The organism is Caballeronia sordidicola, assembly GCF_000729995.1.
GTDB lineage: Bacteria > Pseudomonadota > Gammaproteobacteria > Burkholderiales > Burkholderiaceae > Caballeronia > Caballeronia sordidicola_A.
Map to the genome: position 1 here is coordinate 1 of NZ_JNFG01000013.1, position 114,810 is coordinate 114,810.

At 60.4% G+C, this 114,810-nt stretch carries 100 protein-coding genes, 2 tRNA genes and 2 pseudogenes (1 of these 104 only partly in view); 43 read left to right on the forward strand and 61 right to left on the reverse strand.

The window, feature by feature from the left end:
* From cpaB to FH08_RS50425, 4 genes are all read right to left on the reverse strand, one after another.
* Positions 1-552 (reverse strand): Flp pilus assembly protein CpaB (cpaB, locus tag FH08_RS0114055; RefSeq protein ID WP_031358933.1); only part of this gene is annotated, 552 nt, incomplete at its 3' end.
* 33 nt (positions 553-585) lie between these two features.
* Positions 586-1,005 (reverse strand): TadE/TadG family type IV pilus assembly protein, encoded by a 420-nt coding sequence (locus FH08_RS0114060; protein WP_051888283.1) that lies wholly within the window; start codon positions 1,003-1,005, stop codon positions 586-588.
* 122 nt (positions 1,006-1,127) lie between these two features.
* Positions 1,128-1,703, reverse strand: coding sequence for an A24 family peptidase (locus FH08_RS0114065; RefSeq protein ID WP_031358935.1), 576 nt, complete (start codon positions 1,701-1,703; stop codon positions 1,128-1,130).
* Positions 1,704-1,947: 244 nt separating this feature from the next.
* A complete protein-coding gene (locus FH08_RS50425) occupies positions 1,948-2,109 on the reverse strand; it encodes a Flp family type IVb pilin (protein WP_075583337.1) in 162 nt (53 codons plus the stop codon).
* 879 nt (positions 2,110-2,988) lie between these two features.
* Here FH08_RS50425 and FH08_RS0114075 point away from each other — a divergent pair.
* From FH08_RS0114075 to FH08_RS0114085, 3 genes are all read left to right on the forward strand, one after another.
* On the forward strand, positions 2,989-4,989 hold the full coding sequence (locus tag FH08_RS0114075; RefSeq protein WP_031358936.1) for a collagen-like triple helix repeat-containing protein: 2,001 nt from the start codon (positions 2,989-2,991) through the stop codon (positions 4,987-4,989).
* A gap of 517 nt (positions 4,990-5,506) precedes the next feature.
* Positions 5,507-7,210, forward strand: a complete 1,704-nt coding sequence (locus FH08_RS0114080) for a ShlB/FhaC/HecB family hemolysin secretion/activation protein (RefSeq protein WP_031358937.1) — start codon at positions 5,507-5,509, stop codon at positions 7,208-7,210.
* Between the two features lie 160 nt (positions 7,211-7,370).
* Positions 7,371-7,844, forward strand: coding sequence for a DUF2147 domain-containing protein (locus FH08_RS0114085; protein ID WP_031358938.1), 474 nt, complete (start codon positions 7,371-7,373; stop codon positions 7,842-7,844).
* A 114-nt stretch (positions 7,845-7,958) separates the two neighbouring features.
* Here FH08_RS0114085 and FH08_RS0114090 read toward each other — a convergent pair whose 3' ends face one another.
* The 6 genes from FH08_RS0114090 to typA all read right to left on the reverse strand — a co-directional run bounded on the left by FH08_RS0114090 (position 7,959) and on the right by typA (position 17,917).
* Complete coding sequence (locus tag FH08_RS0114090; RefSeq protein ID WP_075583338.1) at positions 7,959-8,435, reverse strand: transposase; 477 nt, start codon at positions 8,433-8,435, stop codon at positions 7,959-7,961.
* Between the two features lie 194 nt (positions 8,436-8,629).
* A complete protein-coding gene (gene zapE / locus FH08_RS0114095) occupies positions 8,630-9,727 on the reverse strand; it encodes a cell division protein ZapE (RefSeq protein ID WP_031358940.1) in 1,098 nt (365 codons plus the stop codon).
* Positions 9,728-9,880: 153 nt separating this feature from the next.
* Complete coding sequence (lpdA, locus tag FH08_RS0114100; protein WP_031358941.1) at positions 9,881-11,311, reverse strand: dihydrolipoyl dehydrogenase; 1,431 nt, start codon at positions 11,309-11,311, stop codon at positions 9,881-9,883.
* Between the two features lie 102 nt (positions 11,312-11,413).
* On the reverse strand, positions 11,414-12,715 hold the full coding sequence (odhB, locus tag FH08_RS0114105; RefSeq protein WP_031358942.1) for a 2-oxoglutarate dehydrogenase complex dihydrolipoyllysine-residue succinyltransferase: 1,302 nt from the start codon (positions 12,713-12,715) through the stop codon (positions 11,414-11,416).
* A 215-nt stretch (positions 12,716-12,930) separates the two neighbouring features.
* Positions 12,931-15,789, reverse strand: coding sequence for a 2-oxoglutarate dehydrogenase E1 component (locus tag FH08_RS0114110; RefSeq protein ID WP_031358943.1), 2,859 nt, complete (start codon positions 15,787-15,789; stop codon positions 12,931-12,933).
* A 301-nt stretch (positions 15,790-16,090) separates the two neighbouring features.
* Complete coding sequence (gene typA, locus FH08_RS0114115) at positions 16,091-17,917, reverse strand: translational GTPase TypA (RefSeq protein WP_031358944.1); 1,827 nt, start codon at positions 17,915-17,917, stop codon at positions 16,091-16,093.
* Between the two features lie 415 nt (positions 17,918-18,332).
* Here typA and FH08_RS0114120 point away from each other — a divergent pair, with 415 nt between their 5' ends.
* From FH08_RS0114120 to FH08_RS0114135, 4 genes are all read left to right on the forward strand, one after another.
* Positions 18,333-18,854 carry a MarR family winged helix-turn-helix transcriptional regulator gene (locus FH08_RS0114120; RefSeq protein WP_031358945.1) on the forward strand — a complete coding sequence of 174 codons (522 nt, stop codon included), beginning with the start codon at positions 18,333-18,335 and terminating at the stop codon, positions 18,852-18,854.
* A 132-nt stretch (positions 18,855-18,986) separates the two neighbouring features.
* The gene (locus tag FH08_RS0114125; RefSeq protein ID WP_031358946.1) at positions 18,987-20,522 is read left to right on the forward strand and encodes an efflux transporter outer membrane subunit; all 1,536 of its coding nucleotides are present in this window, start codon (positions 18,987-18,989) and stop codon (positions 20,520-20,522) included.
* 42 nt (positions 20,523-20,564) lie between these two features.
* Positions 20,565-21,827, forward strand: a complete 1,263-nt coding sequence (locus FH08_RS0114130) for an efflux RND transporter periplasmic adaptor subunit (protein WP_031358947.1) — start codon at positions 20,565-20,567, stop codon at positions 21,825-21,827.
* A 24-nt stretch (positions 21,828-21,851) separates the two neighbouring features.
* Positions 21,852-23,411: a DHA2 family efflux MFS transporter permease subunit gene (locus FH08_RS0114135; protein ID WP_031358948.1), complete on the forward strand. Its 1,560-nt coding sequence runs from the start codon at positions 21,852-21,854 to the stop codon at positions 23,409-23,411.
* 73 nt (positions 23,412-23,484) lie between these two features.
* On the opposite strand, the gene truB is transcribed toward FH08_RS0114135, so the two are convergent.
* From truB to FH08_RS0114185, 9 genes and pseudogenes are all read right to left on the reverse strand, one after another.
* Positions 23,485-24,414, reverse strand: coding sequence for a tRNA pseudouridine(55) synthase TruB (gene truB / locus FH08_RS0114140; RefSeq protein WP_031358949.1), 930 nt, complete (start codon positions 24,412-24,414; stop codon positions 23,485-23,487).
* Between the two features lie 81 nt (positions 24,415-24,495).
* Positions 24,496-24,873: pseudogene (gene rbfA, locus FH08_RS0114145) on the reverse strand (30S ribosome-binding factor RbfA); the annotation flags it as partial.
* Positions 24,874-24,998: 125 nt separating this feature from the next.
* Positions 24,999-28,001, reverse strand: a complete 3,003-nt coding sequence (infB, locus tag FH08_RS0114150) for a translation initiation factor IF-2 (protein ID WP_031358951.1) — start codon at positions 27,999-28,001, stop codon at positions 24,999-25,001.
* Positions 28,002-28,094: 93 nt separating this feature from the next.
* Complete coding sequence (gene nusA / locus FH08_RS0114155; protein ID WP_031358952.1) at positions 28,095-29,570, reverse strand: transcription termination factor NusA; 1,476 nt, start codon at positions 29,568-29,570, stop codon at positions 28,095-28,097.
* Positions 29,567-30,028 carry a ribosome maturation factor RimP gene (gene rimP / locus FH08_RS0114160; protein WP_031358953.1) on the reverse strand — a complete coding sequence of 154 codons (462 nt, stop codon included), beginning with the start codon at positions 30,026-30,028 and terminating at the stop codon, positions 29,567-29,569. The genes nusA and rimP overlap by 4 nt, the downstream gene beginning before the upstream one ends.
* Positions 30,029-30,474: 446 nt before the next feature.
* Positions 30,475-32,460, reverse strand: a complete 1,986-nt coding sequence (gene rluB / locus FH08_RS0114165) for a 23S rRNA pseudouridine(2605) synthase RluB (protein ID WP_031358954.1) — start codon at positions 32,458-32,460, stop codon at positions 30,475-30,477.
* A 100-nt stretch (positions 32,461-32,560) separates the two neighbouring features.
* The gene (gene scpB, locus FH08_RS50430; RefSeq protein WP_075583339.1) at positions 32,561-33,760 is read right to left on the reverse strand and encodes an SMC-Scp complex subunit ScpB; all 1,200 of its coding nucleotides are present in this window, start codon (positions 33,758-33,760) and stop codon (positions 32,561-32,563) included.
* Between the two features lie 470 nt (positions 33,761-34,230).
* Positions 34,231-35,505: a pyridoxal phosphate-dependent aminotransferase gene (locus tag FH08_RS0114180; protein WP_081889479.1), complete on the reverse strand. Its 1,275-nt coding sequence runs from the start codon at positions 35,503-35,505 to the stop codon at positions 34,231-34,233.
* 203 nt (positions 35,506-35,708) lie between these two features.
* Positions 35,709-36,623 carry a LysR family transcriptional regulator gene (locus FH08_RS0114185; RefSeq protein WP_031358958.1) on the reverse strand — a complete coding sequence of 305 codons (915 nt, stop codon included), beginning with the start codon at positions 36,621-36,623 and terminating at the stop codon, positions 35,709-35,711.
* A 416-nt stretch (positions 36,624-37,039) separates the two neighbouring features.
* Here FH08_RS0114185 and FH08_RS0114190 point away from each other — a divergent pair.
* Positions 37,040-37,435: pseudogene (locus FH08_RS0114190) on the forward strand (transposase); the annotation flags it as partial.
* A 451-nt stretch (positions 37,436-37,886) separates the two neighbouring features.
* The gene (locus FH08_RS0114195; RefSeq protein ID WP_031358960.1) at positions 37,887-38,147 is read left to right on the forward strand and encodes a hypothetical protein; all 261 of its coding nucleotides are present in this window, start codon (positions 37,887-37,889) and stop codon (positions 38,145-38,147) included.
* A gap of 364 nt (positions 38,148-38,511) precedes the next feature.
* On the opposite strand, the gene FH08_RS0114200 is transcribed toward FH08_RS0114195, so the two are convergent.
* Positions 38,512-38,826: a hypothetical protein gene (locus FH08_RS0114200; protein WP_031358961.1), complete on the reverse strand. Its 315-nt coding sequence runs from the start codon at positions 38,824-38,826 to the stop codon at positions 38,512-38,514.
* Between the two features lie 252 nt (positions 38,827-39,078).
* Here FH08_RS0114200 and FH08_RS0114205 point away from each other — a divergent pair, with 252 nt between their 5' ends.
* From FH08_RS0114205 to FH08_RS0114220, 4 genes are all read left to right on the forward strand, one after another.
* A complete protein-coding gene (locus tag FH08_RS0114205) occupies positions 39,079-39,858 on the forward strand; it encodes a YdcF family protein (RefSeq protein ID WP_081889474.1) in 780 nt (259 codons plus the stop codon).
* A gap of 279 nt (positions 39,859-40,137) precedes the next feature.
* A complete protein-coding gene (locus tag FH08_RS0114210) occupies positions 40,138-40,377 on the forward strand; it encodes a hypothetical protein (RefSeq protein WP_031358963.1) in 240 nt (79 codons plus the stop codon).
* Between the two features lie 12 nt (positions 40,378-40,389).
* On the forward strand, positions 40,390-40,608 hold the full coding sequence (locus tag FH08_RS0114215; protein WP_031358964.1) for a hypothetical protein: 219 nt from the start codon (positions 40,390-40,392) through the stop codon (positions 40,606-40,608).
* Positions 40,605-40,868 carry a hypothetical protein gene (locus FH08_RS0114220; RefSeq protein ID WP_031358965.1) on the forward strand — a complete coding sequence of 88 codons (264 nt, stop codon included), beginning with the start codon at positions 40,605-40,607 and terminating at the stop codon, positions 40,866-40,868. Before FH08_RS0114215 ends, FH08_RS0114220 begins: the two co-directional genes overlap by 4 nt.
* Positions 40,869-40,968: 100 nt before the next feature.
* Here FH08_RS0114220 and FH08_RS0114225 read toward each other — a convergent pair whose 3' ends face one another.
* Entirely contained in the window at positions 40,969-41,256 is a 288-nt protein-coding gene (locus FH08_RS0114225; protein ID WP_031358966.1) for a putative quinol monooxygenase, read from the reverse strand.
* Positions 41,257-41,935: 679 nt separating this feature from the next.
* Positions 41,936-43,147, reverse strand: a complete 1,212-nt coding sequence (gene bamC / locus FH08_RS0114230; RefSeq protein ID WP_031358967.1) for an outer membrane protein assembly factor BamC — start codon at positions 43,145-43,147, stop codon at positions 41,936-41,938.
* Between the two features lie 518 nt (positions 43,148-43,665).
* On the opposite strand from bamC, the gene FH08_RS0114235 reads away from it, so the two are divergent.
* Entirely contained in the window at positions 43,666-44,160 is a 495-nt protein-coding gene (locus FH08_RS0114235) for a DUF2844 domain-containing protein (RefSeq protein WP_031358968.1), read from the forward strand.
* 10 nt (positions 44,161-44,170) lie between these two features.
* A complete protein-coding gene (locus FH08_RS0114240) occupies positions 44,171-45,475 on the forward strand; it encodes a DUF3443 domain-containing protein (RefSeq protein ID WP_031358969.1) in 1,305 nt (434 codons plus the stop codon).
* Between the two features lie 241 nt (positions 45,476-45,716).
* Here FH08_RS0114240 and FH08_RS0114245 read toward each other — a convergent pair whose 3' ends face one another.
* The 8 genes from FH08_RS0114245 to FH08_RS0114280 form a co-directional block, all read right to left on the reverse strand.
* Positions 45,717-46,781: an OmpA family protein gene (locus FH08_RS0114245; RefSeq protein ID WP_031358970.1), complete on the reverse strand. Its 1,065-nt coding sequence runs from the start codon at positions 46,779-46,781 to the stop codon at positions 45,717-45,719.
* Between the two features lie 96 nt (positions 46,782-46,877).
* Positions 46,878-49,466, reverse strand: a complete 2,589-nt coding sequence (locus FH08_RS0114250) for a YadA family autotransporter adhesin (RefSeq protein WP_081889476.1) — start codon at positions 49,464-49,466, stop codon at positions 46,878-46,880.
* A 590-nt stretch (positions 49,467-50,056) separates the two neighbouring features.
* Complete coding sequence (gene pcaC / locus FH08_RS0114255) at positions 50,057-50,443, reverse strand: 4-carboxymuconolactone decarboxylase (protein ID WP_031358972.1); 387 nt, start codon at positions 50,441-50,443, stop codon at positions 50,057-50,059.
* Position 50,444: 1 nt separating this feature from the next.
* Positions 50,445-51,233, reverse strand: a complete 789-nt coding sequence (gene pcaD / locus FH08_RS0114260; RefSeq protein WP_031358973.1) for a 3-oxoadipate enol-lactonase — start codon at positions 51,231-51,233, stop codon at positions 50,445-50,447.
* Positions 51,233-52,618 carry a 3-carboxy-cis,cis-muconate cycloisomerase gene (locus FH08_RS0114265; RefSeq protein ID WP_031358974.1) on the reverse strand — a complete coding sequence of 462 codons (1,386 nt, stop codon included), beginning with the start codon at positions 52,616-52,618 and terminating at the stop codon, positions 51,233-51,235. Before FH08_RS0114265 ends, pcaD begins: the two co-directional genes overlap by 1 nt.
* The gene (gene pcaF / locus FH08_RS0114270; protein WP_031358975.1) at positions 52,618-53,820 is read right to left on the reverse strand and encodes a 3-oxoadipyl-CoA thiolase; all 1,203 of its coding nucleotides are present in this window, start codon (positions 53,818-53,820) and stop codon (positions 52,618-52,620) included. The genes FH08_RS0114265 and pcaF overlap by 1 nt, the downstream gene beginning before the upstream one ends.
* Before the next feature lie 13 nt (positions 53,821-53,833).
* Positions 53,834-54,502 carry a 3-oxoacid CoA-transferase subunit B gene (locus tag FH08_RS0114275; RefSeq protein WP_031358976.1) on the reverse strand — a complete coding sequence of 223 codons (669 nt, stop codon included), beginning with the start codon at positions 54,500-54,502 and terminating at the stop codon, positions 53,834-53,836.
* A gap of 88 nt (positions 54,503-54,590) precedes the next feature.
* Entirely contained in the window at positions 54,591-55,292 is a 702-nt protein-coding gene (locus FH08_RS0114280; protein WP_031358977.1) for a 3-oxoacid CoA-transferase subunit A, read from the reverse strand.
* 247 nt (positions 55,293-55,539) lie between these two features.
* Here FH08_RS0114280 and FH08_RS0114290 point away from each other — a divergent pair, with 247 nt between their 5' ends.
* The 5 genes from FH08_RS0114290 to FH08_RS0114310 all read left to right on the forward strand — a co-directional run bounded on the left by FH08_RS0114290 (position 55,540) and on the right by FH08_RS0114310 (position 59,147).
* Positions 55,540-56,355 carry an IclR family transcriptional regulator gene (locus tag FH08_RS0114290; protein WP_031358979.1) on the forward strand — a complete coding sequence of 272 codons (816 nt, stop codon included), beginning with the start codon at positions 55,540-55,542 and terminating at the stop codon, positions 56,353-56,355.
* A gap of 24 nt (positions 56,356-56,379) precedes the next feature.
* Entirely contained in the window at positions 56,380-57,369 is a 990-nt protein-coding gene (locus FH08_RS0114295; protein WP_200878742.1) for a LysR family transcriptional regulator, read from the forward strand.
* 62 nt (positions 57,370-57,431) lie between these two features.
* Complete coding sequence (locus tag FH08_RS0114300; RefSeq protein ID WP_035566226.1) at positions 57,432-58,400, forward strand: LysR family transcriptional regulator; 969 nt, start codon at positions 57,432-57,434, stop codon at positions 58,398-58,400.
* A gap of 122 nt (positions 58,401-58,522) precedes the next feature.
* Positions 58,523-58,900 carry a hypothetical protein gene (locus FH08_RS0114305; protein WP_035566229.1) on the forward strand — a complete coding sequence of 126 codons (378 nt, stop codon included), beginning with the start codon at positions 58,523-58,525 and terminating at the stop codon, positions 58,898-58,900.
* Positions 58,901-59,070: 170 nt separating this feature from the next.
* Positions 59,071-59,147, forward strand: a tRNA-Pro gene (locus tag FH08_RS0114310).
* Positions 59,148-59,756: 609 nt separating this feature from the next.
* Here FH08_RS0114310 and FH08_RS0114315 read toward each other — a convergent pair.
* Together FH08_RS0114315 and FH08_RS48420 are read right to left on the reverse strand one after the other, a co-directional pair.
* A complete protein-coding gene (locus FH08_RS0114315) occupies positions 59,757-59,984 on the reverse strand; it encodes a hypothetical protein (RefSeq protein WP_051888274.1) in 228 nt (75 codons plus the stop codon).
* Between the two features lie 261 nt (positions 59,985-60,245).
* Entirely contained in the window at positions 60,246-60,485 is a 240-nt protein-coding gene (locus FH08_RS48420) for a hypothetical protein (protein ID WP_051888275.1), read from the reverse strand.
* A gap of 123 nt (positions 60,486-60,608) precedes the next feature.
* Between FH08_RS48420 and FH08_RS0114330 the strand changes: the two genes are divergently transcribed.
* The gene (locus tag FH08_RS0114330; RefSeq protein WP_031358984.1) at positions 60,609-60,983 is read left to right on the forward strand and encodes a DUF2784 domain-containing protein; all 375 of its coding nucleotides are present in this window, start codon (positions 60,609-60,611) and stop codon (positions 60,981-60,983) included.
* 79 nt (positions 60,984-61,062) lie between these two features.
* Here the strand turns inward: FH08_RS0114330 and FH08_RS0114335 are convergent, their stop codons facing one another.
* Both FH08_RS0114335 and FH08_RS0114340 read right to left on the reverse strand, forming a co-directional pair.
* The gene (locus FH08_RS0114335; RefSeq protein ID WP_031358985.1) at positions 61,063-61,800 is read right to left on the reverse strand and encodes a BON domain-containing protein; all 738 of its coding nucleotides are present in this window, start codon (positions 61,798-61,800) and stop codon (positions 61,063-61,065) included.
* Between the two features lie 82 nt (positions 61,801-61,882).
* The gene (locus tag FH08_RS0114340) at positions 61,883-62,371 is read right to left on the reverse strand and encodes an aminoacyl-tRNA deacylase (protein ID WP_031358986.1); all 489 of its coding nucleotides are present in this window, start codon (positions 62,369-62,371) and stop codon (positions 61,883-61,885) included.
* 222 nt (positions 62,372-62,593) lie between these two features.
* Between FH08_RS0114340 and fusA the strand changes: the two genes are divergently transcribed.
* Positions 62,594-64,645 carry an elongation factor G gene (fusA, locus tag FH08_RS0114345; protein ID WP_031358987.1) on the forward strand — a complete coding sequence of 684 codons (2,052 nt, stop codon included), beginning with the start codon at positions 62,594-62,596 and terminating at the stop codon, positions 64,643-64,645.
* Between the two features lie 308 nt (positions 64,646-64,953).
* Entirely contained in the window at positions 64,954-67,704 is a 2,751-nt protein-coding gene (locus tag FH08_RS0114350; protein ID WP_031358988.1) for a UPF0182 family protein, read from the forward strand.
* A gap of 108 nt (positions 67,705-67,812) precedes the next feature.
* On the opposite strand, the gene FH08_RS0114355 is transcribed toward FH08_RS0114350, so the two are convergent.
* Together FH08_RS0114355 and FH08_RS0114360 are read right to left on the reverse strand one after the other, a co-directional pair.
* Positions 67,813-68,589: an aspartate/glutamate racemase family protein gene (locus FH08_RS0114355; RefSeq protein WP_031358989.1), complete on the reverse strand. Its 777-nt coding sequence runs from the start codon at positions 68,587-68,589 to the stop codon at positions 67,813-67,815.
* Positions 68,586-69,830, reverse strand: a complete 1,245-nt coding sequence (locus tag FH08_RS0114360; protein WP_031358990.1) for a D-amino acid dehydrogenase — start codon at positions 69,828-69,830, stop codon at positions 68,586-68,588. The genes FH08_RS0114355 and FH08_RS0114360 overlap by 4 nt, the downstream gene beginning before the upstream one ends.
* A gap of 285 nt (positions 69,831-70,115) precedes the next feature.
* Between FH08_RS0114360 and FH08_RS0114365 the strand changes: the two genes are divergently transcribed.
* The 6 genes from FH08_RS0114365 (at position 70,116) to FH08_RS0114395 (ending at position 75,878) form a co-directional block, all read left to right on the forward strand.
* Positions 70,116-71,315, forward strand: coding sequence for a branched-chain amino acid ABC transporter substrate-binding protein (locus tag FH08_RS0114365; protein WP_031358991.1), 1,200 nt, complete (start codon positions 70,116-70,118; stop codon positions 71,313-71,315).
* Positions 71,316-71,342: 27 nt separating this feature from the next.
* Positions 71,343-72,242, forward strand: a complete 900-nt coding sequence (locus FH08_RS0114370) for a branched-chain amino acid ABC transporter permease (RefSeq protein ID WP_031358992.1) — start codon at positions 71,343-71,345, stop codon at positions 72,240-72,242.
* A 3-nt stretch (positions 72,243-72,245) separates the two neighbouring features.
* Positions 72,246-74,054, forward strand: coding sequence for an ABC transporter permease subunit (locus tag FH08_RS0114375; RefSeq protein ID WP_031358993.1), 1,809 nt, complete (start codon positions 72,246-72,248; stop codon positions 74,052-74,054).
* Positions 74,042-74,773 (forward strand): ABC transporter ATP-binding protein, encoded by a 732-nt coding sequence (locus tag FH08_RS0114380; RefSeq protein WP_031358994.1) that lies wholly within the window; start codon positions 74,042-74,044, stop codon positions 74,771-74,773. The genes FH08_RS0114375 and FH08_RS0114380 overlap by 13 nt, the downstream gene beginning before the upstream one ends.
* Before the next feature lie 41 nt (positions 74,774-74,814).
* The gene (locus FH08_RS48425) at positions 74,815-75,153 is read left to right on the forward strand and encodes a hypothetical protein (RefSeq protein ID WP_235210365.1); all 339 of its coding nucleotides are present in this window, start codon (positions 74,815-74,817) and stop codon (positions 75,151-75,153) included.
* Between the two features lie 326 nt (positions 75,154-75,479).
* Positions 75,480-75,878: a hypothetical protein gene (locus FH08_RS0114395; RefSeq protein WP_152602830.1), complete on the forward strand. Its 399-nt coding sequence runs from the start codon at positions 75,480-75,482 to the stop codon at positions 75,876-75,878.
* 124 nt (positions 75,879-76,002) lie between these two features.
* Here the strand turns inward: FH08_RS0114395 and FH08_RS0114400 are convergent, their stop codons facing one another.
* Both FH08_RS0114400 and FH08_RS0114405 read right to left on the reverse strand, forming a co-directional pair.
* Positions 76,003-76,329, reverse strand: a complete 327-nt coding sequence (locus FH08_RS0114400) for an NIPSNAP family protein (protein WP_031358997.1) — start codon at positions 76,327-76,329, stop codon at positions 76,003-76,005.
* A 304-nt stretch (positions 76,330-76,633) separates the two neighbouring features.
* Complete coding sequence (locus FH08_RS0114405) at positions 76,634-77,104, reverse strand: VOC family protein (protein WP_031358998.1); 471 nt, start codon at positions 77,102-77,104, stop codon at positions 76,634-76,636.
* 672 nt (positions 77,105-77,776) lie between these two features.
* Here FH08_RS0114405 and FH08_RS0114415 point away from each other — a divergent pair.
* On the forward strand, positions 77,777-78,022 hold the full coding sequence (locus FH08_RS0114415) for a hypothetical protein (RefSeq protein ID WP_031358999.1): 246 nt from the start codon (positions 77,777-77,779) through the stop codon (positions 78,020-78,022).
* A gap of 142 nt (positions 78,023-78,164) precedes the next feature.
* Here FH08_RS0114415 and FH08_RS0114420 read toward each other — a convergent pair whose 3' ends face one another.
* The 14 genes from FH08_RS0114420 to FH08_RS0114490 form a co-directional block, all read right to left on the reverse strand.
* Positions 78,165-78,551 (reverse strand): MerR family transcriptional regulator, encoded by a 387-nt coding sequence (locus FH08_RS0114420; RefSeq protein ID WP_031359000.1) that lies wholly within the window; start codon positions 78,549-78,551, stop codon positions 78,165-78,167.
* An 87-nt stretch (positions 78,552-78,638) separates the two neighbouring features.
* Positions 78,639-79,049 (reverse strand): integration host factor subunit alpha, encoded by a 411-nt coding sequence (locus FH08_RS0114425; RefSeq protein ID WP_031359001.1) that lies wholly within the window; start codon positions 79,047-79,049, stop codon positions 78,639-78,641.
* 47 nt (positions 79,050-79,096) lie between these two features.
* Positions 79,097-81,532: a phenylalanine--tRNA ligase subunit beta gene (gene pheT / locus FH08_RS0114430; protein WP_031359002.1), complete on the reverse strand. Its 2,436-nt coding sequence runs from the start codon at positions 81,530-81,532 to the stop codon at positions 79,097-79,099.
* Between the two features lie 106 nt (positions 81,533-81,638).
* Positions 81,639-82,652, reverse strand: coding sequence for a phenylalanine--tRNA ligase subunit alpha (gene pheS, locus FH08_RS0114435; protein WP_031359003.1), 1,014 nt, complete (start codon positions 82,650-82,652; stop codon positions 81,639-81,641).
* Positions 82,653-82,863: 211 nt separating this feature from the next.
* A complete protein-coding gene (gene rplT / locus FH08_RS0114440; RefSeq protein ID WP_007585475.1) occupies positions 82,864-83,223 on the reverse strand; it encodes a 50S ribosomal protein L20 in 360 nt (119 codons plus the stop codon).
* Positions 83,224-83,252: 29 nt separating this feature from the next.
* On the reverse strand, positions 83,253-83,450 hold the full coding sequence (gene rpmI, locus FH08_RS0114445) for a 50S ribosomal protein L35 (RefSeq protein WP_031359004.1): 198 nt from the start codon (positions 83,448-83,450) through the stop codon (positions 83,253-83,255).
* A gap of 234 nt (positions 83,451-83,684) precedes the next feature.
* The gene (gene infC, locus FH08_RS0114450; RefSeq protein ID WP_075583340.1) at positions 83,685-84,209 is read right to left on the reverse strand and encodes a translation initiation factor IF-3; all 525 of its coding nucleotides are present in this window, start codon (positions 84,207-84,209) and stop codon (positions 83,685-83,687) included.
* Between the two features lie 49 nt (positions 84,210-84,258).
* Complete coding sequence (gene thrS / locus FH08_RS0114455; RefSeq protein ID WP_031359006.1) at positions 84,259-86,166, reverse strand: threonine--tRNA ligase; 1,908 nt, start codon at positions 86,164-86,166, stop codon at positions 84,259-84,261.
* 279 nt (positions 86,167-86,445) lie between these two features.
* A tRNA-Val gene (locus tag FH08_RS0114465) sits at positions 86,446-86,522 on the reverse strand.
* Positions 86,523-86,697: 175 nt separating this feature from the next.
* Entirely contained in the window at positions 86,698-88,932 is a 2,235-nt protein-coding gene (locus FH08_RS0114470) for a RelA/SpoT family protein (protein ID WP_031359007.1), read from the reverse strand.
* Positions 88,933-88,965: 33 nt separating this feature from the next.
* The gene (locus FH08_RS0114475) at positions 88,966-89,319 is read right to left on the reverse strand and encodes a RidA family protein (protein WP_031359008.1); all 354 of its coding nucleotides are present in this window, start codon (positions 89,317-89,319) and stop codon (positions 88,966-88,968) included.
* Between the two features lie 48 nt (positions 89,320-89,367).
* Positions 89,368-90,285: an alpha/beta fold hydrolase gene (locus FH08_RS0114480; RefSeq protein ID WP_031359009.1), complete on the reverse strand. Its 918-nt coding sequence runs from the start codon at positions 90,283-90,285 to the stop codon at positions 89,368-89,370.
* Between the two features lie 281 nt (positions 90,286-90,566).
* Positions 90,567-91,208, reverse strand: a complete 642-nt coding sequence (locus tag FH08_RS0114485) for a CoA transferase subunit B (protein WP_031359010.1) — start codon at positions 91,206-91,208, stop codon at positions 90,567-90,569.
* Positions 91,209-91,210: 2 nt separating this feature from the next.
* On the reverse strand, positions 91,211-91,915 hold the full coding sequence (locus FH08_RS0114490) for a CoA transferase subunit A (RefSeq protein ID WP_031359011.1): 705 nt from the start codon (positions 91,913-91,915) through the stop codon (positions 91,211-91,213).
* A gap of 208 nt (positions 91,916-92,123) precedes the next feature.
* Here FH08_RS0114490 and FH08_RS0114495 point away from each other — a divergent pair, with 208 nt between their 5' ends.
* The gene (locus tag FH08_RS0114495) at positions 92,124-92,669 is read left to right on the forward strand and encodes a LuxR C-terminal-related transcriptional regulator (RefSeq protein ID WP_031359012.1); all 546 of its coding nucleotides are present in this window, start codon (positions 92,124-92,126) and stop codon (positions 92,667-92,669) included.
* On the opposite strand, the gene FH08_RS0114500 is transcribed toward FH08_RS0114495, so the two are convergent.
* A complete protein-coding gene (locus FH08_RS0114500; RefSeq protein WP_081889480.1) occupies positions 92,666-93,058 on the reverse strand; it encodes an acyl-CoA thioesterase in 393 nt (130 codons plus the stop codon). The genes FH08_RS0114495 and FH08_RS0114500 overlap by 4 nt on opposite strands.
* Before the next feature lie 59 nt (positions 93,059-93,117).
* Complete coding sequence (locus FH08_RS0114505; RefSeq protein WP_031359014.1) at positions 93,118-93,891, reverse strand: SDR family oxidoreductase; 774 nt, start codon at positions 93,889-93,891, stop codon at positions 93,118-93,120.
* Between the two features lie 215 nt (positions 93,892-94,106).
* Between FH08_RS0114505 and FH08_RS0114510 the strand changes: the two genes are divergently transcribed.
* Entirely contained in the window at positions 94,107-95,780 is a 1,674-nt protein-coding gene (locus tag FH08_RS0114510) for an electron transfer flavoprotein-ubiquinone oxidoreductase (protein WP_031359015.1), read from the forward strand.
* Positions 95,781-95,856: 76 nt separating this feature from the next.
* Here FH08_RS0114510 and aroC read toward each other — a convergent pair whose 3' ends face one another.
* The 3 genes from aroC to FH08_RS0114525 form a co-directional block, all read right to left on the reverse strand.
* Positions 95,857-96,960, reverse strand: a complete 1,104-nt coding sequence (gene aroC / locus FH08_RS0114515) for a chorismate synthase (RefSeq protein WP_031359016.1) — start codon at positions 96,958-96,960, stop codon at positions 95,857-95,859.
* A 149-nt stretch (positions 96,961-97,109) separates the two neighbouring features.
* The gene (locus FH08_RS0114520; protein WP_031359017.1) at positions 97,110-99,044 is read right to left on the reverse strand and encodes an MFS transporter; all 1,935 of its coding nucleotides are present in this window, start codon (positions 99,042-99,044) and stop codon (positions 97,110-97,112) included.
* A gap of 147 nt (positions 99,045-99,191) precedes the next feature.
* Positions 99,192-99,644, reverse strand: coding sequence for a CBS domain-containing protein (locus FH08_RS0114525; protein WP_031359018.1), 453 nt, complete (start codon positions 99,642-99,644; stop codon positions 99,192-99,194).
* A 266-nt stretch (positions 99,645-99,910) separates the two neighbouring features.
* Between FH08_RS0114525 and FH08_RS0114530 the strand changes: the two genes are divergently transcribed.
* The 3 genes from FH08_RS0114530 (at position 99,911) to FH08_RS0114540 (ending at position 102,588) form a co-directional block, all read left to right on the forward strand.
* Entirely contained in the window at positions 99,911-101,236 is a 1,326-nt protein-coding gene (locus FH08_RS0114530; RefSeq protein ID WP_031359019.1) for an O-acetylhomoserine aminocarboxypropyltransferase, read from the forward strand.
* The gene (locus FH08_RS0114535; RefSeq protein ID WP_031359020.1) at positions 101,233-102,054 is read left to right on the forward strand and encodes an alpha/beta fold hydrolase; all 822 of its coding nucleotides are present in this window, start codon (positions 101,233-101,235) and stop codon (positions 102,052-102,054) included. The genes FH08_RS0114530 and FH08_RS0114535 overlap by 4 nt, the downstream gene beginning before the upstream one ends.
* Positions 102,055-102,267: 213 nt before the next feature.
* A complete protein-coding gene (locus tag FH08_RS0114540; protein WP_031359021.1) occupies positions 102,268-102,588 on the forward strand; it encodes an Mpo1-like protein in 321 nt (106 codons plus the stop codon).
* A 35-nt stretch (positions 102,589-102,623) separates the two neighbouring features.
* On the opposite strand, the gene FH08_RS0114545 is transcribed toward FH08_RS0114540, so the two are convergent.
* Positions 102,624-103,931, reverse strand: a complete 1,308-nt coding sequence (locus FH08_RS0114545; RefSeq protein WP_031359022.1) for a YihY family inner membrane protein — start codon at positions 103,929-103,931, stop codon at positions 102,624-102,626.
* 134 nt (positions 103,932-104,065) lie between these two features.
* Here FH08_RS0114545 and wrbA point away from each other — a divergent pair, with 134 nt between their 5' ends.
* The 4 genes from wrbA to FH08_RS0114565 all read left to right on the forward strand — a co-directional run bounded on the left by wrbA (position 104,066) and on the right by FH08_RS0114565 (position 107,538).
* Positions 104,066-104,668, forward strand: coding sequence for an NAD(P)H:quinone oxidoreductase (gene wrbA / locus FH08_RS0114550; protein WP_031359023.1), 603 nt, complete (start codon positions 104,066-104,068; stop codon positions 104,666-104,668).
* A gap of 3 nt (positions 104,669-104,671) precedes the next feature.
* Positions 104,672-105,124, forward strand: coding sequence for a DUF2069 domain-containing protein (locus FH08_RS0114555; RefSeq protein WP_419178004.1), 453 nt, complete (start codon positions 104,672-104,674; stop codon positions 105,122-105,124).
* A 110-nt stretch (positions 105,125-105,234) separates the two neighbouring features.
* Positions 105,235-106,701 (forward strand): FAD-binding oxidoreductase, encoded by a 1,467-nt coding sequence (locus FH08_RS0114560; protein WP_031359025.1) that lies wholly within the window; start codon positions 105,235-105,237, stop codon positions 106,699-106,701.
* A gap of 33 nt (positions 106,702-106,734) precedes the next feature.
* Positions 106,735-107,538, forward strand: a complete 804-nt coding sequence (locus tag FH08_RS0114565; RefSeq protein ID WP_031359026.1) for a metallophosphoesterase — start codon at positions 106,735-106,737, stop codon at positions 107,536-107,538.
* Between the two features lie 242 nt (positions 107,539-107,780).
* Here FH08_RS0114565 and FH08_RS52555 read toward each other — a convergent pair whose 3' ends face one another.
* Positions 107,781-107,951 (reverse strand): hypothetical protein, encoded by a 171-nt coding sequence (locus tag FH08_RS52555; protein ID WP_160172471.1) that lies wholly within the window; start codon positions 107,949-107,951, stop codon positions 107,781-107,783.
* Between the two features lie 171 nt (positions 107,952-108,122).
* Positions 108,123-109,061, reverse strand: a complete 939-nt coding sequence (locus FH08_RS0114575; RefSeq protein WP_031359027.1) for a LysR family transcriptional regulator — start codon at positions 109,059-109,061, stop codon at positions 108,123-108,125.
* A gap of 192 nt (positions 109,062-109,253) precedes the next feature.
* On the opposite strand from FH08_RS0114575, the gene FH08_RS0114580 reads away from it, so the two are divergent.
* The 4 genes from FH08_RS0114580 to FH08_RS0114595 are packed head-to-tail and all read left to right on the forward strand — an operon-like array spanning position 109,254 to position 114,015.
* Positions 109,254-110,768: an efflux transporter outer membrane subunit gene (locus FH08_RS0114580; protein ID WP_235210366.1), complete on the forward strand. Its 1,515-nt coding sequence runs from the start codon at positions 109,254-109,256 to the stop codon at positions 110,766-110,768.
* Positions 110,769-110,770: 2 nt separating this feature from the next.
* Positions 110,771-112,918, forward strand: coding sequence for an FUSC family protein (locus FH08_RS0114585; protein ID WP_031359029.1), 2,148 nt, complete (start codon positions 110,771-110,773; stop codon positions 112,916-112,918).
* Positions 112,908-113,108: a DUF1656 domain-containing protein gene (locus FH08_RS0114590; RefSeq protein WP_031359030.1), complete on the forward strand. Its 201-nt coding sequence runs from the start codon at positions 112,908-112,910 to the stop codon at positions 113,106-113,108. The genes FH08_RS0114585 and FH08_RS0114590 overlap by 11 nt, the downstream gene beginning before the upstream one ends.
* A 28-nt stretch (positions 113,109-113,136) precedes the next feature.
* Positions 113,137-114,015: an HlyD family secretion protein gene (locus FH08_RS0114595; protein WP_031359031.1), complete on the forward strand. Its 879-nt coding sequence runs from the start codon at positions 113,137-113,139 to the stop codon at positions 114,013-114,015.
* Here the strand turns inward: FH08_RS0114595 and astE are convergent.
* Positions 114,010-114,810, reverse strand: the 3' portion of a protein-coding gene (gene astE, locus FH08_RS0114600; protein ID WP_031359032.1) for a succinylglutamate desuccinylase. 234 nt of this gene lie beyond the right edge of the window; 801 of the gene's 1,035 nt are visible here — the last part of the coding sequence; its start codon lies off the right edge, out of view; the stop codon is at positions 114,010-114,012. The two genes, FH08_RS0114595 and astE, sit on opposite strands and share 6 nt — an antisense overlap.

Below are 114,810 nucleotides of genomic sequence, written 5' to 3' on the forward strand. Positions count from 1 at the left end.
CGACGTGCCGGGAAGGGCCGCATCGCCGAAACTGAGCACACGGACCCTCGATAACAACAGCCGCGCTTGCGTCGCGTCCACTTCCGCATTCGTGCCCGGGCCGGCGGACATATCGCGCTTGAGCATGAAAAACACATCGACGAAATTGCCGGGCCGCACCCGGTTACCCACCGCATTACCCTCATCGACCCGCATCGCGATGGCCCGTTCGCCGGGTGCGATGGCATCGGCGAGTCCGGTGGTGAGGCTGGCCTCGGAGAGCGGTGTATTGGCGGCAATCGCGACGAGCGGCACGCGCCCGACGAGCCCGGCGGCATCGGCAAACTCGCCGGCTCCACGCGATGGAACCATCCGCAAGCTCAGGGCCTTAGCATCAATCGGTTTGCCCGCTGGCAAGTCACGTGTGGCGACGACCACCGGCAAACTCGCCTGACCCTGCACGACTTGCGGTGCCGGCATTGGAGCACGACGCGAGAGCGACCACGCGAAAATGCCAAGCAGCACGGCAAGTACGATCAGTGAAACAGCAAGGATGCGGGTAACGTTAGCCATGCTCGTCCTGGTTATTTCAAGCGGGAATAATGCCTAAAACAGGTTCTCCGGGTTCAGTTGCACCATTGCACTTGCAGTGAGACTCGCTGGCACCGGCAGCCCGATCAAAGGCAGCGGAGGCACCAGCGGCCGGCTCGCGTAGTTGTAGTTGAGCGCGACGTTCACGCATTGCATCGTTGCGTCGAAGCTGCAGCCTGCATACGTGGCGGTGCACGGAGCGCTGCCCGCGAGCCAGTTCACGAGACCCGTCGCCGTCGCGCAAGCCGCGCTCGCGCGCAGCGCGAGTGCGCCGGCTGCGCTCGATGCACCTGGCTGGTAGCGCAGCGCCGCCCGTGCGCCCTCCGATGCAGCCAACGTAAGCGATTGCTGCGCGACGAAGATCATGCTGTAGGTGACGATCGCGTAAAACACGAGGAAGAACACCGGAAACACCATGGCAAATTCCACCGCCATGGTGCCGCGCTGCGCCCGGCGCCGGGCGTTGGGCGGCTTGATATGCGTGACGGAACCGGCGACGGAATGCGGGTGGTCACGCCGGCAAGCGGGCGAGACGGGGCGCGCAGATTTAAAAGGAGTCATCGGGCGGCCTCCAGGACGTGCAGCGTCAGCTTTCCTATTGCGGACACCGCGAGCAACGCAGCGTACGGTGTTCCCCGGCGGCCTCCGACAATAAAGGTGTACCGGGATGATCGTCTGGTTCCGGTTCCGAATCGGGCGACGTCGTGACGACCGTTCAGATGATCATTTAAATTTGGTGAGGATTCCAATGTATATGGGGCGCTTGCACGCCTCTCTTTAATCACCGCTGACACAAGCAAATACAGCACATGCATGCCGGCGGCCAGACTGGCCACGATCCACAGCGTGGGTAATGCGTGAAAGCCGCACCATGCACCGAGCGTGGCGAACACCTTGACGTCGGCTGCCCCCATCAGGCCAATCAGATAGAACGGCAAGAGCGCAAGCAGCCCGGCCGTGAGACCAAGCGCGGCATCGGGCAGGTCGATATGAAATGGTGAATGGCCGCTGGCCGCAAGCACGCAAGCCACCGCCAGCCCCGCAATAACGAGCCAGTTGGGTATGCGGCGCAACCGGCAATCGAATAAAACGACCGCGAGTGCCCAGCCAATGAATAACGCTGCGTTAGTCATGAGATGGATTCGCTTCGACCAGGCAAACTAATCCCGTCTACCGCTCTTTCAAGCAGTCGATTGCAAAAGCCCGGCGTCACAACTGCGCGCAGCAGATCTCCTACGTGTGATTCGCATTAATGCAAACATTAATGCAAACAACGCGCAGGGAACCTGCTATACCGGCGAATAAGCCGGCATAGTCAACTAATTGCTAGCGAGAAGAATGTGTTGCCAGATGCCCGTCGCCGCGAAGCCCGTTGCGCTAGAGCGCAGCCACGATACCGGCAAACACGCTGGTCAACTTGGTCACGAGGCCGCCTACGGATATCAGGAGACCCGCCGTGATAAGGCCTGCAATAAGTGCGTATTCAACAGCGGTGACGCCGCGTTCGTCTTTGACAAAGCCTTTGATAAAATCAGACATGATGCTTTTCCTCGGATATTTTTAATGGCCATGTGGCAAATGATCCGGCATTTTTTTGGGGTCGCCGCCAACGGGTTCTCTCTTCCCCGCGGGCGTGGCGCCGCATGCCTGGATGCGCGTCATGGCGCGCGTTTTTCACTTGCCGTTTCTCTCAGGTTCTAGATGTGTAGTCGATGAAACCTCCAATCGGTCAGGATGATAAATGATGCATCCCTGAAACGATTTATAGCGGAACGTTATCTTGAAATCAACAGGTAACGCGCAATAACCTCATCAGTTGTTACCCTTAATCGATCAGCCGCGTGCCACAACAACACTTTGTACTCAAACACTTACCGCTATTCGTCATTTTTTGTCGAAATTAACCAAACGGTCCGACGGCTAACTGCCTGGTTAACGGAATCCATCGCATTAACTTTATTCATTTTCTATCTAGCGTGTACTCTCTAGTTCCATGAGCATTAACCGGGTTGCTTAGTGACATCCTAAATTGGCAATCGTTCGCACTACCTCTGAATGAATGCATCGCAGTGCCGCGAAAGACAGATGTTTGATGTGTGCGACTAGTCAAACGTTAAACGTCAAGTGCACAGTCGGGCGCACAGCCGGACAGGTAACGCGCCTGACACGTTACGCACGTTACGGCTTGAGGCGTAACGGTCTCAACCGCACGTTACGTTACGTGATGCCTCAACGCGGCGCCGCTCCGTTTCTCCCGTAACGTCAGACCACCGGCAAAGCCATGCCAGGCTTTATACCGTCCGGTCAACCCGCCGTTCAGGCCACGTTGCTCATCTTCCTTCATTCAAATGGCATGCGTCCTGCAATAAGACGATGGCAGTTCCAAAAGCAAAAAACCAAATACCATTCGAGGGCGTTATGAAGACCAATCAAATCCAAAGCGACGCATTGCGCGTCACCTTTCTCACTGCGGCGATCGCGACCATGCTGACCCTTGGCGCCTGCGGCGGCTCGGGCTCAACCAGCAAGCAATTAGGCAGTTCGGCATCCGGAGCGATACCGACCGTCGGCGATACCGGCGGTGCTACAGGTAGCGGATCAGGCGGCGCCGGTGACGGCAGCGGCGGCGCAAGCGTCACGGCCGGCGGCGGAGCAGGCGCAGGCGCAAGCGGCGGCACCGATGGCGGCGGCTCCGGCACGGGTACAGGTAGCGGCGCAGGCATTGTCGGCGGAGGCACAGGCTCTGGCGGAGGGACAGGTTCCGGCGGAGGGACGGTGGCTGGCGGCGGCACGGGTGGAGGAACGGGCGGCACCGGTGGCGGAAGTGGCGGCGGCACCGGTGGCGGCACCAGTGGCGGTACCGGCGGCGGAAGTGGCGGCGGAAGTGGCGGCGGCACGTCGGTCACGACCCCGGTTGCGGCCGTGGCCGGCGGAGCGGGCAATGTTGTATCGGCAGTGGGCAATGCAGTGACGGGCGTAGGCACGATAGTCGGCAACGCAAACATCCCCGGCGTTGGCTCCGGCACGACGCAGGCGGCGGGCGGCGTGGTCTCGCATCTCGGCGGCGCAGTCGATGCGCTGGGTAACGCCGTCTCGCAAGGGCTAGGCCAGATTGGTTCGAGCGCCAACCCCGTGGGCACCACGCTCGCCAGCACCGGCAACGTGGTTCAACAAGCGGGCGGTACCGTTAGCAGTGCCGGCGATCTCGTCACCAGCGTCGGCAGTGGCGCGCTTTCACCGCTTGCTCCGGTAACAACGCCGGTGGGCAGCGTGGTAGGCACCCTGGGCAACGCGGTCACGCAAGCCGGCGGTGCGCTCGGCACGACGCTTTCTACAGGCGCAGTCAGCCAGATCACGCAGCAGGTCAGCACGGCGATCACGCCGATCACGGCGTTGGCCGGCTCGCTCACGCAGACCGTCGGCTCCGCAACCGGTCTCGGTGCACCCGCCGACAACTTGGTCACCATGCTCGGCGGCGTATTGAAGTCGACGGGCGGAACGGTCGCATCGACGGGCGACAATCCCCTCACGACCGGTCTTGGCGGTGTTGTTTCGGCCACGGGTAGCACGCTTGCCTCAGCCGGCGGTCTTGTGAACGGTACACCGGGCACCAGTCCCCTCTCCCCGGTCACAGGCATTCTCTCAGGACTGACCGGTGGCTCGGGTGGGGCAAGTGGATCGAGTGCTCCTCTCGCTCCCGTCACGGGCCTTGTAGGCGGCTTGACGGGTGGCTTGACAGGCATCGGCGGCACGGGCGGCTCAGGCGGTGCGCTGGCTCCGGTCACGGGTCTTGTCGGAGGTGTGGCGAGCACGGTTGGCGGCCTTGGCGCAGCGCCCGGTGCAGCCGGTTCGCTGGCGCCTGTCGCAGGCCTGGTCAGCGGCTTGACGGGTGCTGTGGGCGGCGCAGGTGCGACATCAGGTTCAGGCCCGACCGCTCCTCTCGCAAGCCTGCTCGGTGGCTTGACGAACGCCGTGGGCGCTGTCGCTACCGGCGTGACGACACCCATCGCCGGCGTAGTCGGCGCCACCACGGGTGCGCTGACCGGCGCGACATCGGGTAGCTCGGCAGGTTCCGCTGGCGGCAACCCGCTGGCATCGGTGACGGGCCTCGTAGGCGGCTTGACAGGTAGCTTGGCGGGCGCGGCGTCAGGTACCGGTGCGGGCACGGGTGCAGCTAACCCGGTTGGCGGACTGCTCGCGTCGGTCACCGGAGCGGGCGTAGGCGTAGGTGCAGGCGTAGGTGCAGGGACCACGACGACGAAATCGCCGTCGAGCGGTGCAACGACCACCACCGGCGTGGGCGTTGGGTTGGGCCTCTCGAGCACCACGGGCGGCAGCGCGAGCAGCAGCTCGGCGGGCAACCCGCTGGGCGGCGTGACCTCGCTGCTGGGCGGCCTGCTCGGTACCCATAACAAGTGAAATAGACGCCACCGCAACGCTCGGGCCTCGGGACTTCTCGCCTGGAGCGATGTCCTGAGGCTCACCTGGTCCGTGAGCCGGACCACCCCAGGTTCGGGTTCACGGTTTGAAGCATCCTGTCGTCACGTCCTGGCGACGAGGAGGTCGGGTACCTAACCCCCTTAATGATCCTCTCAGTGTCCGGTAAGACCTCGTCTTCCCCGGCGCCGTTCCCGGCGCCGGCTTCTCATCCGGGCTCTCATCCGGACGGATATCGTTTTGATACGGACAAAGCCAAGGCAAGCGAAAAAAGAGAGGACAACCGATAAAACTAGCCATGACGCGCACGGATGATCGAGAATAGATTGAGAGAGTAACGAGTAAAGCCAAAGGTTATGGCTGCAAGGAGCCGTAATACTGAGGCATGCAGCACAAGCAGCACCCAGCATCAAACGATGACGAACGCAGCAGGACCTCGGGTCATGTCGATCCAGACTCCTCCGCAGTTCGCACGAAAAAAGCCAACGAGGGCCGTACCGTGAATATCAAAGAATGGAAATGGACGCTGCTGCTCGCGGCGGTGGCGGCGCATGCCGCCCAGGCACAGACCAGCGGACAGGTTGCGCGGCCCGCTCTGGCGGGTAATCCGCTCGACGCGTTGCCGCAAGTGAACGCGCCGCAAAAACCACCGGCCGTTACCGTCGATGTCCAGCCGCCAACCCCGCACATCCACGAATTGCTTGCGCGTCATCTGACGCCGCAAAAGATCGAGGTGGAAGGCGTAAAAGCCATTCCCTTCGATGAAGTCGCGCAACGCTTCACCGCGCTCGTAGGCAAGGACGTCACCATCGGCGAACTGATGGAGACGGCGAACGGCGTGACCGCGCTTTACAAGGAACGGGGTTACGCGCTCTCCTTCGCCTTCGTGCCCGCGCAGACCTTTGAAAACGGCGTCGTACGCATCACGGTAGTGGAGGGTTACGTCGCCAATATCAAGATCAAGGGCGATCCCGGCACTGCTGAAAAACGCATTCGCGCGATCGCTGACCGGATCCGCGCCGACCGGCCGTTGCGGCAGGAAACCTTCGAGCGTTACGTCAATGTGCTTGGACTCACGCCCGGTGTGAAAATCGCGGCGACCGTCGCGCCGCCGCAGACCACCGACGGCGCGACCACGCTCGAAATGGACGTCGAACGCAAGCCGTTCACTATTGCAACCGGCATCAACACGAATCAACCGGGCGTGCAGGGCATTATCACCGCGACGGAGAATGGCCTGCTTGGCCAGGGCGAGACGCTGGGTGTCTCCGCGCTGTTGCCTAAGGGCCGCAACGATCAAACCTATTTCGACGTCAACGGCTCATTGCCCATCGGCACCGACGGCTTCACCGTCAAGGCCGATGCATCGCACTACTATGGACATCCTGTCGATAACCCCGGCCTGCCCTTCTACGTCGAGCGCACCGTTGTCAATGACAAAGCAGGCTTGTCCGCGTCGTATCCATTCTTGTTGAGCAACTCGCGCAGCCTGATCGGCACGGTGGGCGCATACGCATCGCACGACGAGGACCGCTACAAGAACACCATCACGGGTGCGCAACTGGGCCAACGCTCGCAAGTGCGTGTGACGACGTTGCAACTCGACTACACCGGCGTGGACACAGGAACGGTCAGGCGCGCGAGCCTGAACGTGGCGAAAGCGTTCGATGTGCTTGGGGCGTCGAAGTCGGCGGACACCAACATTCCCGGAGTGGTCACGACCAACCCTGCGTCCCTCACGTTCGTGCGCACGGGCGCCACGGTTTCGCAGAGCAATGAATGGCCGTTCAAGATCGGCACGTCGATTGCAGCGACCGGGCAGTACAGCGCGGACTCCCTGCCCACTTCCGAGCAGATCGCGTTTGGCGGGCAGCGCTTCGCGCTCGGTTACGAGCCGGGAGAAGCATCGGGCGATTCGGGCTGGGCCGCGTCGGCGGAAATCAACCGGCCGTTTGCAATCGGCCTGGCGTTCATGAAAACCTTTACGCCCTATGTTTCCGTCGATACCGCCCACACCTATCTTCACGCCGCCGGTTCGAAACCGAGCCGTCTGGCGTCAGTAGGCGTGGGCTTTCGGATCTCCGATGCGAAGTACTACAGCCTGGATCTATCGCTGGCGAAACCGGTTGGCGACGCCCCGGTGGAAGGGAACGGATCGCGGAGTCCGCGCGTCAACGCGGCCTTTTCCTACCAATTCAATTGACATGGGAAAACCCTGATGAACACCCTGCCCGACTAGAGGGTTTGTACAAAACGCTCCCCATGCTTTGTCGTATTCTGTGCGGCACGCTGCGCCCTGCGGGGCCGGCAATAATGACAGCATGGTCAACATATCAAGAGACGTTTTACCTCAAGGAGGAAGCATGAGAGGACTTTCCCAGCGCGCGCACCGGCATGTCGGACGCATCCTGCTTGCCGGTGCACTACTCGCCTCGGCCGCAACAAGCATGGCGCAGGCCGCATCGCCCACGGGACTCTGGCAAACCATCGACGACAAGACCGGTCAGCCCAAGGCGCTTGTGCAAATTGTCCAGGACGGCGACGGCACGCTCACCGGCAAGATCCTCACCGGACTCGGCAGCAACGACGATCCGAACCGCCGCTGCACGGCCTGCACGGATTCACGCAAGGACCAGTTGATGAAAGGCATGACCATCATCGACGGCATGAAACCCGATGGCGACACATGGGACGGCGGCCAGATCCTCGACCCCGAGAACGGCAAGGTGTACAAATGCAAGATGCACCTGGACGAAGGCGGACAGAAACTCGTGGTGCGCGGATATATTGGCATATCGCTGCTCGGACGCTCGCAAACCTGGATTCGGCAACAGTAAGAACGCTGAGTCTGACTGAATGCGTGACGCAAAAGAAAACCCGGCTGGAGACTCAAGGTCTCCAGCCGGGTTTTTTGTACACGAGCGAGCGTCTCTCGAATTTCCTCCCGCTGGTCAAGCCGCGTGACGCACACCGCCGCGCACGTATTCAACCGGGCCGGCCGGGGTAACCGCAGCCGGCGGCACGAGCACTGGCCGCGCGTCGCCGTGCACTTCGGTAGTCCAAGTGGGATCGGTCGCAACCGCATGACCGCCGAATCCCTCAGGCAACTCCGTGGGCACCCGCATGCGCGAGGTCATCAACGAGTACAAACCTTCGCTCGCCAAACCGAACAGCTGCTGCATCACACGCGCGAGCACGCCGGAGTCATGCCATGCCTTGAAGCGCCGGTGACACGTCTGATACGACGGATATTTGCGCGGCAACGTTGACCATGAAGCCCCGCTGTACATCACCCAGAGTACGCCGTTGAGCACGGCGCGGGTGTTGGCAAGCGGACGTCCGCGCAGCTCGGAACGGGGACGCAACTCAGGCAGCAGCGGCGCCACCATTTGCCATTCTTCGTCGGACATATCACGGTAAGGCTTCATGGTTTTCTCCAATCACAAGTAAGTGATTAGAAGATACCGATCCGCCGGAAACCCCGGAATAAGACATGTCTTAATCTTGAAATACGGCTCGGAGCCTTACAGCAGTAAGCTCACGTCGAAATTATGAGTCTCGCATTGTCAACTCGACCGTTCGGCCAACGTTGCTCCGGGTCAGCGAACCTGGCTCACCAAACTCAGGTCAGCGATGTATCCACCAGCCGACGCTCCGACTCCAGATATTCCTTCGACTGCATTTCTGTAATCCGCGACACCGTGCGGGCAAACTCGTTGGCCATCGGCCCTTCCACGTACAGTTCTTCCGCAGGCACCGCGGCCGACATCAACAGCTTCACCTTGTGGTCATAGAACACATCGATCAGCCACGTAAACCGCCGCGCCTCCGATGCATTGCGTGGCGACATCTTCGGTACCTCGGAGAGAATCACCGCATGGAAGCGGCTCGCCAGTTCGAGGTAATCGTTCTGCGAACGCGGGCCGCCGCAGAGCGTGGCGAAGTCGAACCAGACCACGCCGTCGGCTTTGCGCAGCGCCTTGAGTTCGCGCTTCTCGATGCGCAGGAGCGGGCTTTCGTCCGGCACCGCGGCAAGCTTCGCGAAGTCGTCACGCAGCGCCTTGTCGGCGGCGGCGCCTAGCGGCGTGTGATATGCAGTCACTTGCGACAAGGTCCGCTTACGATAATCCGTGCCGGCATCGACATTGATCACGTCCAGCTTCGACTTGATCAGCTCAATAGCAGGCAGCAGCCGGTCGCGATGCAAACCATCGGGATACAACAAATCGGGATCGTAGTTCGACGTCATCACGAACTGCACGCCGGCGCCAAACAAGCGATCAAGCAGCCGATAAAGAATCATGGCGTCGGCAATATCCGAGATATGAAACTCGTCGAAACAGATCAACCGGTAGCGCTTCGCCACGCGTCGCGCGAGTTCATCTAGCGGATCGGCCGTGCCCTTCAACTCTTCCAGCTCGCGATGCACCTCGCGCATGAACTCGTGGAAGTGCAGGCGTGTCTTTCGCTGCACCGGCACGACCGCGAAGAAGCTGTCCATCAGGAAGCTCTTGCCGCGCCCCACGCCGCCCCACATGTAGACGCCACGCGGCAACTCCGGGTGCACGATCAGCTTCTTGAACGCATTCGAGCGGCGCGCCTTGTACGCGACCCACTCGTCGTAGCAACGCTGCAAGCGTTCGACCGCCGCCAGTTGGGCTGCGTCCGAATGGTAACCCCTCGTCTGCAGTTCGTTTTCGTAGTATTCGTTGACGTTCATGGTGCGAGGGACCGGGTGCCCTGAAATGGGCCATATAAGCCAAATGAGCCAAATGAGCCAAGGGAACAAAGGCCGTGGATAAAACAAAGGCGAGCGGGAAAACTCCCGCCCGCCTTCGTCCTGCTGCTCAAACTGTGCCGCGTGTTGCTACGTTCACATATTGAGCGCGCGTTTGTCGACGGCGAGCGCTGCTTCGCGCATCACTTCCGACAACGACGGGTGCGGATGGCAGATCCGGCCGATATCTTCCGATGCCGCCTTGAACTCCATCGCCACCACGGCTTCAGCAATCAGGTCCGACGCGTTCGCCGCAATGATGTGGCAACCGAGCAGCTCGTCGGTCTTCGCATCGGCGATCATCTTAACGAAACCATCTGCCTTGCCAATACCCAGCGCGCGGCCATTGGCCATCATCGGGAACTGGCCGGTCTTGATCTCGCGGCCTTCGGCCTTGAGCTGCTGTTCCGTCTTGCCGACCCACGCAATTTCCGGTTCGGTGTAGATCACCCACGGAATGCAGTTGTAGTCGATATGCGGTTTCTGACCGTCGATAATCTCAGCCACCAGCACGCCTTCATCCTCGGCCTTATGCGCGAGCATCGGGCCACGCACCACGTCGCCGATTGCATACACGTTCGGCACGCTGGTCGCGCAGTGGTCATTGACAGGAACAAAACCGCGTTCATCCGCCTTCAGGCCGATGGCTTCCAGACCGAGGTTATCGGTGTTCGGCACGCGGCCGATCGACACGATCAGGCGGTCAGCATCGAGCGTCTGCGCGTTGCCGTCCTTGTCCGTGTACGCCACCGAGACGCTCGAATCCGTCGTCTTCACTTCGCCGATCTTCACGCCGAGATGAATGTCCAGACCTTGCTTCTTGAATTGCTTCGCGGCTTCTTTCGCGAGCGAGTCATCGCATGCGCCGAGGAACGCGGGCAACGCTTCAAGCACGGTCACGTCCGCGCCCAAACGACGCCACACCGAACCCAGTTCCAGCCCGATCACGCCCGCGCCGATCACGGCGAGCTTCTTCGGCACGGCGTCGAACGACAGCGCACCTTCGTTATCCGCGACAATCTTGTTGTCGACCGGAATGCCCGGCAGATGGCGCGCCTTCGATCCCGTCGCGATGATCACGTTCTTCGCGGTCACGGTTTCGGTTTCTGCTTCGCCGCTCACTTCGATCTGCACGCCGGCGTCCGTCTTGCCGGTGAACTTGCCGTGACCCTTCAGCCACGTGATCTTGTTCTTGCGGAACAGGAACTCGATCCCCTTCGTCATCTTCTCGACAATGCCTTCCTTGCGGGCAAGCATCTTTGCGAGGTCGAGCTTCACGTCACCCACATTGATGCCGTGATCGCCGAGGTGATGCAAAACGTTTTCGAATTCTTCCGACGATGCCAGCAATGCCTTCGACGGAATGCAGCCCACGTTCAGGCACGTGCCGCCGAGCTTCAGGTTACCGGCCGGGTTCTTCCAGCTTTCAATACACGCAACCGACTTGCCAAGTTGCGCTGCGCGAATCGCCGCGATGTAACCGCCAGGGCCTGCACCAATCACGACGACATCAAATTCTTTGGACATGACTATCCTTCTCTTGTTGGATACACGACGCGCCGGGCCTACCGAACGCGCCATGAGTCCCAAATAAGGTTTTACTGCCAGATTTAAAGGGCCAACAACGGCTTAGATGTCCAGCAGCAAGCGAGACGGATCTTCCAGCGCATCCTTCATCGCGACCAGCGACAACACCGCTTCGCGGCCGTCGATGATCCGATGGTCGTAAGACAGCGCCAGGTAGTTCATCGGACGAATCACGATCTGGCCGTTCTCGACCACTGCGCGTTCCTTCGTTGCGTGCACGCCCAGGATGGCCGACTGCGGCGGGTTGATAATCGGTGTGGACAACATGGAACCGAACACGCCGCCGTTAGAGATCGAGAACGTGCCGCCGGTCATTTCTTCGATCGACAGCTTGCCGTCGCGCGCTTTCACGCCGTACTCAGCAATCTTCTTCTCGATGTCAGCCAGGCTCAATTGATCCGCATTGCGAACGATCGGCACCACGAGACCACGCGGCGAACCGACCGCAATACCGATATCGAAGTAGCCGTGATAAACGATGTCGTTACCGTCGATCGACGCATTGACCAACGGGTACTTCTTCAGCGCATGGACGGCAGCCTTCACGAAGAACGACATGAAGCCGAGCTTCACACCATGTTCCTTCTCGAACTTGTCCTTGTACTTGTTACGCAGGTCCATCACCGGCGCCATGTTCACTTCGTTGAACGTGGTCAGGATGGCGTTGGTTTGCTGCGACTCGAGCAGACGTTCGGCGATACGTGCGCGCAGACGCGACATCGGCACGCGTTGTTCCGGACGATCCTTCAGCCATTGGTCGGCACCCGGCGCCTTCACGTCCGGCAGGGACGGGCGTGCGGCCTTGGCAGGCGCGGCAGCCTTTGCAGCAGGCGCCGCCACAGCAGCGGAAACAGCCGGCGCACCTTGAGGCGCAGCCAGTGCATCGCCCTTCGTGATACGGCCATCGCGGCCCGAACCCGAAACCTGGTCGCTCGAGACGTTCTTCTCAGCCAGGATCTTCGCAGCCGAAGGCGAAGCCGAGGTGTTCGAAGCCGAAGCGCTGGCCGTTGCCGTTGCAGCTTCCTGTTGCGGTTGCGCGGCCGGTGCCGGCTGCACTTCAGCAGCGCCTGCAGCGGCGGCAACGGGCGCTGCGCCCGCTTTCGCTTCCGTATCGATCGTCGCGATCAATTCTTCGGCCGTGACTATATCGCCGTCATGCTTGATCACTTGCGCCAGCACGCCTGCAGCCGGTGCCGGCACTTCCAGCACGACTTTATCCGTTTCCACTTCAACGAGAATTTCGTCGATGGCAACTGCTTCGCCCGGCTTTTTCTTCCACGTCAGCAAAGTGCCTTCGGACACGGACTCTGAAAGCTGGGGAACCTTGACTTCTACGATAGACATTATGTTTTTTCCTGAATGTATCTGGGTACAACGTCAATTCTTGAGGAGTTCGACGCCGTCAATTCTTGGGTGACCGAAACGTGCAAATGCCGCGCGCGCCTAACTAACGTCGAGCGCTGCGTCTGCATTTCACGTTCAAAATCGAAACTCGAATCACAGGACAGCGCATGAAAAACCGGGGAGCCGCCAACAGCGGCACTCCCCGGTCAAACCGCTTACTTCGAGATCGTCTGCGCGCCCTTCAACCGGCCAAACGCGCCTTCGATCAGCGCCTTCAGCTGCTCGTAGTGCTTCGCGTAGTAGCCGACTGCCGGGGATGCCGATGCCGGACGGCCGCTGTAAGCCAGCTTCTGTCCTTCACGCATGCCTTCACGCAGGTGGTGCTCGACGTAGAACCAGGCGCCCTGGTTCTGCGGCTCGTCCTGTGCCCAGACCACTTCGTTCGCGTTTTCGTATTTCTTGATTTCCGCGTCGAATTGCTTGTGAGCGAACGGATACAACTGTTCGATACGGATGATCGCGATGTCGTTCGCCTTCGCTTCGCGACGATGCGCCACGAGGTCGTAATACACGCGACCTGAACACACGATCACGCGCTTGACCTTCTTCGGCTCGATCGTGCCATCCACTTCGCCGATGATCGGCTGGAACGAGCCCTTCGCCAGTTCCGACAGATCCGACACCGCTTCCTTGTGACGCAGCAGCGACTTCGGCGTAGCGACGATCAGCGGCTTCCTGAACAAGCGGATCATCTGACGGCGCAACAGATGGAAAATCTGCGCCGGCGTGGTCGGCTGGACCACTTGCATGTTGTGATCCGCGCACAGTTGCAGGAACCGTTCGATACGCGCCGACGAGTGCTCCGGACCTTGCCCTTCATACCCGTGCGGCAGCAGCATGGTGAGACCGGAAACGCGGCCCCACTTCACTTCGCCCGACGAGATGAACTGGTCGATCACCACTTGCGCGCCGTTCACGAAGTCGCCGAATTGCGCTTCCCACGCGACGAGCGTGTTCGGTTCCGCGGTCGAATAACCGTACTCGAAACCGAGCACTGCTTCTTCCGACAACACCGAGTCGATCACCGTAAACTTCGCCTGACCTTCAGCGATGTTCTGCAGCGGAATGTACGTACCGTCGTTCCAGCGCTCGCGGTTCTGGTCGTGCAGCACAGCGTGACGGTGCGTGAACGTGCCACGGCCTGAATCCTGGCCCGTGAGACGCACGGCGTAACCCGATGCCACCAGCGACGCGTAAGCCAGATGCTCGCCCATGCCCCAGTCGAGCTTCGCTTCACCACGGCCCATCGCGCGGCGATCATTGATCACGCGCTCGACCAGCGGATGCACCTTGAAGTTATCGGGAACAGTGGTGATGCGTTCAGCGAGACGCTTCAGTTCTGCCAGCGGCACGGCTGTGTCGGCGGCGTCGGTCCACTTGCGGTTCAGGAACGGCACCCAGTCCACCGCGTACTTGCTCTTGTAGTTCGAGAGCACCGGGTCGACCGTGTGATGACCGTCGTCCATTGCCTGGCGGTACGCCTTCACGTAACCATCGCCGTCTTCTGCCGTGATTACGCCTTGCTGCACGAGCTTTTCAGCGTACAGCGCGCGCGTACCCGGATGTTTCGCGATGGTCTTGTACATCAGCGGCTGCGTGACAGCCGGCGTGTCCTGCTCGTTGTGACCCAACTTGCGGAAACAGATGATGTCGACAACCACGTCCTTGTGGAACTGCATGCGGAAATCGATAGCCAGCTGCGTGCACAGCACGACCGCTTCCGGATCGTCGCCGTTCACGTGCAGCACCGGCGCTTCGATCATCTTCGCCACGTCCGAGCAATACAGCGTCGAGCGCGCATCGCGCGGGTCGGACGTCGTAAAACCGATCTGGTTGTTGATGACGATATGCAGCGTGCCGTGCGTGCCGTAACCGCGCGTTTGCGCGAGGTTCAGCGTTTCCATCACCACGCCCTGACCGGCAAACGCCGCGTCGCCGTGAATCTGGACCGGCAGCACTTGCAGGCCGTCGATGTCGCCGCGACGATCCATCCGTGCCTTCGCCGACCCTTCGACCACCGGGTTCACGATTTCAAGGTGCGACGGGTTGAACGCGAGCGACAAGTGCACCGGACCGCCGTCGGTCGATACGTCCGACGAGAAACCCTTGTGATACTTCACGTCACCGGCCGGCAGGTCATCGACGTGCTTGCCTTCGAATTCGGCGAACAGGTCAGCCGGCATCTTGCCCAGCGTGTTCACGAGAACGTTCAGACGTCCGCGGTGAGCCATGCCGATGATGATTTCCTGCACGCCTGCCGCGCCCGCGTGGCGCACGACTTCGTCCATCGACGCGATGAAGCTTTCGCCGCCTTCCAGCGAGAAGCGCTTCTGGCCGACATATTTCGTATGCAAGAAACGCTCGAGCCCTTCGGACGCCGTCAGGCGCTGAAGAATGTGCTTTTTCTTGTCAGGGGAGAAATTTGGGGTGGAGCGGATTGATTCGAGCTTCTCTTTCCACCAGCGCTTCTGTTCCGGATCGCTGATGTACATGAATTCGGCGCCGATCGTGCCGCAGTACGTATCACGCAATGCCTTGACGATCTCGCGCAGCGATGCCTGTTCGAAGCCGAAATACAGGTTCTGTGCATGGAACGTCTGGTCCATGTCGGCTTCGGTGAAGTCGTAGAACGCGGGTTCGAGCTCAGGAATGGCCGGGCGCTCGCGGCGCTTCAGCGGATCGAGGTTGGCCCATTGGGAGCCGAGGAAACGGTAAGCGCCAATCAGCGACTGGACGTAGACCTGCTTGCGCGCGGTCGCCAGATCACCCGTGCTCTCGCGCGGCACGAAGCCGTTCGATTTCGCGCGTTGCGCGAATGATTCGACGATCGGGCCGTGGGCCACGTCGTTGTGATTCGTCCCATCCGATGCAGGCACGTTCTGCAACGCATCGAAATAGGTACGCCAGGTCTCGGGCACTGACGCGGGATTATCGAGATATGCCTCGTACTGTTCTTCGACATACGGGGCATTACCGCCGAACAAATAAGAGTTCAGCTGGGGATTCTTCATCATTTTTACGCTCACCTTTCTTCGAGTTTCTCGAGAAATAGCGGGTTACTCAACCTTCCGCAACACGGCCTGACCGTTTAGCGGATTGCGCGAATCAAGTCTGCTTGGAAGGACCTAAAACTGGCAATACTTTCTCTAGCATAGCACAGATCAATGCGTCGACGGGCCGATGGTCGCACCCGAAGTGCTTATGCAGCGGGCTTTCGAGGACCTTTCGCGAATAAGGGACGCATCTGGCGCAGCGTTTTACACCAACGAAAAAGCCGCCCGAAGGCGGCTTTTTCAACATGCTGACTCGCGTGAATCAGTCCACTGCGCCCTTACGGCTGGCGCTGCGACGCTCGTGTTCCTTCAGGTAACGCTTACGCAGACGGATGGATTGCGGCGTAACTTCGACCAGTTCGTCATCGTCGATAAATTCAACCGCATATTCCAGCGACATCTGGATCGGCGGCACGAGGCGCACCGCTTCGTCCGTTCCCGACGAACGCACGTTGGTCAGTTGCTTGCCCTTGATCGGATTCACGACCAGGTCGTTGTCACGGCTGTGAATGCCGATGATCATGCCTTCGTACAGCGCGTCCCCCGGCGACACGAACATGCGGCCGCGATCCTGCAGCTTCCACAATGCATACGCGACAGCCGCGCCGTCGTCCTGCGAAATCAGCACGCCGTTACGACGTTCACCCACACCGCCTTCCTTCACCGGCTGATACGAGTCAAACGTGTGGCTCATCAGGCCCGTGCCGCGCGTGAGCGTCAGGAATTCCGACTGGAAGCCGATCAGGCCACGTGCCGAAATACGATACTCAAGACGCGTACGGCCACGGCCGTCCGACGCCATGTCGAGCATTTCGCCCTTGCGGCGGCCCAGCTCTTCCATCACGCCGCCCTGGTTTGCATCTTCCATGTCGACGGTCAGGTTTTCGTACGGCTCGTGCTTCACGCCATCGACTTCCGTCATCACCACGCGCGGACGCGACACGGCGAGTTCGTAGCCTTCACGACGCATGTTTTCCACAAGAATGGTCAGGTGCAGTTCACCACGGCCCATCACTTCAAACGTGGTTTCGTCGCCGGTTTCATTCACGCGCAACGCCACGTTGTGGTTCAGTTCCTTGAACAGGCGGTCGCGGATCTGACGGCTCGTGACGAACTTGCCTTCGCGTCCAGCCAGCGGCGACGAGTTCACCAGGAAGTTCATGGTCAGCGTGGGTTCGTCCACGGTGATCATGGGCAGCGCTTCCGGAGTGTCAATAGCGCAAATGGTCACGCCAATACCAATTTCTTCAATACCGTTGATCAGCACGATGTCGCCGGCTTCCGCCTCTTCCACCTGCACGCGCTCCAGACCCTTGAACGACAGAACCTGGTTGATCTTGCGATTCAGGATCGCGCCGTCAGGACCCGTACGCACAGCGACGGCCATGCCCGGCTTGATACGGCCACGCGTGATCCGGCCAATGCCGATACGGCCGACGTACGACGAAAAGTCGAGCGACGTGATCTGCAACTGCAACGGTGCTTCCGGATCAGCCGGGCGAACCGGAACGTGTTCCAGCACGGCGTCGAACAGGGGACGCATGTCGCCTTCACGCACGTCCGGGTTCAGACCTGCATAACCGTTCAGGCCCGACGCGTACACGATCGGGAAATCGAGTTGTTCTTCAGAAGCGCCCAGCTTGTCGAACAGGTCGAACGTCTGGTTGATCACCCAGTCGATACGCGCGCCCGGCCGGTCAACCTTGTTGATCACCACAATAGGCTTCAGTCCCAGCGCCAGCGCCTTCTTCGTCACAAAGCGTGTTTGCGGCATCGGGCCTTCAACGGCGTCCACCAGCAGCAGCACGGAGTCAACCATCGACAGCACGCGCTCCACTTCGCCGCCGAAGTCGGCGTGTCCGGGGGTGTCCACGATGTTGATGTGCGTGCCTTCGTACTCGACCGCGCAGTTCTTCGAAAGGATCGTAATGCCACGTTCCTTTTCGATGTCGTTCGAATCCATCACGCGCTCGACAACAGCCTGGTTCTCTCGGAACGTGGCCGTCTGGCGGAGCAATTGGTCGACGAGCGTAGTTTTGCCGTGGTCGACGTGGGCGATGATGGCGATATTGCGGAGGGCGCGAGTCATAGGAGGCTGAGGAGCTTGTACTTACAGTTGAGCGCCGTGGGTGGGTGCAAGCAGCAGGCCGCGGGGTCAAATCAAAGAGCCCACTTAAAAAGTCGACTCAGAAAAAAACCTCCACGCCCCCCGCACTCGGCGCGATGGGAACCCGAGAGTGTAACACGCGGACGTGTCCTCTTCCTTCCCATCGTGCAATAGGACATAACCCGGAAGGGCTTTCCTATTTCAAGACAGTCGAAAACCGGTGTCAACGGCCTCCTTCGGGCCTCAGCAAGCCTCGCGTCAATCTCAAAATAACAACACCGTCATTAGCGAAGAACAAATTAAGGAGATTCTTAACATGTTTGCCGAAGTACTTGTCGCGTCAACTATGTGATTCTATAATGTTGCATAGTCAATTATTGCAAGCGCACGAGAATCCATGAGCGACACCCCCCAGCCGATCCCCGAGATTGCGAGCTACGAACTCAGCGAAAGCGTGGGTTACCTGCTTAGCCGTGTCCGCTCGACTTTGTGGAACAACGTCACGCAACTCACGATGGCCGATCTCGGCATCACCAGCACGCAAGCCAGCATCATGTTCATGCTGGCAAGCGGCCGGAGTCTCGCCGCAGCAGATCTTGCCCGCGAATATGGGATCGACGCGAGCGCCGTGACGCGCCTGATCGACCGCCTGGAAAAGCGCGGACTCATTACGCGCTTGCGCAGCGAGGAAGACCGGCGGGTTGTCCGCCTGGCGCTGACTGAGGAAGGCCGCACGCTTGCCGCGCAGATTCCGGCTATTTTCACGAAGGTGCTCGACAAGCTGCTCAGCGGATTTACGCCGGAGGAAGTAGGCTTCCTGAAAAGTATGCTGCGACGAATGCTGTTGAATTCGGGCGACCCCGCGTCTGCAGCAATGCTCGGTATGCAGGAAAAATCCGCTACTAAATCCTCCTTTTGATGACACATCGCGCAACGCTAAATGATGCCCGTGCAATGACAGCACTTCCCGTTGCGCGAACGGCATCGTAATAAAAATGAAAGAAATTAGTTGCAGCGTCCATCTTTACACTTCCTATCAAAGAGCCGAGCGATGAAACTTTTTTATTCATCCGCGCCCGTGGCTGCGCGCAGCGCCCTGACTGCCGCCGTGGCAGCGTTCGCGCTGGCAGGTTGCGCGAACTACGCCGGCATCAAAAGCGACAAGCAAATCGCCCAGCCGCAAAGCGACGCGCTGCAAGCTACGCAAAGCCTGCCGTCGCAAGACGGCCAGTGGCCGTCGCTCGACTGGGCCAAGCAGTTCGGCGATCCGCAACTTCCGCAATTGATCGACGAAGCGCTGGCCGGAAGCCCGACGATTGCGCAGGCGCAGGCGCGCATTGCGAAGGCGTCGTCGTATATCGAGTCGTCGCGTTCCGCGCTTTACCCGAAGGTGAACGGCTCGTATTCATGGTCGCGCGAACTGTACTCCAGCAATGCGCTCTACCCGCCTCCGTATGGCGGCTCGTGGTATAGCGAAAACAATGCGCTCGTGAGCGCGTCGTGGGATCTCGACCTGTGGGGCAAGAATCGCTCACGCCTGGATCAGGCGGTCTCGCAGCAGAAGGCCGCCGAGGCCGACATGCAGCAGGCGCGTGTGACGCTGGCCGCGTCTGTGGCGCAGACCTATAACCAGCTCGCCCTGCTCTACGCACTGCGCGACGTGGCCCAGCGCGAGATAGCGAACCGGACGGACATCGGACGGATCACGAACGGCCGCGTGCTGGCGGGGCTCGACACGAACGTGGAAAGCCGCACTGCCGAAGGCAATATCGCGACGAGCCAGACGAACCTGTCCGAACTCGACGGCCAGATCACGACCACGCGTTATCAGTTGGGCGCGTTGCTCGGCCAGGGTCCGGATCGCGGCTTGAAGATCGCCACGCCGGTGCTCAATACGAAGATCGAAGTCAGGCTGCCTGACAACGTGCCCGCGGACCTGATTTCGCGCCGTCCGGATATTGTCGCGGCCCGCTGGCAAGTGGAAGCGGCGACATCGAATGTCAAGGAAGCGAAGGCTGAGTTTTTCCCCGATATCAATTTGTCGGCGGCGGCAGGTTTCGATGCGTTCGGATGGAGCCGCTTTCTGAACTTCAGCAGCCGTCAGTTCGACGCGGGGCCGGCCATACACTTGCCGATCTTCGATGCCGGCGCATTACGCTCGCAGTTGAAGGGCCGTTACGCGGACTTTGACCTGGACGTAGCCAACTACAACCAAACCCTGATCAACGCGCTCAACGACGTCGCCACGCAGATCGCATCGATCCGTTCGGTCGATCAGCAAGCGAGCGATGCCGCGCGCGCCCTCGATGCCTCAACGCATGCGTACCAGCTCGCCGTGATTCGCTACAAAGCGGGTTTATCGCAGCAACTGCAGGTGCTCACCGCCGATCAGAACCGGTTGGCGAACGAGCAGACCGTGACGAATCTGCGCATGAAGCGCCGTGACCTGCAGCTGGGTCTCATCAAGGCGCTGGGCGGAGGATTCGACGCCGCGGAGTCCAACCTCGCCATCGACGGCACGTTGAAGGACGCGTCGAAGAGCGCACCGGCGCAGACCGCGTCGGCTGCGTCCAAGACAGCCAACTGAATCGACTAGCAGCAACCCAAGACAGAGCATACGGAGCCATTCATGAGCGACCCTCAACAAAACGCCGCAGCCGCGCCGGCGCCCAAGACCAGCAACACCAAGCGCCGGGTGCTGATGAGCCTGATCGTGCTGGTCGTGATCATCGCGGCTATCGCTTACGGGCTGTACTACTTCCTGATCGCGCGTTTCCACGAAAGCACGGATGACGCCTACGTGAACGGCAACATTGTGCAGATCACGCCACAAGTGGTCGGCACGGTGATCTCGGTGAACGCCGACGACACGCAAACCGTGAAGATGGGCGACCCGCTCGTCGTGCTCGATCCCGCCGACTCCAAGGTCGCGTTGGATTCTGCCGAAGCGAATCTCGCGCAGACGGTGCGCCAGGTCCGCACGCTGTTCGTCAACGACAACCAGTACGCGGCGCAAGTCGCGCTGCGTCAGTCGGATCTCTCGCGTGCACAGGACGACTTGCGTCGCCGCATGATGATTGCGCAGACGGGCGCGGTCTCGGGCGAAGAAATTTCGCACGCCAAGGACGCTGTGCGCGGCGCGCAAGCGTCGCTCAACGCGGCCCAGCAGGAATTGCAGTCGAACCGTTCGCTGACGTCGAACACGACTATCGCCAGCCATCCGAACGTGCTCGCCGCCGCCGCGAAGGTCCGTGATTCGTACATCAACTACGCCCGCAACACCATGCCGGCGCCGGTGACGGGTTATGTCGCGAAGCGTTCGGTGCAGGTCGGCCAGCGCGTCTCGCCGGGTAATCCGCTGATGGCGATCGTCCCGCTGAACGGCGTCTGGATCGATGCCAACTTCAAGGAAGTGCAGCTCACGCATATGCGCATTGGCCAGCCGGTTGAACTCACCGCGGACGTGTACGGCTCCGGTGTAGTGTTTCACGGCAAGGTAATCGGCTTTTCGGCGGGCACGGGTTCGGCGTTCTCGCTGCTGCCGGCGCAAAACGCAACCGGCAACTGGATCAAGGTCGTGCAACGTCTGCCGGTGCGGATCGCGCTCGATCCGCAGGAACTCGAGAAACATCCGCTGCGCATCGGTTTGTCGATGAACGTGGACGTGACGATCAAGGACGAGAACGGCGGCCAACTCGGTGCCGCGCCGAACACCGTGTACCAGACGGACGTGTTCGCCAAGTACGGTGATCAGGCCGATGCCGAAATCGCCCGCATTATCGAAGCGAACGAAGGCGCGTCGGGTCCGGGTACGGGTGCGGGCAACGCACAGAAGACGTCGAAGGACAGCGTGCAGCCGGCGACGAAGCAAGATCTCGCCAAGCTGATGTAAGCGCTAGAACACCGGAACCGTCATATGTCTCAACCAAACGCCGCTCATGCGCCGCTAGAGGGCGCGAAACTCGTGATCGGTACGATCGCGGTTTCGCTCGCGGTGTTCATGAACGTGCTCGATACGTCGATTGCCAACGTGTCCATTCCGTCGATCTCCGGTGACCTCGGGGTATCGTCGGATCAGGGCACGTGGGTGATCACGTCGTTCGCGGTCGCCAATGCAATCTCGGTGCCGCTGACCGGCTGGCTCACGCAGCGTTTCGGACAGGTGCGCCTGTTCATGACGTCCATCGTGCTGTTCGTGATCGCTTCGTGGCTGTGTGGACTCGCGCCGACCCTGCCCTTCCTGCTCGCCGCGCGCGTGTTGCAGGGCGCGGTCGCCGGGCCGATGATCCCGCTGTCGCAGACCCTGCTGCTCGCGAGTTATCCAAGAGCGAAGGCGCCCATGGCGCTGTCCATGTGGTCGATGACCACGCTGATCGCACCGGTCGCCGGGCCAATCCTCGGCGGCTGGATTTCGGACAACATCTCCTGGCCGTGGATTTTCTACGTCAACATACCGGTGGGTTTCGTCGCGGCCATTGCCACGTTCGTGATCTTCCGTGACCGGGATTCGGTGATCCGGAAGGCGCCTATCGATACTGTAGGTCTCGGGCTGCTCGTGATATGGGTCGGCTCGCTGCAGATCATGCTCGACAAGGGCAAGGATCTCGACTGGTTCAGTTCCACCACCATTGTGGTGTTGACGCTGATCGCCGTGATCGCGCTGGCGTTTTTTATCGTGTGGGAATTGACGGCGGAACATCCGGTCGTCGACTTGTCACTCTTCAAGCTGCGCAATTTCACGGGCGGGACGGTCGCGCTCGCAATCGGTTATGGGCTGTACTTCGGCAATCTCGTGCTGTTGCCGCTTTGGTTGCAGACTGACATTGGCTACACCGCGACCAACGCAGGCCTCGTACTTGCGCCAGTCGGACTGTTCGCGGTCTTGCTCTCGCCGGTGGTCGGCAAGTTCCTGCCGCGCATCGATCCACGCAAGATCGCGACCGTTGCGTTCCTCGTCTTCGCGCTCGTGTTCTGGATGCGCTCACGCTATACCACCGGCGTCGATACTTTCTCGCTGATGCTGCCCACGGTGATCCAGGGTATCGGCATGGCCGGATTCTTCATTCCGCTCGTGTCCATCACGCTGTCGGGATTGCCGGGAAGCCGGATTCCAGCGGCATCGGGGTTGTCGAACTTCGTGCGGATCATGTGCGGGGGTATCGGGACGTCGATCTTTTCGACGGCCTGGGACCATCGGTCGAATATTCATCACGCGCAACTCATGGAGCAGGCCAATGCGTATAACCCGAACTTCACTGCTTCCATGCAGCAGTTCGGTGCGGCAGGCTTCAACCAGTCGCAGGGTTATGGGCTCTTCAACAGCATGGCCACGCAGCAGGCCGCGCAGTTGGGCGTGAATGATTTGTTTTATATCTCGGCGGGGATATTCGTCGCGCTGATCGCGCTGATCTGGATCACGAAACCGGAGAGATCCGGCGGTGGAGATTCAGCGGCCGCGGCTTCGGCGGCACATTGAAGCTCGGTTGATAGTTGATAAGCAAACGCCACGAAATTTCGTGGCGTTTTTTTGTTCCTTCGATGGCCCTTATTCAAGCCGCCGATACCACCAGCCGGTCCGGCGCCAACACACCTTCGCCCGCTCGCGCGACGCCGAGCAAACGCTGGTCTTCAAGTGCATAGACACGCACGCGGTCAGCCACAGCCGGCGCATCCGCAATGTCGGACAACTTCAGCCGCTGGCCTTGTGCGAAACGACGCGTGGCATCGGCGTCGAGATGAACGGCTGGAAACGTGGACAGCAACGCATCTACTGGTTGCAGCCAGCTATCACGTGTGTCTGGCGTGGCTTCTGCCAGCGCGTCGAGCGTGACCGCGTGTTCGAGCGTCAATGCGCCGACGCCGGTTCGCCGCAGCGCAACCAGATGCGCGCCACATCCCAGCATCTCGCCGATGTCCTCAGCAAGCGTTCGCACGTAAGTACCCTTGCTGCACGTCACGCGAAACGTCACGTCCGGCAACGCACACGCGATCAAATCGAGCGCATGAATGGTGACGTTGCGCGCTTCGCGCTCGACCGTCTGCCCGGCACGCGCGTACTCGTACAACGGCTTGCCGTCGCGCTTGAGCGCGGAATACATCGGCGGAATTTGCGCGATGTCGCCGCGAAACTGAGCCATGGCAGCGTGAATGGCCGCTTCGTCACAGGTCACATCACGGGTTTGAAGTGCTTCGCCTTCGGCATCCCCGGTGGTCGTGCGCACGCCGAGACGCATGGTCGCTTCGTAGGTTTTATCGGCTTCAAGCAAATCCTGCGAAAACTTGGTCGCTTCGCCGAAACACAACGGCAGCAGCCCCGTCGCGAGCGGATCAAGCGTGCCGGTATGCCCGGCTTTCTTCGCCAGATAGATTTTCTTGGCGCGAATCAGCGCGTCGTTACTCGACAGTCCGAGCGGCTTGTCGAGCAGCAACACGCCATCCAGCATACGACGCGGAATCTTCGGGCGGGTAGAACCGTTCATCGATCAGGCGCCCTTCTCGTCGTCTTTGTTTTCTTCTTCGTCTTTGCTTTCTTCTTCGTCTTTGCTTTCTTCGTCGTCACCGGCTTCCGGTTCTTCGTCATCCAACGCACGCGTGGAATTCGCTTCATCGATCAGCTTCGACATCTCCACCGCCCGCACCACGGTCTGGTCGTAGTGAAAATGCAGAGTCGGCACGGTATGGATATGCAAACGCTTGAACAGCAGGTTATGCAAATGCCCCGCGGCGTGGTTCAACCCGGCTTCCGTTTCCTTCGGATCGCCGGTCAGCGTCGTGAAATACACCTTCGCGTGAGCGTAATCGGGCGTCAGTTCGACGCTCTGAAACGTCACCATGCCGATACGCGGATCTTTGACATCGCGCACCAGCGCGGAGAGATCGCGCTGGATCTGATCCGCGATCTGCACATTGCGGTTGGGTGAAGTACGTTTCTTGGCCATGATGTTTCCGTTAATTTGTATGCGCCGGACTCAATGAGGGGCGATCGACAACCCTCGCCCCGGCAAATAAAAAGGGCGGAGCGGGCGTGAAGCCCCCTCCGCCCTCGAGTCCAGCGGTCAATCTTTTATAGCGTACGCGCGACTTCCGTCACTTCGAAGATCTCGAACTGGTCACCTTCGACCATGTCGTTGTAGTTCTTCAGCGAAATACCGCACTCGAAGCCCTGACGCACTTCCTTCGCATCGTCCTTGAAGCGCTTGAGCGAATCGATCTCGCCCGTGTGAACGACCACGTTGTTGCGCAACACGCGAACCATGGAGCTCCGCTTGACGACGCCGTCGGTGACCATACAACCCGCAATCGCGCCGATCTTCGGTACACGAATGATCTGCCGAACTTCCATCATGCCGGTGACCACTTCGCGCTTCTCCGGCGCCAGCATGCCCGACATGGCTGCCTTCACTTCATCTACAGCGTCATAGATGATGTTGTAGTAGCGAATGTCGATACCGTTCGACTCCGCCACCTTGCGCGCCTGAGCATCCGCACGCGTGTTGAAGCCGATGATGACCGCCTTCGATGCCGTTGCCAAATTGACGTCCGACTCGCTGATCGCGCCGACCGCGCTGTGCACGATCTGCACGCGCACTTCGTTGGTCGACAGCTTGACCAGCGACTGCACCAGCGCTTCCTGCGAACCTTGCACGTCGGCCTTGACGATCAACGGCAGGTTCTGCACGTTGCCTTCCGTCATGGACTCGAGCATGTTTTCGAGCTTCGCTGCCTGCTGCTTTGCGAGCTTGACGTCGCGGAACTTGCCTTGACGGAACAGGGCGATTTCACGCGCCTTGCGTTCGTCCGGCAGGACCATGACTTCTTCACCAGCACCCGGCACTTCCGACAAACCTTGAATCTCGACCGGAATCGACGGACCTGCCGACTTGATCGGCTTGCCGGTTTCGTCGAGCATGGCCCGCACGCGACCAAAGGCCGAACCCGCCAGCACGATGTCACCGCGATTCAACGTACCCGACGTCACCAGGATGGTCGCAACCGGACCCTTACCCTTGTCGAGTTTCGCTTCGATCACGAGACCCTTCGCAGGTGCATCAATAGGCGCCTTCAGCTCCATCACTTCAGCTTGCAGCAACAGGTTTTCCAGCAAGCTTTCGATGCCAACACCGGTTTTCGCCGACACTTCGATGAACGGCGAATCACCACCGTACTCTTCCGGCACGACGCCTTCAGCGACCAGTTCCTGCTTCACGCGCTCAGGAGCAGCACCCGGCTTGTCGATCTTGTTGATCGCCACGACGATGGGCACGCCACCCGCCTTCGCGTGAGCGATGGCTTCCTTCGTTTGCGGCATCACGCCGTCGTCGGCTGCGACCACCAGAATCACGATGTCCGTTGCCTTTGCACCGCGGGCACGCATGGCCGTGAAGGCCTCGTGACCAGGCGTGTCCAGGAACGTAATGACGCCGCGCGGCGTTTCCACGTGGTATGCACCAATGTGCTGCGTAATCCCGCCCGCTTCGCCCGAAGCAACCTTTGCACGGCGAATGTAATCGAGCAGCGAGGTCTTGCCGTGGTCGACGTGACCCATGACCGTGACCACCGGCGGACGCGGCAGGCGTTCGCCCACTTCTTCCTGCGTTTCGCCTTCGGAGAGCAACGCTTCCGGATCGTCCAGCTTGGCTGCAACCGCGCTGTGTCCCAGTTCTTCGACGACAATCATCGCCGTTTCCTGGTCCAGCACCTGGTTGATCGTGACCATCTGGCCCAGCTTCATCATCACCTTGATGACTTCCGAAGCCTTCACCGACATCTTGTGCGCCAGATCCGCCACCGACACGGTTTCCGGCACATGCACTTCCCGCACCACCGGTTCCGTCGGCGCCTGGAAGTTCGTCTGATCCTGATGCTTGCCGCGACCCTTCGGGCCGCCGCGCCATCCGCGATCCACACCACCGCTGGTGTCGCCACGCGTCTTGATACCACGACGCTTGGCTGCATCGTCCTGCCAGCTGCTCTTGCCACCGGCCTTCTTCTTGTCCGGTCCCAACGACGGCGTGGTTGCCGCCGGTGCGCCTGCAGCCGGCTTCTTCGCGACTGCCGGACGTGCCGGGGCCGAACCTTCCGGCCGTGCCGGCTTGTGCAACGTACCCTTGGCTTCCGCAGCCTTCGCACCTTCCGCCACCTTGGCGGCGGCGACAACCGCTGCCGCGGCAGCAGCCACGGCGGCAGGCGACGGCTCAGGCGGTTTCGCCTGTTGAGCCTTACGCGGCGTATTCATCATTTCGCGGATAGCACGCGCTTCGGCTTCAGCCGCTGCACGGCGTTTCGCAATCTGGTCGTGCTCGGCACGGGCCTTTTCGGTCGCGGCGCGCGCGGCGTCTTCCGCCTTTTTCGCAGCTTCCCGTTTAGCGGCACGCTCGGCTGCTGCCTTTTCGTCGACTTGCGGTGCGGCCACTTCGGCCTTCACCGGAACGCTTGCAACCTGTTCCGTCTTCGACTCCGGGCGCGATTCCTGACGGGCAGCCGACGCAGCACGCGAGATTTCCGCGGCTTCCGCCTGGGCGGCAGCACGCTTCGCCTCTTCTTCCTCGGCACGGCGACGCTCGGCTTCAGCAGCCGCTTCGAGCGCGACCCGCTCAGCCTCTTCGCGCTCAAAGCGTTCCTGGCGTTCCTTCAACTCCAGCGCTTCTTTCTCGAGCAATTCGGCGGCATGACGCGCCTCTTCGTCGCGACGCTGCAATTCGGCTTCGTCCACTTCGTCTTCTTCGACGTGGTTCGCACCTTCAACGACCTGTTCAACACCGCTCTGATCGCGCTGCACGAACACGCGCTTCTTGCGGACCTCGACCTGAATGGTGCGAGCTTTACCCGTAGAGTCGGACTGTTTGATTTCCGACGTATGCCGGCGGGTCAAAGTGATCTTGCGTTTGTCGGCGTCGGCGGAACCGTGCGACTTGCGCAAGTGTTCGAGCAGGCGCGATTTGTCCGTCTCGGACAAATCGTCATCCTCGCTCGCTTTCGTGACGCCAGCCGCCTGCAACTGCTCGAGCAGGACGCCCGCAGGCATTTTGAGTTCCGCGGCAAATTGGGCTACGTTGTTACTCGCCATTCATTCCTCTTGATGCAAGGACAAATTCCCTGCTGTTTGATCGGGGTCATGCGGCCTAACGGCCGCGATATGTCAGTGCGCCATGGTCATTTCTCACTGGAACCAGTGTTCACGTGCTTTCATGATCAACGCCTTAGCGGCATCCTCTTCAATACTGGTCATCTCGACCAGTTCATCCACAGCCAGCTCGGCGAGGTCGTCGCGCGTGCGGATCTGGTGTTCTTCGAGCTTCGTGTACAACTCATCCGTCATACCTTCGAGGCTCTTCAGGTCGAGCGCCACACCCTCGACCTTTTCTTCATTCGCGATCGCCAGCGTCAGGAGCGCGTCACGGGAGCGGTTACGCAACTCGTGAACAGTGTCTTCGTCGAAGGCTTCGATTTCGAGCATTTCGTTGAGCGGCACATACGCAATCTCTTCAAGGCTGGTAAAGCCTTCGTCGATGAGAATGTCGGCCACTTCTTCATCAACGTCGAGGCGCGCCATGAACAGGCTACGTAACGTGCCACGCTCTTCGTTTTGCTTCAGCGCGGACTCGTCCGGCGTCATGATGTTGATTTGCCAGCCGGTCAATTCGCTGGCAAGACGCACGTTCTGGCCGCTGCGGCCAATAGCAACCGCGAGTTCGTTCTCGTCAACGACGACGTCCATGGAGTGTTTCTCTTCATCCACGACAATCGACTGTACGGCAGCCGGCGCGAGCGCGCCGATCACGAACTGAGCGGGGTCCTCTGACCATAGCACGATGTCGACGTTCTCGCCACCGAGCTCATTTCTCACCGCCTGGACCCGCGAACCGCGAATTCCGACGCAAGTACCAATAGGGTCGATGCGCTTGTCGTAAGCAATCACCCCGATTTTCGCACGCACGCCAGGATCGCGCGCGGCCGCCTTGATTTCGAGCAGACCCTGCTCGATTTCCGGCACTTCCATTTCAAACAGCTTCATCAGGAACTCGGGCGCCGTGCGCGAGAGTTCGATCTGCGGACCACGTGCTGTACGGTCAACCTTTGCAATGTAGGCGCGAACCCGATCACCGACCCGCAGGTTTTCCTTCGGAATCAACTGGTCGCGGCGCAACAGCGCTTCCACACGACCCGATTCAACGATGAAATTGCCCTTGTCCAGACGCTTCACTGCGCCGGTCATGATCTTCTCGCCGCGTTCCAGGAAGTCGTTCAGGATCTGCTCGCGCTCAGCGTCGCGAACCTTCTGAAGAATGACCTGCTTCGCAGCCTGCGCACCAATCCGGCCGAACTCGATGGACGGAATGGGTTGCTCGATGTATTCATCGATTTGCGCGTCGGGCTTCTCTTCCTTCGCTTCGAACAGCAGGATTTCCTGGTCGGGTTCCTGCAGGCCGGCTTCGTCAGGCACCACTTTCCAGCGACGGAAAGTTTCGTGCTCGCCGCTTTCACGGTCGATTGCCACGCGGATATCCACGTCTTCCTCGAACAGCTTCTTCGTTGCCGAAGCAAGCGCTGCTTCGAGCGCTGCGTACACCACGTCCTTGTTGACGTTCTTCTCGCGCGCCAGCGCATCCGCCAGCATCAAAACTTCGCGACTCATTGTTTGCGGCTCCTAAAGTCAACTTTGGGGACGAGACGTGCTTTATCGAGGTCTGCGAGCGTGAAATCGAGCATCGCAGCGCCGCCGTCCTTCCCTTCGAATTCCAAACCAATCGACTCGCCATCCGGGGCATGCAAGATGCCACGGTACGACTTGCGCCCGTCCAGCGGCTTCTTTAACGTGATAGTGACTTCGCTGCCTGCGAAGCGTTCGAAATCCGCCATTTTCTTGAGCGGACGATCGAGACCCGGCGACCCGACTTCGAGCCTTGAGTAATCGATATTCTCCACTTCGAACAGATACTGAAGCTGACGTGTGACTTTCTCACAGTCTTCAATCGCGATGCCGGCAGGCTGGTCGATGGAGATACGCAGCAAACCGCCCCCCGCGCGCTCGATATCGACAAGTTCGTAGCCCAGGCCCGAGACCGTGGTTTCGATGATTTCCGTCAGTTGCACAGTGAAAGACTCCAAGATGTTCGCGCGCTCCACGCCGAACACCTGCGGACCGCGCCTTGAGCTGGCGCACTTTCGTTGCCCCAAGATGCTGAACCGAACGGCCAAAAAAAAATGGGCGCAACGCCCATCCTTCTGTACCGAGATCACATCCGGGCGGCGAAACAAACACCATGCCCAGCGACTTCGTGATTTTAGCCATTTTTCGGGATAAACGCAACCAATGCGCCCTGTGTATAGCCATTTGACGGCTATTTGACGGCTGTCTGACGGCCGTTCACAAGGCAAATCGAAGGCATTCGTCACGCTTTGCCGGATTTCTCCGGAAGGCCAAAGTCATCGTGCTGAATTTAACGGGCGAGTGAGCGGGCGATCTGCTTGCCCGCCTTGTCAGTCCAGGTCACATGCCGCCCCACACAAACCCGTGAGTCGGGCGCGGCGATTGACTCTTAGCGTCCGCGCGTCCGGTTGCGCGGTGCCGGACGAGCGCCGCCGCGGCCTGCGCCGCCCGCGTTACCGCCATTACCTTGCGCACCGGCGCCAGCCGGACCTTGACGGCCCCCCGGGCCGGGGCGCTTGCCGCCGCCGTTGGCCGAGCGTCCGCCTGCACCATTGCCGCTGCCCATGGCAGGTGAACCGGGCGGACGACTGCCGCGCGGGCCACCAGCTGAGCCGCCTGGACGCGGGATCGCGCGGTTGCCATTCGCTTCGCCGCCAGCACGATTGCCGTTTGCTTCCCGGTCGCCATTGCTGCCACGCGCGCCATAACCACCGCCGCCACCGCCGCCGCTGCGGTTGCCCGCGTAACCGCCGCCCGAACTGGAACCGCCGCCGAAACCACCGGGCGCTCCGCGCCGTCCGCCCGGGCCGCCAGGGCCGCCGCGTGTGGGCGTCGTCTGCGCGAATCGGCCATGCGAACTGAGCACCGGCTCACGCGTGATGATGCCCATCGACGTTTGCAGCGGATCAGGTTGGATACGCGGTGCAGCGCTGCGCGCGCCCCGCTCTTCGGCCGGCGCTTTCAGTCCGACCGATGCCAGCAGATCACGCACTTCGCTGTCTTCGAGTTCTTCCCAACGGCCACGCTTAAGCCCCTTGGGCAACGCGATCGGGCCGTGCCGGGTACGGATCAGCCGGCTCACCATCAGGCCGGCCGCTTCGAACATGCGGCGCACTTCACGGTTCCGGCCTTCAGCCAGTGCCACGTGATACCAATGATTCGTGCCCTCGCCGCCGCCATCGCGGATACGAAGGAAGTTCGCCGGGCCGTCTTCCAGTTCCACGCCATGCAGCAACTTCTGACGCATGCCTTCCGACAATTCGCCCACCACCCGTACCGCGTATTCACGCTCGACGCTGTAACGCGGATGCATGAACCGGTTGGCCAGATCGCCAGATGTAGTCAGCAGCAACAACCCTTCAGTGTTGAAGTCGAGCCGTCCGACCGCCAGCCATTTGGCCGTTTTCATTGGCGGGAGGCTATCGAAGACCGAAGGGCGGCCTTCCGGATCGGCGTGACTGACGATCTCGCCCGTCGGTTTGTGATACAGCAGGATGCGCGGCGGTTTGCTCGCGAGCTTGCGCTTGACCGGCTTGCCATTGATGCGGACCTGATCGGTCGGCATGATGCGCTGGCCGATATGCGCCGGCTCACCATTCACCGATACCCGTCCGGCCACGATCAGCTCTTCCATGTCGCGGCGCGAGCCCATGCCCGCCTCGGCGAGCACCTTGTGCAGCTTCGGCGTGTCGTCGTCCGCTTCGAGCACGCGTTTTTGCGGGGCGGGGCGGCCGCGCCGCAGCATGGGAGCACGCAAGTCGCCCGAGGTGTTGTCGGCGTCGAATGCAGGCGATGTCACATACGCGAAAACGTCGTCCTCGGACCCTGCCGCGGCGGCTGTTGCCGGCATTGCCGGTGATGCCGCGTCATCGCGGCGACCGCGCTTTTGAGCTTGTCCGGGTTGTTGAGCCTGCCGCGCCGGGCGACGGCCGCCTTCACGTGGCTCACGCGGCTCACGTGGCACCTGGCCTTCCCGAGCGCCGTCGGCCGAACCTTCACGCGGAACGCGGGGCTTGGCCACCGACCCGGTGCGTGCGCCATCTCCACTACCCGCGCCGTTGCGCGGCCCACGTGAGCCTGCATCCTTGCGCGGCATGCGCACCTGGGCTGCGACCACGCCATCCGGGGGTGCCTCAGCGATCACGCCAGCCGGCGCCGCTGACGGCGCGCCGTCGGCGCCCTTCGTCTTGGCGACGGCGCGACGGCGGGCGATCAGGCTGCGAGGCCCGCGCCGCAAGCCGCGACGCGGACGGTCTTCGCCCTCGGCGGGTTCGTCGTTGCGTGTGCGTTCGCCTGCATCGGCCTGGCCATGTGCTTCATCGGCACGAACGGGGCGCTCGGATTCGGGCGAATCGCTGTCGTGGGAATGTGTCAAAACAACCTCAATTGTGTCGGGTCGCGCGCCCGTCGCAGGCGCGTCAAAAAATCCGGCCGATGGTGATTAGCAGCCGAATGAAGGTTCGGGCAAACAGGCCTCAGGCGCGGCGCGCAGTCTGGTCGTCCGGTGCGTTGAATGCGTCGGTTTCGTTTGATTCGTCCGACGCGTTCGATGCATTCGATGCGTCGAATAACTTCGATGCATCCGGTGTATTCGCGTTTTCAGCGCCATCGGATTCATCTGCGGCGTGCGGTAATGCGTGTCGCGCAGCGTCGCTTGTCAATGCGCCGGCGCTAACGTCCGGCGCCGCCTCGCGACGGTTGACCGCGTCGTCGGGCGTTGTTTGTGTTGTATGTGTTGCTCGCAATGGATCCTGACTGACACCCGCAACCACTTCCAGCGGCTGCGAATCGGTCGTGGACGCCGTTTGCTGCGGTTCGAATTGCACCGGTGTATGCGTTTCCGCGTGCGTTTGCGCATCCGCTTTTTCGCCAATCACAGGCTCTGCAGCGCCGACTGGTGAATGCACAAGTGGCTCACCTTCCGGGTCGACTGCTTCGGCCGCCACAGGTTCCTGCAAATTCAGCGCTTCAGTCGCTGCATGAGTTGCTGCCTGAGCTGCGGCATGAGTCGCCTCATCCGTGGCCGCGCTCGACGCATCCGGCAACAAAGCAGGTTCGCGCTTCGATTCCAGCCCTTGCACCAGCGCAGCGCCGATTGCGGCGGCGTCGTCGCCGGGGAAATCGATCGCATGCTGCGCGAGCAATGACGCTTCCAGTTGCGCCGATGGGTTATCGAGTGCGGGCAGTTCGTCCAGCGCGCTCAAGCCCAGGTCATCCAGGAACTGCTTGGTGGTGGCATAGAGCGCCGGCCGGCCCGGCACGTCGCGATGACCGATCACCTCGATCCAGCCGCGGTCTTCCAGTTGTTTCACGACCTGCGTGTTCACCGTGACACCGCGAATTTCTTCGATGTCGCCACGCGTAACAGGCTGCCGGTAACCAATGATCGCGAGCGTTTCAAGTACGGCTCGCGAATATTTGGGTGGCTTTTCCGGGTGTAGCCGATCGAGATAGGCCCGCATTGCAGGTTTGCTCTGGAACCGCCATCCAGACGCCAGCGCCACGAGTTCCACGCCGCGTCCTGACCAATCCTGCTTCAGGGCGTCGAGCAAGGTACGAACCGTGTCTGCCGAGATATCGTCGGCAAAAAGCTTGCGCAACTCGGCGAGTTTCAGCGGCTCCTGCGCGCAGATCAAGGCAGTCTCGAGGACGATCTTCGCCTCTTGGGTATTCATGCAGCTAGATAGGACCCTGTATGGTCTATGAACCGGTCAAGTCAGGCAGAATCGAATGACGCCGACTACTCGAACCATTCGCAACGCTCAGACTGGAAAATCGTGGACGAGGATACTGACGACGCGCTCGCCCGATTTCTGATCGGTCATATTGATTGGGAGCACGCACCGGGGGGAGCCAAAACACGGGATCAGATCCTGATCGCCGAATTTTTCCCAGCCGGACGAAGTAGCGCTTTCCAAGGCGGAAGCGCGTGACTGGACGCATATTACGCAAAAACAAACGATGCGTAAAGGTGAAACATTGGGTCGCCCCCGAACTCACGTCTGGCGGCCTTCTGGCGGTCGCCCGGGCGACCGCCAGAAGGCCGCATGAAGCCCAAGCCCTGCCCCTTTGCCCCTTTTCGTTACTCGCTTGCGCCCTGCCAACCTGCAGCCCCCTAGCAGCCCCTTCGCCGCCCCTTACCCACTCACTCGGCCGGATGCGCTTCCATGAACGCTCGCAGACGTGCGACCCCAGCGTCCAGGCGAGCGGTGTCGCACGCGTAGCACCAGCGAACAAACCCCTCTCCTTCGGGACCGAACGCGCTGCCCGGCGCAAGCCCGAGCGCGCTCTCGCGCACGAGCGCCTTGCACAACTCGAGGCTGCGGTTCGCGCCCGGCAGCCTGAAGAACAAATACATGGATCCGGCTGGCGCCCGCACATCGATGCCCGGAATCTGCTGCAATGCCGTCACGAGGTAATCGCGGCTGGCGCGCAGGTCGGCGACCAGCGATTGCGTAAATTGCTCGCCGTCCGTCACCGCTGCGATCCCGGCCATCTGGACGAACGACGGCGCGCAAGAAGTGTTGTACTCGACCAGCTTGCCGAGATCCTCCATCAGCCGTTCGGGCGCCACGATCCAGCCGAGCCGCCAGCCCGTCATCAGCCAGGCCTTCGAGAACGAATTCACCGCTATTACCCGTTCGTCACGCGTAGCCAGATCGAGGAACGAAGGGGCGACCGCTGCGTCATCGCCGTAATAGAGGCGCTCGTAGACTTCGTCAGCGACCAACCAGATGCCGAGCTGCCGGCACCGGTCGAGCACCGCCTGCTGCTGCTCGCGCGTCATGACCCAGCCGGTGGGGTTGTTCGGCGAGTTGATCATCAGCATGCGCGTGCCGGGCGTGAGAGCGGCCAGCAGTCGGTCGAGATCGAGCGTCCAGCCGTTGACGCCATACGTCAGCGCGACAGTTTCCACGGTAGCGCCGAGAATCTTGGGGATTTCGACGAGATTCGGCCACAGCGGCGTGACCGCCACCACACGGTCACCGGCGCCTGCAATCAGCTGCGTCGCCAACATTAGTGCGTTGACGCCAGCGCTCGTCACGGCAATTTCAGCAGGCCGGGTGGCGCCGTGCAGCTTGCCGACATAGCCAGCAAGCGCTTCGCGCAGCGGCGCGATGCCCAGGTTGTGCGTATAGAAGGTTGCACCGTCGGCGAGCGCGCGGCTGGCGGCGTCGCGGATGAACTGCGGCGTCACCTGATCTGATTCGCCGAACCAGAACGGCAGCACATCCGGGACACCGAATCCCGCATTGGCGACCTCACGGATCTGCGACGGGCGCAGCGCGCGGACGGCGTCACGTGCATTCGGCGCACGTTCGCCTTCTGCCCGCACGCTCCGCGACCCTGCCTGTGCACTTCCCTGAGCATCTCCCAACGCACCAAGTTCCGAGATAACCGCCCCTTCTGACTCGCTCATTGCCGCCTCCGCCGATGGAAAGGGAAAGTCTAACGCGACGCCCTCCGAAAAGCGCTGTACGGCGCGCGCGTTAGCCATCAGGCCAGTTCTTGCGCCTTTTGGCGGGCTTGGCGGGCTCCCGCGGGTCCTGCAATAGCGCAAAGCCGCAGAGATCGCGCGAAAGCGGCCCGCACGCTTGGCGATCAATGCGATCGAGCAATCGGCTAAGCCAGTTCTTCAACGCGTTTCGGCAATCCGGCGACCAGCCCCCACACCGACTCCGCGGCAGGCGACAACGACCGGTCGCGCCGCCGCACCAGTTCGACGGTTCGCTCGACCCGCGGCACCAGCGGCAACGCCACCAGCGACGAGTTCGCCGGCAACGGCAAGGCCAGCCACGGCAGCACGCTAATGCCGACGCCTGCTTCCACCAGCCCGAACACCGTAGCGGAATGACCCAACTCCTGCACCACATCGGCGATAACGCGATGTTCACGCAGCACGGCATCGATAATCGGACGGCTTCCGGAAGCGTGGTCCAGCATGACCAGACGTTCACCGGACAATGCGGCCCACGGCACCTCCCGCGCCCTCGCAAGCGAATGGTCCCGCCTCGCGACCGCGCAAAACGAGTCGGTCATCACGACCTCCCCGTACAGGTCGTCGTTGGCGTATGGACCGATCGCCACCCCGAAATCGACCTCGCCAGATTTGACCTTGCGAATCACGTCGCTCTGGAGGTCGTCGCGCAAACCGAGTGAAATCAGCGGAAATTCCCGGACACAGGCCGAAATAACGAGCGGCATCAGACGGCACGCCACGGTAGGACTGGCCGCGACGATGACCCGTCCACGGCGTTGCTGGCCGAGATCCCGGATTTCGCGGAGCGCTTCATCGAGGTCTGACAGCAGCCGTGACACGCTGCCCACGAGATTCGCGCCTACGTCGGTGAGTTGCACCTCGCGGGTCGTCCGATCGACCAGCTTCAGCCCGATCTCCCCCTCGAGCTCACGCACGCACCGGCTCACTGCCGACTGGGTCAGGCCGATTTCATCGCCGGCCCGGCTAAAGCTTTGCAGCCTGGCGACTTCAATAAACACGCGCAGCTGACGCAACGTCACATTGAGCGCTCGACTCATACACTCCTCTCATCAATCCATCTCATAGATGCAAAGTGTAGATCAAAGGTAGCGAAAAAATGGGCTCATCAGTCAGCGCGCTGCGGTGCAGCAAAAATGCATTCGCGCACGCAGGATGGGCTTATTGCACTTGATTGGTGATTGTCCCGATTTCATTAACCGCACTTATAGCGTCTCATACGGGCCATGCTGGCGTCGCGCCAGCCTACTGCCGCGAGGCTTTCGGACCGATTGATACGCGCATGGCACGGTTCTCGCATTTACTTGCGCAGAGGTCGGCGCCATTGCAGTTCTTAAACGCAAATCGTCCGTCGCAATGCTTGCTCCGACCTTACCTGGGTTCGATCTTCGAATTCCGACCAGAGTGCGCGGCGCGGGGCAGCGCACCGGGGTTAGCTTCGCTGAGGTGAAAGATCATGATGTTCGACGATTTAAGAGATAACGAGTGGGCGCTGGTTGAGGCCTTGTTTTGCGCAGAACCGGCACGCAGCGAACGGCGCGGCCGTCCGCGCGTGGAAGCACGCGCTGTCGTCAACGCCGTGTTGTGGGTCTTGTCCACGGGCGAAGGCTGGTCGAAGTTGCCTGGCCGCTATCCGTCGCCGCCGACCTGCCGTCGACGGTTCGACGAATGGCAAGCGGACGGTACGCTCGCCGAGATCGTGAAACGGCTGGGCAACAACGGTCGTGAGGTGTCGTTGCGGGGCCGGATCGGTTCCACCGCTGCGAAGCCGCCTGCACCGCCGAGCCGCGACCGCCTGCGTGGCGCATTCTGGACGAATCCGGAATCGTGGCGCGCGCCGGTCAAGATGGCCTGACAGACTGGAACGACGCGGTAAGCGGCACTTCGGCTGTAGGGTCGATCGCTGCGAGCCGCGTCGTACTTCGGCACTGTACGGTTGAATTTACGCGAAGCACCCGCGCGCAGGTTTCCTGCGTTTTATCCCGGTTCCCACCGATGCATTTCCTCGCGTGATGAGCCGCCGGTCTGCGCTCGCAGACCGTTTTAGTCAGTCAAAAATCTGCCGGCAGGCGCTCGCCTTTCGTTGATGAAAAGGGAGCGCATGGCGCGCATAGCCTCCACGCACATTGATGTTGCGGTCGCTCGAACGGGCGCCTCGTGACGGCTTGTTGCGCCCTCGTTGCGCTTAGTCAGGGAACCCAGGAAACAACTCATTACCAATCTTTACAGCATCCTTTCGTGTGCTGGCATAGCTTATGAAGCTGGCTAGCGAACCAATACCGGTTCGAAGGGGAGTTCTCATCATGAAACCAATGTCACTGCTCGCGTGCGGCATTGTGCTTTCATCGCTGGGTGCAGCGATTACGGTGCACGCGGAATCGTCAGGGGGCAACTTCGCGCTGCGCGCAAATACCCAAGCAAGTCTGCAGGACTGGAGAAAGGAATCGGCGCAGGGCAGCGAAATGGCCGAAACCGCCCCGCGGGGAGATTTGCGAGGCGACATCGCGAGTAATGTACGAGCGCGGCCGGAGGCGGATCGCGGAGACCGCCCGCGTAAGCACTGAAGCGCGTCGATGTGCGTCAATCATCGGGAAACTTTGACAAGCTTTGACAAGCGTCAAGGCGCCGGAACATCGCGCAGGCAAGCCATATTCAATCGATGGAGGATCTTCCGGGAACCCTTGCTCATCGCGCCAGTCCGACGTTATGCCATGAGCACAGCGTGGCAGCAGTAGATCCGGTACGCCCGTATCCTCGTGATACGGGCTTTTTTTCGCGGGCGTTTTGCCGATGTCATGAGTGCGCCGCTTTCACAGCCTCACTCATTAGACGCAGGAATGGCGCTTTTGCAGCCGCAACCGTTTGCCCAACGCTCGGCCGCTGCGAAGAAGCGCAAGAGCGCTTCAGCGCAAAGTAAGGAGAGGCGTTTTAAGCGCGCGCTTCGGCCAGCGGTTCCTGAATGACGGCTGGCGAATAAGGTGCGGCGCGGTGCAGATCCCAGTCCATCGAACGCTCGTCGCGCGAGAGACGGGAGAACTCTAGTTTGCCCCGCTCGGTCACCACCGCGATGTCCACGGGGGCGTGAAAACCGGGAGCGGGTGCTACAGTGCGCTGTCGGACCAACTCAAGCAGCCCCAGGTCGCGCAGATGGCTGAAAACGTTAGGGCGTCTTGCCCACGGAACTTGACGATACTGAGCTCGCCGGAGCGCTTCGAGTACGGCTTCGTTTGAATACGTGGTCATCTCGTTATGTCTTCCAGTGCAGCCGTGACGGCGCCACATGGCAGTATCTGACTGCCAGCGGCACCGACTAAACGCGGCACGCCCCGAAACCAGTCAAAATGCCGACTTCGCGGCCCCTGACCGGAACTCGCAGCCGCCGCTTGCGCTAGGTGCTGCTTATTCTGCTTACCGCAACTTATAATTCCGAGCTCCCGTTAAACGCGCACTACACAACGCGTCCCGCAGTTCCGGCGATGCATTCTCACGAATGCGATGACCACGAAGCGGATTATCTCGAAAACCTATACGTTACCTCAAACCAAATTGGTTCTTATAACTTTATTGCTGCTTTTCTTTGCACTATTCGCAGTTTGGCGACAACGCCGGCGTGCGGTCGCGCTCGTTTGCATCGCGCTGTTCTGGGCGCTGGGCTCGGGTTGGCTTTCGGCACCCCTGCTTCACCTTGCGCAGCGCGGGTTCGAAGAGAAGTCGACGCCGCAGGACGTGCATTTCGCATCGCGAACGACTTTTATCCTGCTGGGTGGCGGCACACGTTACGACGACGACAAACGCCTGGTTCCAAAACGCGATGCGTTCACGCGTATTGTTGTCACAGCCGAGCTGTATCGTGAGTGCCGACGTGCGGGCGGTGCTTGCCGTGTCATCGTAAGCGGCGGCAATCCGCAGCATCATGAACAGGCCGAAGCCGACAACTATGCACCCTTCCTGCTCGCTCGCGGCGTGAGCGCCAGCGACCTCGTGCTCGAAAACGAAAGCCTCAATACGTACCAAAATGCTCGCAATGTCGCGAGCATCGTGCAGCCGGAGCGCGACGAAACCCTGGTCCTGATTACGTCCGCTTATCACATGCCACGGTCATTGCTTGCCTTCAATGCTTTTGGCCTCGACACACAAGCGTTCACCAGCAATGTGCGGCAATCCAAGGCTACATTCTTTCCCCGCTCGCGCGGTTTCATCGACGCTGAAACTGCACTGCATGAACTGATCGGTATCTTGCGCTTTCGTGTGTACCGAAGCGTGGGGCTGTATTGAATCGATTTGGTGCTATCGGCCAGGTGTCAAGGCCGTTAATCATCTCGAAATTCAGTACTAGAAACCAATGCGCTTCGCCGGTATTATCGCCGGCTCAGTCAATCGACTGGCCGGGCTGATGCTCTGTTAGAGTCGAACCGCAGTGTCATTGCCGAAATGTGACGGCACTGTAACTACATGTAACGATTCGCGAGCGGGATCGGTATTTGCTTCGCAGCGTGTAATGTCTCGCTAATCGCGACAGGCCAACCCGGGTTCAACGAGTCTATGGAGGTAACAATGAAGAAAATGTCCCTGGCAGTCTTGTTTTCCCTGAGCGCAATGACCAGCGCAGCATTCGCACAATCCGATCAGGGCGTCACGATGAGTACGGATCCGGCCAAGATCTCGGATATCGAGCAGCGCGCGCAGGACCTGCAGTCACGTCAGTCGAACATGCAAACCGAAATGCCGATGCACAAGGGCACCATGCATCACAAGAAGTCGGGCATGAAGCATTCGAAAGGTACGGCCGAATAAGCAATCGGGTTCATGCGTCGCAACGGCGCGCAAACGTTGGCGGTTGGCAAACCATTCAGCGAACCATTTAGCGAGCCGTTCGCCCAAAAAAAGCCGGATACGACGCACAAGGCGTTGTATCCGGCTTTTGTTTATAGCAACGACTCAGGCAACGATGCGTTCATCGGTCCGGCGTATGCTACATTCCGCGTCGATAAATTGAATCGCACTCGTGTGCGGAGGATCGTATGAGCAACATCCAGTTGGATATCGAATGGACCGAAGCAGCATCACGCAAGATTGAAAAGCTGATGCCGCGTAACGCAAAGGACAAGGACGCGTATCTCGCCCTACCGCCCGTGGAGTGCCTGCCCATGGAGGGCGACGTGCTGTTTCTCGGCCCGGACGGCAAACAACAGCCGTTTATCGTGGCCGAGCGTCAGTACCATCATGACGGCGACGCCGACTGGACCATCATCTTGATCCTCGACGTACCGCACGAGACTCATTAAGGGCTGATGCTTAATAAGGGCTGATGCTTAAGGGCTGTTGTGGCGGCAGTGAGCCATTGCCGCGCAGGCGCAGTGACGACTGCGTAGCCCATTCTGCGGCTCAGAGCTTTGCCACCACGTTGATTTCACCATGCTCGATCAGGTCCGGCAGTGTTTTGCCGAGCGCCTGGATGTGCGGTGTCTGATTGTGCTGCGCCAGCGCCGCCTCGCTCAGCCAGCGTTCGAAGAATACAAACCGGCGTGGCTCCTTGATGTCCCGATGCAGGTCGTACTGGAGCGCGCCTGGTTCCTTGAGCGTCGGCGTCACGATGCCCTGCAGGGCTGCCTTCAGCTTGTCTTCGTTGCCCGGTTTGGCGATGAATGTTGCAACCACGGCAATTTCCGTCATGACTTGACTCCAGATTAAAGGATCAAGCATAACGTCGGCGCGGCACGCTCGCCGAAACCGCTTTTGGACGAACCAGAAAAAAGCCCGCGTTCCCTTTGGGGAACGCGGGCAAAAGCCGTCGCCCTACGAGGATAGGCGACGGGGCCATCGAGATCCGCTTGGCCAGCGGACCGCAATTCGTGAAAGAAAATTGGTGACTTACGACGACGTGAAGCAGGACACCGCTTTACGCAGGCACCGAGCAGATTACATGCCACAAATACAATGTAATCCCTATGCAGTTGATTCCTATAAGCTTTCCCGCACATAAAAAAAACAAAAACAGCGCCCGAACCGAACAATGTAGCTACCCGCTGGACCGTGACACCGACATCATTGAGAGGTCCGATCTCTTCCCGATCTCTTCCCGATTTCTTCCTCTGAGGTCCTTCGCCCGAAGCGTAACGCAGCGACCGCGTGCACTCGCGCGCGTTACCGCGCATTTGAATGCAAAAGGCATTTTCAAATGCTTCGACTAATCTCAGACATATAAAAAACCCGCCTGAACTGCGGGCGGGTTGGTGACTGGTTAGTCGCGTGTTAGTGGTTACGCGCAGTCTTTCGGTGACATCCAGCTCACTGATTCAACTTGCTGATCCAGCTTCCTGAATCAGTCTGCCGAAAGTCGCTGCGATTTGCTTCAACGCAACTGGTCGTCGAGCAATCCCATGATCTGGCGCGCTTGCGGCGAGGAATCAACCTCTCCCTTGCTGTCGATGATCGACACACGCGTCTGCGTCTCCGTCAGCGCCCGCACGTTGATCTCGTAGTTCTTGGCCAGCTTCTCTTTCTTTCCGTGGAACACCTGGCTCCAGAACCCTTGCTCCGCCGACGTCATGTCCTTCGGGTCGACATACCGGACGAAATAAATACCGCGGCCACGATCCCGGTCGTCGACGGTGAAGTTCGTCCGGTCGAGCGCCAGACCCACACGCAGCCAGGCACGATCGTAGGGTTCCGGCAGGTTGATCTCAACCGAGCTCGCTTCCGGTATCACGTCTTCCTTGATCGGCGTCTGCGCTGCGAGGACGGCGTTCTGTGCCGCTCTCTGCGCTGAAGTGGTAGATGACGGCGAGCTTGCCGCCGCGGCCGCAGCCATGGCAGCGTCGGTGGCGCCGGTCTGACCGCTAGCCTGACGCGCGTCGGCCAGTGCAAGGTTCGCCATCAAGCGCTTCAGGTATTCACCTTCCAGCGCCGGGTCGTTCGGCTTGGCCTGCCACTGGCTTTGCTCGTTATTGGTTCCCGTCAGCGCTTCGCGCATGCCCTTCTGACTGATGAACACATACGTGCCGCCGTTCGGCGCTGCCTCGAGCCGCGTGCGGTACTTGTTGCGTTCGGCTGCAACGTATGAGTTGCCCGTTGCCATGGATAGCGTATTGCGAATCAGCCCGTCCGAAATCTGCGGATGGGTTTCGTTCCAGTCGGTTTCCATGACGCCCTTGTCACGCGCGTCCACGACAAGCAGAAAGCCCTGTTCCTGCCAGAAACGACGAATCTGCGGCCAGACCTGGTCTGGCGCCCGGGTGTCGATAACCAGCCAGCGCTCCGTGCCGTCACGCTGAATATGCATACCCGACACCGGCGGGATGACCGTGGGCGCATTCGGCGCGACCTTCTGCACTTGCTGGAGGTCCGACAGCGTGGCCTGCCCGCCCTGAGGCGGCAGTGAACGCTGATCCCCCGTTTCATCGAGCAGATTGGGCGGGACCGCGAGAGATGCCTGTTTTGACCGGGAATCGCTCTTGTAATTGATTGCATCGGGAGACGACGTACCGCATCCGGCAACAACGCCTCCCACCATCAAGAGGGCTGCGACCTTCAAAGCCGGCTTGTTCACACGAAAATCTGTCATGTTTGGGAAATCCTTCCGCTACGCCACGGCGTTTTCCGTGGATCAACCAAGCATTTTACCGGTCCCGCGCGTCGCCGTGCAAAAACAGTGCCGCTGACGCTGTAAGGCTTGGACGACGCGGTACGAGCGACGTCGCCATCGCATGAATTTCATGCGGGGAAATTCGAACGGGAATTGTGTCACCAAGGTGTTACCGGAACGTCTGCTGAGATGTTTCAGCACACTTGCGCATATCCGTTTCTGCACTCTCTGCCCTGCGCTTCTCTCGCGTCCGCCGACACCCGCAACATCTCAAAAACAGTCCGCCAAATCATCACGAAGACAATTTATGACATTTACTCTTGTCTTGTCTTAGTCATATTTTCGTTAGCAACACGTTGTTTAATAAGCACTTTTAACTAATTTTTGAGATGTTTCCAAAAACACTACAAGACGATTCCTATCTCTGTTTTTCAACGCATCGTTATCCTAAAATTAGTTTTCAATAACAAGAACGGCCACGAGAACGGAGTAACACCATGCCACAGACCAAATCCCTCACCCCTCTTCGGGCAACCGCTGCTGCGCTGGTGATTGCGGCAAGCGGACCGGCGCACGCACAACTTGGCGCCACCGTCGCGATCAATGCAGCGGGAACATCGAGCTCGTCCAACCCGGCGGATGCCACTGCTCCGGTATTGCATCAGGCAGCAAACAGCGCGGTGCGCTGGGAGGAATCGACCGACGCCAATCAGATTCGCGTACGCCAGTACGTGTCTTCCTCTGGACAGATCTACGCCGTCAGTTGGGACGGACCGGCCATGCCCGATGTCGCGGTACTGCTAGGCACCTCATTCGATCGGTATAGGCAAGAAGCAAGCATGGCCCTACCCAACGCGAGCGGGCTGCACTCATCACGGGTGAGCAGCAGCGATCTGATGGCGGAAACGGCGGTGCGCCTGCGTGACTTCAGCGGCCGTGCCTGGCTCCCCAGCGCGTTGCCATCAGGTGTCACGGCAGCAGACATTGAATAAGGGGGCAACCATGCGAAACCTGACTTGTGTACTTATCGCGGCTATCGTTGCCGTCAGCGCCACGATGTCCGGCTGCGGTGGCGGCGGTGGCAGCAATGACTCAACCAGCGCTGCGGCACCCGGGGCGAGTTCCCCGGCTGCCTCTAGCGGAGCACCCGCTGCCAGCGCTCCTGCTGCCGCGGCACCCGCCCAATCTGCTGCCCCTGCGAGCGCGCCAGCCAACACGGTCGCTCAGTCGACCACGCCCAACGTGCAATCCATCACCGTTGCACAAATCGCGACCGGTACTCGCAACATGTTGCAGACCAGCGTGACGATCTGCGTTCCGGGAACAAGCACGTGCCAGACGATCAACAATATCCAGGTAGATACGGGATCGCAGGGATTACGCATTCTCGCTTCCGCGCTCGCGCCAACTTTGGTGCTGCCCTCCGTGGCTGCCGGCACGGGTTCAACCGCGGCGAGCTGCACCGTATTCGGCTCGGGTTACACGTGGGGTTCGGTGCGTACTGCCGACGTGCATCTGGCCGGCGAGGTGGCAGCGGCGACATCGATACAGGTCATCGCAGACCCGGCCATTCCGGCCGTACCCACGGACTGCAGTAACTCGGGCCTGCCGATGCTGACCGCCACAGCGCTGCGAAGCAACGGTATTCTCGGCGTAGGCCCGTTCAGCGCCGACTGCGGCAGCGGCTGCGCATCGACCGCATTGCCACGCTGGTACTACAGTTGCTCGTCGGGCGCGTGTGTGGCCGCTGCGCTACCGGTCGCACAGCAGGTGACCAATCCGATAAGCCGATTCACCACCGACAACAATGGCCTTGTCATCGAGCTTCCCGCGGTTGCCGCCACCGGTGCCGCGAGTGTCACCGGCACCATGACGTTCGGAATTGGCTCACAGTCGAACAACCTGCTTGGCAGCGCCCAGGTCCTTCCGAGTAACTCGATGACAGGGTTTGTTTCGACTGCCTTCCAAGGGCAAAGCTACAGCACGAGTTTCATCGACAGCGGATCGAACGGTATGTTCTTCGCACTGAGCTCCGTGCCGGCGTGCGGCTTCTGGTTCTGTCCTACTGCCGTGCAAAGTCTGGCTGCAACTGTTGCCGGTATCAATGGCGCAACGAGCAACGTAACGTTCACAATAGGCAACGCGACCTCGCTATTCGCAAGCGGCAACAACGCGCTCAGCAATCTGGCGGGACCAGCAAGCAACTACTTTGACTGGGGCCTGCCCTTCTTCTTCGGGAGACGAGTCTTTACCGCGATAGAGGCAAGTGCGACACCCGCAGGTAACGGTCCCTACTATGCGTTCTAGACCCTGAGCCTATGCCGCGGCGGCTCGTGATCACCGAGCCTCTGCGGCATACATGTAAGGCTTCGTCACGATCCGCGTATGCTCGAGTTCTCCCGGTTCCGAGTGCTCGGTTGGACGCATATGTGTTTCCCCCGACAGCGTCGCTTGCCCCTCCTGCAAAGCACGTCCACGTTCTCCGACACAGCGTTATGAAGCTAATCGCCTCGGGTACACGCACGTACATGATGGAATCCACGCGTCTTCACGTCCCCTGATCTTCCTTGTGTGAAAAGCGTAACTCGACACGCCGGTCGTTTGCCAGGCAAGTCACCAGCGCGCGTCGGTCCTGCATCCGGCAATCCGTTCCCGGCGATGCCCGGCCAAAACCTCGTGCCTGCACTGGAGCCGTCACGCCACCTGATACGAGATAACGCCGGACAGTCTCGGCTCGTTGATGCGAGAGCCGCCGGTTGTAGGCCTCGCTGCCTAAACGGTCAGTGAAGCCCGACACGGTAATCGACGACACCGCGCCGTCGACCTTCACGTCCGCAATTAAACCATCGAGCCGCTCACGGCCTTCCGATGTGATCGATTCAACACTGCTGCCGTTGAACGCGAACAATGCGTCGACAGGCAACGCAACAAGCTTGGGCAATGGGTCGGTCGAGCTCAAGTCCTCCTGCGGAACCACGCAGCTATCAAGACTCTGCCGTGCTTCACCGAGCGTTGACTCGACCATGTCGACTTTGCTTTTTGCCTGACCGAACTGGCGGGTCCACGCATCATGGCCAGCATGCATCAACTTGACTTCGGCGCATGCTGTCTGCTTTTGCGCCTGCGGGCAATACACAAACCGCGGATCGGCAATCAACGCCCGCAGGCCCGTCTCCAGGTCCGGGCGCAACGCCGCGACCGTCCGCAGCGACGGGTTATCGGGCGACAACGGCTGTGTACCTTCAAGTCCGGCGGTCAGGTGCGCAGCCTCGCCGATAGACTCCTCTACAAAGCCCCAACGATCTCCTGCATCGATCTCGCTTTTTGCAACGTCGATCCAGCATTGGTCTTTGAAGCCAAAATAGTTGTCCTTGCGTTGATCCAGTTGGTCGAGTCGTGCCTGCAGTAGTACCAGCACCTCACGAGGCTTTTCAATTTGCCCGTAGACGTTAGCCCAAGGCTCCACAGCCGCACCCGCTTGCGCACTTTTCTGCGTGTCGAATCCCGTTTGCAAAACGGTTGGATCCTGGATGCCCAGGCTGTCACGCAGTTCCGTGTTGGCGCAGCCCGCGAGCGCATAGATGCAGGCTGCGGCGAGGATAATATTTTTCATGGTTCTACCCGGTGACATCGACGACGCCTCGAGCGCCGTGGACTTGCTGTGCGTACCCGCCCGTGAAGGCGGCAAATGTTCATTGCGCTACGCTGCTCAACTGCCGAACACGTAACCCACGCCCGCACGCACGATGGTGCTGTTGCCACCCGACGACGACACTCCCCCATTGAAGTTGATATTGCCCTTGTCATTCCAGCGCGAAACGCCAATACCCATTGCCGCCTGCCCGCGATAAGCCGCGACACCCGCATTCAACGTCGTTCTTCCTGGCAGGTACGGCGTCACGACGTTGAGGGCCGATGCAGACGCGATCCCCTTGCGCGTGTTGCGGTCGAGGTCACGAATTTGCTGGTCGGTATTGTTGAAGCGCTGATCGGTATAACTGTTGGCCTGACTGAGCGTGGAACTGGCTGACTGGTTTAATTGGCTCAGGTTGACGGCGTCCGTTGCCGACGTACCGGCCGCGACGTTGGTGATCTGCCGCTCACTGCCCACCGTTCCAACCGATACCGACGACGCGCGATCCGCCAGCGAGCCCGCTCCCAGCGCCACTGAATTGGCCGCGCTGGCCGTGGCGTTCGCTCCCATCGCAACTGCGTGCGCCCCGCTCGCGGTCGCTGCTTCAGTCGATGTATCTCCGGCAGCGCTGTAAAGCGCGCTGCTTGATGTCACGAAGTTGCTGACATGGGTAACGAGATCGTTCAATTGACCCAGGTTAACGGCGTCGGTTGCGAGCGTGCCGGCCGCTACGTTATGGATTGCAGTTCCGCCTGCAATGCCTTGTCCGAGCGTGACGTTGCCGAAATCCGTCGCACCGCTTGCGTTCTTGTCATAAGCGAGTGCGGTGACTGCCTTGCCAGTCTGGTCGACAAGACCCGCACTCTTCAGTTGCCCGACGTTGACCGCATCCGTGTCGGCGGTGCCTGCCTGGACATTGGTGATCTGCCGCTCATTGCCCGCTGCGCCCACCGAAACGCTATTCGAGCGATCCGCCACCGAGTTGGCGCCGAGGGCAACCGTGTTGCCGGCAACGGCTTGCGCGTTACCGCCGATCGCGGTGGCGTTAAGGCCATTTGCGGTTGCTGCGGCAAGTGTTGTGTTCGATACAAAGTATTTGAGTGCGGCGCCGTTCTGCAGGCCGTCTACAAGTTGCGCCGTCTGGAACAACTGGTCGCCGTTGACCGCATCTGTGCTGCCTGCTTTTACGACCCCAGCCGCAACGTTGTGCAATGCGACCGGCGATGTGGCGTCCGAACCACCGAGCGTCACGCTGCTTCGATTGACCGAGCCATCCGCTTTTGCGTCGTAGGTGATGGCGGCAAGCGTATTGCCCGTCGAATTGATCAACCCAGCGTTTTTCAGTTGAGCGACATTCACCGCATCCTGATCCGCCACGCCCGCCTTTAGGTTTGAAATGATCGTGCCGCCGGTGCCACCCAGCACGATGTTCGATTTGCTGTTGTCCGTGTACGAAAGTTTCAACGGTTCTGCTTGAGTCAGCGTGGCGAGCGAGGTAGCCACGCCCTGCACGTCTGAATTTGTCGCGTTCAATTGGGCGCCATTGACCGCGTCGCTGCTTTGCGCGCTCAACACGCCGGCCTTCAGGTTTGTGAGCGTCACCGCAGGTGCAGTTGTCGATCCCTGCGTTCCAGTCGATGCCGCGCCCAGCGTAATCACGCTCTTGTCGACACCGTCATACGCGACAAAGCCGTTGGTCATCGTTCCCAGGGTATTCGTAGTCGCGCCAAGTGCCTTTAGTTGACTCATGTTGACTGTGTCCGCTGCGCCAATCCCCGGCGCCACGTGCACGATCCGTCGCTCCGTTCCGATGTTGCCCACCGACACCACGTTATCCAGCGAACCGTCGCTGTTCGCGCCAAGCACAACGTTGTTCTTCCCTTTCACCCTTACGTTGCTGCCGAGTACGAACGAATCCGCGCCAGATGCATTGTTGCCGTTTCCGATCACGTAGCTTCCCGCTCCGCCCACGATGTTATTCTTGCCGATGCCTCCCGAGCCCGCTGCATTAACGCGCGTGAACGAGCCTATTGCAAGTGAATCTGCCGCATTTGCATCAACGCCCGTACGCCATCCCACAGCAAGACTATGGTCCGAATCAGCCCACGAGCGCACGCCAAGCGCAGTGGATTCGCTGCCCGCTGCCGAAACCCCTCCGCCGACCGCCACCGAGCCGGACTCCGCGCTGACGTATGAGCCGGCGGCAACGGAATAATCCCCGCTTGCGTGAGCGTTTATACCCATTGCAACCGCATTCGTGCCGGCCGCTGAGGTGTAAGTCGTGCCATCGATTGGCCCGGACACGATCAACTGATCCGGTGTAAGGCCGGACCCGGACGAAGCCCCCGCCGCTAGCCGGCGTGCTCCTTCGCTACTCGACCCCGCGACGGACGGCGCGACGGCGCCCAACGCCTCGCGTACTTGTGATGAGTAAACCTGAGCGGATTCGCTCGAAGCCTTCGCCAGGTTGTCGACCAGCACAGCACTCGACACTTGCGGCACCGCCATCAGGGAGACGGGAGCAAGCGCAACCCATAGTGCAGCGCCCATTCGCGATCGCCGGCTGGAGTACGTGGTCCCTGAAAGACCGTGCGAGCGAGTCTCGCATAGGCCAGCGGACACTTCATCTTGCTTCTTCAATACCACGCGCTGCGTCTTGTTCATTTCTTTTGCTCACTCAGGTCTTAGACACGCGGACGCGCCCTCGGAATCATTGGGCATCGGTTCGGATGATCGATCAATCCGGACCGACGACTTGAGCGTGCGCAGGAATGCACACGGCCGCCGAATTGCTTCGGGAGCCGGCAGACGGTCATCAATGTGGTTCCTGTCAGGCGGAAAGCCGGTAGCACGCTCGTGTGCCACTGTGACAGGTCAAGATAAATTTCCCCTATCAGTAAACTCTTAAAACGAAGGGAGATAGGCCATTCGATAGAGGTTTAACGCCTATATTGCGCACTTTTCGTGTTTATTTCACAGCAACGCACCGGACGCGATATCCGGGGATGCGCCTCGCGTGTATCCTGATCAAGTTAAACAAAGGAGGACTGAAGCATAAAGCACGTGTTCTAACAAACAACGCGCGTGAAGAACCAAAACTGACTACCCCAAATACAAAGACGGCGGCGTGGTGAACCACGCCGCCGTCCTGATTAAACGACATCCAAACAACATTCGACCAACCATCACACCTTCAGCGAGGCCGTGCTTGTCTCCACCTTTGCTCCTTACTCGTTTGACCGCTAGGACAATCACTACACCGCGCGATCTTCCTCATCGAAGATTTTTTGTGCGAGGTGAAACGCCGAGTTGGCCGCCGGCACGCCGCAATAAATAGCGGTCTGCAGCAAGACTTCCTTGATTTCCTCACGCGTGACGCCGTTGTTTTTCGCCGCCCGTAAATGCAGCGCGAGCTCTTCGCTGCGGTTGAGCGCGACCATCATTGATAAGGTCAGGAGGCTACGGGTATGGCGCGGCAAGCCGGGGCGTGTCCAGATATCGCCCCAGGCGTAGCGAGTGATCAGGTTCTGGAACTCAGTCGTGAGATCCGTGCGGTTCTCGAGCGAGCGCGTGACGTGCGCATCACCCAAGACCTCGCGCCGCACGCTCAAGCCGGCTTCGTAGCGTTCGTCTTCGGTCATGTCAGGCTCCCAGGAACTCGAGCAGTGTTTTCGTGTAGACGTCCGCTTGCTCGATATTCGACAAGTGCGCTGCATCGAGTTCGACGTAACGCGAGCCCGCAATGTATCCGGCCAGTTCGCGCCCTTGCGCAGCGGTCGTGGACTGGTCGTGCGTACCGGAAATGACGAGCACCGGCGCCTTGATGGTCTTCGCTTCATCACGCGCATCGGCATCGCGGATCGCTTCGCAATTCGAGGCATAACCTTCGCCCGACGTGTGGCGGAACACGTCGCGAATACCGGACAGCATGAGCGGCTGCGCCGCCATGAACCCAGCCGTGAACCAGCGCGGCAGGACGGCATCGGCCAATGCAGGCATGCCGCCTTCCTCGCGGGCCTTCGCCGCCCGCGGCGTCCAGATCGCGTCCGAGCCAATCAGCGCCGCCGTATTCGACAGCACCACGCGCTCGAAGCGCTCCGGGTGGCGCGCCGCGAGCGCGATGCCGGTCAGCCCGCCCATCGACAGGCCGCAATAGTGCGCGCGCTTGATGCCGAGGGTGTCAAGCAAACCGATCACGTCGCCCACGAGCTGGTCCAGCGTGTACGGACCCTTGGGCGCGTCCGAACGGCCGTGACCGCGCGTGTCGTAACGCAGCACGCGATATTTAGCCGCGAGCGTTTCGACTTGGGGCGTCCACATCGACACGTCGGCGCCAAGCGAATTCGACAGCACGAGCCAGGGCGCGTCGCTCCCGGCGGTGGCGTCGATACGATAGAAGAGTTGAATACCGTTGACGGCGGCAAATGGCATTACGGAAGACTCCTGGATGAAGGGGATCGATGCACACGCAGCGCGGCATCGACAAAAGCGTGCGCCTGGCCCGCGTAGTTCGCCGGGTCGAGCAGGGCTTGCATCTGGACAAGAGAGAGATGTTGCGTGACGCGCTCGTCGTTCGAGAGCACGTCGTAAAGGGTCGCGCCGCTTGCCACGGCTTGCTTCGACGCATGTTCCACGAGCGTGTGCGCGTCGAGCCTGCCAATTTGGTCGCCGAGCGCGAGCATCACGGCCTCGCCGAGAATCAGACCGTGCGTGAGATCTAGATTGGCTGCGAGCCGATCGGCGTTCACTTCAATGTTCGACACGATCGCCGTGATCTGCGCAAGCGCACCGCCCGTCAGGCGGGCAAGATCGGGCAGCGCTTCCCACTCGGCCTGCCAGCCGCCGAGCGCGCGTTCATGCTCCTGAACCATGCCGCTGAACACGGTCGCGACCAGATTCGGCGCGCGCATGGCAGCGGTTAATACAGCAGCGCAGCCCACGGGGTTGCGCTTGTGCGGCATCGTCGACGAACCGCCTTTGCCCGCGGCAGCCGGTTCGGCCAGTTCGCCGACTTCCGTCTGCATTTGCAGCGAGATATCGCGGGCGATTTTCCCGAGCGTACCGGTCAGCATGCCGAAACATGCCGCTGCTTCCGCGATGCGATCGCGTTGGGTATGCCACGGCAACGAGGGGAGTTGCAGGCCGAGGTCATCGGCAAGTGATTGCGCGACCAACGGCGCCTTGTCCCTCAAGCTCGCCAATGTGCCCGCTGCGCCGCCGAATTGCAGCGCGAGCACGCGCGAACGACACTGCGCGAGACGCTCGCGATGGCGTGTCAACGCGTCGAGCCATTGGGCGAATTTAAGGCCGAGCGTGATCGGCAAGGCCTGCTGAAGCCAGGTCCGGCCGATCGCCGGCGTCGTCCGATATTTCTGCGCCTGAAGTGCGAGCGCGTCGCAAGCCTCGGTCAAACCCGCTTCCAATAAATCGAACGTGGAACGCAACTGCAAGACCGTACCGGTATCGATGATGTCCTGGCTCGTCGCGCCCCAATGCACGTACTTGGCGGCATCGGCGTCCTTGAGTTTGACTGCGGCGGTCAGTTGCTTCACCAGCGGAATCGCGAGATTGCCGCCGGATGCGGCGCCGGCCATCAACGCGTCGGCATCGATCAGATCAGCGTTGCAAGCAGCCACGATCGCGTCGACCGCGCCCGAAGGGATCACGCCATGCAAAGCCGATGCCCGGGCAAGCGCCGCCTCCACATCCAGCATCGACTGGACGGTCTGACGCGCGGACCACACGGCGTTCATCTCGCGTGTGCCGCAGATCAGGTCCGTCAGCCTTCCCGCCGCCGAAAATGTCGGCTCAGACATCACACACGCTCGATGGCGATCGCAATGCCCTGCCCCACGCCGATACACATCGTGCACAGCGCAAAGCGTCCGCCGGTCCGATGCAACTGATACGTCGCGGTCGTGACCAGGCGCGCACCGCTCATGCCAAGCGGATGGCCGAGCGCGATTGCGCCGCCGTTCGGATTGACGCGGGGATCGTCATCGGCAATGCCCAACATGCGCAGCACGGCCAACCCTTGCGATGCAAACGCCTCGTTGAGTTCGATCACATCGAATTGATCGATGGTCATGCCCAGACGCTTCATCAGCTTCTGCGACGCCGGCGCCGGGCCGATGCCCATCACGCGCGGCGGCACGCCGGCGGTTGCAATGCCCAACACGCGCGCACGCGGCACGAGGCCGAAACGCTTGGCGCTGTCTTCATCGGCGATGAGCAAAGCCGCCGCGCCATCGTTCACGCCCGACGCATTGCCCGCCGTCACCGTGCCATCCGGACGCACGACGCCCTTCAGTCTGGCGAGCGCTTCCATACTCGTTTCACGCGGATGTTCGTCCTGCGAAACCAGCACCGGATCGCCCTTTTTCTGCGCGATGGACACCGGCACGATCTCTTGCGCGAGCGTCCCGTCCTTCTGCGCGCGCGACGCTTTCTGCTGGCTGCGCACAGCAAACGCGTCCTGGTCTTCGCGGCTCACCTTATAGTCGGTCGCGACGTTTTCGGCCGTTTCCGGCATCGAATCCACGCCATGCAGTTTCTTCATCAGCGGATTGACGAAACGCCAGCCGATGGTCGTATCGAAGATCTCTGCCTGACGCGAAAACGCCGTGGTCGCCTTGCCCTGCACGAACGGTGCACGGCTCATGCTTTCCACGCCGCCCGCAACCATCAGCGCTGCTTCGCCGGACTTGATCGCACGCGCGGCCACGCCGATGGCGTCCATGCCCGATCCGCACAAGCGGTTGATGGTCGAGCCGGGCACGCCGTCGGGCAAACCGGCCAACAGAGCAGACATCCGCGCGACGTTGCGGTTATCTTCACCGGCCTGGTTCGCGCAACCGAAGATCAGGTCGTCGACGGCGTTCCAGTCCACGTCCTTGTTGCGTTCCATCAACGCGCGCAGCGGCACGGCGCCGAGGTCATCGGCACGAACTGAGGACAACGCGCCGCCGTAACGGCCGACCGGCGTGCGAATCGCGTCGCAAATAAAAGCTTCTTTCATGCACTTCTCCTGATTACGCGTCGAGTGGTGTGGCCGCTTCGAGCGGCTCAAACGTCAGCGGCACTTGCGCCAGTTTCTGCAGTTCGTCGAACGACAGGCCTTCGATAATTTCCCGCACCACGAAGCCATTGGGCGTCACGTCGAACATGCCGTGATCCGTGTACACGCGGTTCACGCAATTCACGCCTGTCACCGGATAGGAACACTCGGCCACCAGCTTGCTCTCGCCCTGCTTGGTGAGCAGTTCCATCATCACGTAGACCTTCTTTGCGCCGATCGCAAGATCCATTGCGCCGCCGACTGCGGGAATGGCATCGGGCGCGCCCGTGTGCCAGTTCGCCAGATCGCCCTTGGCCGATACCTGAAACGCGCCGAGCACGCAGATGTCGAGGTGGCCGCCGCGCATCATCGCGAACGAATCGGCGTGGTGGAAATAGGCGCCGCCGGTGAGCAGCGTCACATGTTGTTTGCCGGCGTTGATCAGTTCGTCGTCTTCCGCGCCCTTCTCGGGCGCCGGGCCCATGCCCAGCAGACCGTTTTCGCTATGCAGGAAGATTTCGCGATTCGTCGCGAGGTGGTTGGCGACGAGCGTCGGCACGCCGATGCCCAGGTTCACATACGCGCCTTCCTGAATGTCGAGGGCGACGCGTTTCGCCATTTCGTCACGAGTCAGTTTTTTCATGTCGATGTCCTTGCTTGATGCATTCGTTGTTGCGGCTTGAGCTGAGAAGCGAGCCTTGAAAATCCCGCTTGCACTAAAGAGGCTCTAATTAAGCCACTTTCGCCGCCAGCTCCGCCGCGTGCACCGCTTGCGGCACTTCGATCACGCGCTGCACGAAGATGCCCGGCGTCACGATGTCTTCCGGATCCAGCGCGCCGAGCGGCACGACTTGCGAGACCTGCACGATCGCCGTTTTTGCGGCCATCGCCATGATCGGCCCGAAGTTGCGTGCGGTTTTGCGATACACGAGATTGCCCCACCGGTCGCCCTTGAATGCCTTGATCAGCGCGAAATCGGCGTGCAGCGGCGCTTCGAGCACGTAATGCCGGCCATCGATAAAACGCGTTTCCTTGCCTTCAGCCAGCTTCGTGCCGTAGGCCGTAGGCGTGAAAAATCCGCCGATACCCGCGCCCGCCGCGCGAATGCGCTCAGCGAGATTGCCCTGCGGCACGAGTTCGAGTTCGAGTTCGCCCGCGCGATACAAGCCGTCGAACACTTGCGAATCGCTCTGCCGCGGAAACGAGCAGATGATCTTGCGTACGCGTTTCGCTTTCAACAGCGCAGCGAGGCCGGTCTCTCCATTGCCCGCATTGTTGTTCACGATGGTCAGTTCACGCGCGCCCTGCTCGATCAGCGCGTCGATCAGTTCCGACGGCATGCCCGCCGTACCGAACCCGCCGATCATCACGGTCGCGCCGTCCTTAACGTCTTTCACCGCTGAACTCAGCGAGTCGAAAATCTTGTTGATCATGCCGTCTCTTCCTTTGACGAGTGCCGAATGCATCGAAGCCGCATTGCAACTGAATCAAAGCGCGCCGGGTAACTTGAGTCCAACCAGCAACGCTTGCATTTTAAAGTTCGCTGTGCGAACATCGATTCGTTTAGCGAACAAACGCATGGTATTCCCGCATTCGTTGCGCTGTCAATGATCCTCGGGTTTGTACCGATGCGCTCGCAATGTGCCCGCGTTCTTGCCTGACCAATAGGACGAAACCACGATGATTTCCACTCCTGTCGAAGCCGATTTACCTGACCCGGAGTCTCCGTCGCGGCCCGGCGATGCCTATGTGCAATCGTTCGCGCGCGGTTTATCGGTGATTCGCTCCTTCGATGCTACGCGTCCGGCGCAGACCTTGTCGGAAGTCGCCGCCGCGTCGGGACTGACACGCGCCGGCGCGCGCCGCATTTTGTTGACGCTGCAGGCGCTTGGTTACGTCGATGCCGACGGCCGCTATTTCACGCTGACCGCGAAAATCCTCGACCTCGGTTTTGCCTACCTGACATCGATGCCATTCTGGAATCTGGCCGAGCCGGTGATGGAAGAACTGGTGGGTCAGGTGCATGAGAGCTGTTCGGCCGCCGTGTTGAACGGCACGGAAATCGTGTACGTGCTTCGCGTGCCCACGCATAAGATCATTACGATCAACCTGTCCATCGGCAGCCGTTTGCCCGCGTTTTGCACGTCGCTCGGGCGCGTGCTGCTCGCCGCGCTCGACGAAGACAAACTCGACGCCGTGCTCGATACCAGTCCGCTGGAAGCCCGCACGCCGCGCACGATCATCGATAAAACCGCGCTGAAAGCCGCGCTCGCCGTGGTACGCAAGCAAGGCTGGTCGATCGTCGACCAGGAACTGGAAGAAGGCCTGATTTCGATGTCCGCGCCCATCCGCGACCGCCAGGGACGCGTGATAGCGGCGCTCAATATCAGCGGCAACGCGCAGCGCAAGAACGCGAAGCAGATGGTGAAGGCGTTTCTCGACCCGCTGCTGGACGCGGCCCAGCGTGTTTCCGAGATGGTCGCAAGACGAGGCTAGGCGGAGGCCGACAGAATCATGCCGATGAAACCCGGGGACCTCGCGCTGCTCGACCTCGACCTGAACCTGATCCCGTATCTGGTCGCGATCGAGGACACGCGCAACGTGAGCCGTGCAGCCGAACAGCTTGGCGTGAGCCAGCCGCGAGTCAGCACGGCGCTCGGCCGCTTGCGCGTGTATTTCAACGACCCGCTGTTCGTGCGGACATCGCGCGGCATGGAGCCTACTCCACGTGCCCTCGCGCTTGTGCCCGTGGCTCGCGAGGCGCTGAACCGGATCGAGCGAGGATTGCTCGATACCCAGCACTTCGATCCCGCCGTCACCACCGATACCTTCGCCATCGCGCTCTCGGATGTCGGTGAAATCGTGTTCTTGCCGCGCCTGTTGCAGACGCTCGCCAGCGTCGCGCCACGGGCAAATCTGCGCTCTGTGTCGCTGAAACACGATCAGGTCGAGCGGGGCCTGGAAAGCGGTGAAATCGATTTGGCCATCGGCTATTTCCCCGATCTCGCCGGCAACAATTTCTTTCAGCAGCGGCTCTTTTCGCATCGCTTCATTTGCCTGATGCGGCGCGATCACCCGTACTCGCGCGGCCCGCTGACGCTCGCGCAGTATGTGGAATGCGGCCACGCGGTCGTGCGGGCCGAGGGCCGAAGCCAGGAAATCCTCGAGAATTTCCTCGACAAGAAACGCATCCGCCGCCGCGCCGTGCTCGAGACGCCCCACTTCATGTCCTTGCCGTTCATTCTGTCGCGTACCGACCTGATCGCGACGGTGCCGCACGCCATCGGCTATGCGTACGTGGCTGAACACGCGTCCATCACGTTGGCCGAACCGCCGCTGCCCTTGCCTAACTTCGACCTGAAGCAGCATTGGCATCGCAAGTTTCACAACGATCCGCGCACCATGTGGCTGCGCGGCGTGGTTGCGGCGCTTTTCAACGATGAACTCGACGAATGGCCCAAACGGCCCAAGCGACCCGAGCAAGCGCGGCGGGAAGACAAACGCCGCTAAACTGAGCACCTTGTTTCCTGTTAGGAAAGTGTCATGGATGCCGTTTTTTGGATGCCCGTGCTATGGATGCGTTGACCAGTCTGCGAGTGTTCCGCGATGTTGTCGAAGCAGGCAGCTTTGTCAAAGCTGCCGAGCGGCTGGATATTTCCACGGCGATGACCAGCAAGCACGTCGCCAATCTTGAACGGCAACTGGGTGTTCGCTTGCTGAACAGGACGACGCGTCATCTGAGCCTGACGGAAGTTGGTAGTGTTTATTACGAGCAGTGCCGGGAAGCGCTGGATATCCTGCAAGCTGCTGAGGCTGCAGTCGGATCGCAAACCGATCAGCCGCGAGGCGTGCTGAAGATCACCGCGCCGGGCTGGTTCGCGACCGCGAAGTTCGCCGATATCCTGGTCGCGTATCGGGCGCGTTATCCGGACGTGCTGATCGATCTGCGACTGGAAAACCGCTTCGTCGATCTGGTGGAAGAAGGCTATGACATGGCGTTGCGGGCGACGTCTGAACCGTCCCCTACGATGATCGTGCGACCGCTGTGCAAAGTACCGTTCGTGCTCGTGGGCTCGCCGGACTATCTGAAGCGGCGGGGTTATCCGCAGCGTCCCAGCGAACTGAGCGAACGTCATGAGATTGTGCTGCCGACATACGTCAGTTTGGAAACCGTCGAATTCTCCGGTCCGGACGGCGTGTTCGCGGTGAAAAACAGTGCCGTGCTCAAGACCAACGACAGCTCCATGTCGCTGCAACTCGTGCGCGCGGGCATCGGCCTCGCCTACTTCCCCGAATGGATCGTGGCGCAGGAACTGGCGTCAGGCGCACTGACGCGCCTTTTCCCCGAGTACACGACGTTCGCACCACGCGTGTACGCCGTCTACACGAGCCGCAAATACATGACGACGAAGGTGCGGACGTTCATCGATTTCGTCTCGGAGGCGCTCGCCGCCGATGATTCCGTCGATGGTTCGATGCCGCGTCCGGCTGCCCCTGCCCGCTCGCGCGGATCTTCGCCAGCCGCCGGAAAACTAGGATAAATCGTATTCAAATCACGTTGCCGCTCGTGTGAAGATCGCGCCACTTCGCTCGTTGGGTTCGCTGGAACCCACGATCGATGGCTCTTTTCCTTCCACTACCAAGACCACCAAGCGGGCGTGTGATGAATTTCCCCTGGTTTCCGTTGATCCTCAATTTCGTGCTGTTGGCGGCGTTTGTATTTGTCTGCAACACGCTGAACACCGGACGTCGCGCGCCCGTGCTGAACGGCCCGCTGATTTTCATTGGCTTCTGTTGCCTCGCGATGCTGCTGGATTTCACGCTGACTTTCGTTTTTGCTTCAGCTACCACCACCGATCGTGAGCGATACATCGATCTATCGTCGTTGTCCGCTTGCGGTGAGCGCGCAGTGTCTTACGCGATTCCTTGCGTCGCCGCCGCCTTGATGGCTTTGAGGTTTCGCGCAAGGAGCCGAAGCCCGGTCGAGCAATCGGTGACTATTCATACGTCTGAATACACACAGTCGGAGTTGCGGTATTGAGTTTGTTGGTCATGTGGCCGGCCCGAACCGCGGATCGTGTTCCGGCATCCGGCACGCTGGCGGAATGAACGCCATTTGCGCGATGGAAGAGTGAAACTGACGGGCTTTTGCATCAAATATGAGTCTGCAGGTTCTAAAACCAAAGAGTGTCTGATATACTTTTCCTCTTTCGGGGCGTAGCGCAGCCTGGTAGCGTACCTGCATGGGGTGCAGGGGGTCGCAAGTTCAAATCTTGTCGCCCCGACCAAGATAGTAGTAGGAAAATCAAGGACTTAGCCTTAACGGGCTAAGTCCTTTTTTCTTGCTTCCAACGTTGACCGGCGGTCATGCCGCAGTGGACAGGCATAGGCTGCGCAATTGATTGCAAGACGGTTTGGCGATGGCGCGGGCGCGGTATCACGCCAAGCTCACGCGCGGGTAGCAGCGACAAACGCAGGACATTGTAAGCAGACGCTTACACCGAGCAATTGATTGCAACGAGGAGCGCTCGGCAAGCTTGCGCGGCAGGCGGGCGAGGAGAAATTAACTAGGGGGTGCAACAACGTCGAGAAGGGCTCTCAAGCTGCCGCTTTTCGGGACACGCAGGTCTTTTTATAGGTCTGCTTGTCGACCGTCGTCCGGCCATATTTGATCGCACACTCGCATGCTTCCTTCTCAGTGGCGAAGTCCCCAAGCGAACCAAGAGCGCGGTGACGGCCGTCAGGTCCTCGTAGAACTAACATGGAAGCGAACGATCCGGCAGAACCGACAGCCAAGGGGACCAATATCCAGCCCTTATATGGAACAGGAATGGCATGCATGTCAGTGTCCGCTTAATAATTATGGGTATTCCCACCCATAAATTTTAGGACACTCTTTACGGTTTTTCCGAGAACGCACACTGCTCATCGAACTGATCAAGTGCGACGATCAGGGCGTCAGCGCGTCGCAGCTGGGATGGCGACCTTTCGATGCAGTCCAGCAGATCGGCGACCCGGCGGCGCCAGTAGGGCGAGGTTAAGAAAGGATTGATCTCGATTTCGGACAGCGAATGCTGAATGATCGCCTCAATGTGGGCCAGTTCCTGATCAACCAGAGCGTGCATTGGCTGTCTTGACAATAAGTTCACCATAGTATTTGTAGGATGATTGGGATGCGCAGCATGGGCCGCAATTGTACCCAACGACTGGATTCGAGCCCAAAATGCGACCGCGCGTACACCTTACGTCCCCGAAGCGCCCTCAAACCTTCTTACGCTTCTTTTCCCGTTCGTCCAACGCCTTGACGACCCTGCCGGCCACGTTGTCGGCGAAGAGACCCATCGTTTCGGTATCGAGGCGACAATCCGCAGACAGCCGTTCCCTGATCAGCTCGCAGACAAGGCGTCGGCTGGCAAATCCCGGGAGATCTGACCGGTCGGCGCCACGGTGCCGATTAAATCGTGCAGAGCGGCTAACCGTACTTTGTCTTGGACCCGAAGTCCTGGGCGCGCCAGAAGACACTCTATGTGCGTAGACCAGTAGTTGCTGCGAATCAAGCGTGGACGCCGAACGAGCTCTTTCAGCGTCTTTTCCACCATGTCGATTTCTGCGCTTACCGACTTCATTGCGGTCTCCGGTCCAATAGGTAGCGCTCTGTATGACGACAAGAATTGCGAAAACTTTAGCCAAAGTGCGGTGTGCGTCGCAAAAAAACCGCTCGAAAGTAACCGCGCAAGTGTGAGGACATGATGATCCGGCTAGCCGATGCGGTGCTCGTAGTGCACGCGCTGATCGCGCTATTTATCGTGGGCGGACTTCCTGCGATCTGGATTGGCTCCGGCCTCGGTTCGGAATGGGTACGCAGTCGGCTGTTCCGGCTGACTCATCTGTTTGCGATAGGCTTGGTGTCGGCCCTGTCACTGTTGGGATTGGCTTGCCCCCTGACCGTGCTGGAAGACTGGCTGCGCAATGGCTCAGTGGGGACGCAAGGTTTCATCCAGCGTTGGGTGAGCCGTTTGCTCTACTACGATGTGTCGGCGTGGGTGTTCACTCTCGCATACGTGGTGTTTGCTCTCATGGTGCTGCTGACCTGGCGCCTGGTTCCGCCCCGACCGCGCACGTAACTAGCGCACGTAACTAACGCACCTAACTCGCAGGCGCTTTGCCGCGCTACGGGAAGCACTACGCAGACCTACAGCCAGCTCAAGCCCGCACCTGGATGTGATTAACGACGCCCTCGATAGCATCCAGACACCAGGCGTCCTGTTCCGCCTGCCGTCTTTCGGCTTCGGTCGCCACCCAACCTGCCAGCGTGATCTTGTAGTTTTCTACATTGATGGTGATCTGCTCGGCGCGCACTCGCTGATCGGTTTCGAGCACCAGGTGCAAGGCCTCGGAAATCTCATCGTCGCCGTCCGCTTCGGCGGGCACGAGCTCCAGCAAGTTCACCACGTCGCGGCAGCCGCCGACCCACCAGGCGGTCACACTCGCCAGGCGCCTGTGAGACAAGCTGATCACTTGCCCCGTCAAGGTCACCACACCGTCCTCGACCGTCACTTCGATGACGCCGCTGCCATCGTTGCCCGCCTGGTCCATGGTGCCGCGCACAACTTCGAGCTGGCCTTTAAGGCGTGCACAGATCACGCAATTGCGGAAATCCATCGCCTGCGCCAGCCGGTCGCAGATATGAGTGCGCAGCTCGCCATCACCCACCGGCGGGTTGGCGATGACACGCAGTTGGTCAACCAGATGCATCCCCTCGCTGTGTAGCTGGGTCAACTGAAAAAGGCGTTTCTTGGATGCGATATCCGGCAGCTCGCCTGTCACCGTCAAGGCGTCGCCATCGAAACTCATATGAATAGGATGATTGTGGAGCTTCAGGTGGGATTCGCGTTCGAAGGCTGCCATCACCTGCTTCAAGACCGTATCGCTGCGTTGCATGATCTGTCTCGCGCAAAGGTTGGGTGGCGCAGCGCCCTTGATGCCGCACTGCGCAAGTCTTGCCGCATCAGGCGGGTGCCGTTCAAGTCTGCATACCCTGCGTGCGACGGGCGAAGCGTGTGCGCTCGGCCTGATCCATCAGATCCAGGAATTGATCCGTGCCCATGTGAATCAGCTCCTCATGATCGCCGGCCTCGAAATAGACGTCCGGCTGGCTGGCGAGGCTCTCGTCAAGATAGGTGTACATGCCATAGGCAGTACACACCGGCGGAAGCGCTCCCACGTCGCAATCCTTGAATAGTTCCCGCAGATCGACCTCTTTGGCCAGCACCAGGTGGTGGCGTCCAGTCTGCGCCCAAAGCTCGGACAGCCGAACGGCGTAAGTCGATGGCAGCACAGCCGCCACATAGCCGTGTTCGTCCTCAAGAAGCACTGTCTTGGCGAGGCGATCGCCGGGAATATGCGCTGCCGCCGCTGTTTCGATGCTGGAATGGCTGTACCGGTGATGCACGATTTCGTACCGGGAGCCCTTGCTGCGCAGGCAGTCCTGGAGAGTGGCAGACATTGACATGACGCACCTCCTTTGGAAGGAAGGAAACTTGAAACCATTGCGAATCATTCTTAAGGATAGTTCGCTTTCGCCGGCGTGTGAAAAATAGGCTGACGGCAGCGCTTTGACTGCGCAGGCATGACGACAAACGGACAAACAGACGAAGAGACGATTACCCCGTATGGCACACGGATTCATTTTCGCCAATAATGGCCCCACATCCACGACTGGACGAGGGCGGCCATGCGCTACAGCCCCGATGCTATCCGTACCATCGCCCTGGTCGGGCATGCCGGGTGCGGCAAGACCTCGCTCATCGAAGCGCTGCTGCATCAGGGCGGCGCGCTCCACGCGCCCGGCAGCGTGGAGCGAGGTACCACGGTCTGCGATTTCGACCCGCTCGAGCGGAAATACCATCACTCGCTGAACTCCGCCGTCGCCCATCTGCACTACCGCGATTCACGCATCTATCTGCTGGATACGCCCGGCTATCCGGACTTTTTCGGGCCGTCGATCAGCGCCCTGCCCGCCGTGGAGACTGCCGCCATCGTCATCAATGCGCAGACGGGCATCGAAATGACCACCCGGCGCATGATGGCGTGGGCGGAAGATCGCAAGCTCTGCAGAATGATCATCGTGAACGGCATCGACGGCGAAAAGGTCGATCTTCCCGGGCTTTTGACGCAAATTCAGGAGACCTTCGGCAAGGCGTGCCTACCGATCAACCTGCCGGCGCAGCGCAGCCGCCAAGTGGTGGATTGCTTTTTCAACCCGGCGGGCGACGCCGATTTCCTGTCGGTTGCGGCAGCGCACAATGCGCTGGTCGATCAAGTGGTCGAGATCGACGCCGCCTTGATGGAGCTCTACCTGGAGCAAGGCGAGGCCATCAGCCCGGAGCAGCTGCATGAGCCCTTCGAGCGGGCGCTGCGCGAAGGTCATCTGGTGCCAATCTGCTTCACGTCGGCAGTCAACGGCGCGGGCATCGCGGAATTGCTCGACGTGTTCGTCCGGCTCCTGCCCAACCCCATGGAAGGCAACCCGCCGCTCTTCTACCGCGATGCCGGCGACCGCCGGGAAGTCGTGCGCGCCGAACCGGTCGCGGACAAGCATGTGCTGGCCCACGCCTTCAAGATCGTGATGGACCCGTACATCGGCAAGATGGCCGTGTTTCGCATCCATCAGGGCACGATCAGGCGCGATAGCCAGCTTTATATTGGTGACGCTCGCCAGCCGTTCAGGGTCGCGCATCTGTTTATGCTGCAAGGCAAAGAACACATTGATGTCAGCCAGGCAGGTCCAGGCGATATCTGCGCCACGGCCAAGGTCGACGAGATCGGTTTCGATGCCGTGCTGCATGACTCTCCCGAAGACGGCAACATCCACCTGACCCCGCTCGACTTTCCCACCTCCATCTATGGTCTGGCGATCGAGCCGGCACGCCGGGGCAACGAGCAACGCCTCTGGGAAATACTGCAAAAGTTGACGGCGGAAGACCCGTGCCTGCGCATCGACCACCCCGTCGGCACTAACGAGACGGTGGTGCGAGGCTTGGGCGAGCTGCACCTGCGGCACATGCTGGAACGACTGTCCGAGCAGTACAAGCTCGAGGTGGTGACGCGGCCGCCGAAGATCGCCTATCGGGAGACCATCGGTGCCAGGGCTGAGGGGCATTATCGCCACAAGAAGCAAACGGGTGGCGCCGGGCAATTCGGCGAGGTGATGCTGCGCGTGGAGCCCCTGCCGCGAGGCACCGGTTTCGAGTTCGTCGACGCTGTCAAAGGCGGCGCCATCCCCGGACAGTTCATTCCCGCGGTGGAAAAGGGCGTGCTGCAGGTCATCGCGAGCGGTCCGCTCGCCGGCTTCCCGATGCAGGACGTGCGAGTCACCGTCTTCGACGGCAAGAGTCATTCAGTCGACTCAAAGGAAGTTGCATTCGTCACTGCCGGGCGCAAGGCCTTCATCGATGCAGTGCTGAAAGCCCAGCCAATCGTGCTCGAGCCTATCGTGGATATCGAGGTGATGACACCGGAAGCGGCGATGGGCGACATCATCGGTGACCTGTCCACCAAGCGTGGGCAGGTCCATGGCACACGCACGGCCGCCGGCAACGCGGTGGTCGTCACGGGGAAAGTGCCGCTGTCCGAACTCAACGACTATCAGTCGCGTCTGAACGCTATCGCGGGCGGTCATGGCAACTACAACATCCAGCTCAGCCACTACGATCCGGCGCCCCCCGCTCAGCAGGAGCGGCTGGCGTCGCAGCACAAAAGGCATGGCGAGGACACGGAATCTTGAGAGGCGCGCCGCTCGTGTGCTCAGGATTGCCCTTTATCCGTCATGCGTATCCCACGACAGATCGTTGAACACCCATTCGGCCCCCTGAAGCACTGTAATTCGTGGGCGACGTCCTCGGTGGTGTTCCCCGGCCTACAATTATTCATCTGCCGTTATCTGCCGCAAGTCATTGCGCGGCTGCGCGTTTAGGCTATCAGGGGTGGTTCGATAACCCGTTGAACCACGCTCCCGGCCGATCAACGGTAGACACTGACAATGGTGGGGTCGCCGCCGGCCATGGTTGATGGGTCGGCAAAGGAGCGTGATCAATGCGGTCGCAAGTGAGGTCAGGCGCGCGCTTGAGACGCACCGCGATCACGGTTGCGGCGCTAGTCGCTGGCCTGATTGTTGTCGGGCAAATTACCGGCGTCCTGGTCGACTGGCTGTGGTTTTCTTCGATCGGCTATGTCGACGTTTTCTGGACGGTTCTTTCCGCTCAGGCGCTCCTCTTTGTCGCCGGGTTCGCCGTATCGGCGGGCGCTATAGGGGTGTCGGGGTTTCTCGCGCATCGTTACGCGAGGATGCCCGGATTCTCGCAGGTGTCAGCGGCCTATTCGTTCGGTCCGTCGGCGGCCATCAGCGAACTGGCCGACCGCGTCGCGCCGCACATTCGTTGGCGCGCAGCCATCGCAGGCGTCGCCATCGTCCTGGGGTTGTTCATCACCGTTGGCGAAATCTCGAGCTGGGACATGGCGCTTCGCTTCGTTCATCAGGTGCCCTTCGGCGAGCGCGATCCGATCTTTGGCAAGGACATAGGCTTCTATCTCTTCGCGCTGCCCGCCTACATTGCGCTCAAGAATTGGCTGCTGAAGGTGCTCTTTTGCAGCGCGGCCGTTGCAGGTGTGGTCTACGGAATGCGCGGCGACATCGCACTCGGGCAGATGCCGCGTGGACTCTCAACCGCCGCCACCGTTCATGGATCGGCACTGCTCGGTTTGTTCTTTGTGCTGAAGGCCTGGTCCTACGGGCTCGACCGCTTCCTGCTGCTATACGGCGACAACGGTGTTGTCGTCGGCGCCAGTTATACCGATGTCCACGTCGAGCTACCGGTCCTGTGGTTACTCGTTGGCGTGGCCGCTGCCGCATCTCTTGCCTCATGGGCCAATATGCGCTTGCGGAGCTATCGAATTCTTGCCGGCTCGGTGCTGCTGGTGTTCGGCAGCTCGTTTGCGTTTGCCGTCATCTACCCGTCGCTGTTCCAGCGCTTCTATGTCAAGCCGAGCGAGCTGCAACTGGAGACGCCGTATATCGAACACAATATCTCGATGACGCGAAAGGCCTACGGCCTCGAGCAGATCGCGGTGAAACCGTTTCCGGCCGAGCAGGGGCTAAATCTCGCCTCGCTCCAGGCCAATAGCCCGACCATCGACAACATCCGCCTGTGGGATGTGCAGCCGTTGATGGATACGTACGCCCAGTTGCAGGAGATCAGGACCTACTACAAGTTCCTCTCGGTGGACATTGACCGCTACCGGCTTGACGCCGGCTACCGGCAGGTGATGCTCTCGGCGCGCGAACTGGAGCCGGCGATGCTTCCGGCGAATGCCCAGACCTGGGTGAACCTGCATCTCCTGTTCACCCACGGCAACGGCGTCGTGATGTCGCCGGTCACCGAGAAATCCACGGAAGGCTTACCTTCCCTCTATCTGCAGGATATTCCGCCCGTCGCCAGCGGTGGCCCGGCCATCCGCGAACCGCGCCTCTACTTCGGCGGGGGCGATCAGGACTATGTCATCGTGAAGGGCAGCGTGCCCGAGTTCGACTACCCCAAGGGGAAAGACAACGTCTACACCACTTACAGCGGGCGTGACGGTGTCGCGGTCGGCGGCGTGGCCCGACGCAGCCTCTTCGCCTGGCAGTTCGACGATCCCAACATCCTGCTGACCGGCTACATCACGGACCGGAGCCGGATCCTGTTCCACCGCAACATTCAGGACCGGGTGCGCGCGATCGCGCCGTTCCTCAGCCTCGACCATGACCCCTATATGGTCGTGAGCGACGGGCGCCTTTTCTGGATGCAGGACGCCTATACCACCAGCAGCTGGTTCCCCTACGCCCAGCCGGGTACCAGCGACGGCAGCAATTACATCCGCAACGCGGTAAAGGTGGTGATCGATGCGTATAACGGCACGGTCGACTTCTATGTCAGCGATCCTGCCGATCCTGTCCTGCGGACTTACCAGCGCATCTTCCCGGGTCTGTTCAAGCCTTTGGAGGCCATGCCAAAAGACTTGCAGCAGCATATCCGCTACCCCGAAGACCTCTTCCTGATCCAGGCGCAGCTCTACCGCGCCTACCATATGGACGCACCGGAGGTCTTCTACAACCGCGAGGATCTCTGGCAGTTTCCGCAGGAGTTGGCCGGCATCGATGGTGGAACTGCCCCCATGCCAATGACGCCTTACTACACCATCATGCGGCTCCCCGGGGCGCCACGCGCCGAGTTCGTCCTCATGCTGCCGATGGTGCCCAGCCAGCGCGAGAACATGATCGCCTGGTTGGCGGCGCGTTGCGATCCGCCCGAGTACGGCAAGCTCATCGTCTACACCTTCCCCAAGGAGAAGCTGGTCTATGGGCCGTTCCAGATCGAGGCGCGCATTCAGCAAAATACCGAGATATCGCAGCAGATCTCGCTGTGGAACCAGATGGGCTCGCGGGTCATCCGCGGCCATCTTGTGGTCGTGCCGATCGAGAACTCGATCCTCTACATCTCCCCGCTCTACTTGCGCGCGGCGTCCGGTCAGTTACCCGAGTTGAAGCGGGTGATCGCCGCCTATGGTGACCGGGTGGTGATGGAGGAGACCTTGGGCGAAGCCTTGGCGGCGCTCTTCAAGGAGACCGCCCCGGTGACGTTGCCCCGGGGCACGGCGGACGCACGCGCCCGCGAGGCGCTGGCACACTATGACCGCGCCATCGAGAGGTTGAAGGCAGGAGACTGGAGCGGGTTCGGCTCGGAACTCGATGCCCTCCGGCCGCTGCTCGAAGCGCTCGGTGCCGGCCGTCCCGAGAATCAGAAGTGACCTGAGTGGAACGGGAAGAGCGTCGGCTCAACGCAATAAGCCGGGAGTACGCGCTCCGTTTTTCCAATGCGGACGTCGCCTGCAGATGTTGCTAAGTGATTCAGCGTGTCACAGCGCAAACAACCTCCCAAGATGGGGCTCGCGGTCTTCCACGCCTGCTAGCCGCAGCGCGTGCCAGGCCATCGCGAAGTTGCTGGATATCACCGGCTTGGCCGTCCTCGCCTCAAGTTCTGGAATCAGCTCGGCGATGCGCAAGCTGGTACATGACACAAAGACAGCGTCCACGTCCGGGTTCTGTGCAAGGCGCTCGACTGCGGCTCGCAGGGAGGTCGCGTCTATCCGCGCCACCTCGTTGTCATTCATATGTTCGAACGACGCCATGCGCGTAATGCCGACGCCACGTGCCTCGATGTACTCGCGCATATAGTCGTTGATCGAGCGCACATAGGGCGTCAGCAGCCCGGCGCGCTTGACACCTAGTGCACGTAGCGCGGCAAACGCGGCGGTAATCGGCGTGGTGCACGCGACGCCCGGACGCGCTTCGCGGATGCGCGCGAATACCTTTTCCTCGCCGATCACCATCGATGCCGACGTGCATCCAAACGCCACGACATCGATCCGTTCCGCAGGCCGAATCAGTGCGACCGCTGGCGCGATGCGCTCCTCCATTTCCGCCAGCCGTTCGGGTGTGATGTCGGGCGAGTTGAGCACGCGGCTTTCGTAGAACGCCACGCCGTCCTGAGTCAGCAGGTGGCGCCACTCGTGTTCGATCGTGTGGTCGGTCGCGAGCACGACAAGGCCAATGGCGGCCCGCCGGCAGATGCCGTCGTCCAGCGCGAAATCGAGCCTTACATACGTATCGTCCTGCATTGAAGTCGCGCTCATTTCAGTGTCATCCCTGTCATGTCAAGTTCAGGCTGGCGACCGGCCATGATGTCGACCAGCAGTTTCGCGGTGCCACACGACATCGTCCACCCCATGTGCCCGTGGCCGGTGTTCAGATACAGGTTCCTGTGACGCGTTCGGCCGATCAACGGCGTCCCTTCAGGTGTCATCGGGCGCAGACCCGCCCAGTACGAAGGGCTGTCATAGTCGGCGCCATCGGGGAACAAGTCGCGTGCGGCCTGCAACATCTGGGTGAAGTCAGCGGGCGTATGGCGAGTGTCATAACCGGCGAACTCGGCGGTCGCGGTAAAGCGCAGCCGTTGGCCAAAACGCGCCCATGCCAGGAGATTGTTTTCATCGACGCCGCCCAGCGTCGGGGGACGGTGATTCGGCCCAATAGGGAACGTGGCCGAATAGCCCTTTACCGGATACACGGGTAGCCGATAGCCCAACGAACGCGCCACGATAGGCGACCAGGAACCGAGCGCGAGGACGAACTCGTCGCCTTGCACGAGTCCCGCCGGAGTACTCACTCCGGTCACCTTGTCGCCGGACGCCTCGATCGCACCGATCGGCGCATTGAATTCGAAACGTACGCCAAGGGATTCGCACACCGCCTTCAGGGCGCGGGTGAACAGGTGCGCGTCGCCGCTTTCGTCAGTCGGGCAATAAATCGCGCCGGCGATCTTGTCACGCGCGGGCCCAAGCGCCGGCTCCTGCGCGACCACCTGCTCCGCATCGAGCGTTTCGAGCCGCAACCCGTTGTCCGCGAGGATCGACATGTTCTGCGTGCCTCGCGCAAAAGCAGCTTCGTCGCGATAGAGATACAACAGGCCTCGGCTGATGGCATCGTATTGCAAGCCTTCGACCGCGGTGATCTGCTGCAATTGACTCTGTGCGTAGCGGCAAAGCTTTACTTTGCGCGTCGTGTTCTGACGCGAGCGCGCCGCCGTGCAGTTTTGCAGGAACTGGAAGCACCAGATCCACATGCGAGGGTCCGCGTTGAGCTTGAGTCGCAGCGCCTGCCCGTCAACGAAGAGTGACTTCAGCAGGATTTTCGGCGCACGCGGAGACGCCCACGTATACGAATGCCCCGGCGCGACCAGGCCGGCGTTGGCAAAGCTGGTCTCGAGCGCGACGCCGGGCTGGCGGTCGATCACCGTCACCTCGCGGCCCTCCTTCGCAAGGTAATAGGCAGCCGTGACGCCCGCGATTCCGCCCCCCAGCACAACGCATTTCATGCGCGACCTCTCCATGCAAAGCTGCTCGTCTTTCAAAAATACGATGTTGTCGACACTTTTGCATGGGGTGGTTTATACGCAGATACCCTATACGGTCCAAATGTGCGGCGGGACCTATCATGAAAGGAGTGCTTTCATGATTGCGCGGCGATGAACGCCGTAGTTTGCTACCAATCTGTCAGCTTCTGACGTGCATGCGAACGTAAGTTTTCAGTTGTTTTCTGACGCCACCACAACCCCGTGTGGCGGATCGACCGATCCCTTTCACAATAAGGAGTCACTAACATGATTGCTCAGAACAATGGCACGTCCGGCGCTGATCGCGTCTTTCGGAAAACGACAATCGCGGCACTCGCCGCTGTGGCCGTGCTCGCCGGCATGGCCCCCGGTTTGGCACAAAGCCAAGGCGCCACCATCAAGATCGGCGTACCCGTGCCGCTGTCGGGCAGCAGTGCCAACGCCGGCACGGACATCGTCAATGGCGCCAAGCTTGCGGCCGCCAAAATAAATGCGGCTGGCGGCGTTCTCGGCAAACAGATCGAAATAGTGCCGGAGGACGACGCCTGCGACGCGCAGACAGCTGTGCAGGCAGCGCAGAAACTGGTCGATGCGGGCGTCGCCGCGGTAGCCGGCGGTTATTGCTCCAGCGCGGCGCTACCGGAACTCACGACATTTCATCGCGCCGGAATTCCTTACGTCCTGGATGCATCGACCAATCCCAAACTCACCGAGATGGGCTACGACAACGTATTCCGCACAATCGGCCGTGACGACGAGCAGGGTCCGTTTGCAGCCAGTTTCATGAAGAATTCGCTGCATGCAAAGCGGGCAGCCGTCATCAATGACAACACGACCTATTCCAAGGGCCTCGCCGACAACACCGTGGAAGCCCTGAAAAAGGGCGGCGTCGAGGTCGTCTACGACGACGCGATCACGCCCGGTCAGATGGACTACTCGCCAACGCTGACCCGAGTCGCCGCGTTGAAACCGGACGTGATCTACTACACCGGCTATTTCTCCGAAGCGGGTCTGCTTGTGAAGGAGGCGCGGCAAGTGGGCCTGAAGATGACCTTCATGGGCGGTGACGCCACCAATGACCCCACACTGATGAAAACAGCCGGTCCGGCAGCCAACGACATGATCATCACCACGGCGCCGCTGGCGCAGTTCCTGAGCGCCGCGCATGGCTACGTCGACGACTATACGAAGGCTTACGGACAAGGCCCGGGCCCGTATTCAGTCTATGAATACGATGCCGTCGGGGTCACAGCGAAAGCGATCGCGGACGCAAAGTCGGCGACGCCCACCACGATCACCGCAGCCCTGCACAAGATCTCGAACTACGCGGGCGCGACCGGGACGATCGGCTTCAATCCGAAGGGCGACCGCAGCGTGGCGGTGTACATCACCATCATCGTTCGCGACGGTGCTTTCGCGCCCTACCAGAAGCAGGATGCAAGCGGACACTGGATGGCGATGAAGTAGGCCCAGCGCAAAGTCGCGCTTAAAGTTATGAGCACCTTCTTCCAGTTCGTGATCGAGGGACTGACGATCGGCTCGTTCTATGCCCTCGTCGCCCTCGGCTACACGATGGTCTACGGGATCATCCGGCTGATCAACTTCGCTCACGGCGACTTGTTCATGGTCGGGGCTTTCATCGGCTGGACCGGTTTGACTGCGCTTGCTGCGGCGCATGTGCCGCTCGCCTTGGCGTTGATGATCACCCTTGTGGCTTCGATGGCGGTCACAGGGGCGCTTGGCCTCGCGATCGAGCGGGTTGCGTACCAGCCGCTGTTGCGCGCACCGAGGTTATCGATTCTGATCACGGCGCTCGGCGTCTCCCTGGCGCTGGAAAACGGCGTCCTGCTGCTCTATGGCGCCGGTTTCAACACTTACCCTCACGTGCTCAGCCACACAGGATTCGATGTCCAGGGCGTGCAGGTCACGTTTGCACAAATCGGCATCATCGTATCCAGCTTTGCGTTGATGATCGCGCTGTATTTCTTCGTCCACCGTACGTTCATCGGCACCGCGATGCGTGCGCTCGCGATCGATCAGGACGCGGCGCGCCTGATGGGCATCGATGTCGAGCGGTTGATCCAGTTGACCTTCTTCCTGGGTTCGGCGCTGGCCGCCGTGGCAGGTGTCATGGAAGGGATCTACTACACGCAGATCAATTTCTTCATGGGCTTCGTGCTCGGCCTGCGCGCCTTCACCGCTGCGGTTCTCGGCGGCATCGGCAACATTCCGGGCGCCATGGCGGGCGGCATCCTGATCGGCTTGCTCGAAGCCTTCGGCGCGGGCTATGTCTCCTCACGATGGACCGATGTCTTCGTGTTCGGCGTGCTGATCGCCGTGCTCGTGATCAAACCGACCGGATTGTTCGGCGAACGCGTTGTCGAGAGAATGTAGGCCATGAGCGCACTGCAGGCGTCATCGCGTTGGTCCCGCCCTGCCGGCGTCGCGCTTCTTGCCGCCGCCGTGGCGCTGCCGGCTGTCGCCAGCAACTATATCGTCGATGTGGGCCTGACCATCGCCACCTATTGCATCCTGGGTCTCGGGCTGAACATCGTAGTCGGTTACGCAGGGCTGCTCGACCTGGGCTATGCAGCCTTCTTCGCCATCGGCGCGTACACGACGGCGCTGCTGGAAACGCTATTGCACTTCTCGTTCTGGGAAACGCTGCCGTTCAGTCTGGCGTTTGCCGGTGCTTCGGGCATCGTCATCGGCTACCCTACCCTGCGCCTGCGAAGCGACTATCTGGCGATCGTGACGCTTGGGTTCGGTGAGATCACGCGCATCGTTGCCACCAACCTGCGCATCACGGGCGGCCCGAACGGCATCTACGGCATCGATAGCCCAAGCCTGTTCGGTTACGAGATCAGCTCGCCGCGTGCGGTCTACGAACTGGGCATCGCGTTCTTCGTGCTCGTGCTCGTGTTCGCGATCCGGCTTGGCCAGTCGCGGCTCGGTCGCGCCTGGACCAGCATCCGCGAGGATGAGGACGCGGCCGAGGCCGTAGGCGTGCCAACGCTACGCGTCAAACTGCTCGCCTACGTCATGGGCGCGTTGATCGGCGGTTTCGGGGGCAGCCTGTTCGCGGCGCGTTTCGGGACCATCGACCCGACCGGCTTCACCTATCTGCAGTCCGTCACCATCCTGATCGTTGTCGTGCTCGGCGGCCGGGGCAGCATTCCTGGCGTGATCCTGGGTGCCGTCATCGTTGCCGGCCTGCCCGAGATGCTGCGTTTCCTCAACCTTTGGCGCATCTTCGCTTTTGCAATCGGGCTTGTGATCCTGATGCTGCTGCGGCCACAAGGGCTGTGGCCGGCGCCGCTGCGCCGCGTGGCGCCCCCGCGCAAGGATGCCGGCGGCGCGACAACGCCTTTGCCCCGGGAGACCACCACCGGTGAAGTCCTGCTCGAGGTGAACGGCATGCAACGCCGGTTCGGCGGCGTGCAGGCAGTCGGCGGTGTCAGTTTTACCGTGAAGAGCGGTGAAATTGTCAGTCTGATCGGCCCGAATGGCGCCGGCAAGACAACGGTGTTCAACTGCCTCACCGGTGTGATTCGCACGACCGGCGGTCAGGTTCTCTGGCAGGGCTCCTCTCTGGTCGGAGGAGCGCCGCATCGCATCGTCCATCGCGGTATGGCGCGCACCTTCCAGGGCATCCGCCTGTTCGCCAACATGACGGCGCTCGAGAACGTGCTGATAGGCATGGATCATCGGCTTCGGACGTGGCTGTGGGCCGAGCTGGTCGCGTGGCCCTCCGCGCGTGCCGAGGCAGCGGATCATGCGTCGGAAGGCATGAGCTGGCTCGGCTTCGTCAGCCTGGGCGCTCGGGCAGGTGAACGCGCGGCCGACCTGCCCTACGGCGATCAGCGCAGGCTGGAGATTGCCCGCGCCCTCGCCAGCAACCCGCGCCTGCTGTTGCTGGACGAGCCCGCGGCGGGGATGAACCCGACCGAGAAGCATGCGCTGATGGAGTTGATCCGGCGTATCCGGGATCTTGGCGTCACGGTGCTGCTGATCGAACACGACATGATGCTGGTGATGGGCGTGTCGGATCGGATTATCGTCATGGACCATGGTGTCATCATTGCCGAGGGCCTGCCGTCGGAGATCCAGGCCAACCCGCGTGTGATCGACGCCTATCTCGGTACGGACGGAAAAGATGAGGCCGCCGACGATGCTGCCGGGGAGGCATCGCTGTGGGACTCCTAGAAATCCGCGATCTTCACGTGAGCTATGGGAACGTGGAAGTTCTGCATGGCATCTCCCTCGACGTGGGGGAAGGTGAGATCGTTGCATTGCTCGGCAGCAACGGCGCGGGGAAGACCACCACGCTGCGATCCGTTTCCGGCCTGATTCGCCCACGGGCGGGAGAGATCGTGATGGCCGGGCAGCGGCTGAACGCACTGCGGGCTCACCAGATCGTGGCGCTGGGTCTCGGCCACGTGCCGGAGGGCCGCCGCATGTTCGGCGCGCTGACTGTCGAGGAAAACCTGCAGCTCGGCGGCTATCTGATCCGGCGCGACAGCGCCGTGATGGCGCAGCGGATAGACCACGTCTATCAGACTTTTCCGCGGCTTGGTGAGCGACGCAGCCAGCAGGCGGGGACGCTCAGCGGCGGCGAACAACAGATGCTGGCGATTGCACGCGCCCTGATGCTGCGCCCGCGCATAATCGTGCTGGACGAACCGTCCATGGGGCTGGCGCCGAAACTGGTTCGCGCGATTTTCGGCATGATTGCCGACATCTGCAACGAAGGCACATCGATCCTTCTCGTCGAACAGAACGCGCGTCAGGCGCTGCGGATCGCTCATCGAGCCTACGTGCTGGAAAGCGGCCGCATTGCGCTGGCCGGCCCAGCCAGGGATCTGGCGCAGGACAGCCGCGTCCGCGCCGCGTATCTTGGCGGCAGCGCAGCGGCGACAGAGTGATCCGTGAACGGGTCAAAAGTCCACGATTCAAGGAGGACGCCATGGGGAACAGATATGAACGCTCACGCATGTCGCGTTCGTTCACGTACAAAGGTGTCCAATACCATCCAGGGGTACTGGTAGTTCTCGCCGCGCAATTGCTCTGTCTGAGCGCGCTCGCGTTTTCACCGGGCAGTCTCGATCACAACAAGTGGCTGTCCGCGGCAATCGCATTCAGCCTGCTCTTCGGGCTGATCCTGTCGCTCGGTTTTTTCGGAACGTGGAATCAGTTCAGAGACGATGTCAGCCTGTGGACGTTCCTCACCACGAACCTGGTCGAATCTGCCGTTGCGATAGCCACGGCAGGTGAGGTTTTGACGATTTTGTTGATGCCGCTCTAGGCTGAAAAATGAATGCGGCGCCCGGCAATCGTTTGCGAGTCCAAGCAAGCCGCTTCCACTTTTCGACGGAGCCGATGGCGGTCGGATTATGGTCGCGTAAAGCGAAATTTGCTGCGCCGCACGCATCCAATGCCGCCTCCGCGGCGTATAGATCCATGCATGAGCGCATCGCTATTTGAGGCGGCATTTTTAACGTGTTCAGTCGGTGCATCGCGGTAACAAATCACGATCCGGACACACTGCTTTCAACAAAATATAAAAAACCAAGCAGACAGCCGCGGATTGTTTTCATCGCCGACTGATCTGCTGAAACCGGGGTTACACACATGAGCACCAGTCAACAACGTCGGACATACAGAACGAGCCGGGCTCGCAATACCAACGCCACATTCGCCAGCAAATTGTGGCCCGCCCAGGCAATGATCGTATCGAGAAGCGCTTCGCATATTGCGAGCACGTTGTCCGCATCACAGCGCAACAACGCACTTGCCGAAGCCGTTGCTGAAGTCACGAAGGATTACGGCGATCAAGCCGTCCACACGTTTCTCGACGCGCTGAAAGGCTGGTTCAATCAGCGCGATTATCGGGCGGCTGTAGAACTGGTCGACTACTTTCAGGCGCACGGATGCTTGCCGGAGATCGCGCAACCCGCACCGCCGCGACGCAGGGCTTCGCGGGGATCATCGACGAAGGCGGACAGCACGTGTTCGGCTAACGCCGCATGACATCGCCGCATCTGGCACGCTAGCTCGCCCGCTCGATCGATTGGCCGGCTACAAAAACGCCCGGTTATCGAATCCGATGACCGGGCGCATCGAACCATCTATAGCTTAAAGCTGCATCAAACCATCAACGCAAAGCGGAATACGCTGTCGGCGACAGAAATTGATTTTCGATCCTCTCGACAATAATCTGCTTTGCCTCGGTTTCGGCACGCTTCGCAATCCACTCTGCATCGGCCTGAAACGCGTTCCACTTGGTTTCGCGCTCGGCCAGGCTTTCCCATTTCAGCAAGTAGGTCAGCGTATGGTTGCTCGGACCAGCCAGCGTGGTCCAGAACCCGATCGGTTCGATTCCGTATTTCTTGAAAAAATCGAGTGTAATGTTCGAGAACCGGTCGTTCAACGCGGGCAGACGACCCGGCGCGCAGTGATAAATACGCATTTCAACAATCATTTAAGCCTCATGGACACGGAGTAATGCAGCGATCAAACCCGCTGCGGTTGGAATTCACCAATTCACCACGAGGGATCGTACCGGCGTTTGACGCAGCCCGCTTGGGGTCAGGCAAACATCGGCTGCAGGCTTGAGGGCATCAAGCCTGCTCGACGGCGACGGAGGCCGTATTAAGACCCTCGGTATCGACGTCATAACCAACGAATTGGCAGCAGCCCGGTATGGCGGCGCGGACTGACACGTCTGGGATGTCAGTGATGTTAATACGCAGCGCCCTGCTGCCTCTCGAACTGAAGTAGCCGAATTACATCGGCGCCATCTTGGACATGCCTTCCTGGATCTCATCCTGGGTCAGATCGCGGGTATGCGTCGCGAGCGACCAGCGATGACCAAATGGATCCTCGATCTGACCATAGCGGTCGCCCCAGAACATATCGGTGACAGGCATGGTGACCTTTGCACCGGCTTCGACAGCCTGCGCAAAAGCGGAATCCACGTCTTTCACATACAAATGCAGCGTGACGGGCGAGCCTTTCAGCGTCAACGGGCCGCTATGGCCACAGTTCGGGAATTCCTCAGCCAGCATCAGCGTCGAGTCGCCGATGCCCAGCATGGCGTGCATGACCGTGCCGTCGGGGCCGGGCAAACGCATTTGCTCGACTGCATTGAATGCTTTTTTATAGAACTCGATGGCGTCGGATGCGCCCTTGCAAACCAGGTGAGGCGTGATCGTATGCATCCCTTCGGGGATCGGTTTGACAGCTGAATTCGACATTGCTTTGCTCCTGGATGTAACGGGTTGACCAACCAACTGGAAGACGGCGCGGAACACGCGCCCTCTGTCGACATGACGTGCAATCGGCCCGCAAATCGACACGTCAGGCAAACTTTTTTTGTTCCTTCGAACGAAGGTTGGTTGCCAAGGCTGGTGAGGTTGTTGACTTGTGGCAAACATGAGCGCCAGTGGCCAACGAGTATCGAACGAACCGCTTCGCGCGTCTATTGTCCCGCAACGAACCGGTCGTTTCTTTGACAGCGCATAGTGGAGAGACCGCTTAAAAACCTGTGCCGTGGGTTGATTTGCGCATGCGCTTTACGCGTTTGCCTGCTCCGCGCGGCTTTGATTCGATGACGCAATGCCGGACACCGTTGCGCCGGGAACCGTATCGCTCGGGTGTGAACTTCGCCCGTCATTCCCGCACCGATGACCGCGACGCTTAATGTCTCCGCCATGCCGCGCTCCCTTATAGCGCTCCCGAATCACGAGACCTGCTGAACGCGGGTTGAAGCAATCAGTGGATTCGTGTCGTTACGGGTTATGTCCCCGTTTTGCGCTCTCCGGCCAATGTTTTGCTTGTGTACACTCATGTTCCGGCGACTTCCGGCGCATAAATATTTTCGCCAGATTTACCCTAAAGTTTTTTCACCCAATGCCGAAAGCCGATGTATGGACCACGAAATCAACCCGCCAGCCGACTCAAACGATCCGACCTTTATGAGGGCGCGAGCGTTGAGTCTGAGCGTCGGTGCAATCCGGAAGGCGCAGGGGAAGAAATGCCCCGGCGATTTTCCGGTTGGCACGATTGAATGGCATGCGGTGGTTGAGGAATTTGCGGATGACGTCCTGAAGGCAATGCTTTCAGAACCAGATTTGCCGATCCTGGAACTCAAACGCGACAACGCTCGAAAATAACGGCTCCGGGCGAAGCTTAAAGTTCGTAAAACCGAGCGTGCGCTCCCGGTCCGATCAAAAATAAAAAAAGGCGTCGCTGATTAATCGCGACGCCTTTTTGCTTGTGTTTCTGCTTGAATCCAGCCGGTGATTCCGTTAGTCGTCATCCACCCAGTAAATCGATCACTTGCAGAATGTCCTTGCGCAATTGATCGACATCGACCGCTACATTTACCTGGGGAACCGCACCACTTTCCTGCGTGTCCTCGATATCAGCCGAACCGTTCGGACGTCCATGTGAATCGAGCCGATTGCGCGCGCCATTGATCGTAAAACCCTGCTCATAAAGCAATTCACGAATGCGGCGGATCAGCAGCACTTCGTGATGCTGATAATAGCGGCGGTTGCCACGCCGCTTGACGGGCCTCAGTTGCGTGAACTCCTGTTCCCAGTAGCGCAGCACGTGCGGCTTGACGCCGCATAACTCGCTGACCTCACCGATGGTGAAGTAGCGCTTGGCTGGAATCGGGGGCAGGACGACTTTTTCCATCGTCAATCAACCAATAGGGTGAATGTCGCGAATGGGGCTAATGTCGCTAATAAGCGCTCGGGCAGCACATGGCAAATGCCCGTCACTTCAGCGGCCGAAACTGTTTTCAGCACCGGCTTCCACCAGCGCTTTCAACTTCTGACTCGCATGAAACGTGACAACACGACGCGCCGCGATAGGAATAGCTTCCCCCGTTTTTGGATTACGTCCGGGACGCTGCGGTTTGTCGCGTAGCTGAAAGTTACCAAAGCCGGATAGCTTGACACTGTCGCCGCTTTCAAGCGCGTCGCGAATGACCTCGAAAAACGCTTCCACCATATCTTTGGCTTCGCGCTTATTCAACCCGACATGGTCAAATAGCATTTCGGCCAATTCGGCTTTTGTCAGCGTAGGCGTTTCTGCCGTTGCCGCACCGTTCGAAGTGGGAACATCTCGGATCATGGCGCTGCGTTGCGCCGAAAGAAGGGCTTCGAAATCACTCGAGTTCATTTGGTTCATATCGAAAAAATGGCGTAACGATGAAGACGGAGGGTGCCAACTGCAGGCTATCCGCGCAATCGCGCGCCATGTACTCGAGCCAAGCGTTCCACCATTGTTTTGATGGCCGTTTCGACCGTTTCGTCCTGAAGCGTCCCGCCAGTATCTTGCAACGTTACACGGAAGGCAAGGCTTTTCTCGTGCGCGTCCAACCCACCGGAAGTGCTTGATTTTGGACGAAATTCGTCGAATAAAGCAACCCTCGCGACATGCTTGCAGGCGGGCTCCGAACGAGCACTTTCCAGCTCGTCGATGAGCGCCTGCACCTCCACTTTCTGGTCCACGACAATCGCAATATCGCGGCGAACCGGCGGGAATTTCGGCACCTCGGACGGTACCGGCAATGCGCGTTGCATCAGCGCTTCAGCTTCGATTTCGAACAAAACCGGCGCGTGGGGCAAATCGTATTTCTGCATCCAGCGCGGATGCAGGTCACCGATCCAGCCCACCGCCCGGCCGTCAATTTCGATCCGGGCGCTGCGTCCCGGATGCAGCGCCGGATGTTCCGCTTTCACGAAACGCGGCACGACCGGCGCGAACAGCGCTTCCACGTCGCCTTTTACGTCGAAGAAATCGACGCCGCGTGACGGCTTTGCGCCCCATTGCTCTTCGAACGCCGGACCATAAGCCAGGCCGCCGATCATTTTCGGCTGGTCGAAACCTTCAATGGCCAGTTCGCCTGCCTTGATCGCCGGATCGTGCAGGAACACGCGACCCGCTTCGAACACGCGAATCCGGTCCGCGCGCCGATTCAGGTTGTAGCGCAGCACGCTGATCAGGCTGCCGAACAACGTGGTGCGCATGACCGAAAGCTGGCTCGCGATCGGATTCAGCAATTTCACGGGATTCGTGTTGCCGGCGAAATCCGCTTCCCATTCGGCATCGACGAAACTGAAGTTCACCGTTTCCGCGTAATCGCGCGCGGCTACGGCGTGGCGCAGCACGTGAATGGAACGCTTCGTCTCGTTGGTCGGACGCATTTCACTGATCGCGACCGGCGGGCGCGCCGGAATTTTTTCGAAGCCATAAATGCGCGCGACTTCTTCGATCAAGTCTTCTTCAATTTCGATGTCGAATCGATACGGCGGCGGCGTGACGGCAAACGTGTCGCCCTGTCGCGTGAACGTCAGTCCAAGCCGCGTGAAAATCTGCGCGATTTCTTCAGCGTCAATTTTCACGCCGATGATCCGGTTCGCGCGCGATACGCGCATGCTCACCGGCTCGCGTGTCGGCACGTTGAGCGTCTGGTCGTCTACAGGACCTGCGTTACCGCCGCAAATATCGAGGATCAGCCTGGAAATGCGCTCGATATGCTCGACGGTCGTCGAATAATCCACGCCGCGCTCGAAGCGATGCGCCGCGTCGGTGGAAAAGTTGTACTTGCGCGCGCGGCCACGGATGCTGTCCGGCCACCAGAACGCGGCTTCAAGGTAAATGTTGGTCGTGTCGAGCGAAACGGCCGTGCTGTCTCCGCCCATGATTCCGGCGAGGCTTTCCACGTGGCGGTCGTCCGCGATCACACCGACGGTTTCATCGAGTTCCACCGTGTTGCCGTTCAGCAGCTTGAGCGTCTCGCCCTTCTTTCCCCAGCGCACTTCAATACCACCGTGGATCTTGTCGAGATCAAACACGTGCGATGGGCGGCCGAGTTCGAGCATCACGTAATTCGAGATATCGACGAGTGCGGAAATGCTGCGCTGACCCGAGCGTTCGAGACGCTCGACCATCCAGTGCGGCGTTTTTGCGTGCGCGTTCACGCCGCGAATCACGCGGCCCGAGAAGCGTCCGCAGAGATCCGGCGCCAGCACCTTGACCGGCAGGATTTCATCGATAGAAACAGCAACCGGCGGCATCTCAAGCGCATGCAACGGCGCGCCCGTGATGGCGGCGGTTTCCCGCGCGACGCCGAATACCGACAAACAATCGGCCTTGTTCGGCGTGAGCTTGATCTCGAAAACGGTGTCGTCGAGGTTGAGCGTCTGGCGAATGTCCTGGCCGATCGGGGTATCGGCGGGCAGGATCAGCAAACCGCTGTGATCTTCCGACAGCTTCAGTTCGCGCGCCGAGCACAACATGCCCTGGCTTTCCACGCCGCGCAGTTTGGACAGCTTGATCGCGAATGGCGCACCGCCCGCTTCCGCCGGCGGCAACTCAGCGCCGACCAGCGCGACCGGCACCTTGATTCCCGGCGACACGTTCGGCGCACCGCACACAATGGTCAGCGTCTCGCCGGTGCCGGCGTCGACCTGACACACGTTGAGCTTGTCGGCGTTCGGATGCTTCGCCACTTCGAGCACCTGCCCGACGACGATCTTCGTGGTCGGCGGCGCGACGGGCGTGAGGCCTTCCACTTCGAGACCCACCATGGTCAGCGCGTGCGAGAGTTCATCGGTCGAGAGCTTGGGATCGACGAAAGTTCTAAGCCAGGATTCCGGGAATTGCATGTGTGTCTAGTTTCGAAATGAGGTTCGACATAAGTCGTGTCTGCGTCCGGACTTTTACGTTACCAGGTCCGGACAACGGCCCGCAGCAGCTTGCGCAACGTTTAGGTCAGGCAAATTGCTCGAGGAAACGCAGATCGTTTTCGAAGAACAGGCGCAGGTCCTGCACGCCATAACGCAGCATGGTCAGGCGTTCGAGGCCGCTGCCGAATGCAAAACCGATATACCGTTCCGGGTCGAGTCCCATGTTGCGGATCACGTTCGGATGCACTTGTCCCGAGCCCGAGATTTCCAGCCATTTTCCGGCGTTCTTGCCGTGCTCGAACATCATGTCGATTTCGGCGGACGGCTCGGTAAACGGGAAATACGACGGGCGGAAGCGCACGAGAATGTCGTCGCGCTCGAAGAATTTCTTCAGGAAGTCGGAGTACACGCCCTTCAGGTCGGCGAAGCTGATGTTCTCTTCAATCCACAGCCCTTCGACCTGATTGAACATGGGCGAATGCGTAGCGTCGCTGTCCACCCGATACGTCCGACCCGGCACGATCACCTTGATAGGCGGGTTATTCATGCGCGCGTAGCGCACCTGCATCGGGCTGGTATGCGTGCGCAGCAGCAGTTGCCGGCCATCCGCATCCTTGCCGTCGATATAAAACGTGTCCTGCATCGAACGCGCCGGATGATTCTCGGGGCTATTCAGTGCAGTGAAGTTGTACCAGTCCGTCTCGATTTCGGGGCCGTCGGCCACATCGAAACCAATCGTACTGAAAATCTGTTCCACGCGTTCCCACGTGCGCATGACCGGATGCAGGCTGCCGGCGCCGAGACCACGGCCAGGCAACGTAACATCGATCGATTCCGATGCAAGCCGCTGATTCAGCAACACATCCGCCAGCGCCTGACGGCGCGCGTTCAGCGCTGCTTCCACCTGCTGCTTGACCGCGTTGATACGTGCACCTTCGGTCTTGCGGGCTTCAGGATCGAGTTTGCCCAAGCCTTTCAGCAGATCCGTGAGCACCCCGGACTTACCAAGAAAGCGGGCCTTTTCATTTTCGAGCGTGACCGCATCGGCGGCATTTTCGAAGGCATTTCGCGCGTCGGCGACAATCTGGTCCAGATCCATTGATCCCATCATTTCAGCGTCAAAGTTCATCTGATCGTTTTCGGGCCGATGGTTACGCGACGTTTCCATCATTCTCGCGTCAGCCAAGCGTCACCGGCTTCACCAACAAAAACGGGGCTCGACAAGAGCCCCGTTTTTTAGTCGTTGCGCTGTCCGGTTAGAGACAACGCTACAACGAACCACGCAGTACCAATCTCGCTAATAAGCTCGATCAGGCTGCAACGGCGGCTTTTACCTGCTTGACGATCGCAGCAAAAGCAGCCTTGTCGAACACAGCCATGTCGGCCAGCACCTTGCGGTCGAGTTCGATCGAAGCCTTCTTCAGGCCGTTGATGAACACGCTGTACGTCATGTCGTGCTGACGCACCGCCGCGTTGATACGCGTGATCCACAAAGCACGGAACACACGCTTCTTGTTGCGGCGATCGCGATAGGCATATTGCCCGGCGCGCATGACCGCTTGCTTGGCGATGCGATAGACGTTATTGCGACGGCCGCGGTAACCCTTGGCCAGCTTGATGATCTTCTTGTGACGGGCCCGTGCGGTAACCCCACGTTTGACTCTAGGCATAGTGCGCTCCTGTGAGTGTCAGTTAAGGGTTAAGCGAACGGCAACATTGCGCGCACAGAATTCATGTCAGATGCATGAACTTCCGTGGAACCGCGCAGATGGCGTTTTACCTTGGTGGTCTTCTTGGTAAGAATGTGACGCTTGAAGGCTTGACCACGCTTGATGGTACCGCCCGGACGCACCACGAAGCGCTTTGCAGCACTCTTCTTGGTCTTCATCTTCGGCATGAAACTACTCCAGTTTATTTGATGGATATGGGTGTGCGGTCGATCCATTCGATCCTGACCCGCCCTTCGAAACCCACATGCCACTTATGAGCGGCAGGCTTTTGACAGCCACCGCTTTTTCATGAGAGCCGCCATTATCCGGCAGCGCCCTGAAACCTGCTCAAACGATGCCGCGCAGACCTTTGCAAACTTCCCGGCCGCGCGATCCATCGTCTTTGAACTACATCTATTCAATTACTTCTTTTTCTTCGGCGCCATGACCATGATCATCTGGCGCCCTTCCATCTTCGGCATTTGCTCGACCTGACCGTGCTCTTCGAGATCGGTCTTCAACCGCTCGAGCACGCGCATGCCAATTTCCTGGTGAGCCATTTCCCGACCGCGAAAACGCAACGTGATTTTCGTCTTGTCGCCATCTTCGAGGAAGCGCGTGAGGTTGCGCAGTTTCACGTTGTAGTCACCGTCGTCGGTGCCCGGCCGGAACTTGACTTCCTTGACCTGAACGATCTTCTGCTTGAGTTTCGCCTCGTGCTGCTTCTTGGCTTCCGAGTACTTGAACTTGCCGTAGTCCATCAACCGGGCGACAGGCGGGACAGCCTGAGGCGCGATTTCGACGAGATCCACGTCCTGTTGCTCCGACATGCGGAAAGCATCGGCGAGCTTCACGATTCCTAGCGGCTCGTTGTCCACTCCGACCAGGCGCAATTCAGGCGCCGTGATTTCCCCGTTGATGCGATGTGCAGACTTATCAGTAGCGATGTTACGTTTCCTCTAAAAATCTAAAAAACTAGCCGCGCTGCGGGTGGGCTTACTTGTACGCCTGCACGTCTTGCTGCAGACGCTCAAGGAATGCATCGACCGGCATTACGCCAGCATCGATACCGCCACGAGCACGCACGGCTACGGTTTGTGCATCACGCTCTTTGTCCCCGACAACCAGCAAATACGGGACCTTCTGCATTGTGTGCTCTCGTATTTTATAGCTAATCTTCTCGTTGCGCAAATCGCTCTCTACTCTAAGCCCTTGTTTTTGCAACGATTGGGTCAGCTGCAGTGCATATTCAGACTGACTTTCAGCGATATTCAGCACCACAGCCTGTACCGGCGCGAGCCAGGACGGCATTGCACCAGCGTGGTGCTCGATCAGAATGCCGAGAAAACGCTCCATGGAACCGACGATCGCACGGTGCAGCATCACCGGGCGCTTGCGACTGTTGTCTTCCGATACGTACTCGGCGCCCAAGCGCTCCGGCAAGACCATGTCGAGCTGCAGCGTGCCGCATTGCCATGACCGGCCGAGCGCGTCCTTGATGTGGTATTCGACCTTCGGACCGTAGAACGCACCCTCACCCGGCAATTCTTCCCACGTGAGACCACACGCTGTCAGCGCCTCGCGCAGGCCCTGTTCCGAGCGATCCCACGTTTCGTCCGTTCCGGCACGCGCATCCGGACGCAGCGACAGCTTGATGTCGATGTGATCGAAGCCGAAATCCTTGTAGATGCTCATCGCGAGCGTGTTGAACGCGATCGACTCCTCGATGAACTGGTCTTCCGTACAGAAAATGTGAGCGTCGTCCTGGACGAAACCACGCACGCGCATCAGGCCATGCAACGCGCCCGACGCTTCGTTCCGGTGGCACGAGCCAAATTCCGCGTAACGCAGCGGCAAGTCGCGATATGAACGCAAGCCATGATTGAACACCTGCACGTGGCCAGGACAGTTCATCGGCTTGATGGCGTAATCGCGCTTTTCCGACTCCGTCGTGAACATGTTTTCACGATAGTTCTGCCAGTGACCCGACGCTTCCCACAGCGAGCGGTCCATGATCATCGGCGTCTTGATTTCGAGATAACCGACTTCGCTCAGGCGGCGACGGATATATTGCTCGACCTGTTGCCAGATTGCCCAGCCTTTCGGGTGCCAGAACACCATGCCCGGCGCCTCTTCCTGCAGATGGAACAGGTCGAGTTGCTTCGCGAGCTTGCGGTGATCGCGCTTCTCGGCTTCCTCGAGCATGTGCAGATACGCTTCCTGGTCTTCCTTCTTCGTCCAGGCCGTGCCGTAGATACGCTGCAACTGTTCGTTCTTCGAATCGCCGCGCCAGTAGGCGCCCGCGACCTTCATCAGCTTGAAGACCTTCAGCTTGCCGGTAGATGGCACGTGCGGGCCGCGGCAAAGATCCGTGAAACTGCCGTGCGAATACAGCTTGATATCGTCGGTGGACGGGATCGACTCGATAATCTCCGCCTTGTACTTTTCGCCGATGCTCTTGAAGTAGTCGACCGCTTCACCACGCGTCACCACACGGCGCGAGACAGGTTCGTCCTTCTTCGCGATTTCGGCCATGCGCTTTTCGATCTTCTCGAGATCTTCCGGCGTGAAGGGACGGCTGTACGCGAAGTCGTAGTAGAAACCGTTCTCGATCACAGGACCGATCGTGACCTGGGCATCCGGATACAGGTCCTTGACCGCGTAAGCAAGCAAATGCGCCGTGGAGTGGCGAATGATGTCGAGGCCGTCAGCGTCTTTTTCAGTGACGATGGCGAGCGACGCGTCGTGATCGATCAGCGTGGACGTATCGACGAGCTCGCCGTCGAGTTTGCCGCCCAGCGCGGCTTTCGCGAGTCCCGCGCCAATCGACGCGGCAACTTCCGCAACCGTCACAGGGTGGTCGTACTGTCGGACTGACCCGTCGGGCAAACGTATCGAAACCATTTCGTTCTCCAAGACGCCGGCAGCCGACGTCCAAGTTCATTCAACAATGCCTTGCAAACGCCAAGTCAAACGCGCGAAGGCAAAAAAAATGCGGCCCCACATTTTGAGGGGCCGCATTCACTTTTCCTACAACTGCAAAGGCGAAAGTGGTCCTCGACTAGCGTCGCTCCGAAACTGTTTCGGTCAACGTTCGCGGTGCCATCTTGTTCATTTGCCTTTCGCGCCAAGACGCTTGCTGCAGTTTTGAAAATCCGGCGTGAACCGGACTTCCACTTTCGTTGGTAGGCTCGATTGGACTCGAACCAACGACCCCCACCATGTCAAGGTGGTGCTCTAACCAGCTGAGCTACGAGCCTGAAGAAGCGAAATTATATGGAGCGTTTTGAATTTTGGCAAGTGCTTTCATGCGATGACACTGCAGATATTCGTCGATACGTTTAAGAAGCATCGACAATGCGCTTCTAATTCAACGCGTTATCAACTCCTCAAGCTTGCGCGCAGGCATGCATTTTTCTAGGACGGCACCCAGCCTCAGGCGCGCCGCGATGCGCTCACCACGCCCTGCACTTCGCTTAGCAGCGAGCACGCACGCTGAATTTGCGCGGCGCTCGACACCTCGACCGTAAATTGCATATACGCGACGTTGCGCCGGCTCTGTGTCTTCACGCCGGTCACGTTCATTTTCTCGCGCGCGAAGACTTCGGAGATATCGCGCAGCAAGCCTTGCCGATCGTTCGACTCCACCGCGAGATCGACCGGATACACCGACGATCCGCGTCCGCTCATCACGTCGGCGGACCACGCGGTCTCGAGCACACGTTCAGGTGAACGCTCGGCCATCCGCTGGAAGGTCGCGCAGTCACTGCGGTGGATCGACATGCCCTTGCCACGCGTCACGAAGCCCGCGATGCGATCCGGCGGAGCCGGACGGCAACACCGTGCCAGTTGCGTCAGCAACGCGTCCACGCCGACCACCAGCACGCCGGTAGACGCACCTTGCGCTACGCTTTGTCCGCTGCTGCGCTTCTCGAATTGCGCCGGCGCTTCGGGCTCCGGTTCCGGCGGCGGGGTGTCGTGCAGCGCCTGCTCGATGTTGCGCAGGCTGAACTCTTCCTTGGCGACGACCGCGTACAGATCTTCAGGCGTCTTGAAGCCGAGCTTCGATGCCAGCTGATCGAGATTGACGGACGTCTTGCCCTCACGCTGCAGCGTCTTTTCAACGAGCGTTCGCCCGTTCGCTATGTTCTCTTCGGAATCGACCGCGTTGAACCACGCACGCACCTTTTGCCGAGCCCGCGGGCTGTGCAAATAGCCGAGCAACGGATTGAGCCAGTCGCGTGACGGACCGCCCTCCTTCACTGCGACAATCTCGACCGTCTGGCCGTTCTGCAGCGGTGTGTTGAGCGGCACCATGGCCCCGTCGACCCGAGCGCCGCGGCAACGATGCCCAAGCTCGCTGTGCAGGTGATAAGCGAAGTCGACCGCGGTTGAGCCTTGCGGCATCGCGACCACGCGTGCCTGGGGCGTGAGCACGTAGATGTGGTCGTCGTCGAGCGTGGCCTCGCGCAAATGCTGCCAGGGTTGCGCGCCCGGCTGGTCGCCCTCGGAGACATCTTCTTTCCACGCCAGCAGTTGACGCAACCACGCGATCTTTTCGTCGTATTTGTCGCTGGCCGTCACCTGTCCGCCATACGCGCGCGCGCCGGCTTCCTTGTAGCGCCAGTGGGCTGCCACGCCGTATTCGGCGAAGCCGTGCATGTCCTGCGTGCGGATCTGGACTTCAAATGCCCGCCCGTCGTCGCCTACCACGACGGTATGCAGCGATCGGTAACCGTTCGCTTTCGGTCGCGAAATGTAGTCGTCGAACTCTCGCGGCACCGGCTGCCACAAGTTATGGACGATACCGAGCACGGTGTAGCAATCCTTGATGTCGTCGACGATCACACGAAACGCACGTACGTCGTTCACCTCGGAAAAATCGAGTTCCTTGCCGCGCATCTTTTTCCAGATGCTGTAGATGTGCTTCGGCCGGCCGCTCACTTCCGCCCGGATATTCGCTGTGGCCAGTTCCTTCTGCAGGCTCGCGATAGCTTCGGTGACATACGCTTCGCGCTCGACGCGTTTTTCGTCGAGCAACTTGGCGATGCGCTTGTAGGTGGGCGGTTCCTCGAAGCGAAACGCGAGGTCTTCCAGTTCCCACTTCAATTGCCAGATGCCCAGCCGGTTCGCGAGCGGCGCGTAGATCTCGAGGGTTTCACGCGGCACGTCGGGTGAAGGTTCGAGCTTGTTCGCGGCGTAGTAGCGCAATGACTGCAGCCGCGACGCGAGCCGGATCAACACCACGCGGATATCCTGTGCGAACGCAAGCAGCATCTTGCGCAGCGCTTCGACCTGGGCACGGCGCGCCGCTTGCGCGTCGCGACCCGTTTCCGGCAACGTTGCCTGCGTGGCCCGCGAACTGACCGAACCCAGCCGCCACAGCTTGCGGACGTCCGCGACGAGACCTTGCACTTCCGTGCCGAAACGCTCGCTGATGACACGCTCGGGGTCGTCAATGTGCGGCGCAATGGCAAACAACGCCGCCGCCACAATGGCCGCGGAATCGACGTTCAACGTTTGCATGATCCGCGCCGTGCCGGCAGCGTGCTCGACCAGCAATTCCCCGCTGGTCAACCGCGCATCTCTCGCGTGTTCGCGCACGAACGCGAGCGCGTCGTCGACCGACGGCTCGGGTATGGGTGCGGGGGAGACGGCGGTATCAGGCATACGGATTAATCTGGTGCTCGCAATGTTCCCGGCTTAGCTGCGCACGGCAGCCACGACCACCACTTCCACCAGGCATGCCGGATTGGCAAGCTTCGCTTCCACGGTCGCGCGCGGCGGCGCACTGCCTTCCGGCACCCACATGTCCCACGCTGCGTTCATGGCGGCGAAATGGGCCAGGTCGGAGATATAGATCTGCACCGACAAAAGCTGCGTCTTGTCGCTGCCGGCTTCTTCCAGCAAACGGTCGATATGGCCGAGCACTTCGCGTGTCTGGCCCGTGATGTCCTGGTCGGTGTCTTCGGCAATCTGGCCGGCGAGATAAATGGTGCCGTTGTGGATCGCAATTTCCGAAAGACGCGCGCCAACATGGTGACGAGTGACTGGCATGAGTGTTCCTGAAAGTGAATAGTCAAAAAACCGGGACGAAGCCCAATATTATGCCTTGGACGTTTCAGTATCGAGGAAGAACCGGTACGCAATCTCGATCTGATCGGGTGCCAGGAAGGCAGGCGCGTGTCCCACGCCCGCGACCTCCTTGCTCGTCACCGCCTGCCCGCTCGCGACCATTTTTTCGACCGTCACGCGCGAGAGCAGATCCGAATGCTCACCCCGGACAACTAGCACCGGATGCTGGATCGACGCCAGCGAATGCCACAGGATCGCCTCGCCGAGTGATGCCGCATTTGCGTCGGCCGCAGCGAATGGGACCGCGATTTTCGGATCGTATCGATACCCCCAGCGGCCTTCGTGCTCCCGCATCAGCGGCGTGTTGATCGCGCGCCATTCTTCAGCCGTCAGTGGCCCGAACGACGCGGCGAGCTGCGCCGCGTTGTCGATAGCTTCTTGCAGCGTGGCGAAGGTCCCGCCGCGGCCGAGGTAAGTACGAATACGCTCGAGCGCCACCGGTTCAATATGCGGCCCGACGTCGTTGAGCAGCATTTTCCGGATGGGAGTATTCGGCATTCCGGCAAGCCCAAGACCAACCAGTCCGCCCATGGACGTCCCAAACCAATCCACCGTTTCCACGTTCAGCCGTGCAATGAGCGCGACCATGTCGGACACATACTGCGGTACCCCGTAATGCTTGGGATCGACCAGCCAGTCCGATAAACCTCGCCCGACGACATCCGGACACACCACCCGATACTCGCGGGCAAACACCTTCGCGACCTCGTCGAAATCCCGGCCCGAACGTGTCAGCCCGTGCACACACACGAGCACGCGCGGGTTCGCCGGATCGCCCCATTCGGTATAAGCCACGCGATGCAGGCCCGACGGGCTGACGCATTGCACATGGCGTTGCCGGGGAGTGGGAACAAACGAAGGGGCAGCTTCGACAATAGACGCGGACATAAGATTTTCCTCGGTGCGTTGGCGCTGCGGCATGCGAACAACTCAACTGAAATCGATTGTAAACGCTTTGCCGGCTGCACTTCGGCACGACGTGGCGACGTTAGCCGAACAGTCTAAACAAAGGCGCGATATGCCGCCGCTAAGCACGAACCGCGAGCCCCTTCACGACCAGCCCGGCCTCTAGCAAATGCCGCAAGCTAAAAATAAAAAAACCGTCCCAACTTACGTCGGAACGGTTCATTTCGGCCGGAAGAACAAACCGAAGCCGATGCAGAAATACCTTATTTGACGCCGCTTACATCCAGCGGCGCACCGGTTTTCTGCTGGATCTCGTCCACACTGACGCCCGGCGCCAGTTCGACGAGCTTCAGTCCAGCCTCAGTGACATCGATTACGCCAAGATCCGTAATGATCCGATCGACCACGCCCACGCCCGTCAGAGGCAACGTACACGCGTCAAGAATCTTGTGCTGGTCGCCCTTCGCCACGTGCTCCATCAGCACTATCACGCGTTTAACACCGGCGACCAGGTCCATCGCGCCGCCCATGCCCTTGATCATCTTGCCGGGGATCATCCAGTTGGCCAGGTCACCCGTCTTGCTGATCTGCATCGCGCCCAGAATGGCCAAGTTCACGTGGCCGCCACGAATCATCGCGAACGAATCCGCCGACGAAAAAATCGACGAGCCCGGCAGCGTGGTCACCGTCTGCTTGCCGGCGTTGATCAGGTCGGCATCGACTTCTTCTTCCGTTGGCGACGGTCCGATGCCAAGCAAGCCATTCTCCGATTGCAGCCACACTTCCATTCCCGCCGGCACGAAGTTCGCCACCAGCGTGGGCAGCCCAATGCCCAGGTTCACGTAAAAGCCATCCTGCAATTCCTTGCCCGCCCGCGCGGCCATCTGGTTCCGGTCCCATGCCATGATCAGTCTCCTTTCGCGCGCACGACGCGTTGTTCAATGCGTTTTTCCGGATGTGCGTTCAGCACGATGCGCTGCACGAAGATGCCAGGCGTGTGAATGGCGTCGGGATCGAGCGCGCCCGTTTCCACGATTTCCTCCACTTCGACCACCGTGATCTTGCCTGCCATGGCGCACATCGGGTTGAAGTTGCGGGCCGTGCGGCGATAAATCAGATTGCCCGATTTATCGGCTTTCCACGCCTTCACGAGCGCCACGTCAGCGGTCAGCGAATGTTCGAGCACGTAGTGGTTCTCGCCGAATTGACGCGTTTCCTTGCCGTCCGCGATCACCGTGCCGTAACCCGTGTTGGTGAAGAACGCAGGAATGCCCGAGCCGCCCGCGCGCAGCTTTTCGGCCAGCGTGCCTTGCGGCGTAAATTCGAGTTCGAGTTCGCCGGCCAGGTACTGGCGCTCGAACTCCTTGTTTTCGCCGACGTACGACGAGATCATTTTCTTGACCTGACGGGTTTCGAGCAGCAGCCCGAGTCCGAAACCGTCAACGCCCGCGTTGTTGCTGATGCACGTGATGCCCTGGACGCCCGTGTCGCGCAATGCCGCGATCAGCGCTTCGGGAATGCCGCACAGACCAAAACCGCCGACGGCAAACGTCTGCCCGTCCTTCACGATGCCATCGAGCGCCTCTTTCGCGCTGGGATAGACCTTGTTCATCTGTTTGTCCCTTCCTGATCTGGATGAAATCCGTTTATTTGAGCCGTCCGCGCGACCGGTTTGCATGGCGCGGAACGACTTTCTGACGTGGCAAAAGAGTACGACGCCGGATCGATCCGGCACAATACGCAAAAATACATAAGTAATTGCCGTACTGCACGGCGATGAAACAAGTTAAACGCGGTTAAACGCGACACGTGCGAGCCAAATGCGTCAACTGGATTACCAAACAGCGTTTCATCTTGCGCCAGTCGGACTCGTGTTGTCACGGGACCGGATCATCGAAGACTGCAATGCACAGCTCTGCGCGATTTTCGGCGTTGCGCCGGAAGCCTTGCTGGGCCAGTCGTTCCAGGTGCTGTATCCGTCGCAAGGCGAATTCGAGCGGATCGGCGGGCGCATCGCCGCGTTGATGCAGCGCCAGGGCAGTTACGCCGACGACCGCATCATGAAGCGCGCAAACGGGGAATTGTTCTGGTGCCACGTGACCGGCCGCTCGCTCGACCTGAGTGCGCCGCACGCCGCCGGCGTGTGGACCTTCGAGGATCTGAGCGCGACGCGGCGGGTTGCCATCGAACTGACGCCGCGTGAACGAGAAATCGCCGCGCAGCTCGTCACGGGCAAGACCAGCAAGCAGATCGGCCGCGCGCTGGATATCAGCCCGCGGACCGTCGACATTTACCGGTCGAAGCTCATGCGCAAATACGACACTGGAAACGCAACCGAATTGCTTCAACGGCTGCTCGGCGACTAGCCGGGCGTTCCAGCCGTTTCAATGGCATGGCGCAACAGGTCAGGAATCTGCACCGATTTCGCCGCCGCATAGTCGATCCACACGCATTTCGCCGTGCCCCGCGCATAGAGCGTGGAGGGATCGTCGGCACGAAACAGCTCGAAGCGCGTGTCGAAACTGCTGCGGCCCGGCGGCCCGACGAACATGCTGCCGATGACATCGCCGGGATAGTGGAGCTGCCTCAGGAATTCCATCGATGCATTCACAATCACCGGCCCCTGCCCTTCGACGTTGGCGCCGGCAATGGCCAGTTCCCGGAACCACGAGATCCGCGTTTCTTCCATGAACCGGAAGTAGACCGTGTTGTTCACGTGGCCGAATGCATCCATGTCGCCCCACCGCAACGGCATGGGCAAATCGATTACGCGGTGAAAATCAGCCGTTGGGCTCACTTGCTCAAGAACCTGGCTCATAGGCCGAACCCGTCGTCGGCCGCGATCACCGAGCCGTTGATGAACTGCGATTCGTCGGCGGCAAGCAGCAGCAGCAAGCCATCGAGGTCCTCAGGCGTACCCACCCGGCGACGCGGCAGCATCGCCAGCAGTTTCTGGCCGGCCTCGCTTTTCCAGTGATGGTGATTGAGCTCGGTATCGATATAACCCGGGCAGATCGCGTTCACATTGATGCCGTGGCGGCCCCATTCCTGCGCCATCGCCTTCGTCATATGAATGACGGCGGCCTTGCTCATGGAATAGATGCCGATCTGCGGCAAGGTCTTGAGACCCGCCATGGACGCGATGTTGATGATCCGGTAGCCCGGCTTGGCCGTACCGTTGCCGCGCATGATCATCCGTTTCGCCACTTCCTGGGCGACAAAAAACGCGCCGCGCGTGTTGGTATCGAACACGAAATCGAAGTCCGACGGCGTCACGTCCGTCAGCTTTTGCTGGGTCGACACGCCCGAGTTGTTCACCAGGATGTCGATCATGCCCGCCTCCGTCTCCGCGTGCGCGACCGCCGACTTGATGCTTTGGTAATCGGTGACGTCGAGCGACACGACGTGCGCCGCGCCGCCCGACGCCTCGATTTCGGCACGCAATTCCTTCAAGCGCTCGGTGCGCCGGCTCGCCAGCACGACCCGCGCGCCCGCCTGCGACAGCACTTGCGCAAAGCGCTTGCCAAGTCCGCTGGAAGCGCCGGTGATCAGCGCGCATTTGCCTTCCAGGTTGATCGAACGGCCCATTGTTTTTCCTTGGTTGAAAGCGATTGAGGTGCCCGGGAGCGAACCGTCTTGGCGCCCCTCCCCCAAAATAGGTATCGAATCGACACAGCCGATATGTTATCCTAAAAATAATACGATCGTGCTAATTTCAGGATCGTCGGTTGCACCCTGCGAAGGGTTCCCTGACAATACGCGATCCCCAAAAAAAGCATTCTAACGTTAGACAGGAGCATTGGATGACCCCGGCGAGCCTCATCGAACAGTACGGTCCCCGTGAATCCATGGAGTACGACGTCGTGATCGTGGGCGGCGGTCCTGCGGGGCTATCGGCCGCTATCCGGCTGAAGCAGCTCGCGCAGGAAAAAGGCGTCGAACTGGGCGTCTGCGTGCTGGAAAAAGGCTCCGAGATCGGCGCGCACATCCTATCCGGCGCCGTGATGGATCCGCGCGGGTTGAGCGAATTGCTTCCCGACTGGAAGACCCAGGGCGCACCGCTCGATGTGGAAGTCACCGAGGACCGCTTCCTGTTTTTGACGAAAGACAGCGCAAAACAGGTGCCCAACTGGCTGCTGCCCGACAATTTCAAGAACCACGGCAACTATGTCGTGAGCCTGGCGAATGTCACGCGCTGGCTGGGGCAACAGGCTGAAGCGCTGGGCGTCGAGATCTTCCCGGGCTTTCCAGCGGCAGAAGTGCTCTACACCGAAGACGGCGCCGTGCGCGGCGTGGCGACGGGCAACATGGGCGTGGGCAAGGACGGCGAGCCGACCGGCAACTTCCAGCTCGGCATGGAATTGCACGCGAAATACACGCTGTTCTGCGAAGGCGCACGCGGCAACCTGGGCCGCCAGCTCATGGATAAATTCAAGCTTGGCCGCGATGCCGATCCGCAAGTCTACGGTCTGGGGATCAAGGAGCTGTGGCAGATCGATCCGTCGAAGCACAAGCCGGGTCTGGTGATTCACACTGCAGGCTGGCCGCTGGAAACCGACACCTACGGCGGCTCGTTCCTCTATCACATGGACGATAACCAGGTAATGGTGGGCTTTGTCGTCGGGCTGGGGTATTCGAATCCGTATCTGTCGCCGTTCGAGGAATTCCAGCGCTACAAGACGCATCCGGCGATCCGCACGTTCCTCGAAGGCGGCAAACGCGTGTCGTACGGCGCGCGCGCGATCACGGCCGGTGGGTTGATGTCGCTGCCAAAGCTGGTGTTCCCGGGCGGAGCGCTGGCCGGTGACGATGCCGGTTTCCTGAATGCGTCGCGGATCAAGGGCAGTCATGCTGCGATCAAGTCCGGGAAGATGGCCGCTGAAGCCGCGTTCGATGCTGTGCAAGCCGGTCGTCAAGCCGATGAATTGAACGCTTACCCTGAAGCATTTAACAGCTCGTGGCTCAAGACGGAGCTATATCGCGCACGCAATTTCAAGCAATGGATGAGCAAAGGTTTGTACCTCGGCACATTCATGGTCGGGCTTGAGCAGAAGCTCTTGGGTGGCAATGTGCCGTGGACGCTACATCATCAGCACGCCGATAACGAAACGCTCAAACCCGCGTCGCAATGCAAGCCGATCGTGTATCCGAAGCCCGATGGCAAGTTGACGTTCGACCGATTGGCGTCGGTGTTTATATCGAATACGAATCACGAGGAAAACCAGCCGGCGCATTTGACGCTGAAGGATGCATCGGTGCCGGTGGATGTGAATTTAAGAACGTACGCGGGACCGGAAGGACGGTATTGCCCGGCACAGGTGTACGAGTTCGTGAAGAACGATGACGGCAGCGAACGCTTGCAGATCAACGCGCAGAACTGCGTGCACTGCAAGACGTGCGATATTAAAGACCCGACGCAGAACATTGTATGGGTACCGCCGGAGGGTGGCGGTGGGCCGAATTACCCGAACATGTGATCATCGTTCGGATTTAAGGCTTCAAGAAAATAGCGCCGGTTCTTATGTTCAGAACCGGCGCTATTTTATTTGGCGACTATTTGGCGATATGAGCAGCGATATGAGGCGTCGTGGTCACCACGTCGCCGTTCTGCGCGCGATGCCGCAACGCGTGGTCGATCAACACGAGCGCGAGCAGCGCTTCGGCGATCGGCGTCGCCCGGATGCCAACGCATGGATCGTGGCGACCGAAGGTTTCCACGGTCGCTGAATGACCGGCTTTATCGATGGACTCACGCGGCGTGCGGATGCTCGACGTCGGTTTGATCGCAATCGATACCGTGATGTCCTGCCCGCTCGAAATGCCGCCCAACACGCCGCCGGCGTTGTTCGCCGCGAACCCCTCAGGCGTCATTTCGTCGCCATGAACCGAGCCGCGTTGCGCGACGCTCGCGAAACCCGCGCCAATTTCAACGCCTTTCACCGCATTGATGCCCATCATCGCTTTCGCGATATCGGCGTCGAGTCGGTCATAAAGAGGCTCGCCCAGTCCGGCCGGCACGCCCGTCGCGATTACGCCGATGCGCGCGCCGATCGAATCGCCGTCCTTACGCAGCGCGTCCATGTACTCCTCGAGGCGCGGGACGATCTCCTCATTCGGCGCGAAAAACGGATTTTCGCGCACATGTTCCCATGCGACGAACGGAATCGTGATCTCGCCGAGCGCGCTCATGAACCCGCGTGTTTCGATACCCATGCGCTCACGCAGCCATTTCTTCGCTACAGCGCCGGCAGCTACGGTCGGGGCCGTCAACCGCGCCGACGAACGCCCGCCGCCGCGATAGTCACGGATGCCGTACTTCTGCCAGTAGGTGTAATCGGCGTGCCCGGGACGAAACGTCTCGACGATATTGCCGTAATCCTTGCTGCGCTGATCCGTATTCCGGATCAGCAACGCGATAGGCGTACCGGTCGTTTTCCCTTCGAACACGCCGGAAAGAATCTCGACCTGGTCGGCTTCCTGACGCTGCGTCACATGCCGTGACGTGCCCGGCTTGCGTCGATCCAGTTCGATCTGGATATCCGCCTCCGAGAGTTCCATTCCCGGCGGGCAGCCGTCGATCACGCAGCCGATCGCGGGGCCGTGCGACTCGCCGAAGTTCGTGACGGTGAAAAGCGTGCCGAGTGTGTTGCCGGACATGAGCGTCGTCCCGAAAAAGCGATAGAGCCAATATTATGCCAGCCGAGGGCGCTTTAAGCCTCCGCTCGAAACCTGTTGTGCGGGGGCGTTTCGTTAGCAACAGCACAGCTTGAGGAAGGCTCTTGGCTGCCCGAGGCTCTTCTCGCACCCTATTTGCGGGCGCCTCGCAGCGTCGCGACTAGCTGTTGCAAATGCTCCGGCGTGGCATCGGCTGGCTCAATTGGCTCACCGACCGCGAGCGTCAGGCGGCTCATCACCCCGCGATGAATCGGGCGCGGCCAGCGGTTGTCGTCGTGACGTGAAAAAACGCTGCCCCACAAGCCGCGTAAGGCGATGGGCACGACCGGCGCGGAATGGCGCTTGAGAATTTCACTGATGCCATGGCGGAACGGGTTCATATCGCCGGTCCGGGTGAGCTTGCCTTCCGGGAAAATGCACACCAGATCGCCGTCGGCGAGCGCGCGGCCGCAGGCATCGTAGGCTTTCTCCAGTAGTTTCGCGTCCTCGTGAGCCGGCGCGATCGGAATAGCCTTGACGTGACGGAACAGCCAGCCGACCAGCGGCGAGCGGAAAATCCGGTGATCCATCACGAAGCGGATCGGACGCGGACTTTCCGACATGATCACGATGGCATCGACAAAACTCACGTGATTGCACACCAGCACGGCGCCCCCGTGCTCGGGAATGCGCTCGGCGTTCACAAGCCTGATCCGGTAGAACGTGTGCACGAGAATCCACGCGAGAAAACGCAGCAGGAACTCAGGTACAAGCGAATAGATATACGCAGCCACCACGATATTCAGCAACGCGGTGGTGAGAAACAGCCCGGGAATGCCAACACCCGCCGACGTCAGCCCGACCGCCAGCAATGCTGACACGATCATGAAAAACGAGTTCAGGATGTTGTTCGCGGCGATGATGCGGGCGCGGTGCGTCGGCTGGCTGCGCGACTGGATCAGCGCGTAAAGCGGTACGCTGTAGAGACCGCCGAACATGGCGAGCAGGAACAGGTCGGCCAGGATGCGCCAATGCACGCCCATTTGAAGAAATTCGCCGACGCCCATCAGATGGCCGGCCGGCGCGATTTTGTGACTGGCAAAAAACAGGTCGATGGCAAAAACACTGATGCCGATGGACCCGAGCGGCACGAGTCCGATCTCGACGCGACGTTTCGAGAGCTTTTCACACATCAGCGACCCGATGCCGATGCCGATCGAGAACGTACCGAGCAGCACGGTCACCACATCCGGATTCGCCGACAGGACGTCCTTCGCGAAGTTGAAAAACGACGTGAGAAACGTCGCGCCGACGAACCAAAGCCACGAGATTCCGAGCAGGCTCAGGAACACGGTCCGATCCTGGCGCGCGAGCGCGAGGTTGCGCCACGTCTCACTGAACGGGTTCCAGTTGATCTTCAGATCTGGCTGCAGAGCCGCTGTTTTCGGCACGAAACCCGACGCAACGCGCCCGATCAGCGCAACCGTCAGGCAGCACGCCGCGAGCAACACGGCGCCGTGCTCGGTTAGCCCGGCCGCCGCACCGCCGATGATCGTCCCGATCAAAATGGCCACGAACGTCCCCATTTCGACGAGCCCGTTGCCGCCAACCAGTTCTGAAGGCTGGAGATGCTGTGGCAAATACGCGTATTTCACCGGTCCGAACACGGTCGAATGGACACCCATGAGGAACGTGCAGGCGTAAAGCAGCGGCGCGCTGTGCAACATAAAACCCGCGCCGCCGATCAGCATCACCGCGATTTCGAAGGTTTTTACGAAGCGCGTGAGCGTGGCTTTGTCGTACTTATCGGCGACCTGGCCTGATGTGGCGGAAAAAAGCACGAAAGGGATGATGAAGATGGCGGAGATCAGGAAAGCAGCGGTCTTCGGATCGACACCCGAAAAGCGTGCAGCCTGAAACGTGACCAGCGACGTGAAGCCGACCTTGAAGACGTTGTCGTTGAGCGCGCCGAGAAATTGCGTCCAGAAGAACGGAGCAAAACGACGTTCGCGCAACAGGCGAAACTGACCGTCGCCATGCTGGGCGCCAGCCTTTTTCGTGCGGGTCGATGCGGATGTTTCGCTCATGGATTATTGGCGTTGGTGGCTGAGAGAGGGTTGTTCTATTGAACAGGCGAAAAAAATGCGCGCCGCTCGGGCGCGCATTTTGTGCGTGACATGGTGTGCGCTTCGACCAGGTTATCGCGGAATGGCACTAATCCCACGACGCCTCGATCAACGCGCTTCTTCTTGCTGCTCCGGCCAGTCGCGGATATAGGCCTTGAGCATCTTGTTCTCGAAACCCTGCTCTTCCACCACGGCCTTGGCCACGTCGTAGAAAGAAATCACGCCCATCAAAACGTTCTTTTCCATGACCGGCAGGTAACGAACGTGATGCTCAAGCATCATGCGACGTACCTCGTTCACGTCCGTTTCCGGCGTACACGTGATGGGGTGGTCGTCCATGACCTTGCGGATAGTGGAGGTTCCCACGCTGCCGCCGTTCTCGCTCAGCGTGAGAATAATCTCGCGGAACGTCAGCATGCCGGCGAGATCGCCGTATTCGATCACCACCAGTGAACCAATGTCGTGTGACGCCATTGTGTTGATCGCTTCGTGCAGCGGCGTATCGGGTGTTACCGTGAAGAGCGCGTTGCCCTTGACGTTCAAAATGTCGCTGACTCGCATGATTGTCTCCTCGCGAAAAACCTGAATATCTGTCGATCCTAGCGGAAAGACAGTCAAAAAGAAAGCGCGCAAGAACCCCGTGTTTTGTCTGCAAAAGCACGTCGGGCGGGCTTTTGCACGGGGTCGGCGCATGCCGTGCCTAAGCTGCCCTTGGCGTGGCATGGAGCTGGGCAGCCCAAAGTGTCAGCGCTGGCGTCTACCCCAAGTTTGCCGGGCCACACCCGATGTTACGATAAATGACTCTTTCCCATGGTAGCCCGCCCACGATGCCCGCCAACCGCTTCGACACGCTCGTGCTGCATGCCGGTGCAGCACCCGACCCTACCACCGGCGCACGCGCTACGCCGATTTACCAGACTACGTCCTTCTCGTTTCGAGACACCGACCACGCCGCTTCGCTCTTCAACATGGAGCGCTCAGGGCACGTCTATTCGCGCATTTCGAACCCGACCGTCGCCGTATTCGAGGAGCGCGTAGCCGCGCTGGAAGGCGGCGTAGGGGCGATCGGCACGGCCAGCGGACAGGCCGCGCTGCATCTTGCGATCGCCACGCTGATGGGCGCAGGGTCGCACGTGGTTGCGTCGAGCGCGCTGTACGGCGGCTCGCACAATCTGCTGCATTACACGATGCGGCGCTTCGGCATAGACACCACCTTCGTCCCGCCGCACGATGCCGATGCCTGGCGTGCAGCGATCCGGCCCAACACGCGCCTGCTGTTCGGCGAAACGCTCGGAAACCCCGGTCTCGATGTGCTCGACATCGGGACGATTGCCGAGATCGCGCATTCGAACCACGTACCGCTACTGGTGGATTCGACCTTCACCACGCCCTATTTGCTGCGTCCGTTTGACCATGGCGCCGACTTCGTCTACCACTCGGCGACCAAGTTCCTGGGCGGTCACGGCACGACTATTGGCGGCGTGCTGGTGGACGGCGGCACGTTCGACTTCACAGCCACCAATCTTTTCCCCGAATTCACCGAACCCTACGATGGGTTTCACGGCATGGTCTTCGCCGAAGAAAGCACCGTCGCGCCGTTCCTGCTGCGCGCTCGTCGCGAAGGGTTGCGTGACTTCGGCGCGTGCCTGCATCCGCAAGCCGCATGGCAACTCTTGCAAGGCATAGAAACCCTGCCGTTGCGGATGGACCGGCACGTCGCCAACACCCGCAAAATAGTCGAGTTCCTGCTCGCTCACCCTGCCGTGGAAGGCGTGGCTTATCCGGAACTCGACAGCCATCGCGACTACGCGCTCGCCAAACGCCTTCTGCCGCGCGGCGCGGGCGCCGTGTTCAGCTTCGACCTGCGTGGCGACGTGGCGGCAGCGAAGCGCTTCATTGAAGCGTTGACGCTGTTCTCGCATCTCGCGAACGTTGGCGACGCACGCTCGCTTGTCATCCACCCGGCTTCGACCACGCATTTCCGCATGGACGCCGCTGCGCTCGCCGCAGCAGGCATTGCACCGGGACGTATCCGGCTGTCGATTGGCCTGGAAGATCCCGACGATCTCATCGACGACCTCAAGCGCGGCCTCAAGGCATCGCAGAAGGCTTCGTCAAGTGTTGCCCGGAGCAGCGACGGGAGCCGCACATGATGCTTGAAGTCGAGGGCGCATCGGTCTACGCCTACACCGGCGGCCACGGGTTCGAGCCGGACCGTCCGGTGGCCGTGTTCGTGCATGGCGCCGAGCACGATCACAGCGTCTGGGCATTGCAAACACGCTACTTTGCTCATCACGGCCTGAACGTGCTCGCTATTGACCTTCCCGGTCACAACCGCAGCGCAGGCCCGGCGCGGCGAAGCATCACAGAGCTCGCGGACTGGCTGGTGGCGTTACTGGACGCCGCCCAAGTCAAAGAGGCCATGCTGATCGGCCACAGCATGGGCTCGCTGATTGCGCTTGACTGCACCGCACGTTATCCGTCCCGCGTCACCCGTCTTGCGCTGCTCGCCACGGCCGTTCCGATGACCGTGTCGGACGCGCTTCTTGATGCCGCGCTCAATCGCGAACCCGACGCCATCGACATGGTCAACCAATGGTCGCACTCGTCAATAGCTGCAAAACCGTCGTGCCCCGCACCGGGCTTCTGGCTGCATGGCGGCAACCAGCGCTTGATGGAGCGCGTCGCCGCGCGCGGCGAGCCCCATCTCTTTCACACCGACTTCAGCGCCTGCAACGCCTATGCAGAGGGACTTGAACGGGCTGCTGCGCTACGTTGCCCGGTGCAGGTCATTGCCGGCCGCCTGGATGCCATGACGCCGCCCCGCGCCAGCCGGGCGCTGATCGACGCGATGAAGCGAGCAAATGTCCCTGTCGAAACAGTCATGCTGGACGCCGGCCACGCACTGATGAGCGAGCAACCCGACGCGACCCTCGCCGCGTTATTTGGCTTTGCAACGCGACCGGTTTAGGTGACGGATCATTTTGCGGTTCGTGAACTTTAGCTCCAGGACCAAGCGCATGAACCAAGCTTACCCGCCCTCTCTCCGCTGTGCTATTAGCCGGATGGGAGGGGGTCTCCAGCTGCTTCCGGATCAGAAGTAAACGCAGTTGCGCAGTCGGCTCAATCGCCGGAGAATGAATCTTGCTGAGCCAATGCTGCAACCTGCTCGAAGGAGACTGTCATGGCCCAAACCGCACACTCCGATCACTTCGCGAGCTTCGCCGAGTTCTATCCGTATTACCTCGGAGAGCACAGCAACGTGGTGTCGCGCCGGCTGCATTTCATCGGTTCTCTGGGCGTAATTGGCTGCCTGGCAATGGCTATCGCCACTGGCGACTGGCTCTGGCTTCCGGCTGCCGTCATTTGCGGCTACGGCTTTGCCTGGGTCGGCCATTTCTTCTTTGAGAAAAACCGCCCGGCCACCTTTCGTCATCCGCTCTACAGCCTGATGAGCGACTGGGTCATGTTCAAGGACATCTGCATCGGCAGGATTTCGCTTTAGCGCGCTTCGGGACGAAATTCGCAACGCGAGGCACTTCAGGCAGTTTGACGCGGCATGGACGTCACCCCTTGCGCCGCACGAGCACCTTCCTGACGAGAAGCCGCCCGTGCCGCCAGCAGCGTAGCCAGCGTGACCTCAAGTTTCTCGTTGCTCAGCGCATTCATCAATGCGGCACGATCAATGTGCGAGGAATCGAGGCGCAACTGATAATCCAGTTCATCGCGCTCGATCACGAATAAATCAAAGAGGCGCGACACCGTGATTTGCTGCGGATTGGCGATCAGCACATAACGCGGCACCCGAAGATTCTCCAGCCTCGCAATCCATTCCAGCGCGTCGAGCTTGCGAACCAGACGCATGGAGGTATCCACGTCGCAACGCAGCATCCGGGCAAGCTCGAGGCCGGTGTAACCCGGCAGTCCGGCCTCACGCGCCTCAGCCAAGCGAGCGAGCAATTCGAGGGCATCGAGCAGATCGCTCCCCGGGAAATCGTTTCGATGAAACTGGCCTATCCGGATTGCCGGCAACGCCGACGTGAGCATCGCGCCGATCAGCGTGATCATCCAGCACAAGTAGACCCATAGCAGGAACACCGGCAACGCCGCGAACGCGCCATACACGGCGGTATAAGTTGGAATACGGCGGACGTAATAGCCAAAACCGCGCTTCCCCAGTTCAAACGCGATCGCAGCCACCAGTCCCCCAACCAGCGCATCGCGCCACTCCACTTTGCAGTTCGGCAGGAACACGTAGAGCATGGAGAACGCCAGCATGGTGAACGGCAGCGTCGCGCTGGCGAGCGCCCACTCGACCACCGGCGGCAGGAGATTATGGGAGCCGGCAAATGCGACGGATTGCGCGAACAGGTAGGACGACATCGACAAGCTCACGCCGAACAGAATAGGGCCGAGTGTGATGATGGCCCAGTAAACCAGGACACGTTGAGCGAACGGCCGCGATTTGCGCACGCGCCAGATCACGTTGAACGCGGACTCGACCGTCATCATGGTCATCACCGACGTGACGAACAAGATGATCATGCCGACGGTCGTCAGCCCCTTTGCCTTCGATGCAAACTGGTTCAGGTACTTGAAGATCTGGCTGTTGATCTGCGACGGCATGAGGTGCGCGGCAAGAAAATCCTGCAGCGACATCTGGAACGAAGCGAAGATGGGAAACGCCGTGAAGAGCGCGAACGCAACCGTCGCAAGCGGCACGAGCGACAAGACGGTGGTAAATGTCAGGCTGCCGGCCACCTGCGGCACACGATCCTCGCCCGTACGACGTGCAACGAAGGCGGCAAGCCGCTTCGTTGTGTCGAGATTGATGGGAAACTTCTGCAAGAATCTCTCTCCTTAAAACACTACAACAGATCCGCGACGCGGCTTGAACGGCGGGTTGAATCACGCCAAAACGCCACGCCAATCGCCACGCCCACGCACCCGATCCTTATAATACCCGTTCACCGAAAAGGCTCATGAACGACATTCTCGTGCTCTATTACAGCCGCAACGGCGCCACCCGCGAACTCGCCCAGGCGATCGCTCAAGGGGTCGACAGCGTGCCCGGCATGCAGGCGCGCGTGCGAACCGTGCCGCCTGTCTCTGCCGTTTGCGAAGCCACGCAGCCGGATATTCCCGCCGACGGCCCGCCCTACGCCGAAGTGCGCGACCTGGAAGAATGCGCCGGGCTCGCGCTCGGGTCACCCACGCGGTTCGGCAACATGGCGGCCTCGCTGAAATATTTCCTCGATGGCACCTCGCCTCAATGGTTATCCGGCGCGCTCGCAGGCAAACCCGCCAGCGTCTTTACCTCCACGGGCAGCTTGCATGGCGGGCAGGAAACTACCCTGCTTTCCATGATGCTGCCCTTGCTTCACCACGGCATGCTGATCGTGGGCATTCCGTACACCGAGCCCAAGCTGACCACGACGCAAACCGGTGGCACACCTTATGGCGCGTCCCATTTCGCCCGCGCTGAAACGGCCGACAGCGGTATCTCCGCCGACGAGAAAGTGTTGGCCATGGCGCTCGGCGTGCGTCTGGCCACTACAGCGCTCACACTTCAACGCGGCGCCTGACTGATGACCACTTCGCCCGTTATGGACGCAGCCGGTACCCACCCTGGCTTTGCACGCGGCGCGCTGTTCAGCCTGATTGGGCTGATTGCGTTGTCGATCGCGTGGGAGCTTTGGCTCGCGCCATTGCGCCCGGGCGGATCCGCTCTAGCGCTCAAGGCAATCCCGCTGCTGTTCGCGCTGCGCGGCACGTTCCGTCGCGACGTGTACACGCTGCAATGGGCGTCAATGCTCGTGCTGCTGTACTTTGCCGAAGGCATTGTGCGCGGCATGACCGACGGCGGATTATCAGCACGCCTTGGCTGGCTCGAAGCACTGCTTGCCCTTGTATTCTTCGTTTGCGCGCTTGGCTTTCTTGCACCGTTCAAACGCGCTGCACGCGCCGCGAAGCGAACGAAGGCTGCGAGCGCTGCAACAGCCTCAGCGCCAGACTCAACACCCAACGGCAATCATTTGTAGCATGGAACAGTTCGCGTGAACGAGACCTATGCCATTAGGCCAGGGTTCGCCCGGCCCGACGTTACGCGATACTGTGTCAACTGTCGTCCACGCCACTGCTACCCAAACCCATGACCGCATCCGACCGTTCACGTTACTTTGCTGAAGCCTGCGCCGAGGCAATCGGCGCCGCCCATGTGCTGACCGACGCCCACGACACCGCGCCGTTTCTCACGGACTGGCGCAAGCGCTATCACGGTCAGACATGCGCCGTGGTCCTTCCCGGCACCACCGAACAGGTCGCTAAAGTTGTGCAGCTCGCGCGGGAATTCCGGTTCCCTGTCGTGCCGCAAGGCGGCAACACCGGCCATTCCGGCGGGGCAACGCCAGACGCCAGCGGCACGCAGGTGGTGATCAGCTTGCGCAGGCTGAACCGGATTCGCGACGTCGATCCGCTGAACAACACCATCACGGTGGAAGCCGGCGTGATCCTCGCCGATATCCAGGCACGCGCCGAGCAGGAACAGCGGCTCTTTGCGCTGAGCCTCGCCGCCGAGGGCAGTTGCACGATCGGTGGCAATCTTTCAACTAACGCCGGGGGCACCGCCGTTCTGCGCTACGGCAATACGCGCGAACTGTGCCTCGGGCTTGAAGTGGTGACGCCACAAGGTGAGATCTGGGACGGTTTGCGCGGGCTGCGCAAAGACAACACCGGCTACGATCTGCGCGACCTGTATATCGGAGCGGAAGGGACGCTCGGCATCATCACTGCCGCGGTGATGAAACTGCATCCGGCGCCTGTCGCGCGCGTAACGGCGCTTGCGGCGCTGGCCTCACCGCAGACCGCGCTCGATTTCCTTGCCACTGCGCAGCGTTATGCAGGCCCGTTGCTGACCGGCTTCGAACTGATGTCGGATTTTTCGCTTCATCTCGTGACCACGCATTTCCCGCAGATGCGTTATCCGTTCAGTAAGAAACATGGCCAGACCGTGTTGCTTGAACTGTCGGATAGCGAGAGCGAGGAGCACGCCCGCGCGCTGTTCGAACGGCTGATGGAACATGCCATTGAGCAAGGCCTGGTTGAGGACGCCGTCGTAGCGGAGAATTTGTCGCAGTCGAAGGCGTTCTGGAACTTGCGCGAACATATTCCGCTCGCGCAGGCTGCGGAAGGACTCAATATCAAGCACGATATCGCGGTGCCTATTTCCCGCATCGGGCATTTCATCGAGGCAACCGACGCGCTCATCGCCCAGGCCATTCCCGGCGTGCGCATGGTGACCTTCGGCCATCTTGGCGACGGTAATTTGCACTACAACGTGCAGGCGCCGGAAGGAGTCGATCCCGAAAGCTTTCTCGCCGAATTCCAGGCGCCGGTCAATGCGCTAGTGTATGAAAGCGTGCACGCGCATCGCGGCAGCATCAGCGCGGAGCACGGGTTGGGGCAATTGAAGGTGGCCGACGCAATGCACTACAAGTCACCGGTGGAAATAAGGCTCATGCGTGCGCTCAAGACAGCGCTGGACCCCGAGAACCTGATGAATCCGGCCAAGGTCTTGCCTGACGTGCGTGCGCAGGTTGCGCCAAGCGCGTCATCGTAAGGTGTAAGTAACAGTATTGAGGAGATAAGCGCTGTGAAGATTCGCGTTCTGTCCGACCTGCATCTCGAGCACGATGAACCGCTTGCCATTCCCTACGCTGAGGCCGATCTCGTCGTGCTGGCCGGCGACATCCACAATCATGCGGAGGGTCTGCGCTGGGCGGCGGAAAACTTCGGTTCGCAGGTACCGGTTGTTTATGTGCCGGGCAATCACGAGTATTACGACGGCGAATTCGGTGCACTCGAAAGCGCCATGCTGGACGCGGGGCGCAGCTTGCCCAATGTGCATTTCCTGAACAACACCGCCCTCACCGACCGATACGGCAAATGGCGCGTGCTCGGCACCACGTTATGGACGGATTTCGCGCTGTTCGGAGCAAGCGCTGAGGCGATGGGCGAATCCGTGGCAGCGGCCGAGCGTGTGATGCTCGACTTCCGGGGCGTGATCCAGGTTGCATGGCCGGAGCCCGAAGACGAGCCACGCCCGTTTAGCCCCAGCGACTCAGTGGCGCTGCACGAGCAGGCTCGGGCGTGGCTGGAAGGTGAATTGGCAAAACCCTTCGACGGCAAGACGATTGTGGTTACCCATCACGCGCCGCTCAAGCAAAGTTTGGCGGAGAAGTTCGCAACGGACCGGGCATCGGCGGGTTTTGTGAGCGATCTGCCCTCGCTCGTGCGCGCACCGGTTGCGCTGTGGGTTCATGGCCACACGCATACCGCATTCGACTACGTAGCAGAGGGAACGCGCGTGATCTGTAATCCGCGCGGGTATCGCGACCGGCGCACGGGTGCGCCTGAAAATCCGTTGTTCAAATGGGACAAGGTGGTTGAGATCTGAGCGGCCAAGCGCAATGAATCGCGAAAAAATGCGTTTTCGGTGTGGATACGCTACAGGAGCGTGCAGCTGGAAAGAGCACTAACCGGACATGACGCAAGCGCCCGGCCGGTCAGCGTTATGGGCAAAAACACCGGTTTCCGGGCGAGAAATTCCAGGCACCAAATACGCTCTACCCGGCGCAGGGTTAAACGTCACTGCGCCAACTTCAAAAACAAAAAGACCGATAAATCGGTCTTTTTTTCTCAGCGATCCGATGAATCGCGCGATTGACGGTTCTTGCGTTCGTTAATACGGATCGGGATCAGGCGCGCGCGTTTCGCGTTCTCGCGGGCCGTACGCAGCAGTTCACGGGTGGCGGGCACGGCGATCAGAGCCAGCAGTGCATAGATGGCGATCATCAGCGGCGTATTCATAACTTCCTCGGATGTTGTCAAATCGGTAAAAGTGAATCGGTGAAGCCAAAAGACGAACTACAAGTTATCAAGATGCGGCCGAAATAGTCGTAAGCAAGTGTTGCATCGCGGCAATGAAAAGACCGATGAAAGCACTTTAACCGCCTTATCCCCATTCTGCTGCTCATAAGCTTACGACGCCACAAATTCCTGCAGCGATTTTTCGTCGGCGGCGAGTGCGGCAGGCAATTCAGCGCGCAAATACTCCACCCACGTCCGGATTTTCGCATCCAGATACTGACGCGACGGATAGAGCGCAAACACGTTGAGCATTTGCATGGTGTATTGCGGCAAAACACGCACCAATGTCCCTGCGCGCAATGCAGGCAACGCTGACGAAGTGGGCAATATCCCGACGCCCATGCCTTCGCTGATTGCCACGGCCATGGCTTCAGCCACATTCACCGAGAAGGTCGCTGTTCCGAGACTGATTGTTTCCTGCCCGTTCGGTCCGTCAAAAGTCCATTTGTTCGGAGGAAACGCGGGCGTGATGAGTTGCAAGCATGTATGCCGCACCAGATCGGACAGGACATGCGGTACGCCGTATTCCTGAATATAGCCTGGCGACGCGCACGCAATGCTGAACATACTTCCCAGTCGTTGGGAAACCAGTCCTGAATCAGGCAGCTCAGTGCCAAGCACAATGGACACGTCAAAACCCTCATCCAACAGGTCGGGTACGCGCTGCGCAAGCGTCAGGTCGATCTGCACCGATGAATGCAGCTTTTGGTAACGCGAAATCATCGGCACGACGTAATGCTGGCCGATACCCGCCATGGCGTGCATCTTGAGCTTGCCGGCCGGGCGCGCGTGCGCGTCGCCGGCTTCCGCTTCCGCCTGATCCACATAAGCCAGGATTTGCTCGCAGCGCTGCAGATAACGCTCGCCGGCTTCCGTCAACGCGATCCGGCGCGTGGTTCGGTTGAGCAAGCGAGTGCGTAAATGCGCTTCGAGATCGGAGACGGCGCGCGATGCATAGGCCGTAGTCGTGTTCAGTTGCAGAGCCGCGGCCGTAAAGCTGCCGGCGTCAACAACCCGCGAAAACACGCGCATGTTTTGAAGCGTATCCATGAGCCTTGAGTCTCGTTCGAGTGATACCGCGTTGTCGCCGCATTGTTACGTGATGGACAACGATGATTACCTCATAACGCGTAACAATGCTTTGCATTTTTACCGGTTACTCGGCAATCAAGGCAAAAATATAATTCTGGTCTGTGTCTCAATCCACTTTGAGAAATAATTTTGTTAGACCGCATGACCAGAATGACCATCGTTCCGATGGTTCTTACATTTATTTTAACAATAGCAGGCTGCGCGAGCACTAAAAACGTCGGTCCCGAAGACACGCTCAAGGACACGTCTTCGCTCGACGCCGGCGCGACTCTGCGCGCGGCTAACGCCGACGCGGCGTGGCCGGCATCAACATGGTGGCGCGCCTACAACGATCCGCAGCTCGATGCGTGGGTTGCGCGTGCGCAAGCCGGAAATCCGACGCTGGCGCTGGCCGCCGCACGCGTACGCGAAGCCCGTTCAATGGCGGGCGTGGCGCAAGCCGCCCTCGCGCCTCAAGTCGATGGATCGATGGCGATCAACCGCCAGCAGTGGCCGGAAAACGGCTATTACGGCCCCGGCACCTTCAACAACGTCAACACGTGGGACAACACGGCCGCGCTGCAACTGTCGTACAACCTCGACCTCTGGGGCCGCGACGGCAACGCAGCGGAACGCGCGCTGGACGCCACCCACGCTCGCGCCGCCGATGCCCGCGCCGCGCAACTCGAACTCGAAGCAAACGTGGTGCGCGCGTACATCGGTTTATCGCAGGGATTTGCGTTGCGCGACATCGCTCAATCCACGCTCGACCAACAGCAGAAAATCGCGGCGCGGGCGCGGCGGCGGCTGCAGGGCGGCATTGGCACACAGCTTGAAGTCGCGCAGGCGGAAGCGTCGTTGCCGGACTACGAGCGTCAGTTGGAAACCTACGACGAAGCCATCGCGCTCTCACGTAATCAGCTTGCAGCGCTTGCCGGCGCGGGGCCGGGCGCAGGTGATTCGATCACGCGCCCCGTGTTGTCACTGGCAACGCCGCTCGGCTTGCCGTCCGCTTTGCCCGCCGAGTTGATCGGGCGTCGTCCGGATGTCGTGGCGGCGCGCTGGACGGTTGCAGCGCAGGCGCGCGGTATCGATGTCGCGAAGGCGCAGTTTTATCCCAACATCAACCTGATGGCGTCGCTTACACAAATGTCCGCGGGCGGCGCGCTGCTGACGTTCCTCACCGGCAACGGCAGCGGCTGGACCGCGGGACCCGCCGTAATGCTGCCGATCTTCGAAGGCGGCCGGTTGCGCTCGCAACTTGGAGCAGCATCGGCGCAATACGACCAGGCCGTCGATCACTACAACGCCACGCTGGTTACGGCGTTGCGCGATGTCGCCGATCAGGTCGTGCGGATCCAGTCGCTCGATCGGCAACTCGACGCGTCAGGCCGCTCGGTTGCAGCTGCGCAGAAGAGTTATCGGCTGGCCGACGAGGGGTATAAGCGCGGCTTGACCGATTACCTGAACGTGCTCGTCGCGCAGACGCAATTGCTGCGCGCGCAGGACGGCGATGCGCGCGTGCGCGCTGAACGGCTCGCGGTGTATGCGACGTTCTCGGCGGCGTTGGGCGGCGGCATCGATAGTTCCAGCGACAGCCCCGCCGACACGCAGATGAAACCCGCGAAGCATATCGGCCCGTTCGCGGAGCACAAGGACGCATCGGCTAGCGACCGGAGCGAGTGAGCATGTCGACGCCCTCCTCCACGTTGAACCGTCCTCATCCGCTGCTTGCAGACTGGGCAGCTACCGACGGCCTCGCGTGGATTCACATCTTCAAGGCGGCGCTGGCGGCGTTCCTCGCGCTATGGATCGCGATGCGTCTCGACCTGCCGCAACCTCGCACCGCGATGACGACAGTCTTTGTCGTGATGCAGCCGCAGAGCGGCATGGTGCTGGCGAAAAGCTTCTATCGTTTGTGCGGGACGCTCGTCGGCCTCGTGGTGATGCTCATGCTGATCAGCCTGTTCTCACAACAACCGGTTATGTTCTTGTCGGCGACCGCGCTCTGGGTTGGCATCTGCACGGCGGGCGCGGCACGTAACCGCAATTTCCGCTCGTACGGCTTCGTGTTGTCGGGTTATACGGCCGCGCTTATTGGCATACCGGCCGCGCAGCATGCAGACGCGGCCTTCCTGACTGCGATGACGCGTGTAGCCGAAGTATCGTTAGGCATCCTGTGTTCGGGCGCGGTCAGCGCGCTTTTTTTCCCCCGGCACGCCGGCGAGCAAGTCCGGTCGACAGTGCGAAAGCGTTTCACCGCGTTTGTCGACTACGTGTCGAAGGCCTTGGGCGGGGGTATCGAACGCTCGCAGATCGAGCACATCAACTCATCGTTCGTCGCGGACATAGTCGGGCTCGAGGCCGCGCGCAGTGTCGCGGTGTTCGAAGATCCCGACACCCGCATGCGCAGCGGCCGGGTCGCGCGGCTGAACGGCGAGTTCATGAGCGTATCCACGCGCCTTCACGCGCTGCATCAGTTGATGAACCGGCTGCGCGTCAACGGCGCAGCGGCGACGGTCGACGCGCTGGAACCTTATTTCCGCGAAGTCGCGCCCTTGCTGAGCGCAGCGGGCGCGCCGGTGGAGAAAGCCGCCGATGCCGCCCACGCAGCGGCGCAACTCGACACCTTCAAAGCCGCACTACCCAAGCGCATCCAGGCAACGCGGCGCGCGCTTGATCCGTCGATCGACCTCCTCGAATTCGATACCGCGGCCGAACTGCTGTATCGATTCGTGGATGACCTGCATGCCTACACGCTGACCTATGCGTCGCTGGCCGTGCCCACGCACGAACGCGAGCACCGCATCACGCGTTATGTGCCGAAGACCAGCCTGCTCGCGGCGGGCGCCTCCGGACTGCGAGCGTTTGTCGTGATCCTGGTCCTGAGCGGTTTCTGGATCATGTCGGCGTGGCCGAGCGGCGGCACGGCCGTGCTCGACGCGGCGGCGGTGATTGCACTGGCCTCGTCGTCGCCACGGCCCACGCAAATGGCTTTCCAGATGGCCGCTGGCACCGCGCTCGCGGCCGTCGCGGGCATGATTGTGGTGTTTGGGCTGTATCCGCATATCGATGGTTTTCTGCTGCTCTCGGCCGCGCTGCTGCCGTTCCTGATGCTTGGCCTGTTCATCAGCACGCGGCCCGGCATGATGGGCGTTGGCGTCGGTTACTGCATCTTCTTCTGCTTTCTCGCCGGTCCCGACAACGTCATTCAGTACGACCCGTCAGCCTTCATCAACGACGCCATCGCGCTGGTCGCTTCCATGCTCGTTTGTTCGATGGCCTTTGCGGTGTTGCTGCCCACCGACGCGCCGTGGCTGCGCCGTCTGCTGCTGCGTGAACTGCGGCGCCAAGTGGTGACGGCGAGCAAAGGCCGCCTGACCGGTCTCGCAATGCGATTTGAAAGCGGTACGCGCGACCTGCTTTCGCAGATCGATGCGCTCGCGGCCGGTCAGGAAGATCTGCAGCGCGAGGCCTTGCGCTGGCTGTTCGCGGTACTTGAAGTGGGCCACGCGGTGATCGATCTGCGTACCGAGCTGAGCCGCTCGGATAACGGCTCAGGCTCAATCACGCATGCGCTGCATCAGGTTGCGCACCTCTTCGATCACCCTGCCCCTCAGCGTTTCGATGCCGCGTTGTCGGCGACCACGCAGGCCATCGACGATCTGCGAGCGCGGCTCGACCCCGTGCACGAGCCTCGCGAGGAACGCCATCGGCTGCAACGCATGTCGAGCCATCTGCATTTCATTCGTACGGCTTTGCTTGATCCACAATCGCCGTTGGGTCATCTCAGCCAGCGCGAAATCGCACCCGAAGGAGCGCCTCATGCCGCGTGATATCGCCATTCTCGATGCCTACGTGCCGACGATCCTGCTGCTGTTTATCGCGGGCGGCTTGCTGACCTGGTTCATCGACCGGCTGCTCGCGCTGACGGGTTTGTATCGCGTGGTGTGGCATCCGTCGCTCTTTCGCGCATGTCTGCTCGTGTGTAGCTGCGGCCTGCTCGGGCTTGCGGTCTATCGCTGAAATATTGTTGAAGGACTAGAACAGCATCATGATCATCAGGAAAATTTTCGGCATCTTCATGACCGCGCTCATCTTCTGCGCGGCCATCTTGATCGGGCGCGTGCTGTGGGTGCATTACATGGACCAGCCGTGGACCCGCGACGGCCGCGTGCGCGCCGACGTCATCAACGTCGCGCCCGATGTCTCCGGCGCCGTTGTGACCATGCCGGTCGCCGATAACCAGTTCGTGCACAAAGGCGATCTGCTGATGGAAATCGACCCGTCGCATTACCAGATCGCCGTGGAACAGGCACAGGCCACTGTCGCCGCGCGCCAGGCGGATTTACGCATGCGTCGCGACGATGCCGCGCGCCGCGCCGATCTGGACAACGAGGTGGTGTCGAAGGAATCGCGCGATAACGCGAGCCAGGCCGCTTCCGGCGCCGCCGCGAACTTGCAGCAGGCGCAGGCAGCGCTCGATGCCGCCGAGCTCAACCTGGCGCGTACCAAGGTGTTTGCACCGGTCGACGGCTACGTGACGAACCTGAACGTGCATCGCGGTGACTACGCGACGACGGGCGCAGCGAAGCTCGCTATCGTCGATAGCCACTCGTTCTGGGTCTATGGATACTTCGAGGAAACGAAGCTGCCACGTGTGCGTATTGGCGATAAGGCCGAGATGCGGCTGATGAGCGGCGGCGTGTTGAAGGGCCACGTGCAGAGCATTTCGCGTGGCATCTATGACCGCGACAATCCGCAAAGCCGCGAACTGCTCGCCGATGTTAACCCCACGTTCAACTGGGTCCGGCTCGCGCAGCGGGTGCCGGTGCGCATTCATATCGACGAGGTGCCGGCGGATATCGTGCTCGCAGCCGGAACGACCTGCACGGTGGTCGTCGAGCCTACCGGCAAGCCAAGCAGCTTATAGAGAGTCGAACGTTTCCTGAGTCGTATCGATGACCATGAGCCCCGCCCTCAAGCCCGGCTTCACCGTCGGATTCGGAAACACGATGCGCTCCTCGTCGCGAAGCACCTCATACGTGTAATCGTCATCCTCGGCGAGCACCGTGCCGCGCGCGAACGGCGTGAAGTTCGCGACATCACCGGCTACGTGGAGCTGGAACTGCTCGCTCTGTTTATCGATTTGTCCCACGACGGTGAATATCTTTAGCGTAGCGTCGTCGGACGGCGCTATTGGCGCAAGGCCGCCGATCAGCCGTCGCAATGCAGCGTCCGATGCGGCGAAGCGCGACAGATCGTTGTGCCCGAAGGCCCGCACCTTGCCAAGCTCGAGCGTGCACGCGAGCGCGCCCGATTGCTCTGCCGTGAAATGTGTGAACGTGTTCGACTTCTCCTTGTGCAGCAATACCGCCGACAACCCCGCGTCCTGCAACCAGTCGAACATCACGCGCGACAGCGGCGCGCCCGTGTACGGCAGCAGCGCGAACTGTTCGAACACGGATGGACGGATGGCCGTGTGCATGTCGATGTGCCACTTCGCGTGAGTTAAGTCGGCATCGGCTTCCGCGAAAAACGCCCGCGTCACGTTCTCCAGTTCCGCCGCACGCGGCGATTCATGACTTGCCGCAAGCTCAAGATAGCGGCCGTTGAACAGCCGGTTCAAATCGTCGTCACGATAACGACAAGACGCTCGCATCGCGTCGATATTGCCAAAGATAACCAACAGGCGGCTCTTCAGCGCCGCCTTGCCGCTTGCGATATC

What these genes read in the sequence shown, in the direction of transcription:
- FH08_RS0114060 (WP_051888283.1), bottom strand. Translation starts at nt 1,005, where the DNA reads ATGGCGGTGGAATTTGCCATGGTGTTTCCGGTGTTCTTCCTCGTGTTT.
- FH08_RS0114065 (WP_031358935.1), bottom strand. Translation starts at nt 1,703, where the DNA reads ATGACTAACGCAGCGTTATTCATTGGCTGGGCACTCGCGGTCGTTTTA.
- FH08_RS50425 (WP_075583337.1), bottom strand. Translation starts at nt 2,109, where the DNA reads ATGTCTGATTTTATCAAAGGCTTTGTCAAAGACGAACGCGGCGTCACC.
- FH08_RS0114075 (WP_031358936.1), top strand. Translation starts at nt 2,989, where the DNA reads ATGAAGACCAATCAAATCCAAAGCGACGCATTGCGCGTCACCTTTCTC.
- FH08_RS0114085 (WP_031358938.1), top strand. Translation starts at nt 7,371, where the DNA reads ATGAGAGGACTTTCCCAGCGCGCGCACCGGCATGTCGGACGCATCCTG.
- FH08_RS0114090 (WP_075583338.1), bottom strand. Translation starts at nt 8,435, where the DNA reads ATGAAGCCTTACCGTGATATGTCCGACGAAGAATGGCAAATGGTGGCG.
- zapE (WP_031358940.1), bottom strand. Translation starts at nt 9,727, where the DNA reads ATGAACGTCAACGAATACTACGAAAACGAACTGCAGACGAGGGGTTAC.
- lpdA (WP_031358941.1), bottom strand. Translation starts at nt 11,311, where the DNA reads ATGTCCAAAGAATTTGATGTCGTCGTGATTGGTGCAGGCCCTGGCGGT.
- odhB (WP_031358942.1), bottom strand. Translation starts at nt 12,715, where the DNA reads ATGTCTATCGTAGAAGTCAAGGTTCCCCAGCTTTCAGAGTCCGTGTCC.
- FH08_RS0114110 (WP_031358943.1), bottom strand. Translation starts at nt 15,789, where the DNA reads ATGATGAAGAATCCCCAGCTGAACTCTTATTTGTTCGGCGGTAATGCC.
- typA (WP_031358944.1), bottom strand. Translation starts at nt 17,917, where the DNA reads ATGACTCGCGCCCTCCGCAATATCGCCATCATCGCCCACGTCGACCAC.
- FH08_RS0114120 (WP_031358945.1), top strand. Translation starts at nt 18,333, where the DNA reads ATGAGCGACACCCCCCAGCCGATCCCCGAGATTGCGAGCTACGAACTC.
- FH08_RS0114125 (WP_031358946.1), top strand. Translation starts at nt 18,987, where the DNA reads ATGAAACTTTTTTATTCATCCGCGCCCGTGGCTGCGCGCAGCGCCCTG.
- FH08_RS0114130 (WP_031358947.1), top strand. Translation starts at nt 20,565, where the DNA reads ATGAGCGACCCTCAACAAAACGCCGCAGCCGCGCCGGCGCCCAAGACC.
- FH08_RS0114135 (WP_031358948.1), top strand. Translation starts at nt 21,852, where the DNA reads ATGTCTCAACCAAACGCCGCTCATGCGCCGCTAGAGGGCGCGAAACTC.
- truB (WP_031358949.1), bottom strand. Translation starts at nt 24,414, where the DNA reads ATGAACGGTTCTACCCGCCCGAAGATTCCGCGTCGTATGCTGGATGGC.
- infB (WP_031358951.1), bottom strand. Translation starts at nt 28,001, where the DNA reads ATGGCGAGTAACAACGTAGCCCAATTTGCCGCGGAACTCAAAATGCCT.
- nusA (WP_031358952.1), bottom strand. Translation starts at nt 29,570, where the DNA reads ATGAGTCGCGAAGTTTTGATGCTGGCGGATGCGCTGGCGCGCGAGAAG.
- scpB (WP_075583339.1), bottom strand. Translation starts at nt 33,760, where the DNA reads ATGAATACCCAAGAGGCGAAGATCGTCCTCGAGACTGCCTTGATCTGC.
- FH08_RS0114180 (WP_081889479.1), bottom strand. Translation starts at nt 35,505, where the DNA reads ATGAGCGAGTCAGAAGGGGCGGTTATCTCGGAACTTGGTGCGTTGGGA.
- FH08_RS0114185 (WP_031358958.1), bottom strand. Translation starts at nt 36,623, where the DNA reads ATGAGTCGAGCGCTCAATGTGACGTTGCGTCAGCTGCGCGTGTTTATT.
- FH08_RS0114195 (WP_031358960.1), top strand. Translation starts at nt 37,887, where the DNA reads ATGAAACCAATGTCACTGCTCGCGTGCGGCATTGTGCTTTCATCGCTG.
- FH08_RS0114200 (WP_031358961.1), bottom strand. Translation starts at nt 38,826, where the DNA reads ATGACCACGTATTCAAACGAAGCCGTACTCGAAGCGCTCCGGCGAGCT.
- FH08_RS0114205 (WP_081889474.1), top strand. Translation starts at nt 39,079, where the DNA reads ATGACCACGAAGCGGATTATCTCGAAAACCTATACGTTACCTCAAACC.
- FH08_RS0114210 (WP_031358963.1), top strand. Translation starts at nt 40,138, where the DNA reads ATGAAGAAAATGTCCCTGGCAGTCTTGTTTTCCCTGAGCGCAATGACC.
- FH08_RS0114215 (WP_031358964.1), top strand. Translation starts at nt 40,390, where the DNA reads ATGCGTCGCAACGGCGCGCAAACGTTGGCGGTTGGCAAACCATTCAGC.
- FH08_RS0114220 (WP_031358965.1), top strand. Translation starts at nt 40,605, where the DNA reads ATGAGCAACATCCAGTTGGATATCGAATGGACCGAAGCAGCATCACGC.
- FH08_RS0114225 (WP_031358966.1), bottom strand. Translation starts at nt 41,256, where the DNA reads ATGACGGAAATTGCCGTGGTTGCAACATTCATCGCCAAACCGGGCAAC.
- bamC (WP_031358967.1), bottom strand. Translation starts at nt 43,147, where the DNA reads ATGACAGATTTTCGTGTGAACAAGCCGGCTTTGAAGGTCGCAGCCCTC.
- FH08_RS0114235 (WP_031358968.1), top strand. Translation starts at nt 43,666, where the DNA reads ATGCCACAGACCAAATCCCTCACCCCTCTTCGGGCAACCGCTGCTGCG.
- FH08_RS0114240 (WP_031358969.1), top strand. Translation starts at nt 44,171, where the DNA reads ATGCGAAACCTGACTTGTGTACTTATCGCGGCTATCGTTGCCGTCAGC.
- FH08_RS0114245 (WP_031358970.1), bottom strand. Translation starts at nt 46,781, where the DNA reads ATGAAAAATATTATCCTCGCCGCAGCCTGCATCTATGCGCTCGCGGGC.
- FH08_RS0114250 (WP_081889476.1), bottom strand. Translation starts at nt 49,466, where the DNA reads ATGAACAAGACGCAGCGCGTGGTATTGAAGAAGCAAGATGAAGTGTCC.
- pcaC (WP_031358972.1), bottom strand. Translation starts at nt 50,443, where the DNA reads ATGACCGAAGACGAACGCTACGAAGCCGGCTTGAGCGTGCGGCGCGAG.
- pcaD (WP_031358973.1), bottom strand. Translation starts at nt 51,233, where the DNA reads ATGCCATTTGCCGCCGTCAACGGTATTCAACTCTTCTATCGTATCGAC.
- FH08_RS0114265 (WP_031358974.1), bottom strand. Translation starts at nt 52,618, where the DNA reads ATGTCTGAGCCGACATTTTCGGCGGCGGGAAGGCTGACGGACCTGATC.
- pcaF (WP_031358975.1), bottom strand. Translation starts at nt 53,820, where the DNA reads ATGAAAGAAGCTTTTATTTGCGACGCGATTCGCACGCCGGTCGGCCGT.
- FH08_RS0114275 (WP_031358976.1), bottom strand. Translation starts at nt 54,502, where the DNA reads ATGAAAAAACTGACTCGTGACGAAATGGCGAAACGCGTCGCCCTCGAC.
- FH08_RS0114280 (WP_031358977.1), bottom strand. Translation starts at nt 55,292, where the DNA reads ATGATCAACAAGATTTTCGACTCGCTGAGTTCAGCGGTGAAAGACGTT.
- FH08_RS0114290 (WP_031358979.1), top strand. Translation starts at nt 55,540, where the DNA reads ATGATTTCCACTCCTGTCGAAGCCGATTTACCTGACCCGGAGTCTCCG.
- FH08_RS0114295 (WP_200878742.1), top strand. Translation starts at nt 56,380, where the DNA reads ATGAAACCCGGGGACCTCGCGCTGCTCGACCTCGACCTGAACCTGATC.
- FH08_RS0114300 (WP_035566226.1), top strand. Translation starts at nt 57,432, where the DNA reads ATGGATGCGTTGACCAGTCTGCGAGTGTTCCGCGATGTTGTCGAAGCA.
- FH08_RS0114305 (WP_035566229.1), top strand. Translation starts at nt 58,523, where the DNA reads ATGAATTTCCCCTGGTTTCCGTTGATCCTCAATTTCGTGCTGTTGGCG.
- FH08_RS0114315 (WP_051888274.1), bottom strand. Translation starts at nt 59,984, where the DNA reads ATGCACGCTCTGGTTGATCAGGAACTGGCCCACATTGAGGCGATCATT.
- FH08_RS48420 (WP_051888275.1), bottom strand. Translation starts at nt 60,485, where the DNA reads ATGAAGTCGGTAAGCGCAGAAATCGACATGGTGGAAAAGACGCTGAAA.
- FH08_RS0114330 (WP_031358984.1), top strand. Translation starts at nt 60,609, where the DNA reads ATGATCCGGCTAGCCGATGCGGTGCTCGTAGTGCACGCGCTGATCGCG.
- FH08_RS0114335 (WP_031358985.1), bottom strand. Translation starts at nt 61,800, where the DNA reads ATGCAACGCAGCGATACGGTCTTGAAGCAGGTGATGGCAGCCTTCGAA.
- FH08_RS0114340 (WP_031358986.1), bottom strand. Translation starts at nt 62,371, where the DNA reads ATGTCAATGTCTGCCACTCTCCAGGACTGCCTGCGCAGCAAGGGCTCC.
- fusA (WP_031358987.1), top strand. Translation starts at nt 62,594, where the DNA reads ATGCGCTACAGCCCCGATGCTATCCGTACCATCGCCCTGGTCGGGCAT.
- FH08_RS0114350 (WP_031358988.1), top strand. Translation starts at nt 64,954, where the DNA reads ATGCGGTCGCAAGTGAGGTCAGGCGCGCGCTTGAGACGCACCGCGATC.
- FH08_RS0114355 (WP_031358989.1), bottom strand. Translation starts at nt 68,589, where the DNA reads ATGAGCGCGACTTCAATGCAGGACGATACGTATGTAAGGCTCGATTTC.
- FH08_RS0114360 (WP_031358990.1), bottom strand. Translation starts at nt 69,830, where the DNA reads ATGAAATGCGTTGTGCTGGGGGGCGGAATCGCGGGCGTCACGGCTGCC.
- FH08_RS0114365 (WP_031358991.1), top strand. Translation starts at nt 70,116, where the DNA reads ATGATTGCTCAGAACAATGGCACGTCCGGCGCTGATCGCGTCTTTCGG.
- FH08_RS0114370 (WP_031358992.1), top strand. Translation starts at nt 71,343, where the DNA reads ATGAGCACCTTCTTCCAGTTCGTGATCGAGGGACTGACGATCGGCTCG.
- FH08_RS0114375 (WP_031358993.1), top strand. Translation starts at nt 72,246, where the DNA reads ATGAGCGCACTGCAGGCGTCATCGCGTTGGTCCCGCCCTGCCGGCGTC.
- FH08_RS48425 (WP_235210365.1), top strand. Translation starts at nt 74,815, where the DNA reads ATGGGGAACAGATATGAACGCTCACGCATGTCGCGTTCGTTCACGTAC.
- FH08_RS0114395 (WP_152602830.1), top strand. Translation starts at nt 75,480, where the DNA reads ATGAGCACCAGTCAACAACGTCGGACATACAGAACGAGCCGGGCTCGC.
- FH08_RS0114400 (WP_031358997.1), bottom strand. Translation starts at nt 76,329, where the DNA reads ATGATTGTTGAAATGCGTATTTATCACTGCGCGCCGGGTCGTCTGCCC.
- FH08_RS0114405 (WP_031358998.1), bottom strand. Translation starts at nt 77,104, where the DNA reads ATGTCGAATTCAGCTGTCAAACCGATCCCCGAAGGGATGCATACGATC.
- FH08_RS0114415 (WP_031358999.1), top strand. Translation starts at nt 77,777, where the DNA reads ATGGACCACGAAATCAACCCGCCAGCCGACTCAAACGATCCGACCTTT.
- FH08_RS0114420 (WP_031359000.1), bottom strand. Translation starts at nt 78,551, where the DNA reads ATGGAAAAAGTCGTCCTGCCCCCGATTCCAGCCAAGCGCTACTTCACC.
- FH08_RS0114425 (WP_031359001.1), bottom strand. Translation starts at nt 79,049, where the DNA reads ATGAACCAAATGAACTCGAGTGATTTCGAAGCCCTTCTTTCGGCGCAA.
- pheT (WP_031359002.1), bottom strand. Translation starts at nt 81,532, where the DNA reads ATGCAATTCCCGGAATCCTGGCTTAGAACTTTCGTCGATCCCAAGCTC.
- pheS (WP_031359003.1), bottom strand. Translation starts at nt 82,652, where the DNA reads ATGGATCTGGACCAGATTGTCGCCGACGCGCGAAATGCCTTCGAAAAT.
- rplT (WP_007585475.1), bottom strand. Translation starts at nt 83,223, where the DNA reads ATGCCTAGAGTCAAACGTGGGGTTACCGCACGGGCCCGTCACAAGAAG.
- rpmI (WP_031359004.1), bottom strand. Translation starts at nt 83,450, where the DNA reads ATGCCGAAGATGAAGACCAAGAAGAGTGCTGCAAAGCGCTTCGTGGTG.
- thrS (WP_031359006.1), bottom strand. Translation starts at nt 86,166, where the DNA reads ATGGTTTCGATACGTTTGCCCGACGGGTCAGTCCGACAGTACGACCAC.
- FH08_RS0114470 (WP_031359007.1), bottom strand. Translation starts at nt 88,932, where the DNA reads ATGCCTGATACCGCCGTCTCCCCCGCACCCATACCCGAGCCGTCGGTC.
- FH08_RS0114475 (WP_031359008.1), bottom strand. Translation starts at nt 89,319, where the DNA reads ATGCCAGTCACTCGTCACCATGTTGGCGCGCGTCTTTCGGAAATTGCG.
- FH08_RS0114480 (WP_031359009.1), bottom strand. Translation starts at nt 90,285, where the DNA reads ATGTCCGCGTCTATTGTCGAAGCTGCCCCTTCGTTTGTTCCCACTCCC.
- FH08_RS0114485 (WP_031359010.1), bottom strand. Translation starts at nt 91,208, where the DNA reads ATGGCATGGGACCGGAACCAGATGGCCGCGCGGGCGGGCAAGGAATTG.
- FH08_RS0114490 (WP_031359011.1), bottom strand. Translation starts at nt 91,915, where the DNA reads ATGAACAAGGTCTATCCCAGCGCGAAAGAGGCGCTCGATGGCATCGTG.
- FH08_RS0114495 (WP_031359012.1), top strand. Translation starts at nt 92,124, where the DNA reads ATGCGTCAACTGGATTACCAAACAGCGTTTCATCTTGCGCCAGTCGGA.
- FH08_RS0114500 (WP_081889480.1), bottom strand. Translation starts at nt 93,058, where the DNA reads ATGCCGTTGCGGTGGGGCGACATGGATGCATTCGGCCACGTGAACAAC.
- FH08_RS0114505 (WP_031359014.1), bottom strand. Translation starts at nt 93,891, where the DNA reads ATGGGCCGTTCGATCAACCTGGAAGGCAAATGCGCGCTGATCACCGGC.
- FH08_RS0114510 (WP_031359015.1), top strand. Translation starts at nt 94,107, where the DNA reads ATGACCCCGGCGAGCCTCATCGAACAGTACGGTCCCCGTGAATCCATG.
- aroC (WP_031359016.1), bottom strand. Translation starts at nt 96,960, where the DNA reads ATGTCCGGCAACACACTCGGCACGCTTTTCACCGTCACGAACTTCGGC.
- FH08_RS0114520 (WP_031359017.1), bottom strand. Translation starts at nt 99,044, where the DNA reads ATGAGCGAAACATCCGCATCGACCCGCACGAAAAAGGCTGGCGCCCAG.
- FH08_RS0114525 (WP_031359018.1), bottom strand. Translation starts at nt 99,644, where the DNA reads ATGCGAGTCAGCGACATTTTGAACGTCAAGGGCAACGCGCTCTTCACG.
- FH08_RS0114530 (WP_031359019.1), top strand. Translation starts at nt 99,911, where the DNA reads ATGCCCGCCAACCGCTTCGACACGCTCGTGCTGCATGCCGGTGCAGCA.
- FH08_RS0114535 (WP_031359020.1), top strand. Translation starts at nt 101,233, where the DNA reads ATGATGCTTGAAGTCGAGGGCGCATCGGTCTACGCCTACACCGGCGGC.
- FH08_RS0114540 (WP_031359021.1), top strand. Translation starts at nt 102,268, where the DNA reads ATGGCCCAAACCGCACACTCCGATCACTTCGCGAGCTTCGCCGAGTTC.
- wrbA (WP_031359023.1), top strand. Translation starts at nt 104,066, where the DNA reads ATGAACGACATTCTCGTGCTCTATTACAGCCGCAACGGCGCCACCCGC.
- FH08_RS0114555 (WP_419178004.1), top strand. Translation starts at nt 104,672, where the DNA reads ATGACCACTTCGCCCGTTATGGACGCAGCCGGTACCCACCCTGGCTTT.
- FH08_RS0114560 (WP_031359025.1), top strand. Translation starts at nt 105,235, where the DNA reads ATGACCGCATCCGACCGTTCACGTTACTTTGCTGAAGCCTGCGCCGAG.
- FH08_RS52555 (WP_160172471.1), bottom strand. Translation starts at nt 107,951, where the DNA reads ATGAATACGCCGCTGATGATCGCCATCTATGCACTGCTGGCTCTGATC.
- FH08_RS0114575 (WP_031359027.1), bottom strand. Translation starts at nt 109,061, where the DNA reads ATGGATACGCTTCAAAACATGCGCGTGTTTTCGCGGGTTGTTGACGCC.
- FH08_RS0114580 (WP_235210366.1), top strand. Translation starts at nt 109,254, where the DNA reads ATGACCATCGTTCCGATGGTTCTTACATTTATTTTAACAATAGCAGGC.
- FH08_RS0114585 (WP_031359029.1), top strand. Translation starts at nt 110,771, where the DNA reads ATGTCGACGCCCTCCTCCACGTTGAACCGTCCTCATCCGCTGCTTGCA.
- FH08_RS0114590 (WP_031359030.1), top strand. Translation starts at nt 112,908, where the DNA reads ATGCCGCGTGATATCGCCATTCTCGATGCCTACGTGCCGACGATCCTG.
- FH08_RS0114595 (WP_031359031.1), top strand. Translation starts at nt 113,137, where the DNA reads ATGATCATCAGGAAAATTTTCGGCATCTTCATGACCGCGCTCATCTTC.